72 protein-coding genes, 1 tRNA gene and 3 pseudogenes (1 of these 76 cut by a window edge) are annotated in these 83,579 nt (G+C 55.0%); 50 read left to right on the top strand and 26 right to left on the bottom strand.

The genetic code is table 11. The features are described from left to right. The first annotated feature begins 304 nt into the window (after positions 1-304). From AAC060_RS11565 to AAC060_RS11530, 8 genes and pseudogenes are all read left to right on the top strand, one after another. Complete coding sequence (locus tag AAC060_RS11565; protein ID WP_339826314.1) at positions 305-760, top strand: MgtC/SapB family protein; 456 nt, start codon at positions 305-307, stop codon at positions 758-760. Between the two features lie 175 nt (positions 761-935). Continuing rightward, positions 936-2,129, top strand: a complete 1,194-nt coding sequence (locus AAC060_RS11560) for a cation:proton antiporter (protein ID WP_339826312.1) — start codon at positions 936-938, stop codon at positions 2,127-2,129. A 216-nt stretch (positions 2,130-2,345) separates the two neighbouring features. Beyond that, positions 2,346-3,512 (top strand): PepSY domain-containing protein, encoded by a 1,167-nt coding sequence (locus tag AAC060_RS11555; protein WP_339826310.1) that lies wholly within the window; start codon positions 2,346-2,348, stop codon positions 3,510-3,512. Then, on the top strand, positions 3,509-3,700 hold the full coding sequence (locus tag AAC060_RS11550; RefSeq protein WP_339826308.1) for a hypothetical protein: 192 nt from the start codon (positions 3,509-3,511) through the stop codon (positions 3,698-3,700). Before AAC060_RS11555 ends, AAC060_RS11550 begins: the two co-directional genes overlap by 4 nt. Before the next feature lie 33 nt (positions 3,701-3,733). Beyond that, positions 3,734-5,929, top strand: a complete 2,196-nt coding sequence (locus AAC060_RS11545; RefSeq protein WP_339826306.1) for a TonB-dependent receptor — start codon at positions 3,734-3,736, stop codon at positions 5,927-5,929. Positions 5,930-6,154: 225 nt separating this feature from the next. Next, positions 6,155-6,727: pseudogene (locus AAC060_RS11540) on the top strand (tyrosine-type recombinase/integrase). Positions 6,728-7,261: 534 nt separating this feature from the next. Next, positions 7,262-9,070: an EAL domain-containing protein gene (locus AAC060_RS11535; protein WP_339826304.1), complete on the top strand. Its 1,809-nt coding sequence runs from the start codon at positions 7,262-7,264 to the stop codon at positions 9,068-9,070. A 461-nt stretch (positions 9,071-9,531) separates the two neighbouring features. Further along, a complete protein-coding gene (locus AAC060_RS11530) occupies positions 9,532-10,467 on the top strand; it encodes a diguanylate cyclase (RefSeq protein WP_339826303.1) in 936 nt (311 codons plus the stop codon). 575 nt (positions 10,468-11,042) lie between these two features. On the opposite strand, the gene AAC060_RS11525 is transcribed toward AAC060_RS11530, so the two are convergent. Both AAC060_RS11525 and AAC060_RS11520 read right to left on the bottom strand, forming a co-directional pair. Continuing rightward, entirely contained in the window at positions 11,043-12,626 is a 1,584-nt protein-coding gene (locus AAC060_RS11525; protein WP_339826302.1) for an FAD/NAD(P)-binding protein, read from the bottom strand. A 188-nt stretch (positions 12,627-12,814) separates the two neighbouring features. After that, positions 12,815-15,007, bottom strand: a complete 2,193-nt coding sequence (locus tag AAC060_RS11520) for a catalase (protein ID WP_339826300.1) — start codon at positions 15,005-15,007, stop codon at positions 12,815-12,817. Positions 15,008-15,386: 379 nt separating this feature from the next. Between AAC060_RS11520 and AAC060_RS11515 the strand changes: the two genes are divergently transcribed. The 3 genes from AAC060_RS11515 to AAC060_RS11505 are packed head-to-tail and all read left to right on the top strand — an operon-like array spanning position 15,387 to position 19,086. Further along, positions 15,387-15,896 (top strand): 2Fe-2S iron-sulfur cluster-binding protein, encoded by a 510-nt coding sequence (locus tag AAC060_RS11515; RefSeq protein WP_339826298.1) that lies wholly within the window; start codon positions 15,387-15,389, stop codon positions 15,894-15,896. Next, on the top strand, positions 15,893-16,882 hold the full coding sequence (locus AAC060_RS11510) for a xanthine dehydrogenase family protein subunit M (RefSeq protein ID WP_339826296.1): 990 nt from the start codon (positions 15,893-15,895) through the stop codon (positions 16,880-16,882). Before AAC060_RS11515 ends, AAC060_RS11510 begins: the two co-directional genes overlap by 4 nt. Then, the gene (locus tag AAC060_RS11505; protein ID WP_339826294.1) at positions 16,879-19,086 is read left to right on the top strand and encodes a xanthine dehydrogenase family protein molybdopterin-binding subunit; all 2,208 of its coding nucleotides are present in this window, start codon (positions 16,879-16,881) and stop codon (positions 19,084-19,086) included. Before AAC060_RS11510 ends, AAC060_RS11505 begins: the two co-directional genes overlap by 4 nt. Before the next feature lie 194 nt (positions 19,087-19,280). Here AAC060_RS11505 and AAC060_RS11500 read toward each other — a convergent pair whose 3' ends face one another. Next, positions 19,281-20,189 (bottom strand): glutathione S-transferase family protein, encoded by a 909-nt coding sequence (locus tag AAC060_RS11500; RefSeq protein ID WP_339826292.1) that lies wholly within the window; start codon positions 20,187-20,189, stop codon positions 19,281-19,283. 384 nt (positions 20,190-20,573) lie between these two features. Between AAC060_RS11500 and AAC060_RS11495 the strand changes: the two genes are divergently transcribed. From AAC060_RS11495 to AAC060_RS11485, 3 genes are all read left to right on the top strand, one after another. Then, positions 20,574-20,999, top strand: coding sequence for a hypothetical protein (locus AAC060_RS11495; protein ID WP_339826290.1), 426 nt, complete (start codon positions 20,574-20,576; stop codon positions 20,997-20,999). Then, positions 20,996-21,328, top strand: a complete 333-nt coding sequence (locus AAC060_RS11490; RefSeq protein ID WP_339826288.1) for a hypothetical protein — start codon at positions 20,996-20,998, stop codon at positions 21,326-21,328. Before AAC060_RS11495 ends, AAC060_RS11490 begins: the two co-directional genes overlap by 4 nt. Positions 21,329-21,502: 174 nt before the next feature. Continuing rightward, entirely contained in the window at positions 21,503-21,808 is a 306-nt protein-coding gene (locus AAC060_RS11485) for a nuclear transport factor 2 family protein (RefSeq protein WP_339826286.1), read from the top strand. A 222-nt stretch (positions 21,809-22,030) separates the two neighbouring features. On the opposite strand, the gene AAC060_RS11480 is transcribed toward AAC060_RS11485, so the two are convergent. Genes AAC060_RS11480 through AAC060_RS11470 form a run of 3 tightly spaced genes read right to left on the bottom strand, consistent with a single transcriptional unit; the run spans position 22,031 to position 25,001 of the window. Beyond that, a complete protein-coding gene (locus tag AAC060_RS11480) occupies positions 22,031-22,702 on the bottom strand; it encodes an ABC transporter ATP-binding protein (RefSeq protein WP_339826284.1) in 672 nt (223 codons plus the stop codon). Beyond that, on the bottom strand, positions 22,699-23,904 hold the full coding sequence (locus AAC060_RS11475) for an ABC transporter permease (protein WP_339826283.1): 1,206 nt from the start codon (positions 23,902-23,904) through the stop codon (positions 22,699-22,701). Before AAC060_RS11475 ends, AAC060_RS11480 begins: the two co-directional genes overlap by 4 nt. Next, positions 23,904-25,001, bottom strand: a complete 1,098-nt coding sequence (locus tag AAC060_RS11470; RefSeq protein WP_339826282.1) for an efflux RND transporter periplasmic adaptor subunit — start codon at positions 24,999-25,001, stop codon at positions 23,904-23,906. Before AAC060_RS11470 ends, AAC060_RS11475 begins: the two co-directional genes overlap by 1 nt. Before the next feature lie 484 nt (positions 25,002-25,485). Here AAC060_RS11470 and AAC060_RS11465 point away from each other — a divergent pair, with 484 nt between their 5' ends. From AAC060_RS11465 to AAC060_RS11375, 19 genes and pseudogenes are all read left to right on the top strand, one after another. Then, the gene (locus tag AAC060_RS11465; protein ID WP_339826280.1) at positions 25,486-28,356 is read left to right on the top strand and encodes a TonB-dependent receptor; all 2,871 of its coding nucleotides are present in this window, start codon (positions 25,486-25,488) and stop codon (positions 28,354-28,356) included. A gap of 88 nt (positions 28,357-28,444) precedes the next feature. Further along, positions 28,445-29,812 (top strand): serine hydrolase domain-containing protein, encoded by a 1,368-nt coding sequence (locus AAC060_RS11460; RefSeq protein WP_339826278.1) that lies wholly within the window; start codon positions 28,445-28,447, stop codon positions 29,810-29,812. Positions 29,813-29,823: 11 nt separating this feature from the next. Continuing rightward, the gene (locus tag AAC060_RS11455) at positions 29,824-31,425 is read left to right on the top strand and encodes an amidohydrolase family protein (protein WP_339826276.1); all 1,602 of its coding nucleotides are present in this window, start codon (positions 29,824-29,826) and stop codon (positions 31,423-31,425) included. Between the two features lie 280 nt (positions 31,426-31,705). Next, positions 31,706-32,944 (top strand): FAD-dependent oxidoreductase, encoded by a 1,239-nt coding sequence (locus AAC060_RS11450; protein WP_339826274.1) that lies wholly within the window; start codon positions 31,706-31,708, stop codon positions 32,942-32,944. Then, positions 32,934-33,284 (top strand): RidA family protein, encoded by a 351-nt coding sequence (locus tag AAC060_RS11445; RefSeq protein WP_339826271.1) that lies wholly within the window; start codon positions 32,934-32,936, stop codon positions 33,282-33,284. The genes AAC060_RS11450 and AAC060_RS11445 overlap by 11 nt, the downstream gene beginning before the upstream one ends. Before the next feature lie 53 nt (positions 33,285-33,337). Beyond that, a complete protein-coding gene (locus AAC060_RS11440) occupies positions 33,338-34,237 on the top strand; it encodes a LysR family transcriptional regulator (protein WP_339826269.1) in 900 nt (299 codons plus the stop codon). A 105-nt stretch (positions 34,238-34,342) separates the two neighbouring features. After that, a pseudogene (locus tag AAC060_RS11435) lies at positions 34,343-34,711 on the top strand (cation:dicarboxylase symporter family transporter); the annotation flags it as partial. Between the two features lie 650 nt (positions 34,712-35,361). Continuing rightward, complete coding sequence (locus AAC060_RS11430; RefSeq protein ID WP_339826267.1) at positions 35,362-36,315, top strand: LysR family transcriptional regulator; 954 nt, start codon at positions 35,362-35,364, stop codon at positions 36,313-36,315. Between the two features lie 248 nt (positions 36,316-36,563). After that, entirely contained in the window at positions 36,564-39,104 is a 2,541-nt protein-coding gene (locus AAC060_RS11425) for a TonB-dependent receptor (protein WP_339826264.1), read from the top strand. A gap of 12 nt (positions 39,105-39,116) precedes the next feature. After that, complete coding sequence (locus AAC060_RS11420; RefSeq protein ID WP_339826261.1) at positions 39,117-40,115, top strand: MBL fold metallo-hydrolase; 999 nt, start codon at positions 39,117-39,119, stop codon at positions 40,113-40,115. Positions 40,116-40,118: 3 nt separating this feature from the next. After that, complete coding sequence (locus tag AAC060_RS11415; RefSeq protein ID WP_339826260.1) at positions 40,119-41,234, top strand: FAD-dependent oxidoreductase; 1,116 nt, start codon at positions 40,119-40,121, stop codon at positions 41,232-41,234. Positions 41,235-41,256: 22 nt separating this feature from the next. Continuing rightward, positions 41,257-42,159, top strand: coding sequence for a VOC family protein (locus AAC060_RS11410; RefSeq protein ID WP_339826259.1), 903 nt, complete (start codon positions 41,257-41,259; stop codon positions 42,157-42,159). Between the two features lie 3 nt (positions 42,160-42,162). Next, on the top strand, positions 42,163-43,320 hold the full coding sequence (locus AAC060_RS11405; RefSeq protein WP_339826258.1) for an alpha/beta fold hydrolase: 1,158 nt from the start codon (positions 42,163-42,165) through the stop codon (positions 43,318-43,320). Between the two features lie 49 nt (positions 43,321-43,369). Next, on the top strand, positions 43,370-44,569 hold the full coding sequence (locus AAC060_RS11400) for an MFS transporter (RefSeq protein WP_339826257.1): 1,200 nt from the start codon (positions 43,370-43,372) through the stop codon (positions 44,567-44,569). Beyond that, positions 44,566-45,759: a cytochrome P450 gene (locus tag AAC060_RS11395; RefSeq protein WP_339826254.1), complete on the top strand. Its 1,194-nt coding sequence runs from the start codon at positions 44,566-44,568 to the stop codon at positions 45,757-45,759. Before AAC060_RS11400 ends, AAC060_RS11395 begins: the two co-directional genes overlap by 4 nt. Further along, complete coding sequence (locus tag AAC060_RS11390; RefSeq protein ID WP_339826252.1) at positions 45,756-46,448, top strand: glutathione S-transferase family protein; 693 nt, start codon at positions 45,756-45,758, stop codon at positions 46,446-46,448. Before AAC060_RS11395 ends, AAC060_RS11390 begins: the two co-directional genes overlap by 4 nt. Positions 46,449-46,507: 59 nt before the next feature. Continuing rightward, the gene (locus AAC060_RS11385) at positions 46,508-47,077 is read left to right on the top strand and encodes a cupin domain-containing protein (protein WP_339826249.1); all 570 of its coding nucleotides are present in this window, start codon (positions 46,508-46,510) and stop codon (positions 47,075-47,077) included. A 1-nt stretch (position 47,078) separates the two neighbouring features. Beyond that, positions 47,079-47,969 (top strand): NAD-dependent epimerase/dehydratase family protein, encoded by an 891-nt coding sequence (locus AAC060_RS11380; RefSeq protein ID WP_339826247.1) that lies wholly within the window; start codon positions 47,079-47,081, stop codon positions 47,967-47,969. A gap of 38 nt (positions 47,970-48,007) precedes the next feature. Beyond that, entirely contained in the window at positions 48,008-48,976 is a 969-nt protein-coding gene (locus AAC060_RS11375) for a fumarylacetoacetate hydrolase family protein (protein ID WP_339826245.1), read from the top strand. 7 nt (positions 48,977-48,983) lie between these two features. Here AAC060_RS11375 and pobA read toward each other — a convergent pair whose 3' ends face one another. From pobA to AAC060_RS11330, 9 genes are all read right to left on the bottom strand, one after another. Continuing rightward, a complete protein-coding gene (pobA, locus tag AAC060_RS11370; RefSeq protein WP_339826355.1) occupies positions 48,984-50,153 on the bottom strand; it encodes a 4-hydroxybenzoate 3-monooxygenase in 1,170 nt (389 codons plus the stop codon). 2 nt (positions 50,154-50,155) lie between these two features. Then, on the bottom strand, positions 50,156-51,163 hold the full coding sequence (locus AAC060_RS11365) for an aldo/keto reductase (RefSeq protein WP_339826243.1): 1,008 nt from the start codon (positions 51,161-51,163) through the stop codon (positions 50,156-50,158). Positions 51,164-51,168: 5 nt separating this feature from the next. Further along, the gene (locus tag AAC060_RS11360) at positions 51,169-52,107 is read right to left on the bottom strand and encodes a Gfo/Idh/MocA family oxidoreductase (RefSeq protein WP_339826241.1); all 939 of its coding nucleotides are present in this window, start codon (positions 52,105-52,107) and stop codon (positions 51,169-51,171) included. Positions 52,108-52,124: 17 nt separating this feature from the next. After that, the gene (locus AAC060_RS11355) at positions 52,125-52,967 is read right to left on the bottom strand and encodes a class III extradiol dioxygenase subunit beta (RefSeq protein ID WP_339826239.1); all 843 of its coding nucleotides are present in this window, start codon (positions 52,965-52,967) and stop codon (positions 52,125-52,127) included. A gap of 1 nt (position 52,968) precedes the next feature. Continuing rightward, entirely contained in the window at positions 52,969-53,376 is a 408-nt protein-coding gene (ligA, locus tag AAC060_RS11350) for a protocatechuate 4,5-dioxygenase subunit alpha (protein ID WP_339826236.1), read from the bottom strand. Beyond that, positions 53,373-54,398 carry an aromatic ring-hydroxylating dioxygenase subunit alpha gene (locus AAC060_RS11345; protein ID WP_339826234.1) on the bottom strand — a complete coding sequence of 342 codons (1,026 nt, stop codon included), beginning with the start codon at positions 54,396-54,398 and terminating at the stop codon, positions 53,373-53,375. Before AAC060_RS11345 ends, ligA begins: the two co-directional genes overlap by 4 nt. Positions 54,399-54,567: 169 nt before the next feature. After that, positions 54,568-55,584: an amidohydrolase family protein gene (locus AAC060_RS11340; RefSeq protein WP_339826231.1), complete on the bottom strand. Its 1,017-nt coding sequence runs from the start codon at positions 55,582-55,584 to the stop codon at positions 54,568-54,570. After that, complete coding sequence (locus AAC060_RS11335) at positions 55,581-56,411, bottom strand: DUF1932 domain-containing protein (RefSeq protein ID WP_339826229.1); 831 nt, start codon at positions 56,409-56,411, stop codon at positions 55,581-55,583. Before AAC060_RS11335 ends, AAC060_RS11340 begins: the two co-directional genes overlap by 4 nt. Before the next feature lie 71 nt (positions 56,412-56,482). Next, positions 56,483-57,631 (bottom strand): LysR family transcriptional regulator, encoded by a 1,149-nt coding sequence (locus AAC060_RS11330; protein ID WP_339826226.1) that lies wholly within the window; start codon positions 57,629-57,631, stop codon positions 56,483-56,485. Positions 57,632-57,730: 99 nt separating this feature from the next. Here AAC060_RS11330 and ligK point away from each other — a divergent pair, with 99 nt between their 5' ends. Genes ligK through AAC060_RS11310 form a run of 4 tightly spaced genes read left to right on the top strand, consistent with a single transcriptional unit; the run spans position 57,731 to position 62,544 of the window. Further along, positions 57,731-58,405, top strand: a complete 675-nt coding sequence (ligK, locus tag AAC060_RS11325) for a 4-carboxy-4-hydroxy-2-oxoadipate aldolase/oxaloacetate decarboxylase (protein ID WP_339826224.1) — start codon at positions 57,731-57,733, stop codon at positions 58,403-58,405. After that, positions 58,398-59,459, top strand: coding sequence for a 4-oxalomesaconate tautomerase (locus AAC060_RS11320; RefSeq protein WP_339826221.1), 1,062 nt, complete (start codon positions 58,398-58,400; stop codon positions 59,457-59,459). Before ligK ends, AAC060_RS11320 begins: the two co-directional genes overlap by 8 nt. Before the next feature lies 1 nt (position 59,460). Beyond that, positions 59,461-60,354 (top strand): amidohydrolase family protein, encoded by an 894-nt coding sequence (locus AAC060_RS11315; RefSeq protein ID WP_339826218.1) that lies wholly within the window; start codon positions 59,461-59,463, stop codon positions 60,352-60,354. 6 nt (positions 60,355-60,360) lie between these two features. Continuing rightward, positions 60,361-62,544 carry an FdhF/YdeP family oxidoreductase gene (locus AAC060_RS11310; protein ID WP_339826215.1) on the top strand — a complete coding sequence of 728 codons (2,184 nt, stop codon included), beginning with the start codon at positions 60,361-60,363 and terminating at the stop codon, positions 62,542-62,544. 9 nt (positions 62,545-62,553) lie between these two features. On the opposite strand, the gene AAC060_RS11305 is transcribed toward AAC060_RS11310, so the two are convergent. The 3 genes from AAC060_RS11305 to AAC060_RS11295 are packed head-to-tail and all read right to left on the bottom strand — an operon-like array spanning position 62,554 to position 65,170. Then, positions 62,554-63,306, bottom strand: a complete 753-nt coding sequence (locus AAC060_RS11305) for a siderophore-interacting protein (protein ID WP_339826213.1) — start codon at positions 63,304-63,306, stop codon at positions 62,554-62,556. A gap of 44 nt (positions 63,307-63,350) precedes the next feature. Then, entirely contained in the window at positions 63,351-64,460 is a 1,110-nt protein-coding gene (locus AAC060_RS11300) for an S-(hydroxymethyl)glutathione dehydrogenase/class III alcohol dehydrogenase (RefSeq protein ID WP_339826211.1), read from the bottom strand. A 50-nt stretch (positions 64,461-64,510) separates the two neighbouring features. Continuing rightward, positions 64,511-65,170 carry a glutathione S-transferase family protein gene (locus AAC060_RS11295; protein WP_339826209.1) on the bottom strand — a complete coding sequence of 220 codons (660 nt, stop codon included), beginning with the start codon at positions 65,168-65,170 and terminating at the stop codon, positions 64,511-64,513. 310 nt (positions 65,171-65,480) lie between these two features. On the opposite strand from AAC060_RS11295, the gene AAC060_RS11290 reads away from it, so the two are divergent. Then, positions 65,481-66,548 carry an aromatic ring-hydroxylating dioxygenase subunit alpha gene (locus tag AAC060_RS11290; protein WP_339826206.1) on the top strand — a complete coding sequence of 356 codons (1,068 nt, stop codon included), beginning with the start codon at positions 65,481-65,483 and terminating at the stop codon, positions 66,546-66,548. Then, positions 66,545-67,597, top strand: a complete 1,053-nt coding sequence (locus tag AAC060_RS11285) for an amidohydrolase family protein (RefSeq protein ID WP_339826204.1) — start codon at positions 66,545-66,547, stop codon at positions 67,595-67,597. The genes AAC060_RS11290 and AAC060_RS11285 overlap by 4 nt, the downstream gene beginning before the upstream one ends. Positions 67,598-67,671: 74 nt before the next feature. Here AAC060_RS11285 and AAC060_RS11280 read toward each other — a convergent pair whose 3' ends face one another. The 4 genes from AAC060_RS11280 to AAC060_RS11265 all read right to left on the bottom strand — a co-directional run bounded on the left by AAC060_RS11280 (position 67,672) and on the right by AAC060_RS11265 (position 71,234). Then, on the bottom strand, positions 67,672-68,580 hold the full coding sequence (locus tag AAC060_RS11280) for a LysR family transcriptional regulator (RefSeq protein ID WP_339826200.1): 909 nt from the start codon (positions 68,578-68,580) through the stop codon (positions 67,672-67,674). 88 nt (positions 68,581-68,668) lie between these two features. Further along, positions 68,669-69,700 (bottom strand): fumarylacetoacetate hydrolase family protein, encoded by a 1,032-nt coding sequence (locus AAC060_RS11275; RefSeq protein WP_339826198.1) that lies wholly within the window; start codon positions 69,698-69,700, stop codon positions 68,669-68,671. A gap of 42 nt (positions 69,701-69,742) precedes the next feature. Continuing rightward, positions 69,743-70,267: a cytochrome b gene (locus tag AAC060_RS11270; protein WP_339826195.1), complete on the bottom strand. Its 525-nt coding sequence runs from the start codon at positions 70,265-70,267 to the stop codon at positions 69,743-69,745. A gap of 34 nt (positions 70,268-70,301) precedes the next feature. Continuing rightward, a complete protein-coding gene (locus tag AAC060_RS11265) occupies positions 70,302-71,234 on the bottom strand; it encodes a VOC family protein (RefSeq protein ID WP_339826192.1) in 933 nt (310 codons plus the stop codon). A gap of 220 nt (positions 71,235-71,454) precedes the next feature. Between AAC060_RS11265 and AAC060_RS11260 the strand changes: the two are divergent. After that, positions 71,455-72,054: pseudogene (locus AAC060_RS11260) on the top strand (FAD-dependent oxidoreductase). A 224-nt stretch (positions 72,055-72,278) separates the two neighbouring features. Here AAC060_RS11260 and AAC060_RS11255 read toward each other — a convergent pair. Beyond that, positions 72,279-72,355 (bottom strand) — tRNA-Pro (locus tag AAC060_RS11255). A gap of 201 nt (positions 72,356-72,556) precedes the next feature. Here AAC060_RS11255 and yajC point away from each other — a divergent pair. The 4 genes from yajC to AAC060_RS11235 are packed head-to-tail and all read left to right on the top strand — an operon-like array spanning position 72,557 to position 75,885. Continuing rightward, positions 72,557-72,889, top strand: a complete 333-nt coding sequence (gene yajC, locus AAC060_RS11250) for a preprotein translocase subunit YajC (protein ID WP_339826189.1) — start codon at positions 72,557-72,559, stop codon at positions 72,887-72,889. 27 nt (positions 72,890-72,916) lie between these two features. Then, the gene (gene secD / locus AAC060_RS11245; protein WP_339826187.1) at positions 72,917-74,521 is read left to right on the top strand and encodes a protein translocase subunit SecD; all 1,605 of its coding nucleotides are present in this window, start codon (positions 72,917-72,919) and stop codon (positions 74,519-74,521) included. After that, positions 74,518-75,501: a protein translocase subunit SecF gene (gene secF, locus AAC060_RS11240; protein WP_339826184.1), complete on the top strand. Its 984-nt coding sequence runs from the start codon at positions 74,518-74,520 to the stop codon at positions 75,499-75,501. Before secD ends, secF begins: the two co-directional genes overlap by 4 nt. Before the next feature lie 3 nt (positions 75,502-75,504). Then, complete coding sequence (locus AAC060_RS11235; RefSeq protein ID WP_339826182.1) at positions 75,505-75,885, top strand: Mth938-like domain-containing protein; 381 nt, start codon at positions 75,505-75,507, stop codon at positions 75,883-75,885. Here AAC060_RS11235 and AAC060_RS11230 read toward each other — a convergent pair. Then, complete coding sequence (locus tag AAC060_RS11230) at positions 75,882-77,060, bottom strand: glycosyltransferase (protein ID WP_339826180.1); 1,179 nt, start codon at positions 77,058-77,060, stop codon at positions 75,882-75,884. The genes AAC060_RS11235 and AAC060_RS11230 overlap by 4 nt on opposite strands. 24 nt (positions 77,061-77,084) lie before the next feature. Beyond that, positions 77,085-77,648 (bottom strand): helix-turn-helix transcriptional regulator, encoded by a 564-nt coding sequence (locus AAC060_RS11225; RefSeq protein WP_339826177.1) that lies wholly within the window; start codon positions 77,646-77,648, stop codon positions 77,085-77,087. 86 nt (positions 77,649-77,734) lie between these two features. Here AAC060_RS11225 and AAC060_RS11220 point away from each other — a divergent pair, with 86 nt between their 5' ends. Then, complete coding sequence (locus AAC060_RS11220) at positions 77,735-78,256, top strand: DUF6456 domain-containing protein (RefSeq protein WP_339826174.1); 522 nt, start codon at positions 77,735-77,737, stop codon at positions 78,254-78,256. Here the strand turns inward: AAC060_RS11220 and AAC060_RS11215 are convergent, their stop codons facing one another. Further along, a complete protein-coding gene (locus AAC060_RS11215; RefSeq protein ID WP_339826171.1) occupies positions 78,257-80,071 on the bottom strand; it encodes an ABC-F family ATP-binding cassette domain-containing protein in 1,815 nt (604 codons plus the stop codon). Positions 80,072-80,199: 128 nt separating this feature from the next. Between AAC060_RS11215 and AAC060_RS11210 the strand changes: the two genes are divergently transcribed. The 5 genes from AAC060_RS11210 to AAC060_RS11190 all read left to right on the top strand — a co-directional run. Continuing rightward, positions 80,200-81,057 carry an aminotransferase class IV gene (locus tag AAC060_RS11210; protein WP_339826169.1) on the top strand — a complete coding sequence of 286 codons (858 nt, stop codon included), beginning with the start codon at positions 80,200-80,202 and terminating at the stop codon, positions 81,055-81,057. A 16-nt stretch (positions 81,058-81,073) separates the two neighbouring features. Further along, positions 81,074-81,787, top strand: coding sequence for an SIMPL domain-containing protein (locus AAC060_RS11205; protein WP_339826165.1), 714 nt, complete (start codon positions 81,074-81,076; stop codon positions 81,785-81,787). A gap of 68 nt (positions 81,788-81,855) precedes the next feature. Then, entirely contained in the window at positions 81,856-82,164 is a 309-nt protein-coding gene (locus AAC060_RS11200) for a PepSY domain-containing protein (protein WP_339826163.1), read from the top strand. A gap of 116 nt (positions 82,165-82,280) precedes the next feature. Continuing rightward, positions 82,281-82,946, top strand: a complete 666-nt coding sequence (locus tag AAC060_RS11195; RefSeq protein WP_339826161.1) for a response regulator transcription factor — start codon at positions 82,281-82,283, stop codon at positions 82,944-82,946. Positions 82,947-83,041: 95 nt separating this feature from the next. Further along, a protein-coding gene (locus AAC060_RS11190; RefSeq protein WP_339826158.1) for a HAMP domain-containing sensor histidine kinase crosses the window boundary here: on the top strand, positions 83,042-83,579 show its start. The gene runs 782 nt beyond the window's last position; 538 of the gene's 1,320 nt are visible here — the first part of the coding sequence; the start codon lies at positions 83,042-83,044; its stop codon lies beyond the right edge, outside the window.

Genomic DNA, 83,579 nt, shown 5'->3' with positions numbered 1-83,579 from the left:
GTTCGTTTGGCGAAAAGCTGCTTTAGCGTTCACGTTCGACGATCCTGAACCCGCTGCTTTCTTGAAAACCCAGCACGCAGAACCAACAATGTCAGTAGCTCAATCAATGCTTTGCCATCGATCGTCCACATATATTGGCACAAAATCCATAAGCTGAGTGTGAGACACAAATATTGGAACAAACATCTCTCGTGGGAACCTTTGCTATTTCAAAGCATTTTTGTTTTTAAGGGCATTTTTCGCCGGTCATTTTTTTGGGCAATTCCAAATATTGTCGGCGAGATTGAGTGTGAGACGAAAAGATATGGATACTGAAATGGGTCTCACAACGATTGCAATGCGTTTGATCCTAGCCTGCGTGCTCGGTGGGTTAATAGGTATAGAACGGGAGTTTAAGGACCGGCCTGCGGGTTTGAGAACTCATATTCTGACATCGCTTGCCGCTGCCCTATTTACGATTATGGCAATCGAGCTCAGCTTGACACTTGCAAACGACGAGCAGAATATTCAGGCAGATCCCATCAGAATAATCGAGGCGGTAACAGCAGGCGTCGCGTTTCTTGCCGCAGGAACGATCATTACCAAGCATGATGGGGTGTCTGGCCTGACCACCGGCGCCGGGATGTGGCTCGCAGGTGCGATCGGAATCGCAGTCGGCGCTGGTTATTATGCGATTGCCGCCATGACCACAGGGTTAGCACTCGTCATTTTCATTCTTTTGAATACGATCCTCTCGCTAATGCGAAGCCGAAATCGATAAGCCTCTTTTTGTGTTCTGATGTCAGAGCAAAGAAAAATGCCAACAAGGGACTGATCCAATTGACCATTTATTTGCGATGACAGGCGGCACCTCTGCTTCGGACCCGATGATGCAAATTGCTGCGGGTCAGGATGTGGTGGAATCATATCTGCCTCTATTGCTCGGTATCGGTATATTGATCATGATGGTCGCCTGGCTGCCATTGATCTTGAAAAGGATGCCATTGTCTCTCCCGATCATATGCGTGATATCGGGTATTGTTCTCTTTTCATTTCCACCATTCGAACAATATTCACCGCATCCAGTTGAGGCACCGATCATTATCGAAATGGCGACGGAACTCATTGTCATTATTTCCTTGATGGGAGCAGGATTGAAAATTTCGCGGCCGTTTAGTCTGGACGGCTGGAAAATACCTATCCGTCTTCTCGGCGTTGCGATGCCGCTCACAATTATTGCCGTAGCATTTCTGGGCGGTTATTATTTGGGTTTGCCCTTGCCAGCCGCCCTCCTGTTAGGTGCTTGCCTTGCTCCAACCGATCCTGTTCTTGCAAGCGATGTTCAAATCTTGTCCACTGAATCGGCCGATGAAGATGACGCGAGGTTTTCGCTGACTACCGAGGCAGGGCTCAATGATGCTCTCGCCTTTCCCTTTATACATCTGGCCATTGCCGCGAGCTTTGCTGGATTCGGATTAGACGTCTGGACTAGCTGGATATCGGACGATCTTTTACTTCGATTGTTCATCGGTTCGATCATCGGGATTTTGGCTGGAAAACTGATTGGCAAAATCATTTACGCTTTGCCCAAAACTACGCGGCTATCGCGGACCGGTGACGGATTTGTTGCTCTGGGCGTAACATTGATTGTCTATTCCGTGACTGAATTCGCCCATGGCTACGGTTTCCTTGCCGTGTTTCTAGCGGGGCTAATGCTTCGCAAGGCGTCAGATGGTCATGGTTTCAACAAGCGACTTCACGATTTTGCCGACGAGACCGAGCGGTTGCTGATGATGTTCATGCTGGTTTTCTTTGGCGGGATGATTTCCAAGGGCGGCTTATTCAGTGCACTGGGAACCGAGCTAATCGTCTTCGCGGTTCTTACGATACTAGTCATCAGACCGGTAATTGGTTGGTGCAGTTTGATGGGCTTGAGCAAGCCCTCTCTCGACAAGTTTACGATATCGTTCTTTGGCATCAGGGGGCTAGGATCGGCCTATTATCTTTCGTTCGCGTTAAACCACGGAAACTTCGGATCGGGAGATTTGCTCTGGGAAATCGTCGCACTCGTCATTTGTATTTCCATATTCGTGCACGGTATATTGGTTACTCCAGCAATGGCCCTGATGGAGCGCTCGCACCTCCGGTGACCAGAGAGAAGCTATGTCGGTGTGACACTTCGAATTGATCCACCTATTTTCCGGTTCAAATAGAGCTCTGCCGCGATAGCAGTGCCATATCACACCGTTAGCTGACCAATGAGCGTCAAAAAACAAAGTTGAATCATAGCCGGAATTTCATGCTTGCAACGGACGAGGTTGAGCGATAAAAGCTAATGATAATCGATTGCAACAAGGATTTTATATTTGACACAAAGAGCGATCCGGCTCTGGTTTCTGGTGCACAAATGGAGCAGCTTGGTCTGCACCATTTTCCTGCTGATGCTTTGCATTACCGGTCTGCCGCTGATATTTCATGACGAAATAGACCTGATGACAGAAGAGCAGCCAGAATTCGGCATGCCTGGGATCGGCTCGTCCAGCAATGCGGACGGCCTGCTTTCACTCGACCAAATGATGCGAAGCGCGCTGGCCAATCGTCCGGGCGAGGTGCCCGTATTCATGGCGTTCGATAACGACCAGCCGTCGATGACCGTCACGACAGCACCACGACCGGACTCGCCCGGAGCGGAAATGACCATCCAGTCCTTTGATCGTTCCACCGGCGAACAAATCGGTGTGACGGCGGACAGTGACGGGGGAATGATGCACTTTCTACTGCAGCTGCACACCGACATGTTCCTAGGCTTGCCGGGTATGTTGTTTCTTGCTGCGATCGGAATATTGTTCACCGCGGCCCTGATATCCGGTGTAGTGCTTTACGCGCCTTTCATGCGCAAACTCGAGTTCGGGACATTGCGCGTATCGCGCAGCCCCCGCCTCAAATGGCTCGACTATCACAATCTGCTGGGCATTGTCGCACTAGCCTGGATGCTGGTTGTCGGCCTGACTGGCGTGATCAATGCGCTGTCGACGCCGATCGAGGATATCTGGCAGGCAAACGAACTGGCCGACATGACCAGTGAATATACGGGGCGAGAGGCGCTGTCCCCGGCGCGCTACGGATCGCTGGACCGGGCCATGGCACAGGCCCGGACGGTGTTGCCGGGCAATAACCCGCAGTTCATTGCCTTTCCCGGCGGAGCTTTCAGTTCGAAACACCACTATGCCGTATTTTTTCAAGGTGACACGCCGTTGACGGAGCGACTGCTGACCCCCGCCTTGATCGATGCCGAAACCGGCCAGTTCACCGATGCAAGACCAATGCCATGGTATTATCAGGCGCTGTCGCTATCGCGTCCCCTGCACTTCGGCGATTATGGCGGATTTCCCCTCAAACTCCTGTGGGCGACGCTGACCCTGTTCACCATAGTGCTGCTGGGCAGCGGGCTCTATCTCTGGTTGGTGAAGAAAGAGCCTTCGTCGAGGGCGCACTTACGCCAGATTGAACAGCTGGCGGTCCCTGCAGAATGAACAAACGCCACAAGCGTGGCTTGCCGCTGCGCGTAATCTTTGCATGGCCGGCCGCGATCTTCGTGCTTGGATTTGTCGGGCTAGTGAGTGCCCTTACCGGGGACGGATGGCGTGACGGCCTGTCCTGGTTGGCGCTAGCGGCGCCGGTGGCGGCGCTCGCTTGGGCCATGCGTTCCCATGGGCGCTAAACATTAGAATTTGTATTTAAAGGGAAATCAAGAATGAACCACAAGCCTGCGCGCTCTGCGCTCCTGATCGCCACAAGCTTCACTCTACCCGCACTGGCGTTCCCTGCCTTTGCGCAAGAATCTCACGCTGACAAAGATATGATCATCGTCACCGCTCAACGTGAGAACCAGACTGGTGTGAGCCAGGGTGGCAGCGCCGGCGTGCTGGGCGACAAGTCTGCCGAAGACCTGCCGTTCAGCGTCCGCAGCTACAATTCGGCGTTGATCCTCAACCAGCAGCCGCAGACGCTTGGCCAGGTGCTCGAGAATGATCCGACAATCCGGACGACCACCGGCTTCGGCATCGCCGGTGAACTTTTTAACATTCGCGGTTTCACGCTTGGCGGCGACGATATCGGCTATGACGGGCTCTACGGCATCATGCCGCGCCAACTGGCGGCTCCCGAACTCTATGAATCGGTCGAGGTACTTAATGGCTCCAGCGCTTTCCTGAACGGTGCTGCACCGGGCGGCTCGGGGATTGGCGGTAGCGTCAATCTGATCCCCAAGCGCGCCAATGATCGTGACACGACCCGGGCGACCCTCGGCTATACGGCGTCCGAGCATGTTGGCGGCAGTTTCGATATCGGTCACCGACTGGGCGATGATGGAGAATGGGGAATCCGCGTCAACGGCGCCGTGCGGAGTGGCGATGTCTCGATTGATGACGAGTTCCGCAGCACCAATGTGCTGGGTGGGGCGGTCGACTATAATTCCGGACCGCTGCGCCTGTCACTGGATATCGCCTATCAGCGGATAAAGGTGGCGCATTTTCGCCCGAAATTGCGAGTGTCCGGCCTCGGGGTGATCCCTGACGAACCTGATGCCAGCACGAATTTCGGCCAACCGTGGCAATATACAACGTTGCGCGATGTCTTCGGCCAGTTCCGCGCCGAATATGATATTGCCGATAATGTAATGGTCTATGCCGCCTTCGGCGCGCGCGATGGATCGGAAGCGGGCGTCTACAGCACACCAACCCTGATTGATGCGACCACAGGCGATATCTCGGTCAGTAGCTCTTATATTCCGCGCACCGACAATAACGAGGCGGCCACGGCGGGATTGCGCGCCCGGTTCGAAACCGAGGGGATTTCAAACGAGATTAATTTCGGCGGTTCAATAAACTGGCTGGTAAACCGCAATGCCTATGAATTCTACACTGCTTCACCCGAACTCAACAATCTCTATGATCCGATCACAGTGACGCGCTCGTCCACAATATCCTTCGCCGGCGGCGATCTCGACGATCCGTTCCCGATTTCGCGCACGCGCCTGCGGAGCGCTTTTATTTCCGACACGGTCGGTTTCTGGGACGACAGAGTGATGTTTACCGCAGGCGTGCGCCTGCAGGAAATCCGTTCGAAATCCTACTCTGCCTTTACCGAGGCGTTGACCGGCGAATATAAGGAAGATGCCTGGACGCCGGTCTTTGGCCTTGTGGTAAAGCCTGTCGATGGCCTGTCGCTCTATGCCAATCGCATCGAATCGCTGGTGCAGGGCGGGAGCGCGCCGGTCAGCGGTGCCGACCCGAGCGGTGGCGCCGCGCTGCCGGTCAGCAATGCCGGTGAAGTCCTCTCCCCCTATGTGTCCGAACAATACGAGATCGGGGGCAAGCTTTCGCTTGATCCGGTGGATATGACGCTGGCCCTGTTCCAGATTGACCGCGAGACCGCCATTCTCCGTGTTGACCCTGCAGATTCGACAATGCTCGAATTCGGACCGTTTGGGATCCAGCGCAACCGCGGGATCGAGTTCACCCTCGCTGGGGAAATTAGAAAGGGTCTGCGCCTGATCGCGGGCGGCTCGGTGATCGACGCCAAATTGCGACAAACCCAAAACGGTATCAACGAAGGCAATGACGCGGTGGGGGTGCCCGAATTCCTGCTCAACGCAAATATCGAATGGGACGTGCCCTTTGCACCAGCGCTGACGCTGACCGGTCGCGTCGTGCACACTGGCAAACAGCCTGCCGATATCGCCAACACTTTGTTTCTCGATTCCTGGACCCGGTTTGATATCGGAGCGCGCTACGTAGCGCTGGTGGGCGATAATCCGCTTACCCTGCGTCTGAGCGTCGATAATGTGGCCAATGAGGCTTATTGGGCATCGGCCTTCGATTCCTTCCGGCCGGACCTGGCGCTGGGCACACCGCGCACCCTCAAGGCATCCGCGACGATTGATTTCTAATATGACTTTGACTCCCGCATCCTGTCCTGCGGGAGTCGCTGAACGATCTGCAGTTCAATTACCCGACCGTCCGTTTACGGCTCAGAGGCGGCCCTTGAAGCAGGTGCCTAGAGCGCTCGAGCCTACCCAAGATTGGACCTAAGAGCGCGGTATCTATGTGCTTATTAGAAGACTGGTGGCTTGCGCCGCCGATCTGCCAGAAACGGACAGTCCGCTACCGAGCCAATTGCCGTCGGTCCGAAGAAGCTTTTTACACAGAAGCAAATCTGGGCGATCAGCTTCTTTCTCGATCGCGAACAGAGATTATGAGACAGGGCGCTGTTCGATCTGGCGTTCGACAGTAACCTGAAAGGTTGTGACTTGGTCCAGCTTCAAATCGGCGATTTGGGCTCAGGGCCGAATATTGGAAATCGGGCGGCGATAACTCAACAAAAAGCCGGGTGACCGGTCCAGTTCGAAATTGCTCCGAATGCAACGGGAAGCTCGTTTGCTTGGCTGGAAAGGCGTGGCGGCTCGGTCGACAACTATGTCTTTCCAGGTCGGTTAGATCACACGCGACACCTCAGCATTCGGCAATATGCAAGGCCCGTTGATAAATGGGTTGCTGTAATCGGGCTTTGAAAGACGGAGTATAGGGCACTCACTCGCTGAGGCAAATCAAAGCGTCGATCATTTACAAAGGCGAGGGGCAACCGGCGAGTAATCCAAATCTTGCTCGGTCATATAAAGATCGAAAACACGGTGCGTTATTTGGGTGTCGACATTGATGACACTCTCACTCTGGTTGAAAAAGCATAGAGATGGTTATGCTCGGACACCAGCCACTTACGGACTGGTGTCCGTATTCGGGGAGTTCCCAGTCCGGCTGCTTTTATTTTCCATCTAATCACCGCGAACGATAGAACCGGGGTGGGAAACTGCCATTCACGATAAGCGATCTTGATGACCGGTTTTTTGTCGCGAGCGCCCATCCTTTTCGAGGCGATGGATCGGCCAGACCGGACCTTCGGCAGCCGATCCGATAATGCAAGTTTGTTCTCCCCAGATAGTTGCCGAAATCCAGTTCAGCCTATTTCGGTGAAAAGACAACCAAACCGTCCTCTGATTGGAAAACCGTCCTTACTGTCGGATCTATATTTATTCCACTTTAACTCTTGAGCTCCATTGCTGTATTTTCACAAAGAAATTGTGCAAAGCGAGGTGAGTTGAATGTGGTTCGAGTTGGCGAGGAAATATCAACGGAAAGCCAGCTCGCTAATACAAGGCGTTAGCGCCAATTCTTTCAACTGGATCGCCCTGAGGTTGTTCGCGACTTCAAGGGGCGCTTGAACGATGTTGAGCTCGATTGAACTCAAACAAATGTTGGACGCACTGCCGCTGCCGGTCTTCGTGAAGGCTGCCGACCATAGCTGGGTGTACGGCAACCAGGCATTCGCGGAGCTGATCAATCTGGACGATTTCATCGGGCGCGACGACACCAGTCTTTTCGACGAAGAGCAGATCGAAGTCTTCTGGCGAGAAGATGATCTGGTATTCAGCGGGCAGGCAAGCACGAGTTTCGAAGAAATCGGGGAAGGCACGTTCGCGCTGACGCGGAAATTTCCGATAGTGCTGGCAAACGGAAAGCCCGGCCTTATCGGGATGATTATCGAAGCCGTCGCAAGCCCGGAGGATATCAGGAAAGCGCGTACGGACCATAAGGCCGCCCAGGAAACGAACAATCTCTTGTTGTCGCAACTGCAGAGCAAGGCGGACGACCATGCGAAGCAATATGAAAAACGTCTGCGCGATCTCGAGCGGGAACGCGAGACGGCTCAAAGCCTTGCCCAGACCGATCCGCTGACAAAAGTCGGCAATCGCCTCAGCTTCCAGGCCGACCTGCAATTGCTGTCGAAACGCTATGACGAAAAGTCCAGCTCGTTCACGCTCGCCTATATCGACCTCGACGATTTCAAGCATATCAACGATACGTTCGGACACCGGATGGGCGACCGGGTGCTTTGCCAAGTCGCGGACCGGTTGAATTCGATCGGCAATATCTTCTCCGTCTCGCGGCTGGGTGGAGACGAGTTTGCGGTGCTGCTGGAGTGCGCCGGACAGACCAAACTGCAGGTCGAGGAAGAGATTCAGCAGATGGCGGACTTTGTCTTCCGGCCGATCACCGAATTCAAGCGGGAGGTCAATGCGTCCTGCTCGCTCGGCTTCACCCGCTACCCGTTTGACACAAAGAATCTCAGCGAGCTGAAACATTATGCCGACCTTGCCCTGATGAAGGCCAAGAAAGCCGGCAAGGGGAATGTCCGCCCCTTCGAGTCTTCGGACTATTCCGACGACGTGCGGCTGCGACAGCTGGAAAGCGGCCTGAGAACGATGATCGAGCAACGCCGGATGTCGGTTGCATATCAGCCGATTTTCGAAGCCCGCAAAGGCCTGATTCAGGGTGTAGAGGTGCTCGCCCGCTGGACCCATCCGGACCTCGGCCCGATCGCGCCGGACGAGTTCATCCTGATTGCCGGACGACTGGGCCTGCTGGTCCAGCTGGACCAGATCGTGCTCCGCCGCGCCTGCGCCGAGCTCTCCGGGTTCATTGCGGACGGGACCATCGAATATTTCTCGGTAAACGCCAGCCCCAGCGACGTCGCATCGCATGGATATGCAAAAAATGTTCTCGACATACTCGCGGAATATAACATCAATCCCGGTTCGGTCCTGATCGAGATTATCGAGACCGAGGTTATGGAAAAGTCGCAGGCCGCGCGCAACAATCTCGAAATATTGAGTGCCGCCGGGACCAAAATTGCCCTCGACGATTTCGGCAGCGGTTATGCGAATTACCGGACGTTGCTCGATCTTCCCGTCAATGTCCTTAAAGTAGATCGCTCACTGATCGGCACCATCAACGAAAAGCCGCACCTGATCGATTTCCTCGTTTCCATCATCCATATGGCCAGAGCGCTCGGCGCCAGAACCGTATGCGAGGGCATTGAAACCAAAGAGGAAAAGATACTCGCCGGGTCCCTCGGATTCGATGCATTGCAGGGATTTCTGCTCAGTAGGCCGATCAGCCTTGTCGCCCTGAAAAGAGTAATCCAGCTCCAAGAAGAGAATTGGGAGTTAATTGAGCGACAGTGTGCAGGATAGGCTGAGAGACTTGTCCGAAACAGCGGCTTGGGCGAGAACTCGCCGTTGCAGGCCGAACTCTACTTTCCAGCCAATTGTAGCCATTGTACATCGAGGAAATTGCATTCAAAGAACGGCCGCTTTTGAGCACTTCCCCAGATCCCCAAACCGCCCCAATTGGGAGGATTGCTGACTATCCGTTCATAGTTGATGATCGAGCACCTGCCGACATAGTAGGGCCAGTATGACGTGAGGGGCGCTTTGGGTAGTGGCATACGAGGACTGACTGCTTCAGCTCCGTTGATACCCAGTCTAGATAGTACAGGAGACGGGAAAGTCCTAACAGCATTTCTCGTGTCGATATAGTCCCACCTATCTGACGTTCATGGACCGAACTAAACGAAATCTTCACATTGGAGCGTTAAGCAACAACGCTTGTCCTGCTGAATTTTCGCTTCAGGCCACAACTAATGATGGAGCCAATGAACCAAATAAATTCGAGGAATTTCTATAAAGCAGAATTGGCAACTTTTGATAAACGGCTCGGGTCGTTGGACTTATTTGACCAAGCCGCGCCACTGGTGCCCATAGGCGCATGGTCATGCGACCTTATAAGTGAACGGCTTAACTGGACCGATGGCGTTTTTGACATTTTCGGATTGTCTAGTGACGACGCCTTAGATCGAGAAGCCGCAATCGGACTTTATTGCGAAGAATCTCGCGAATTGCTTGAGCACAAGCGGTCGCAGGCCATAGAGAATTGCGGTGGCTTCACATTAGACGCGAGAATCGTGCGGCCTGACGGAAACGAGCGTTGGATACGAATTACGGCAGCCACACGAGGATCGAACGGGCGAACCGAGATGCTTTTTGGCATGAAGCAAGATATAACAGATGATCGGCTGCAATGGGAACTTCTCCGAGCGCAAGCTGAATGCGACCCGCTCACTGGCGTTGCCAACAGGGCTCGCTTCCAACGCTTTTTAGACCAACCGAGTAATGGATCTGCATCGAATGACATCGACACGTTAATCCTATTTGACATCGATGATTTCAAGCAAATCAACGATCGTTGGGGTCACGCTGCTGGTGACGCATGTCTTGTCAACCTTGCGAATAATCTTCGCAAGGCGTTCGTCAACGCTCATCTGGTCTCGCGAATTGGCGGTGACGAATTTGCAGTTTTGCTGCCATCTTCGGTATCGCGCGCGCAGACGAAGGTTCAATTACAATCTCTCATTGCTAGTCTTCTCAGGCCAATACAGTGGAACGGTTGTTTGTTAACACTGAAAGTATCGGTTGGCTTCGCCTTCGTTTGCAAGGATGGCAAATATAACCCTCAAACATTGTTCGCCGCCGCCGATGAAGCTCTTTACTGCGCCAAGAATCGAAAAATATTTCCTACAGCCTGTCTATAACCGCCCGCTCCGCAGGGCGGGGGGCGAGTGGTTTTTCCATCGTCGTTTCTTACAGCCACTGCAATAGAACCAAAATCCTCACCTATTCTATGATGTTAATCTGTCTATCGATCGCTGACGGCGGGGCGGGGCGAGAATGAGCCAACTGCAAAACTCATACCGGATAACATTGTCTCGGAACGGTGGACATTGGGGTGAATGCTGCCAAAGCTTCGGCCACTGGTTCGGTGACCGCTTTCAAGCTGAATTCCTTAAAACCGGCCGGCCCGCTGTCGACCCAATTGCTGTCATTTCCATCGTTGGAGATTATGCTTGATAGGCACCATTTCTTGTGCCCATTAACTCAGGTTCGAACAGTAATAACACTTTGATATGCTGAACGGGCAGGTTTGGGGCCGTAAGTTGGCGGAAGATAAATCTTGGCAACTGCTTGTGATGACTTGAGTGCAAAGCTGCACAATAAGAATTGCCATCTGATCTATGGCGCGACGAAGAGTAACCCGTTTAGATTCTGTATGCACGTGCTCGAGCGTATGGCTGATGTAATTCCGACAAAATAACACTTCATTGATACGTCAGTGGTTGCGCGACCGATACAGTATATCGTCAGATACATGGCGTGCGATGCGCGAGCATTCCGCCAATCCCTGCGAGAATGGGTAGCGCTCCAAAAGTTGGGGCATTGCCATGCAGTAAATCCGGCTTGCACTTTCTCGCGCCAAGTCTAGCGTAAATGGCTGCAACACTGGTTCTGCGGGGTTGCGTAAAGCTTTGACCAGTGACGCAAATGGCAGATCCACCAAACTTGCGGGCGCTTGCCCGCGCGCATCCACGATGACATCAAAGCTCGCGGCACCGTCTTCAGTATCCACCGCGACGCCACCATCGTTCATTTGTGAAAACTCCGCTCCCTCTTCAGTTGCCACGAGATCAAGCACCCCGGCATCATAAAGCGCGGTGATGCGAGCAAGAGAGAGATGCGGCACGGCAGCGTAGCAATCGGCGAAGACCGGCATAAGGTGATCGAGAAAGCGCTGATAATCTGTTTCTGTCAGCTCCCGCAATATTTGATCAAACCGCTCGTGACCCCGCAGCAAGGCATAGCGATGGGGAACAGTCTCCTTGCGACGGATGGTCTCGTGCGATTCAGTCAGATCACGCTTCACCGCTCGTAATCCGCCTATTTCGCGTCGATGGGAGAAATAGGCAGGTGCGAACCCGTCCACGGTCCTCGCTGTCTCCGGCAAGCGGTCCAGATAGTCGGGGTCCGCCTCATCGAGTTCGTCACATAAAAGCGTGAAGACGCGGTCCAGCAGACCGTCAGGACCTTGGGCAATTTCAGTATCCATCGCTTCCTGTGTCAGGCAGACAAGCGGCTCATAGGGAAAGGGGTAATAGAAATCGCCCTGGGGCATGATCCCGATTCTCGACACCATGGTGATCCGCATCTTGCTTTCCATATCATCTGGCACCCAGCTGATCGTGCGACCGCTTTCGACGAATTGGCCGCGCGCATGACCAAGGGCGATTACTATGTCGATCGCCGACAGCGACGAGCCAAGCACGCCTATGTCATTCTGCTCCAGTCCGGTGATATTTGTATAGGGCCAGGGCGAGACCAGCTTCGCCCCGTCGATTTCGGGGACGTCGGGCCAGCTGTGACCCGAAGCAATTACGACTGCGTCAAATTGCAAGCTTTTGATAGACTGGCCGGATTCATATCGAACGGTCGCCATCGCGCCATCTGCCGCTTCAACATCGACGACGCGGCATTCCGTAAGGACCTCGATCTTGTGCCCGGCGTCGCGTGCGTTTTCGCACAATTCTGCAAATTGGGAATGGAGATATTCGCCGATCAGGACGCGCGGATAGAATGCGCGAGCGGTCAGGTCATGCGGCGACAATTCCCACTCGCCAAGCTCGCGCGCGGGACGGTCCTTGAGCCAGTCAATCAGCGGCCGCACAGGAGCGGGTATCTCGCGGCTAAAAGCGTTGCAGAGCATATAATCGGCATTCAGGGCAGGATCATATGGCATACCCATTCCCGCGCATGACGACGCTTCGAAAATAGTGATGGCAAGCGGTTCATCGCTAGAGGAGAGATATTTAAGCAGGTAAATTGCCATCGGGCCGCTACCCACGATACCGATTTTTCGCACGGCTTTCATCCTTTCAGTAACATGAAGTGCGACCAGCGCAGCGCTGCCCCACGGACAGTGCTGCGCCGAACAATAAAAAAGGCATTATACCAAATGCTGGACGGTATCACGCTCGCGACCAGTAACCCGAAGTCGACGAGGGCCGCGAGCCGATCATCCGGCCAGCATGAACAGTCGGCTATTCTTTATCACGCCAGGTCGCGAACATCGGGTTCACGATCAAAGAAGCGCACTGCTGCGTTGTTGGCGAACGCGGCGCCAGCATCTGAGACGCCGTCAGCGTCGGCCGGAACATGGCAATGATCGAGCAACAGCCGGGCACCGTCATCATGACCGATGGCCTTCAAATGCGCCCAGGCGTCGCAAACAAAATCGACGGCAGCACTGTCTGTCGTCAGCTTTTCCGCCGATTCCTTCGAGAGCACAAGAGCGACGGCATCCATCAGCACTGACGGCGTTCCGGCCAACTGGCCGTCCGCTTCAAGCGTGCCACCATTCACCTTGATCCCTCCGATCTTCGGTGCGATCAACATTGCGGTGCCTCCCTTGGCCTCGATAGACTTCTTGAGCGCGTCGATGGTCTTTTTGTCGGAACCTTCCGCAAACAGGATGCCGACCTGACGGCCTTGCAGGATATTCTTGGCGTTCTTCTGAATGGAGAGAGCATCCGATAGGCCGAGGTCTACCGGCTTGCGTGCGGGCTTGGTCGCTTTCGGCAAATCGATTGCCAGTCCTTCAGCGATCCGTTTAGCGAGATCCACATCTATGTTCCTTATCTGGGCGACCACACGCTCACGAACGTGGGACAGTGTGACTTTTGACAATTCAAAGACGATCGCGGAGGCGATATGCGCCCGTTCGTTATCAGTTTGGGAAAGATAGAACATGCGTGCCTGACTGAAATGGTCGGCGAAAAGTTCACCGCGTGCGCGCACTTTCTCGGTCGGGTCATTCCGCTCGGCATTCTCTCTGAACGAGCTGAAGCCGGTTTCCGGGCATTCACGAGGACCGCCGTCCTCACCCGCCTCGACCAAACTGTTTGGTTCATAATTGGCGCGTCCAGTGGGCACCATCGTCTGCATCAGGCCATCGCGCTGAAAATTATGCATCGGGCATTTTGGGGCATTGACCGGAATCTGGTGGAAGTTGGTTGTGCCAAGACGCGACTTTTGCGTGTCGAGATAGCTGAACAAGCGCCCCTGCAGCAGCGGATCATTCGAAAAGTCGATACCGGGAATGACATTTGTAGGCAGAAAGGCCGCCTGCTCGGTCTCGGCGAAGAAATTGTCCGGGTTTCGATTGAGTGTCATCTTGCCGATGATACGAACCGGTATTTCTTCTTCCGGTATCAACTTGGTAGCGTCGAGCACGTCATATGGCTGCTTGGCTGCCCATTGCTCGTCAAATGTCTGGATACCCAGTTCCCATTCGGGGAAGTCGCCCGCGTCAATTGCGTCGTGCAGATCACGGCGGTGATAATCGGGATCGGCGCCGGAAATCTTGACGGCCTCGTCCCACGTCGTGGATTGCATACCAAGCTTGGGCTTCCAGTGAAATTTGACGAAGGTTCCCTTGCCCTCTTCATTGACAAAACGGAAGGTGTGAACTCCGAAGCCCTCCATCATCCGAAAGCTTCTTGGCAGAGCGCGGTCGGACATGGCCCACATTATCATGTGCATGCTTTCCGGCATCAGGCTGATGAAATCCCAGAATGTATCATGGGCCGAAGCGGCTTGCGGATATCCCCGGTCGGCTTCGGGTTTCACTGCGTGCACAAGGTCCGGAAACTTGATTGCATCCTGAATGAAAAATGGTGCCATATTGTTGCCGACGAGATCCCAGTTTCCGGCTTCCGTATAGAATTTAACCGCAAATCCGCGAACGTCGCGCGGCGTGTCCTTAGAGCCCTTGGATCCGGCGACGGTCGAAAAACGGACGAACAGCGGGCAGCTATTCCCTTTCTTCTGGAAAAGCTCAGCCTTCGTCAGCTCGGGGATCGCTTCTGTTACCTCAAATACGCCATGCGCTCCGGAGCCGCGCGCGTGGACGATACGTTCGGGAATGCGTTCATGGTCAAAATGGAATATTTTTTCGCGAAGCACGAAATCTTCGAGCAGGCTGGGACCGCGCGCGCCGGCTTTGAGACTATTCTGGTTGTCGGAAATGCGATGCCCGAAATTGTCGGTCAGATGGGCAACGCCATCACTATGATCTGCATCCGGCTTTATCTGCTGATGAGTTTCACCGCCGGTGTCCCGCTGCTCTTCTGCATGGTCGACGCGACCGCTGCCGGGCTGGATTGCATGGAGTGTATTTTCGAGAGCAGGGCTGCTTGAACCTGTTGACTGGCTCGACTTGGACGGGGATTTGCTTTTGGTCATTTAATCACTCCTCAGAATGGTCGCGGATCATCGCGTTGCAAGGAAGCAACCACGCTTGTCGATTTCCGTTCCCAAAAAAATTACGGTGCCGGATAGAATTTTCTCCAAGCGATATGAGCCAGCGCGATTTTGAGTGGCGCCCTTCGAAAATTTCTTTTCTGCGATATGACCTTTTCTTTCACGCTCCCGATCAGGAGCGGAACGGAGACCATAAAACATTTGTTGCGGTGCACTTTCAATGTTGCGGAACCATCGCGGCGACAGTGCGTAAAATGATGACGCACACTGCGACTCTGGATTGCTCGCCAAGCATCCACGATGGGCTCCGCCACCTGATCGGGCGCTCTGATATCGCATATATCCGAAGGAGACCGTCAAAATGGAAACCACAGAACTGATCGTGAACGGAAAAAGCCGCAAGCTCGAGGCCGACAGTAGAGTGACTTTGCTTGATGCACTGCGCAACCACTTGGGGCTGACCGGAACCAAGAAGGGCTGTGATCATGGGCAATGCGGAGCCTGTACGGTGATCGTGGAAGGGCGCCGGATAAACAGCTGTCTCACGCTTGCCTGCATGCACGACGGCGACGAAATCACGACCATTGAAGGGCTTGGCGAACCGGGTAATTTGTCGGCGCTCCAATCGGCCTTTGTCGCTCATGATGGTTTCCAGTGCGGATATTGCACGCCTGGCCAGATTTGTTCGGCCACGGCGATGCTAGAGGAAGCAAAGGCGGGATGGCCGAGTTTTGTCTCCGACGATCTCGAAGGTCCAGAAGCGCTAAGCAATGAAGAAATTTCGGAGCGGATGAGCGGCAACCTGTGTCGCTGCGCTGCCTATCCCAATATCGTCAACGCGATCCGTGAGGTTGCCGGAGAAAAGTCATGAATCCTTTTGTATATTCCCGAGCTCGCGACCGTGCCAGTGCTACAGCGGAAGCAGCGAATAATGCAACCTTCATAGCGGGCGGCACCAATCTGCTCGATCTGATGAAACTCGAGGTAATGTCCCCGGAGAAGCTGGTCGATATCAACCGGCTCGACCTTTCCGAAATCACCGAGACCGACGAAGGAGGTTTGCGGATCGGCGCGCTGGTAACAAACAGCGATTGCGCCGCCGATCAGCGTGTCCGGCGCGATTATCCAGTTCTGACGCGTGCGATACTGGCGGGGGCGAGCGGGCAGCTGCGCAATAAGGCGACCACCGGCGGCAATCTGTGCCAGCGGACCCGCTGCTATTATTTTTACGATACCGCCATGCCGTGCAACAAGCGTGAGCCGGGTTCTGGCTGTCAGGCGCTGGCGGGTTTTAACCGCATTCACGCGATACTGGGGGCGAGCGAAGCCTGTATCGCCACCTATCCCGGAGATATGGCGGTGGCGATGACCGCACTGGATGCGCAAGTGGAGATCGAAAATGTTGACGGCGAGATCAGGCAGGTCTCGGTCCAGGATTTTCACCGCTTGCCCGGCGACAATCCTGAGAGAGATAATATCCTTGAGGCGGGGGATTTGATCACCGCCGTGGTCCTGCCGGGCCCACCTGAGGGAAAGCAGATTTACCGGAAAATCCGCGACCGGGCATCCTATGCCTTTGCGCTTTGCTCTGTCGCTGCAGTGGTGAAGTTGCAAGGCGAGGCCATTGATTCTGTCGCGCTGGCATTCGGCGGACTGGCGCACAAGCCATGGCGTGATGAAGCCGTGGAAGCGCTTTTGATCGGTAAGAAGCCGTCAGTAGAATTGTTCGGCAGGGCTGCCGATCAATTGCTCGCCGAGGCCGAGGGGTATGGCAGCAACGATTTCAAAATTCCATTGACCCGTCGCTTACTAATCTCCGTCTTGCAAGAAGCCACCGTAACAGGAGCAGCCGCATGACCGCACATCACAAAATGGACAAGGCCGACACGCGGAACCGGCTCGACGATATGGTTCAGGGACTGGTCGGGTCGCCGATGGATCGGCCGGACGGGCCGCTCAAGGTTTCCGGGCAAGCGACCTATGCGCACGAATGGGACTTGCCGGACATGATCCACGGTGTGCTGGTCCGCGCGACGATTGCCAAGGGGCGAGTGACCGAGGTCGCGAGCGCCGAAATAATCGGCAAAAATGGTGTGCGCGCAGTCATTACGGATGACCGTTTGCTGAGACGACCAGCGCAAGGTGGTGCCAACGAAGCGCCGCCGCAAGGATCTAGACAGGTCGATTATTTCGGTCAACCGATCGCGCTGGTTGTGGCCGATACATTCGAGCAGGCTCGCCATGCCGCCCATATTTTGAAGATCAGCTATGAGGCGTTGGGCAACGCGGCATTCGACCCGGAGGCCGACGATACCCCCACCGACAAACCGGAGGATGACCAGCTTGATCAGGGCAATCTCGACAAGGCCATGGCGGATGCCGCCTTCACCGTGGATCAGGTCTATCGCACGCCGGGCCATAACAGTGCTGCGATGGAGCCGCATTGCGCCATCGCGAGCTGGGAAGGTGACAAGCTGACCCTCCGCGGCAGCTATCAGATGCTCAATTTCAATATCAACGAACTGGCCGACGCGCTGCACATCGTGCCGGAAAACATCCGTATGTTGTCGCCCTTCGTTGGCGGCGGCTTCGGTTCCAAACTGGGTATTTCGCCAGAAGCCGTTGCCGCCGCGCTCGCTGCCAAGGAAATCGGGCAACCGGTCTGCGTCACCTTGTCGCGGCCGCAGGTTTTCGAAACCACGATGCGCAGGTCGGAAACCCGTCAGCATGTCCGGCTGGCCTGTGATGAAGACGGGGTTTTGACGGGCCTTGGTCACGAATGTCTGGTGTCAAACCTGCCGGAGGAGGAATTTTACGAGCCGGTGACGCAGGCCACCCACTTCATATATGGCGGCAAGAACCGGAAGCTCGGCATCGAAGTGGCCCGGGTCAACCGCACCTGTGGCGGCTCGGTGCGGGCGCCCGGCGAAGCGGTTGGCATGCAGGTTTTGGAAAATGCCATGGATGAGCTTGCGGAAGCAGCGGGCATAGATCCGGTTGAGCTAAGGCGGCGCAATGTCCCTGGCCGCCATCCGGAGCAGGACATTCCTTATTCGTCCCGTCGGTTCATCGACGCACTCGACGAAGGCGCGAAATTGTTTGAATGGGACAAGCGCAACAGGAAGCCGGGCGCTTTGCGCGAGGGCGACTGGCTGATAGGTCACGGGATGGCCGGCGCCGCCCGGGTCAACATCCTCTCGGAAGCGAAAGCCAGAGTAACATTGCGCGCCGACGGCACCGCCGTGGTCGAAACCGACATGACCGACATCGGCACCGGAACCTATGCGATATTGACGCAAATCGCCGGGGACATGCTGGGTTTGCCGGCAAACAAGGTCGACACAAAACTGGGTGATACCGATTTTCCCGCCGGGCCGGGCTCGGGTGGATCGTGGGGAGCATCTTCTGCGGGGTCGGCTGTGTTTCTGGCTTGCGAGGAAATTCGCAAAAAACTGGCTGAAAAGCTGGGCAGCGACGAGGCCGATCTGGCGCTGGCAGATGGTAAAGCCGGAACCGGTGACAGCCTGAGACCCTATTCCGACATATTGGACGACCAGGAAATTTCTGCACTTGGCCATATTGAACCAGGCCAGACACTGGAGGACCTACAACAGGCTACCTATGGATCCTATTTCGCCGAAGTTGCAGTCAATGCGGTGAACGGTGAAACAAGGGTGAGACGGATGCTGGGGGTATTTGGTGCTGGCCGAATCCTGAACGAGAAGACTGCGACCTCTCAATGCTATGGCGGCATGATCTGGGGTATCGGCAGCGCCCTGACCGAAGAGCTGATTTTCGATAAGCGAGACGGGCACATCGTTAATCACGATCTGGCAGAATATCATATTCCGGTTAATCTGGACGTCCCGCAAATCGAGGTCGTGCTGCTAGAGGAACGAGACGAATGGGCCAGCCCCATCCAGGCCAAAGGCATTGGCGAACTGGGCATATGCGGCGCTGCTGCAGCGGTCACCAACGCGATTTATAATGCGACCGGTATCCGGGTTCGCGATTATCCTGCGACACTGGATAAGTTGCTTACCGACTTGCCCAGCCAATAAATGGGCGCTGTTTTCTTCCGACACCGGAATCTCCGCTGTTGGGCCGTAAGCGGCTATTTCGGTTGCCCCGATTATAGAGCCCGCTTTCTCTGACTTTCAGATTTTGGCGTTGTAAGTGACATCCTGCCGCTCGACCTGCAGCACTAGCCTTCTCCATTCGCTCAAATTCTTTGGGGAGTTCGCTGCAGGCTGCGTTAATTCGTCACCGAAAAACCTATGCGCGGGAAATGAACAATGACTTGTCCGGTCTGGGAATCTTCGCGAGAGATCGAGACATGATGTTCGGACGAGCCGACAAGCACTCCCTTGACCGCGTCGCGCCCGTAGTCATCGGCGGCAACGGTCACCCGCTTGCCTTCCAGTTCGGCGTCCCGAGGGGCAACTGTGCAGGCCATCGGCTCGGATGTTCGTGCAATATCGAGCGCGTCCTCGCGACTAGCCGCTGATCGCTCACCATGACCGATCGCCTTTACCCGCTCCAGCCACTCCGCAACGTGAGCCATATTCTCGAACAGGCTTGCTGCTGGGGGATAGGCAGACCGGATGAACCACAAATTGTAATAAGCGTTCGCATCAACGAGTCCGGCGCGGTCACCGGTCAGGAACCTGCGCCCGTCCGCAAGCTGGTCGGACAGCAGGGCGACATGTGCCCGCAACTGCGCTTCCATATGGGGGACAGCCGCCTGCATCGTCGCCGGATCAAACGGCCGGCCGGAAAGGGCTGCGCGGTCGTTTATAAAAGCCGCTGGGACTTTGTCGCCGAGCCCCCCGAAGATGATCGCAACTGCTGCCTGGAATAGCGCGCGGTCCGACCACATCGCATTGGCGTGCGCTAAGCCTTGGTCGCCCTGCGGAAACAACGTCGGTTCAGGAAAGCGTCGTTCAAGCTCCCTGACGATTAGCTGGCTGTCGCAGTAGATGTCTGCACCGATCTGCATGACCGGAATACGGCGATAGCCGCCGGTCAGTGCCACAAGTTCGGGTTTGGGCATAATGACCGGTTGATCGACAGCAGTCCAGGCCAGCTTCTTGACGCCTAGGCAAACGCGCACCTTCTCTGAAAATGGCGAACTATCATATTGATGAAACAGAATGTCAGGCATTGTGAACCTTTCCGGTATTATCGCCAAGCGATGCAGGATTTAACCGAAGCGGTCAACTTGGTCCCCACAGCGAGTGTGAGGTTTGTCGCTGCCGGGTTCCAAATCTCCGCCTCCGTTCGTGGCGGTAGTCCGCTTCCAATCCCTGCTGGCGCTAGCAAGTATGGCTTTCGGCCGCTTGTAGGCCCGAAGCGGACATAATGCTTGACTAGTGCGATCCATTTCGGGCGTGCGTGTCGGCCCGCAAGTCCTAAATCTTTGGGAAAAGTGGTTAGTACTCATAGAGAGGGGACAATCAAACCGTTCGGCGATTTTGCAGCATCGGGTTTCAAGAGCAAACCTGATCCGCTGTGGAACAGTCCCAATGGCATTTCGTGGTAGCCGGACATGCGCCACGTCCTCGTCGCCGACATCGCTGGCGGACACATCTATCGTGCTGATACCTGGATCGAGAAGGTCACTCGTTTCTACGACCATAGGTTCGGTGTGAACGCGGCCCTGCGGGATTCGTCCGTGGCAGTCTGGTTTACCCAGTCGACCGAAAATACAGCAGGGGAAGGGGCAGAGGCTCGTTTGTTCGCCGCAGCCGACAGGCCGATGGGAGATGGCTCGGTCTGGCGGATCGCTCCGGATGAGTTTGGGCGGCCTAATCCCGTTGCCGTCAAGCTCGTCAAAAACTTGAACTTCGCAAACGGTATCGCTCACGACGAAACGCGCGGACGGGTCTACGTGGCCGAAACTATCGGTAACCGCGTCCTTAATTTTGCGCTCACATTGATCGCGACACGCCGTGTGACCGTCGGGTGTTGGTGACGTTGCCCACCCCGGACAATCTCGAACTGGATGGCGATGGCAATCGGTGGGTCGCCAGCCCGTTTGCCAATGCGATCTACGTAGTCGATCCGGACACGGGCGACCGCAAGACCCTTTTTTCTCCTACGCCGGAGGCGAGCACTTGGATTGTATCAGAAATATACAGGCGGCTGAGTGAAGGCGAGCCGGTCCTTAAACTCCTCGCTCCCGAGATGTGGGGGCCGATGCCGGGGCTGCTGACCGAAAGGATACTGACAGCAGACGGAAATATCTATGTATCAGCGCTCGGTGATGCCTCGGTGCTATTGGATCAATCGACGCCTCGTTGAGACGCAACATCAACAGAACCACCAAGGTAAAGCCTGAAGGTGGCTTCCTCCTGATAACATAAAGGAAATTACGTGATGACTAAAGCACTTGAAATCGTTCAACAATTCTATGCTGCGATTGGGAGGGGCGACGTGGCTGCAGCGGCCGCGCTGATGGCCTAGGATGTAAACTGGATGGAAGCAGAGAGCTTCCCGCTTGCCGACCGCAATCCCTATATCGGGCCGCAGGCGGTTATCGAAGGCGTTTTCGCGCAGCTTGGCGATGAAGTCGACGCTTTTGGCGTGGCGCCTGAACGCTTCATCGCCAATGAAGAAAACGTAGTGATGGAAGGACGCTACATCGGCACGGGCAAGGCGACCGCCAAACCCTGCAACTCGCAGGTCGCCCATGTTTGGATAGTCAAGGGTGGCAAGATTGATAGCTACCAGCAGCATGTCGATACTCGCGCGGTCGCCAAGGCAACGGGAAAGGTCGAATAAGCAGGTTGGATGGCCCATTGGCCTCCGGTCGGAGGAGCGTCCATTAAACGGCCAAAATTGGGTGATTTTGCGGCAGTCCGCTCTTGGATATCCAAAGAACGATAGGGAGCCCTAGTCAGGAAATATTGATCGACAACTTCGCGCCTAGTTGATTTCCGTTTGGCACGTTAACGCTCCGATTATTAACCAAATCCCATGGCCTCCAATCCAAGCTTGGTTGAGCTAGGCAATACGGCCATCGACCACGTTGATCTGGCGGTCGCATATGGCTGCAATATCCGGATCATGGGTCGATATCAGAAATGTTGTTTTGTCCTCTCGGTTAATTTCGCGCAGCAATTGCATCACCCTTGCCCCGTTTTCCTGATCCAGGCTGCCCGTAGGTTCATCGGCGAATACAAGTTGCGGTCGGTTCATCAGGGCGCGGGCAACGGCTACGCGCTGTTTCTGTCCTCCAGAAAGCCGGTTCGCCGCATAATCCAGCCGATCCGACAGGTCTACGCGCTCAAGCAGGCTTTTTGCCCGTTTTCGCATGGCTTTAGAAAGACCGCCGGCCGGCGCAGCTGCAGGGAATGCCACATTTTCAACTGCGGTAAAGTCCGGAAGCAGATTGTGAAATTGAAATACGAAACCGAAGTGCCGGTTGCGGATCGCCGACAGCTGTTTTTCCGATAGTCCCGATACGCGATCGTCCATGAAGGATAATGTTCCGCCCGTCGGCTGCATCAGCAATCCCAATATGTTGAGCAATGTTGATTTCCCGGACCCTGACGGACCCTGCAGGGCAACCATTTCGCCCGGTTCCAGGGCCAGGTCGATCCCTTTCAAAACGACTGTCTCCAGATCACCATTGTAAAAGCTCTTGGTGAGGCCGTCGGCTTTCAGCAACGTCATTGTTGAATCGCCTCGACCGGATCCAGGCGGGCCGCTGCCCGGGCAGGCAGAATGGTCGCCAGAGCAGAGCCTGCTATCGTAAGCGTGATGACCAGCACATAGCCGCCTTCAGTCGGCGCTATCGGCAGCAGCGGACTGCCGTCTGGCGCGACAAATCGTTCCACAAGAAACAGACACAGACGGTAACCGATCGCAGCCCCCAGTAGCGAAGCGAGAAAACCGATAATCACGCCCTGGAATATAAATACACTTGCAACAAAGCTGCGCGAAATTCCGAAAGAACGCATGATACCGATTTCGCTCCGGCGACGGACACTGGTTAGTAGCAATGCGCTGGCAATCGAAATCATGATGGCTACCATCGCAAAGGCCTGGATGAAAATTCCTGTGCGATTCTGCGCTTCCAGCGCCTCTTCCAGATTGCGGTTCTTTTCCTGCCAGGCAGTGACCTTGAGCGGCAACTGAGCCTGCAGCTGTTCGGCGACCTGAAAAGATTTTTCCGGATCATCGAGTCTGATCGCTATCGATGTGACACCGTTCGGCAGATCGGCCAGCGGCCGGGCGGTCGCCAGCGAGAGATAAGCGACGCGGCGGTCGAGATTGGCAAGCCCGGCCCGGAATATTCCGGTTATCGGGATCAGCCTCTCCACGCCGCGGTCAGAACGCAACAAAACCGGGACACCGGCTTTCAGACCAAGATCGTCGGCGAGGTCCGCGCCAATCACCAGACCGCCACTCGAAAGGTCCGACGAGCCATCGATGATATAGCTGGAAATGGGGATGATCGCGTCAATCTGCGACGGATCGACGCCTTGCAACGCAATCGGTGCAACCGCAGCGCCGCGCACCAGAAATCCGTTGCCGGTTATTTCAGGGACGACCGCAACGACATGCTGCAGTCTTTCGCTCTGCTGCACGACTTGCTGCCAGCCCAGAATTTGCTGGCGCTGAAAAGTGGACACAGGCTGGGCGGCAAAGCGGTCGTCGTCATTCTGTACTGCCGCCACCCGCCGCGGCGGTTCAAGATCGACATGCGAAATCTGACCGGTCGTCTGCACGGTCAGAAATATCGCCAGCCCCTTTATCAGTGCGGTTATGAAAACAAACACGATAACGCTTAGCGCAACGCCGCCGATCAACAATCCTGTCTGCACGCGATTGGCAAGGAGATAGCGAAAGGCGACACGAAGCGCGAACAGCATCAGCTTGCCTTGTCTGACTTGCTCACAACTACATCGACCTCTTCGTCAGCCTGCACTGAAAGCGGATCCAGTATGACACGCTCTCCGGCCTTTACGCCATCGGTGATAATGACATTGCTCCCCGGCCAGTCCACCAAGGTGACATTGCGGGGGACAGCTTTGCCGGATCCCACAATATATAGTTGATTCTGCCCGCGGTTCTTGAACAGGCTCGTTCGCGGAACGGACAATATATTGTCGTATTTCTTTACCACTATGGTGACGTTCACCGACCGTCCCGGGCGCAGGCTCGCATCATCCGTTTCACTTGCAAAACGCATCAGCCTTCCGCCGGTGGACGAATCGATACGCGGCGAAATTTCGGTGATACGGCCTTTGAACCGCTGATCACTGCCGGAGGGAGAAATGATTACATCTGCGGCTAGTGGTACCGCGTCGGCATAATATTCGTCGATTTCCGCTCGGATCTCGATCGGCCCGTCAGAACCGATTTCGAACAGGATCGTGGCAGTCGAAACAACCTGACCCGCGTCGATAGGTCGACTCAATATTGTTCCTGTCATCGGCGCGAGAATATCATATTCGCGCGCTGCAGCGACTGCTTGCCGCGCGGAAGCCTGTCCCGCTTCCAGGCTGGCGCGGCCTGCTGCAACAGCGGCATCCGCTTCATCCATTGCCGCGCGCGTCACCCAGCCCTGAGCGAATAATGTTTCCAGACGTTGCTGCTTCTTGACTGCCAATGACAGCTGCGCTTCCAGGCTTTTGATCTGGGCGGCGGTTACGGCAATGGCAGCGCGCTCCTGCTCGGCGCGCACTCGGGCCAACAAGGCTCCCTTTGATACCTGATCGCCCTCATCATATAGCAGTTCAACCACAGCGCCCGCGCGCTCGGATTGAATTTGGACCAAATTAAGGGGACGAACGCGTCCGACAACAGACAGGCTCTGTTCTGCAGGACCTTCGGTCAAGATGGCGACCTTGACAGTTTGGGGAGCCGTGGCGCGTATATATATGGACGCTGCGCCGATGATCAGCACTATCACAATGGCGGCCCGGATAATTTTACTGCGATCGAAATCCATAATGTCCCGTTCCATTAGACGCTTTGGCGACTTTGTTACAGTTCAGCATATTCATATTATCAGTCACCATAACCGTGCTGTCTCATCCAAATTGTCGTCCCTCTACCATTTAGCGGTCAGGGAGGCACTCAAATCATTGGACAGTTTTTTGTCGACCTACGATAGGAATTTCCGCTTCGCGCCCAAACGTCTTTATCCCCCAGATCGGCGCTCGGTCTTGGATACTGCCATTGCCTGAAATCGATACATTCCAGAATTCATGGCTGCAACGGGATGGTTTTCAGAAGACGTGGCTTTACAGACGATTCTGGAAATACACATGATTGCGCATGCTGTTCACAACCACGAGCAAGTATAAGCAGACGCTTGTTGCCGAATCTTTCCTTTTGGATGCAGGGCCGGGAACTTCAACCATCCCACGACATAGCCTTGGGCTATAGACGGTCGAACCATATTCGATTGCCACTTTCCATGTTTCCGTCTGTGGTTTGCATGCGATTTGTTCAAGATCGTTATCACACCCCACGGATCAGAAAATTTTGACTTTGTTGGTGTGATGCAGGGAAATTCTCGGGGAGTATATAAATTGTCAAATCCATCCGCATCACCATTTCAATTTAAAGCCGTTTTACTCGCTAGTGTAAATCTAGCGGCATTCTCCGCTGTTCCGGGCTATGCGCAAACCGAAGAGCGGACCACCTCGGTAACTGCTGAGGAAGAGCAGAATGATATTAACGCAATAGTTGTCACAGGCTCCCGTGTTGCCCGCGATGGATTCGAAGCAGCTACACCGACCACTGTTCTTAGTGCTGCAGAAATCGAACGCGTTGCCGCTCCAAATATTGCCGATATGGTCAATCAGATGCCGTCCGTTCGTCCGTCGCTAACACCTTCCAGCTCGACAAACAATTCCCAGTTTGCAGGAGGAAACTACCTTGATCTGCGCGGCTTGGGCTATAATCGTACGCTCATTCTGGTCGATGGAAAGCGCTTTGTTTCCTCGCAAATTCAGGGGCCGGTTGATGTCAATGTGATCCCGCAGGCGTTGATCGGAAGCATTGATATTGTTACCGGCGGTGCGTCAGCGGCATGGGGATCCGATGCTGTTGCAGGCGTCGTAAACTTTAAATTCGATCACCAACTCGAGGGTTTCAAGGGCAGCGCTCAGGCCGGAATATCCGGTCATAATGATCATCGCAATTACTTGGGTTCGCTAGCATTTGGTAAAAGCTTTGCCGGTGGCCGGGGAAAATTGCTTCTCGCAGGCGAAATTGCTGAAAATGGGGGAATTGATCGACTAGCTGATCGTTATTGGGGTGCACAAGGCTGGGGCCTTATTGCGAACCCAGCATATACGATTACCAATGCCGAACCGCGGCGTCTGCTCGTTGCCAATGCTACCTCATCCAACATGAGCTTTGGCGGATTGATAAATTCAGGCCCACTTAAAGGAATTCAATTCGGTCCTGACGGACAGCCCTTGCCTTTTAATTACGGGACATTGGTCAGCGCATCGAACATGGTTGGTGGCGATGGAGCCAGCGGGGCTGATGAACTGATGCTGGAAGTGCCGCTAAAACGGTATAGCACCTACGGCCGTTTGTCGTATGAGTTGAGCGATACAGTGTCGGCATATGTCGAAGCGTCATGGGCTAAAACCAGCACTGACAATCCCGGACTGACGCGTACCGATACAGCTATTCGTATTCGCCGGGACAACGCATTTTTACCGGCGTCGATTGCGTCGGCCATGGACACAAATTCCATCACCAGCTTTACCATGGGACGTTATAGCCGCGACTATGCCCGGGGCTTCAACGAAATTCGTGCAGAAATAGTCCGCGGTGTCGCTGGTCTTCAAGGCAATATCGGCAGCGGATGGACGTGGGACGCCTATTACACCCATGGCGAAACCAAGAATACGCATCGCAACACTAACTCGCGGATCGCTTCAAATTATAATTATGCTATCGACGCTGTAATCGACCCGCTGACGGGGGCGGCTGTATGTCGTGATGTAACAGCGCGCGCGCAGGGCTGTATTCCACTCAACCTTTTTGGTATTGGCGCGCCATCTCCGCAATCGCTTGGCTATGTTATGGGCCAATCTTGGCGCAAGTGGGATATTCGCCAGGATGCCGCCGCTGCGACACTACGTGGTGAACCATTTTCCACTTGGGCGGGGCCGGTTTCATTGGCGACGGGTGTCGAATGGCGGAGTGAAACGGCGGCGGTAACGGCCGACGAGCTTTCTGCGGCCGGAGCTTTTGCAACCGGAAACACGGTACCATGGGATGGCAAAGTTACAGTGAAGGAGGCTTTTGGTGAACTTGTTGTGCCACTGGCACGTGATCAGAACTGGGCAGAATCTCTGGAATTGAACGTGGCCGGACGCCTCACAGATTACAGCACGTCGGGAACCGTCACAACCTGGAAGGTAGGGGGAACTTGGGACGTCAACTCAGGCATTCGCTTCCGTGCGACGCGTTCCCGCGATATTCGCGCACCTGCGCTAGCGGAACTATTTGGCGGTTCAACGACGGCGCAATTTACCGTCGCCGATCCGCTGCTTAGCCGCAGCTATAGTGTGCAATCGCTAACCAGCGGTAATGCCGGACTTAAGCCTGAGAAGGCCGATACCTTCACGGCAGGTATTGTAGTCAGTCCGTCATTTATACCCAATCTGCGCCTGTCAGTCGATTATTACGACATAAAGTTGAATGGTGCAATCCTGACCATTACGGCGGCATCGATCGTTGAGCGCTGTTATCTGAACCAACCGCAGCTTTGCGACCTAATCTCTCGAGGCACAAATGGTGACATTTCGCAGGTCGCAGCAACCCCGCAGAACCTGCAAGAAGTTCAGACACGCGGCATCGATATGGAACTTGCCTACCGCATGGACATCGGTGCTGACAGCTTGTCGTTGCGCGGGCTTGTGACTTATATTGACCGGATACGGCTTAACGACGGTATCACTGTTACGGAATTAGCAGGCAGTACCGATCAGCCAACCATTGCCAGTATCGGGGGGCAGCCGCACTGGAGTGCCAACGTCAGCAGCACTTATGAAACCGGATCGGCGCGGGTCAGCCTGACTGGACGCTATGTCGGTGGAGGAAACATCAACAATGACTATACATTCAAAGATCTCAATAAGCTGACCCACAAAGGCCGACTCTATTTAGATCTGTCGGCCGCTTATAATCTGATAAACGATGGCGACCACAAGGTTTCGCTATTTGCCACAATTAACAATCTGCTCGACAAGGCCCCGCCGATTACGGGAACAGGCGGATTTGCGACAGTCCGCTCGCTATATGACGTTATCGGACGGACTTTTAATGCTGGTGTACGCTTTCGTTTCTAACGGGTCGCAAGAGGCGCTGACGGCTTTATGTCGTCAGCGCCTTCCCAAAAGGATAGGTTGGCGGGAAAGAGATAATCGGGATAGTCATATGAAAAAACAACTTGTTATTGCGGTGTTAATGGTCACTGCCACAATATCTCACCCTGCACTTGCATCACATGAAGACGCGGTACGCAAGATTGTCTCGGATCCTGCCGGAATGGCCGCTCCCGGCTGCGCTGTGGGTGTATTTCGCGCTGGCAAACCGGTGTTGATAACGGCTGGTGGCGCAGCGGATATTGCAGGGAAACAGGCGCTGGACGCGGACACGCTATTTTACGCCGCTTCGGTGTCCAAACAGTTTACCGCCTTGGCTGCAGCCCAACTGGTCGAGGCCGGAAAAATTGGGCTGGATGACGATATCCGGAAATATTTTCCGGAAATGCTGACATCCGACGTGCCGATAACAGTAGCGATGCTGATGCATCATAGTGCAGGCATTCGCGATTCGCTTGAGCTTCTACGGATTGCCGGTTTCCCGCGGGCAAGTGCAACCGACAAAGAGACCGCGCTCCAGTTGCTGTTGCGCCAGCAGGACACCAATTTCACGCCGGGAACAGAATATAGCTATTCAAACGGCGGCTATTTAATGCTTGCAGAAATTGTCGAGCGCGTTTCGGGAATGCCTTTTGCTGAATATGCCCAGCGCCACATTCTAAAACCGCTAGGGATGAAGCGCAGTTTTTTTATGAATGATGCCGCGCCAACGGCGGCGAATGTCGCGCACGGCTATGTTTCAGGCAATGATGGCTTCGCAGTTCGCGACACCTATCCTCTGTTTAGCGGATCGGGGGGATTGATGGTGTCGATCAACGATCTTGCGCGCTACGACCGCGATATCGAAATCGGCCACACAGTGTGGACCCCTGCGATTGCCAAGATATTATTGACGCCCGGCAGTTTTGCCAACGGCGACCCGGTTGTCGATAGGCGAAGCGGGATGGCCTACGCTGGCGGCCTCCATGTCGGAAATCGCAAGGGGCAATATTTCGTCCAGCATGGCGGTTCGGCAGAAGCGTTTAAAAGCATGTATGCGCGTCTTCCCGAACGGCGACTGGGCGTTGCGATGCTTTGCAATCGTAGCGACTGGAACGCCGGGGACAAGGCTGATGCTGTGTTCGAAGCAATCGAAGGGCCAGGTCTGCTTAAGCTGACGGAGCTAGGGGACACTCTTGCCGGACGTTTTTACTCCGGTGATCTCGATACCTATTATGACTTTGCTATGCAGGAAGGAAAGTTGATCGCGGAGGTTTCATCGACATTTGCCGGGCCGGAAGCAGCCACGGTTACATTCGAAGAACAGTCCGATGGCTCATATAATGCAAAGGGCACCCGTCTATTATTTGATGGGGACAGCAATGGTTTCACGCTCAGCACAGGCCGGATCACGGCAATAAGGTTCGTTAGAATCCAATAGGGAATGGCAAGATGGAAATGTTGAAATTTGCCCGGATAGCAGCATTGTGCAGCGTCGCCATCGCACTACCCGCGCTGGCCCAAAGCACGCCAGCGATCGATATTATATTCAAGGGCGGCACAATATATGATGGGTCCTCGAACACCCCGATTATCGGCGACGTCGCGATTGCCGGTGACAAAATCGTCTATATCGGGTCCAAAGCGCCGGAATTAAAATCAGCCAAAGTCCGGACGATCGACGCACGCGGCATGATCGTCGCGCCGGGTTTCATTGATCCGCACACCCATGCGGACCGCTTTCTCGATAGCGAAGATCCGAATGAGCGTTTGAACCTGCCCTGGATGAAGCAGGGGGTTACGACAATTTTTGCGGGTGTCGATGGCGGGGGGCAAACCGACGTGGATAGTTTCTTCCACGACATCGAAATGCGTGCATTTGGTAGCAATGTTGCCGCTTATATTGGTTTTGGACCTGTGCGCGGGGCGGTGCTGAGTGATGATGGACGGGCGCCAAATTCCGCAGAACTGGAGCGTATGAAGGCGCTTGTCGCCCGCGGCATGTGCGATGGTGCGCTCGGGTTGTCGACAGGGCTTTTCTATGCTCCGCAAAGCTTTAGCAAGACGGACGAAGTGGTCGCAGTTGCCCGAGAGGCAGCGGTCCGTGGCGGGGTTTACGATACCCACCAGCGCGATGAATCGACCTATTCCATCGGCGTAGTCGACTCTGTCCGCGAGGCTATAGCGATTGGCAAATGGGCAGGGATGCCCGTTCATTTCGCCCATATCAAGGCGCTGGGCGTCGATGTACATGGCAAGGCCGACGAATTAATTGATATTATCGAAACCGCGCGCGCCCAAGGACAGACGGTTACCGCCGATCAATATCCATGGGAAGCATCGGGTACCGCACTTGAAGCCGCCTTGCTGCCGCGCTGGTCCGTCGATGGCGGACGTGCTGCAATGCTCGGCCGTTTCGCTAGTACCGCTGATCTGGAGCGGATCAAGGACGCTATGGTCGAAAATATTCGGCGGCGGGGAGGGGCGCAATCCTTATTGCTGACTGCCCGTGATCGCGCTTGGACGGGAAAGCGACTGAGTGAAATAGCTGCCGAATGGAATATCACACCGGTGGATGCGGCGCTGCAGATTATCACCAGAGACGGAGAGGGAACGTCGCTGGTGTCGTTCAACATGGCTGATGCGGACATTCGCGCCTTCATGACGCGCCCGTGGGTCGTCACCAGTTCGGACGGTTCACATGGCCATCCACGCATGTATGCGACCTTCCCGCAGAAATATGACCAATATGTAAGGAAAAATAAGGTGATCGACCTCGCAACCTTTATCAACAGCAGCACGGGGCGAACCGCCGACATCTTCAAGTTCGACCGGCGCGGTCATATCCGGACGGGCTATTTTGCGGATATTGTTGTATTCGATCCCGCCGCCTATGCGCCCGTCGCTGATTATATCGAACCCGAACGTCTAGCCACGGGCGTGAGCACTCTTTTGGTGAACGGCGCACTCGTTATAGATGACGGCAAGCCAACCGGTATGGCCGCAGGTTTGCCACTACGCCATGTCCCACCTGCGGCAAGCTGCATAAAATGACCGTTAACACCGCTCTTCCGCGCCGCACCAGCGGGGACCGCTAGCATTCGCTTCTCGAAATATAGGAGCAGCACCCCAGGAATTATCAATCGGCATCGGCATTATTTGCGGTGGCCGTGAAATAAAATCGTTTTTGATCTTCTAAAAGCAGAGCCATTTGTATGTTTAATTTATCGCGACGAAGTAATTTCTTCGTCCCCGCTATCAGTTGGAAAACGCATTTCGCGTTTATCGACACCGACCAGGTTTTGTGCGCGATCGTGCTCATTGAAACCCCGCAATGATACGACCTCTTGACGTTGTCGTTCTGGGCGCTGGCGTAATCGGCGTGACGACGGCTTATGCGCTCGCAAAGCGCGGTCTTTCGGTGGCGATCGTCGACCGCCGGACCGGCCCGGGATACGAGACATCCTATGCCAACGGGGCGCAGTTAAGCTATGCTTATACCGATGCGCTCGCCAGCCCCGCCTTGCTTCGCAAGCTGCCTTTCCTGGTGACAATGGGGGATCCCGCCATTGACCTAAAGCTAACGGCTGACCCTGCGTTTATCAAATGGGGGCTGCATTTCCTGCGCAATTGTACCGGCGGTCGATTTAAGGCGAACACCCTTGCCGCACTTGAGCTTGCGATGGAATCACGCCTCGCGCTACACACACTTCTTGCGCGGCACCCCCTCGACTTTGCTTATGAGGCGGCGGGAAAGCTCCATCTCTATTATGACGATAAGGGATTGCCAGCAGCCGATGAAGTTCGGAAACTCAAGGGCAGATCGGGTGTAATCCAGTATATGATGACGCCAGCCGAAGCCCGGGCGATTGAACCGGCTCTGGAATCGGTGAGTGGAATCGCTGGTGCCATATATACTCCGGATGATGAAGTGGGTGATCCCCACGCGTTTTGCATGAATTTGTTGCAGGTGTTGGTCGACGAATATGGTGTGCAAACCCATTTTGGCTTTGAAGCGGCGGCGTTGGAATCCCGCCACGGACTTGTTCGCATTCAGAACGGGCAAAACGACGAAATATCTGCTCGCCGTGTCGCCATTTGCTTGGGTATTGGTGCCCCGCGGTTTTTGGGACAGATCGGTATTCGGGTACCGATTTGGCCGATGAAGGGCTATTCGTTCACGGCGCCCCACGGCGTAGCCGCTCCGCGCATCAGTATTACCGACACCGCCCGCAAGATTGTACTCTGTAATCTTGGCGGACAAATGCGCGTTGCGGGGATCGCGCAGCTTGGCAATTGGAACAATGACGTCGATCCGGTACAGTTGCATCGGCTTATCCACAAAGCGCAAAGCGCGTTTCCGGACGCAGCGCGTTATGATAAGGCCTATATGACTTGGGCCGGGCTTCGGCCCATGTCGCCCCGGTCCCTTCCGATTATCAGCGAGCCTCGTCCCGATATATTTCTCAATGTCGGGCACGGGATGTTGGGTTGGACCTTTGCAATGGGAGCCGCGGAGCGTACCGCGAATCTGATCATGAATGAAAATCTGGAAAGCTTGAATGAAGAATAAAATTTCCTCTCCCCCGCTCAGCAAGTTTCGCCGTGCAGGCAATATGATTTTCACTGCTGGTCAGTTGCCGCGCGGTGCTGACGGAAAAATCGTCGATGGGGACATTGGCGTCCAGACCAGACAGGTGATCGAAAATCTGGAAGCTGTGCTGCGCGATGCGGGTGCAGATTTAACACATGTCGTAAAAATCACCGCCTGGTTGACCGATGCCCAATTCATGCCCCAATTTGACGCGGTTTATCGTGAATTTTTTCGACAATCCTTTCCCGCCCGGTCAACTGTTATTTCGGGATTGGTCGCAGGTGACGTAGAGATTGAAGCAGTGGCGTGGGTCGAATAGTCGCCAGGAAATTTTATTGAGCGCACTGTCACGAATTTTCAGGAGGCCGGTGCATGCGCGTTCGACAAATTGAAGTTTTTCACGCAATCTATGTTAGCGGCTCGATCAGTGCTGCAGCACGTCGGTTACAAGTGTCGCAACCCTCCGTTAGCAAGGTCCTTCATCGCACCGAAGACCAGCTCGGGTTCCGTCTGTTCGAACTTACCCGGGGGCGCCTAATTGCGACAGATGAGGCGCATATGCTATTCCGTGAGGTGGAAGAAACCTTTGAACAATTGATGTCCCTAGAGCAGGTTGTGAAGAATTTACGCGTTCATGGGGGAGGGCATCTGCGGCTAGGCGTGGTTCCGGCGCTCGGGCTTAGCATCGCACCTCAGGCTATAACCCTATTTCGCAAAATGTACCCCGATGTGACTTTTGATGTCCGCACACTGCATCATGATGATCTTTTCCGGTCTCTCTACGAGCGTGAATGCGATCTGGCGATTGCCTATAATCCGCCGGAACAATCGCGGATAAAGCGGCTTCATATCGCGCGGGCAGAGCTTGTATTGCTATATCGCGGTCAGGATCTGGACGTTACCGACGAGCGCTTCCCCTTAGAGCGACTGGAGGGGCGTGATGTCATCGGGCTCGCTAGCGCGGGCCCGCTGGGAGACCTTCTCGAGGCGGAACGCAAGCGCCAGGATATAACTATCCGAGAAGTTATTTCGGCACAGACTTTCTATATTGCGGCAGCTTTGATCCGTCACGGAGACGGTATAACGATCGTGGATGAATTTACAGCGCGGGCTGGTCTAGTACCAGGAATGCATTACAGGTCTCTGGATCCTGCAATCGAATTTGATGTCTCTTGCGTTTTTTTGGAAGACCGTCCGTTGTCCAAAATTGCCAAAGAGTTTGTCACAATCTTCAAACAAGCGATTGAAAAGGATCGGTCCCCAATTTCTTGAACTACCAAATGAAGAATATTGAAGGCAGCCTTCACTGGAAACGTCTGACTAAGAACATCTCGTCGAATGGCAATGATGCTTTAACAGAAGGGCGCGCGCTTTACAGTCGCGTTGGGCGCGACGATCAACATGAATGGCACAGCCATGTATTTAGGGCTTGTCACGATGTTCGGTGCTCAAATGTACCAGATAGACTTAAGCTTTACGACGTATCTGCTCATTGGCGTTACCGCCACATTAGGGTCGGTCGGGGCAGCGGGAATACCGGGTTCTGGTCTGGTAATGATGAGCTTGGTGCTAGGCACAGCAGGCGTTCCGCTAGAAACCATCGCCTTTGTCGCGGGTATCAATCATATCATGGACATGATGCGAACGATGACGAATGTCACTGGCGACGCAACCATTGCGGTGGCGGTGGGCCGCATGGCGGGCGAAATCGATGTTGAAGAATATATTTCTGCAGATGATGTCTAGCGGTTGAGGTAGAGATTTTGGGATTTGCTATATGCTGTCATCAGATAAGCGATGTGCGCGACGCAACCTTTAAAAATAGGACGGACGCTATTAATCTCACCGATTGTCAAGGTATGCATCTGCGAAATTAGAAAGGTTGGCGGTGAACCAACAGGTTCAATGTCTGCAAATTTGCGTAAGCGGACAGTCTGCTTAAGGCATAATTCTGTCGAATGTCGCCGCTCTCACTATTGATTCGAATACGATAGTAGGGGGTGTCAAATTCTGATCGACGAAAAAAAGCCAGCTCGGCAGAGACGTTCAGCGCTGCCCCGAATGCTCTGGAATTACGTTTGACCGGGATCGTCACGGGCGGGCGCTGTTCGAGCTGCTTCGCGTCCGAGCGATAGCCGAAGCTTTCGTCACCTCATAGAGCGGGTCAAATCCGAGTAATTGGGAATGATCTATAGCCGATTTCAATCTGCTCTTAAATCGACCGAGTGCATTATTGTTTGCTGGCTGCGTTCAAGCTTTTTACGCTATTCAGAGGCAAAAGCGGCCATTCTGCCAGTCTGATCATGAATCGCGATGCGGCGTCATGACGAATTATTTGAACAGTATCATTTCAACTTTTCATTTATCAAGATTAGAATAAATGATATCTATGCTTAATGCGTCTAGATAATTTTGATCTTAATCTGCTTGTGGCCTTTGATGTGCTGTTGCGGGAACGGAACGTCACCCGCGCTGCCACCCGGCTCAATGTAACGCAGGCCGCTATGAGCGCTGCATTGAAGCGATTGAGGGAATCGTTTCAGGATGACATTCTGACACAGCACGGCAAAAAAATGATCCCAACCGCCCGGGCTATTTATCTTGCCCCCAAGGTAGCCGATACGATCCTGCAGCTACGAAGCCTGATTTCGAGCGGGAAGGGCTTTGACCCAGCCACTTCGGATCGCTGCTTCAAGATAGCGGCTTCCGATTATATCACGACGGTTCTCATCGTGCCGCTTCTGGACGTGTTGCAACGGGAGGCTTCCCACGTCACACTGGATATCTCCCTTCCCGACCAAGATGTGGCAGAACAACTTACCAACGGGGAACTGGACCTCCTGCTGACCCCCGAAGAATTTGTTCATCCCGATCATCCGAGGGATTTGTTGTTCGAGGAACGATTTGTAGTTGTCGGCTGGTCCGGCAATCCTGTCATGCAGCAGCCTTTGACGATAGACGACTTTTTCGACAGCGGCCATGTCGCGGTCCAGATCGGACACCGGAATACGTTTATCGAACATGCCCTGGAAGCGCATGAAAAAAAGCGTCGTATCGAAATCACCGCTCCCTCCTTCATTCAGGCACCCTGGTTGATCCCCGGCACGATGCGGCTGGCACTGATGCATGAACGCCTGGCCAAAATTGTAGCCCCTTCCGCCTCCCTGATCATAGCCGAACCGCCAATCAAGCTGCCGGTGATGCAGGAAATGATGCAATTCCATGCGAGTCGAACCACAGACGAAGCTCTGATATGGTTGCGCGACAAGCTGCAGCAAGTCGGTGCCAATTCAGATATTTCCATACGGCACAACCAAATAATGGCAAATCCAAGCGGAATACAGGAATAGACTAGCATCGTAAGTCGTTGCGATTTTCCGATTATTCTTCACAATATTCAGCAAATTTTTATCATAAATAAAATTTATGATAAACTGTAAAAACAAATGATTTTTCCTATTTCTGAAAATGATTATCACTATTGGTGAAAGTGATTTTTGCAATTTGCGACTGTGGCTTATTCACGACCCATCAAAAGCTGCGGCAGACACGCGGCAAGGGTTTAAATCATTAGGGGAGGAAGTTTATGAAATTCCACATGCGAAATACGACTGCGTCCAAGGCAGCGCTCTCACTGGCACTGGTTTCAGCGATGGTTGCATCGCCGGTTTCCGCACAGGACACCGCAGATGCCGATTCAGATAATGCGCAGAGGTCCGGTGGACTGGGCGTCATTGTGGTTACCGCGCAGCGCAAGGCGGAGTCGCTTCAGGACGCTGCTATTCCGATCAATGCAGCAACCGGCGACGAGCTGGCCTTGGCCGGTGTCACCGATGCAACCGCGTTGAATAAGATTGCACCGGCGCTTTACACGACCGCTGGCGGTGGCGCCAATGCGGGCTATTTTATTCGTGGTGTCGGCAACTTCACAAACAACGGTTATACAAACCCTGCCGTGGCCTTCAACATCGATGGCGTTTATATCGGTCGTCCGTCTTCGACTATCGCTTCGTTCCTTGATGTTGCGGTTGTGGAAGTTCTCAAAGGACCACAGGGTACATTATACGGCCGCAATGCAACGGGCGGTGCCGTCAACGTCATCCCCACGAAGCCGCAGCTCGGTGAGTTTAGCGGAAATGTGTCTGCGGGTTATGGCAATTACGATGCCTTCAACATTGAAGGTGCTATAAATGTTCCGATCGCGGATTCAGGCGCGCTTCGCGTGGCTGCAACCGTCAACCAGCATGATGGATATAATAGTGATGGCACTTTTGATGCCAAGGATTTTGCAATTCGCGGGCAATTTTATGCAGAGCCGAGCGACTATTTCAACTTCCGCATGTCGATGGATTATTCGACTCAAAAGGGTGTCGGGGCAGGTACCAATATTCAGGGCGTGTATAATATCATTCCACCTGTTCCGGCGCTGAGGGCCAACCAGCCTGTCAACGGTTGGCGCTTTGATGCTGCTCCAGCTGCCGTGTCAGACCCGTATTCGGGTCTACATACGCCGGCGGCGGATGCGTACACTGCCACGATTGCCGGCGCACCGCTACATTCGCCTTATAATGGCGACTATGTCTATCCGTTCCGCAACGACAAATATTTCGGTGTGAACGTAGAGATGAACTTTGACCTCGGCGGTGTCGATCTGGCGATTATACCAGCCTATCGGCACTCAAAACTGGATAATCAGTTTAACGGTCCTCCGTTCAAAGCTGCAATCAACCAGGATACGGCTGAACAATTTAGCGTCGAGGCGCGACTGTCAGGTTCAACCGGTCCTCTCGACTGGATTTTGGGTGGCTACTATTTCGATGAGACGGTCGAGGGTATGAACTCCTTCAACCAGTTCGCCACCTTGGGTGCCAATAGTTATATTTCCAAATCAGAATCTGCCGCAGTCTTTGCAAGAGCTACATATAATGTGACAGACAGTCTGCGCATCGTTGGCGGTATACGCTATACCGACGAAAGCCGGGATTTTGAAGCCGATGCGGTTGCAGTTGCTGGCGTTTGCCTTGAAGAACCTGTCGGTCGCGCGCCTTTCTGTCCGCAAGTGCCGACAATTCCAGTCGGCTTGACGCTGCAGGATTCACTTAGCCAATTTGATCCTGCTCTCTTTCCTGCTCGGCCGATAAGCACATATAATCCAAACGGGCCCAACGGCGTGGGTCAGGTCTTTCCTTATGGTCCCTTCAACGTCGGCGGTGATTTTCCGCCAGGTCCCGGAGCGCTTCTCATAATCACTCCGAACAGAATCGAGAAGTCGGGTGGCGATGGTGAGTTTACTTTCCGGGCGGCGGTCGAATATGATATCACTCCCGATAATCTGCTTTATGCCAGCTTTGAAAACGGGTTCCGTGCCGGTGGATTTAACGCTTCTCGCGGTAATGAAGAATATGCGCCGGAATTCATTGACGCCTTCACGATCGGTTCGAAAAATCGCTTCTTCGACAATCGTCTGGAGCTGAACGTCGAGCTGTTCTACTGGAAATATGAAGGACAACAGCTGGCTGCTTTGGGCGTAGACATCGACGGGAATAATTCTTTTTATACCCGTAATGTAGGCGAATCTTCGATCAAGGGCGCTGATATTGACTTCCAGTTTCTTGCGACCGAAACGACGAAAATCCGCGGTGGGGTGCAATATCTGGATGCGACATATGATAGTTATATGTTCAATCAGACAGATTTGGCTGATCCGGGTGATCCACCCGAACTTTTGCGGCCGGTCACAACATGTGACGCGACTCAGGATCTGGCAACAGATTCCTATGATATAGATTGTTCCGGTAAGGCGGCTTTGAATTCGCCGAAATGGTCTGCCAATATCGGTATCGAGCAGACGGTCGAATTTGGTAATCTGAGACTGATCGGTTCGGTTGACGGGCGTTATCGCGGTGCCAGAGAAGTCGGCTTCAACTATATTCCCGAGAGCCGGATCGGCAGCGATTTTACCATGGATGCGGCTCTGACATTGGGTGACATTGACGACCGCTGGACATTGACCGGTTACGTTCGCAATTTGACCAACGAAGCAGTCTTGTCGGTTGTCCAGCTTGGTGCCGGTAACGTCGTCGGTGCCAATTACCAGCCACCACGGACCTATGGTGTACGGGCCAAATTCAACTTCTAAGGGGATATGGCTATGCGTTTGATGCAAATATTGTTGGCCAGTGCAGTTGCACTGGCCGCCATCCCGGCCCAAGCGCAGGGCCAGTCAGATGCGCCGGCGGAAGCGGCCAAGCAGGCCGATGCCGGGCTATGGGTCACACTGGGAACGCGGGGAGGGCCGGTTGCCAGCCCGACGCGATCCCAGCCATCCAATCTTCTGATCGCTGGCGGGAAAAATTATCTCGTCGACGTGGGGGACGGATCCGCCGGTCAGTTGGCAAAAAAAGGCCTGCAGACAGTTGCACTGGAAGGCGTGTTCATAAGCCATTTGCATTTCGATCATACAGGCGGCTTGCCAGCGATCTTGGGACTGCGTTTTCAAACCAATCCGAAGAACAAGCTAAAGGTCTTTGGCCCGCCGGGTACAAAGGAACTGGTCGATGGTCTTGTCATGTCGATGATTCCCGGCGCTACTGCCAATTACGGTGTTGAAGGCGCACCAGCCGCAAATCCGCGCGATCAGGTCGAAGTGGTCGAATTGCGTGATGGCGGAACAGTGACGCTTGATGGCATGGAAGTGTCCGTGCGGAAGAATAGCCACTATAGTTTCAAGCCAGGCGGAGACATGGCACGCCGTTTTGAATCGCTTTCCTATCGCTTCGATATGCCAGGACGTTCGATTGTATATACCGGTGACACCGGACCGAGCAAAGCGGTCGAAGAACTGGCCAAAGATGCCGATCTTCTCGTCGCTGAAATGATGGATGTCGAGATGATGGTGGGGCTGGTTCGTCTCGCCAATCCAGGCATGCCGGACAAAGCGGTGATGGGCGTGGAAACTCATTTGCGCAAACATCATCTGTTGCCGAAAGATGTCGGTGAAATGGCCGCACGGGCAGGGGTCAAAGGGGTGGTGGTCACGCATTTTGCGGGCACCGAGCCAAATGATCCTCATCACATGTCATATTTGAAATCCGTTTCGGAATATTATCAGGGGCCAGTGATCGTCGCGAATGACATGGATGAGTATTGAACGATGAATGATATCAATATTCTTGTCATCGGCGGCGGTATCGGCGGACTGACTGCAGCGATAGCGCTGCGCGGCAAGGGACACCGGGTGACGGTGATCGAGAAAGACCCGGAATGGTCTGTCTACGGTGTCGGGATCATCCAGCAGTCCAATGTCATCCGCGCAATGGCGGAACTGGATCTGCTCGATGATTATCTCGCTGCCGGTGTTCCTTTCGACACGGTCGCCATTCATGCGCCGGACGGGACCAAGGTCGCGGAAGTTCCTGCGCCGCGTCTGGTGGAAGGCTATCCTGCCAATGTCGGTATCGGCCGTCCGGCCTTGCACAAGGTTCTGGGCGACCGGACCAAGAGCGCAGGGGCGGAGATCCGTCTGGGCGTTACCGTTTCCGAAATTGTCCAGCACGATGATGGCGTCGACGTGACTTTCTCCGATGGACGTGACGAGAGCTTCGATGTCGTGATTGGAGCAGACGGAGTTTATTCCGATACAAGGCAGCGTATCTTGCCTGACGCCGAGAAGCCCGAATATACGGGGCAAGCGGTCTGGCGCTATAATTTCCCGCGCCCCGCCGACCTCAATTCCTTGCACGCCTATAATGGCCAGACCGGTGTTGGCCTTGTGCCGATCAGCGACGAGCTGATGTATATGTATGTGACGACGCCCGAGCCGGGGAAACCCAATTATCCGATCGACGGCATCGCCGCTTCGATGCGCGGAAAACTTGCTGGCACTGCTCCGCAGATCCAGGCGATGGCTGATCAGATTACCGATGACGAAGGGGTCGTCTATCGTCCGATGGAGCAGATGATGCTTTATGGCGACTGGCACAATGGCCGCGTCGTTTTGCTCGGTGATGCCGTGCATGCGACCACCCCGCATCTGGGGCAGGGCGCCGGGATGGCGATCGAGGACAGCCTGGTGTTGGCCGAAGAACTGACCAATCACGATACACCCGCAGCCGCTTTCAAGGCCTATCGCGATCGCCGCTTCGAGCGCTGCCGCTATATTGTCGAGAAGTCGCTCGCCATTTGTTACGGCCAGATCGGCAAGGGCCCGCTCGTCGATAACGGCAAAGCGACCGCCGAAATGTTCGGCATCGTTTCGCAACCAATTTAAGAATCTCACCCAAGGAATATCCATGAGCCAAGTAAACGAAATCCGCTATGTCGGATATGGCGTCCAAGACTTCGAAACCGAACGCAAATTTTATGCCGACGACTGGGGGCTGGTCGAGGTCGAAGCCAATCAGGATACCGCCTGGTTCAAGACCCACGGTCATGACGAACATCACGTCGTCCGCCTGCACAAGCGCGACAGCAATTGCGTTGAAGTGATCGCGCTCGCGGCAGACAGCCGCGCCGATGTCGATGCGCTGCGTTCCAAGATTGGCGATGCCGGGTGCACGATCATCCACGAGCCACGCGATCTCGATGCACCTGGCGGTGGCTATGGCTTCCGCTTCTTCTCCCCCGACGGGCTTCCGTTCGAAATCTCTTCCGATGTCGAGCGCGGCGAGCAGCGGGCGATGGAGCGCTGGGAAGGCATGCCGCTGAAGATCAGCCATATCGTCCTGCATTCGCCGGACCACAAGGCGGCAGTAAAATTCTTCACAGATGTGCTGGGCTTCAAGGTCAGCGACTGGCTGGGCGATTTCATGTGTTTTTTGCGCTGCAACAGCGCCCACCACCGGATTGCAATATTGCCCGGGCCGCCATGCCTGAACCATGTCGCATACGACATGTTGACGCTGGATGACATGATGCGCGGCGCCAGCCGGCTGCGCAAACGCGGAACCGATATTCGCTGGGGTCCTGGCCGTCATACTGCCGGAAACAATACATTCAGCTATTTTTGCACACCCGCCGGTTTTGCGGTGGAATATACGTCAGAGCTCGAAGAAGTCGATTTCGAGAACCATCAGGACAAAGTGCACGAACCGGGTCCACAGATCATGGACCAGTGGGAAACGGGGATAGGCGGTCCGCAGACTATGCCAAAACCGGAAGCCGATCCCTGCCTCTTCCAGCCTTCGGAGGTCTGACCCATGGCCCTATTTGAATATTTTCCCAATTATATCTGGAACCTGTCCGTAGCGATCGCGATGGAAAGCGGCGGGCAGATCGGTGAAATCATCGATATGTGCCAGCCGATCAAGGAAGCCGCCGCAGCGGGCGATGATGCCGGCGTGCCTCAGTTCATGAAACAATGGGCGGCGATGGGCGACAAGCTGCAGGAGCTGGCCGCCGAAGACGAAGCCAAGGGGCGCAATTTTTCCGCTTCCAACAAGCTGGAGCGCGCGTCGCTCTATCTGTTCACCGCAGAGCGGATGCAGGGCCACGGTCATCCAGGCCGCACCGAGACTTTCGCCAAAGCGCGCAATGCTTTTGACCGGTCGACCAAGCTCGGATCGCTCAACCGTGAGCGGGTAGAAATACAACTCGACACCGGCACCATGCCGGCGATCTGGACCAAGGCTCCCGGTGACGGCAAAAAGCCTGCCGTCGTGTTCTGCAACGGTCTCGATAGCAATAAAGAGCTACTCTACTGGACGCGCTTGCCCGAAGAGCTGGCTAGGCGCGGTATCTCTACACTCTGCGTCGATCAGCCGGGAACGGGCGAGGCGCTTCGCCTTCAGAACCTTCCGGTCGATCCGCATAGCGAAAGCTGGGCTTCCAAGGCAGTCGACTGGCTAGAAACGCAGGACAATGTCGATGCATCGAAACTGGGCATGACCGGCATTTCGCTGGGCGGACATTTTGCCCCGCGCGCGGTCGCCTACGAACCGCGCTTTGCCAGCGGAGCGGTCTGGGGTGCCAACCATAATTGGCGCGAAGTGCAGGACAAGCGGATGAAGCGCGAAGGCGAAAACCCGGTGCCGCATTACTGGGCGCATGTCATGTGGGCCTTTGGCGCGGACAATATGGAAGATTTTCTCGAGAAATCGACCGACATGAACCTCAATGGCCATATGGATCGGATCAAGGTGCCGTTTCTCGTCACCCACGGTTCCAATGATCGCCAGATCAGCGTGGATTATGCGTCCGACCTATATGATCAGCTGGTTAACTCACCCCGCCGCGAGAAGGTTATCTTCACGCCGCGCGAAGGCGGTGTCGAACATGTCGGCGCGGACAATATGAGCTACGGTCGTGACTTGCTGTCCGACTGGTTCGGCGAAACATTGGGCGGAAATACCGCATAATCTGGATCGACTGAAGAATTGACGGCGTTGCAGGGAAGAGGTTTCGAACATGAATCAAGCTACAACAGGCCAAGCCGGCAGCCATAGCGCAGGCACTCGGCACGGCGTCATTCTTCTCCTCGCTGCAATGATGCCGATCATGGCGATTACCTCGCTTATTCCGGTTCTGCCTCTGCTGTTCAAGGAATTCTCCAGTGTCAACGGCAGCGAATTTCTCGTCCCGATGGCGCTGACAATTCCGGCCCTATGCGTTGCATTATTCTCGCCTTTGGCTGGCTGGCTTTCGGACAAGCTGGGACGCAAACATCTGCTGGTCGGCGCCCTGGTGCTCTATGCCGGCTTCGGGATCATTCCCTGGTTCCTCGATGATCTGATGCAGATTATCGGCGCGCGCATCGCGCTTGGGATTACGGAAGCCGTTATCATGACGGTGGCCACCGTGATGATCGGGGATTATTTTGAAGGCGCACGCCGCGAAAAATGGATCGCGCTTCAGGTTGGTTTCGGCAGTATCGCTGCCATCATCCTCATCGCGGTTGGCGGTGGCCTCGGTGAACTATTAGGCTCCCGCGGGCCCTTCCTGCTCTATCTTCTGGCGATACCAATCGCTCTGGCGGCAGCGATCATATTGTTCGAGCCGACGGTCAAATCAGCCGTTTCGGATGGGGTGAAAGCGAACTTCCCGTTCAAGGCTGTGATGCCGTTGATCCTGACGACGATCGGTGTCGGTATCATATTCTACTCTATCGTTGTCCAGCTGGGGCCGGTCCTCGGGCTGTCGGGGGAAGTCTCCCCGGCGACCATCGGCATGATCGGCGCCTTGACCAATATCGCTGTGGCTGTCGGTTCGGTTCTCTTCAACAAGTTCAAACAGAATGTCGGCTCGCGGCTTCTCATAGTCGGCTTGGTTCTGGCGGCCATTGGCTATGCAGGGATCAGCATGTCGACGACCCTGGTTCTGCTCGCTACATTCGCCATCCTTGCCTGCATCGGCAGCGGGATGTTGCTGCCCAATATGCTCACCTGGACCATGAACAGCTTGCCGCCTGAAATGCGCGGACGGGGTATGGGCATGTGGACCGGTGCCTTCTTTCTCGGACAGTTTGCCGCACCGATCGTGACCGCCAGCATCGTACCGATTACCGGCGGTTTTGCTGAAACCTTCCTCGCTTATGCTGTCGTAATCGCGGGCGCCGCGATAGTCGTGGTGGTCATGAACCGGGGAAGCCTCGCGAAAGCCGCAGGATGATCGTAGGGAATATAGCTTCTCTGGATATAGATCCGTTTGACGAAGCCTTTCTCGCCGATCCCTACGCGCATCATGCTGCTCTTCGCGACGCAGGTCCGGTCGTGTGGCTAGAGCCGCTCGGCGTCTATGCCATGGCCCGTTTTGACGAAGTGCAAAGCGCGCTCAGGGATCACGAGACCTTCTGTTCCTCGCGCGGTGTCGGACTGGCCGACTTTTCCAAGGAAGAACCATTCCGTCCGCCATCCTTGCTGCTGGAGGCAGACCCGCCGCTGCATGATCGCACCCGGTCGATCATGAACAGGATCGTTTCCCTGCAAGCCCTGAAGCAACTTCGTCCCGCATGGCAGGCAAAGGCGGACGCATTGATTGCTAAGCTCGTCAGCAAAGGGCAATTTGACGCGGTTCCAGAACTCTCGGAAGCCTTCCCGATGATGATCTTCCCCGACATGATCGGTCTGGCCGATGAAGGCCGCGAGCATCTGATCGATTACGCGACGATCGTGTTCAACGCCTTCGGTCCGCGCAACCGCGTTTTTGAAGACGGCAATGCTGGCAAGCAGGCCGCGATCGAGTGGGTCGCCTGGGCCTGCGAGCGTCAGAACCTCAAGCCGGGCGGCTGGGGCATGGCTTTGTACGAAGCGGCTGATCGCGGTGAATGTACGCCAGAGGAAGCAGGCAAGATGGTGCGCTCGTTTCTATCCGCAGGAGTCGATACTACCGTCAACGGCATTGGCCATATGGTTTTGGCTTTGGCTAGCCATCCGGAGGAATTTCAAAAGCTTCGTGAGAATCAAAAACTCGCGTCTCGCGCGTTCGAGGAGAGCTTGCGCTGGGATTCCACCGTGCAGACGTTTTTCAGGACAACCACAAAAGATACGGAAGTTGCCGGGTCAAACATCCCTGAAGGATCAAAGGTCCTGCTGTTCCTGGCTTCGGCCAATCGCGATCCGCGCAAATGGGAGGACGCCGATCAATTCCGGATCGACCGCAATGTCAGCGGCCATGTCGGTTTTGGTTTCGGCATTCACCAATGTCTGGGACAGATGGTCGCAAGGCTGGAAGGCGAACTGATCGGTGAAGCAATGGCCAAGCAGGTGTCCGCCATTCGCATGACCGGAGAAGCGCGGCGACGGTTGAACAACACGCTCCATGCGCTAGGATCGTTGCCGGTTGCAATGGAGGCCGCATGACGAGAACCATAGCCAAATTATATTTTGCACCCTCCACCTGCGCGCGAGTTGCGCTGACGGCGCTGGAGGAGATCGGGCAACCTTTCGAGACCAGGTTGGTCGCATTCATGGCTGGCGAACACCGGTCGGAAGAATATCTGGCAATCAATCCTTCGGGCAAGGTCCCTGCGCTCAAAACAGAGACGGGCGTCCTGACGCAAAATGGCGCAATCTTGCACTATCTGGCACAGACATATCCCGACGCAGGCCTGTTGCCTCTATCCGGAGACCCTCATGCAGATGCGTCTGTTGTGTCGGCACTATTCCGTTTATCGAGCGATCTGCATCCGCTGGTTACCCGCTTCGTTATCCCCGGGGTGATATTGTCCGATCCGGCGGCATCTCCGCACGTGCGGATGAAAGCCGAGGAAGTGCTGAAGTTGCAACTGGCTCCGATTGCGGCCCAACTGGCCACGCAAGACTGGCTGATGGGCGATCGCTGGTCGATCCTCGATGCTTATCTCGCGTGGATATGGTTCCGTATCACCGGTGCGGGTTTCGACCTTGCAAATTTTCCGGCGATCGCCAGCCATTATGACCGGGCCAGCGAGCGACCTTCAGCAAAAGCAGCCCTCCAGCGGGAAGCGAGCGCGCAGGACCAACTTGCTGCCCGTGGTCTCGCATTCGTGCCGCCCGACATTAACAAGTGATCCATCGATATGCCAATGGTATGAAATGCCCCTAGGCCGAACACAGAAGGAAGTAAAACATGACCCAGAAACCAATCCGCCGCGTCGTCACCGGCCATAACGCCAAGGGGCAGGCCATTATTCAGGAAGACGGTATTGTCCCGCGGATCCAGAAGATCGGTGGAGACACAGGCCCGATGTTTTACGAAGTCTGGAATACCCGCGCCACACCGGCTCCCATCGACCCAAGTTCGGGAGAGCCACCGGAAGAAGGCATCATTCTGGCGCCGCCCGCAAATGGTACGAGAATCCGCGTTCTTGATATCCCACCCGACGATGACAGTTTTTCAGATATGACACCGGAACAGGCGAAGGCACATTTTGCCGAAATCGGTGCAGCGGACGCATCGTCCTTCGAAGGGGAGGGCTCGCGTCATGCCCATATGCACCGCACCGAAACAGTCGATTACGGGATCGTTCTGGAAGGCGAGCTTGTGCTGATCATGGATGAGGGCGAAACCACCGTCGGCGCAGGAGATATCATCGTGCAGCGCGGTACAAACCATGGCTGGTCCAACCGTACCGACAAAAATTGCCGGATAGCGTTCATCCTGATCGACGGAAAATTTTCCGAAGAACTGCAGGGCTGACATGAGGCTGGCGATCACCGGGGCAGGGGGCTTCGTCGGCCGCGCGGTCGCCAGGCATTTGAGCGATATGCAATTTGATGGAACGGTTCGATTGATTGACCGGGAAATTTCCGGGCACTCCGACTTCGAATCTGTCAAACTTGATCTGGCTGATCCCGGGGCACTGGACGGTGCCTTGGAAGGCGTTGACCGAGTGCTGCATCTTGCAGCCCTTCCGGGCGGAGCAGCACAAGCCGATCCGGCGCTGTCACAGAAGATCAACCTAGATCTGTCGCTAAATCTACTAGAGCGCATGGACGGGCGCCGGCTGGTATACGCCAGTTCCATCGCTGTGTTCGGTGACAGTTTTCCTACAGCGGTTGATGACGAAACAGTGGTGCATCCGGCATCGGTCTACGGCACCCATAAACGGATGGTTGAACTGGCCTTTGCGGATGCTGTCCGACGTCAGGCGGTAACCGGAGCCGCTCTGCGTCTTTCGGGGATTGTTGCCAGGCCAAGTTTGGCAGAAGGTTTCGGATCCGCCTTTTTGAGCGATGTTTTTCACGCGGTTCGTGGCGGCGAAGCTTGTACGCTGCCGGTTTCCCCGGACGCAACGAGTTGGCTGATGTCTGTCAAAACCTGCGCCAAGGCTCTGGTGCATGCGCTGCTTTCCGATTTTACCGAACCAGACCCGATAATGCTGCCTGCGGTTCGGGCTCCCATGCAGGTTCTGGTCAAGTCGGCGGCGCGATATGGCGATAGCAGCAAGATCAGCTTCCAACGGGATGACACGATCCAGCGGCTGTTCGCATCCCATCCGTCCCTGACCACGCATAAGGCCGCCAGTCTAGGTTTCACTGGCGATTTAACTCTCGACGGGTTGGTGGACAATGTGTTCGCCTACGCCTGATTTCGACAACTATTCAAATCCAACCGAAAGACGATGACATGATATTGGCAACCTTGAAAACAGCAAATCCCGACGGACAATTAATCGCTGTGTCCGGTGACCACAAACGGTATGTGAATATTGAGGGTCCCGTTTCCAGCCTGCTCGGCGCGACGGAAAACTGGGACAGCTCTAACGCAAAATTGCAGGATGCATCCGGCCAGCTTGAGCAAGGTGGCGGTGATCCTCTGGACGTTTCCCAACTGGCAGCTCCCATGCCGCGCAGCTGGCAGTGGCTCGACGGTTCGGCTTTCTCGACTCATGGCGAGCTTATGCAGATTGCCTTCGGTCTCGATCCCATCGATACCGACCGGCCACTGATGTATCAGGGCGTGTCGGACCGCTTCTTCGGCCCGACCGAAGATGTGCCGTTGCCCAGCATGGAACATGGCATCGATTTCGAGGGCGAGTTTGGCGTGATCGTCGATCATGTGCCGATGGGCACGTCTGCCGAAGATGCGATGCAGCACATCAAGCTGATCGTCCAGATCAATGACTGGTCATTGCGAGCGATTGCTCCGGTTGAAATGAAAACCGGATTTGGCTGGGTTCAGGCGAAACCGGCCTGTTCGATGGCGCCTTTTGCCGTCACTCCGGATGAGCTGGGCGAAGGATGGAAAGACGGGCGGGTCTGCCTTGACCTGGAAATCGATTTGAATGGCAAGAAATTCGGGTCGGCGAACGGCGCGGTTATGGACTTCGGCTTCCACGAGCTAGTTGCCCATGCTGCCTTGACCCGTGATCTGGTTCCCGGAACGATCATCGGGTCGGGCACGGTCTCCAACCCCAATTATGCCGAGGTCGGATCTAGCTGCATTTCGGAAGTACGGGCGATCGAGATGATCCGGGACAAGGCGCCGGCAACCACATCGTTCATGGCATTTGGCGATAGCGTGCGCATGGAAGGCCGCGGCGTTGACGGCTCGTCACCATTTGGCGTGATCGATCAGAAAGTCGTTCAGGCCTGAGCCCGCTTCAGACAGGCAGGCCGACATAATTTTCGGCGATCGATTTCTGCGCCGCTTCGCTTTCCGCGATATATTCCAGTTCAGCGACCTGCATCGCCCGTTCGAAGGGGCCATCATCAGGAAAACGGTGCATCAGCTTGGTCAGCGACCAGCTGAACCGTTCTGATTTCCAGACCCGGGACAGCGCCTTTTTCGCATAGCCGCCGATGCCGTCATTATCGTTCCGATTGAAATAGCCGGTGAAGGCCTCGGATAGATAATGTACATCCGATGCAGCTAGGTTCAGCCCCTTGGCGCCCGTGGGTGGAACGATATGGGCCGCGTCACCCGCCAGAAATAGCGAGCCGTGCCGCATGGGCTCGAACACGTAGGAGCGCAAGGGCGCGATGCTTTTTTCCAGCGCAGGCCCGCGGGTGATGTTGGCGGCGGCATCGGCACCGAGCCGAATGGCGAGCTCGTCCCACAGCCGGTCATCGGGCCAGTCCTCCAGCTTTTCGGTCAGCGGTACATCTATATAATATCGGCTGCGGGTCTTCGACCGCATCGAGGCAAGGGCAAATCCATTCGCATGATTGGCGTATATCAGCTCGTCGTGACAAGGCGGTACGTCGGCCAATATGCCCAGCCATCCGAAAGGATAGACCCGCTCGAACTCGCGCGACACGCTGGCCGGAATGGCTTGCCGCGAAGGCCCGTAATAACCGTCACAACCAGCAATGAACCGCGCATCGATCCGTTGTTCCACACCATCCTTGCTAAAAGTCAGATAAGGCGCATCGCTCTCGATGTCATGCAGCCCGACATCCGAGGCTTCATAGATGATCTGCAGCCCGCGATCCTCGGCCGCCTCCATCAGGTCGCGGGTGACCTCGGTCTGGCCGTAAACCGTGACATGCTTGCCGGTCAGTTCAAATGTGTTGATCCGGATCAGTCGTTCACCGTCCGCAAGGCAAAAGCCTTCCTCGAGCAGGCCTTCCTTGTTGAGCCGTTCATCGAGCCCGAGCCGGTGTAACAAGTCGGTAGTGATCTGCTCCAATACCCCGGCGCGGATCCGGCCGAGGATATATTCGGGCGACTGGCGCTCGACGATGACGCAATCTATCCCTTCCGCGCGCAGCAGATGCCCGAGCAGCAGGCCCGCCGGGCCTGCGCCAATGATCGCGACCTGGGCATTGATGGTCATGCCAGTTCTTCACCGGAAAATGTTTCCGTGTCGATTTGCGCCTGCATCGCAGCCGAATAGCGCGGTCCGGTGATCGCATCGCCGGAGAAAATCTCTTCGACCGCCGCGATCGTTTCTGCGCTCAGCGTGACCGAGGCAGCGCCGATATTCTCTTCCAGATGCGCAATCGAGCGCGTGCCCGGCAAGGCGCCAATGAATGGCCGCCGCGCCAATACCCAAGCAATCGCTAGCTGGGCCGGTGGCAGGCCCAGATCGGCAGCCAGCCTGTTAAACTGCGCAGCTGCTTTCAGATTGTGGCTGAGATCGGGCTCGATAAAGCGCGGCATGAACGAACGGATGTCGCCCTTCTCATAGCTGTCATCATGAACCGCATCGGCCAAAAAACCGCGAACCGTCGGCGAGAAAGCGAGAAAGCCGATATCAAGCTCTGCACATAGTTCCAGAACCGCGATCTCCGGATTGCGCACGCACAGGCTATATTCGCTCTGCACCATGGCAATCGGATGGACGGAATACGCCCGCCGGATGGTCGCAGCCGACATTTCGGAAAGCCCGATATGGCTGATCTTGCCCTCTTCTTTCGCCCGGACCAGCGCGCCGACCGACTCTTCAACCGGAACATTCTTGTCCAGCCGGTGCAGATAATAGAGATCGATATGATTGGTATCCAGCCGCTTCAAGGCGCGGTCCAGCGTTCCCGCGATTGCGTCGGGATGCCCGTTCAGACCGCGCTCGCCGTCATAAACATCGAGTACGCATTTGCTCGCCAAGGTAAATTCGTCGCGCCGGTGGCCGACATATTTTGCCAGCAAGGGTTCGTTCTTTCCGAAGCCGTAGAGCGCAGCAGTATCGAGCATATTGACGCCCAGATCGAGAGCGTGGTTGAGCAACCTTCCAGCCTCTTCTTCTGGCGGCGCAACGCCATAGGCGTGGTTGAGGTTCATGCATCCCAGCACGACCGCCGAGAGGTTGAATGGTCCGATCTGGCGCTGGCTAATGCTCACGCTATCTAACCCAGTTGGCCTTCAAGGTCGTGCAGGACCTTGTAGCAGGGAAGCACCTGCGCGACGCTGCTATTCGGTTCGCGGCCTTCGCGAATGGCGGCAATGAATTCGCGGTCCTGAAGCTCGATGCCATTCATCGAAACATCGACCTTGCTCACGTCGATCACTTCTTCCTTGCCGTTCACGAGATCATCATAGCGGGCGATATAGGTCTCGTTGTCGCCGATGTAGCGGAAGAATGTGCCCAGCGGGCCGTCGTTGTTGAACGAGAGCGAGAGGGTGCAAATCGCGCCGCTCTGCGCTTTCAACTGTATCGACATATCCATCGCGATGCCTAGTTCCGGGTGGATCGGCCCCTGAATCGCATTGGCCTGAATGATCGGTCCAGCCTGATAGGCAAAGAGATCGACGGTATGCGCGGCATGATGCCAGAGCAGATGGTCGGTCCAGCTTCGTGCCTGCCCCTTGGCGTTGATATTCTTGCGGCGGAAGAAATAGGTCTGCACGTCCATTTGCTGGATAGTATAGTCGCCAGCCTTGATCCGGTTGTGCACATATTGGTGCGACGGATTGAACCGGCGGGTGTGCCCGACCATGCAGACAAGCCCGGTTTCCTTTTGCTTGGCCATCACCGCTTCGCAATCGGCCCAGCTGTCAGCCAAAGGAATTTCCACTTCGACATGCTTGCCGGCGTCCATCGCGGCGATCGACTGGGCCGCGTGCATCTGCGTTGGCGTTGCCAAAATGACCGCATCGACATCGTCGCGCGCGAGCATCTCGTCATAGTCGGTGGTGGCAAAACCGACACCATATTTGTCAGCCATAGCCCGGGTTGGTTCCAGCGTCCGGCCAACCAGCGCGGTCACTTCGACGCCGTCGATATTCTTCAGGCCATCAAGATGTTTTTCACCAAAGGCGCCGCCGCCTGCGAGTGCGATTTTCATGGATATTCTCCTAATTTCTAATTGTCTGGTTCCAGCACAAGGTGCCCGATTGCGGTGTTGCTGCACGGGATATGATAATGGCGGTGCAGGCATTTTGTCTTTTTGCCGAGCGCGCCGCGCATGATCAGCCACATGATCATTTCAATGCCCTCGCTACCCGTTTCGCGCAGATATTCGATATGTGGAATATGACGGGCAGCATCGGTTTCCCCGATCATCATATCGAGAAATTTATTATCCCACTCGCGGTTCAGCAAACCGGCACGCGGCCCCTGTAACTGATGGCTCATCCCGCCGGTGCCCCAGATTTGCACATTCAGATCTTCGGGGAAGCTTTCCACCGCGCGTGCAATTGCCTCGCCCAATGCCCAGCAGCGATTGCCCGATGCGACCGGATAGGTCACGACGTTGACCGCCACTGGCACAACCTTGACCGGCCATTTGTCGGGCTGACCGAACATCATCGAAAGCGGTACCGTCAACCCGTGGTCGACGTCCATTTCGTTGATGATGGTCATGTCGAAATCGTCGAGGATAAGGCTCTGCGCGATATGCCAGCCAAGGTCCGCATGGCCCTCGACATCAGGCACCGGGCGGGGTCCCCAGCCTTCGTCGGCGGGTTTGTATGTTTCGCCGCAACCAATTGCAAAAGTGGGGATAATGTTCGCGTCAAAGGCAGAAGCATGGTCATTATAGACCAGCACGATTACATCGGGCTTTTGCTCTTCTTCCCATTTTTTCGTCCACTCATAACCTTTGAAAATCGGTCCGAAATAATCATCCTGTGTTTTGCCCTGATCGACAGCAACGCCAAGCAGCGGGACATGGCTTGATCCGACACCAGCGGTAATACGAGCCATTTCAATAGTCTCCCTTGATTGACCGGTTGCCTTCGGCAGACCGTCCGCCCCGCATCATCATGTCGCGATATTCCGGGAAGCTCATGTTGGTCATGGTCGAAACCGCCTCGGCAAAGCTTATTCCGTCGGTCGAGAATATCTTGCTGAGAAAATATATGTTGCCGCCGAGATCGAGCATCCGATTATAATCACGGTCAAGTACCGCCTGGCGCTGCTCTCCGGTAATCGGCCATTCCGACAGATAGGCCTCTTCGCCCGCCTTCCAGCGATCCCGGTTCTCCGCGTCCATCAGGCTCATCGCGAATTGGTTGAGATGATAACCGCGGCGGGCTCGCGAAGCCGTAAAGATGCGCGTGCCTGGAATGTCCTCGAGTTCGGCCAGATATTCGTGGATATCCTGTTCGATCATAGACTGCCTTCCGCTTTCTTGATCCTGTCGATCATCTGGCGGGAACGCACACCGCCCTGATCGATATTGTACGCCTGCAATTTTTGCTGCGGATTGGCTTGTATAGAGCGCTGTTGCGCCTCCAGTATCTCGACATCTTCGGCGAAAACGCCGCTCTGCTGCTGGCGGAAGCGCGCACCAAAGCCGGGATCGTTGGTCTGGAAGTCACGCGCCATGCCCCAGAAATAATGGCTGTGGGTTTCGTCTTGCGGCGTCATGACGTCAACCACGAAACCCCGGACACCCTGATCATGCTTGTCGATGCTGGCACCCGCTTCCACCGGTGCGACACCAACATCGATAATGACCGCGGACGGCGCTATAAATTCGCATATCTGCCAGCGGTCAACCCGGCCTTCCTTGCCCAGTGCGCCTTTCCAGAATGGCGGCGGATCGATGTCGGGAATCCACCGTTCGACAAATACGCGGTCATCGGTGGTGCGCGTGTCCAATGGTGCTTCCATGAGCTCCTGCTGGCCGATGGACCCTTGATGGACATATGTTTCGTGGGTCAGGTCCATCAGATTGTCGATCAGCAGGCGATAGTCGCAGGCGATGGAATAATATCCACCCTCGAAGGCCCATCCATCCGCGGAGCATGGCCACAGATCGGCGATTTTCTCCAGGTCGGCAGGCGTGTCACCCATCCATATCCAGACAAACCGGTGACATTCATGGACAACAAATGTTTCCGTACAAATCCTCTTGTTTACCGGATCGGACTTCAGCGGCATTTCTTCGGCGACACCGTCAGGGCCGATTTTCAGGCCATGATATTTGCAGCGGAGAGAATCGCCTTCCTTGATCCCCATCGAGAGGGGCAACATGCGGTGTGGGCAGGCATCGCGCATGGCGACGACTTCGCCATCCAGTTTGCGCCACAGAACAACAGGTACGCCCAATAACGTCCGGGCCAGAGGCTGGGGACCGACTTCATAGTCCCATCCCGCTACATACCAGGCATTTTTGATCCAGCTGCTCATTCTTCTCTCTCCGATAATTCCAGAGCCGACGGCTGGCGTTCAAAACATTTTTTTTGGGGAAGATTTTTGCATTTCGGCCCATTTGCCTGTGGATCATCGATGGCCTGCAATATCACTTCGTAACCGAACATCAGGCCCGAAAACCGGCTGAACTTTTCCCCGCCAGTTCTCATCGTCCTCGCTCCTTCAACTGTGCATCCAGCCGGGGGAAGACCCGACGGGCATTGCCTTCAAATATGGCATGGCGTTCCGCATCTGATATATCGAGCGCATCGACATAGCGTTTGGTGTCGTCGAAATAATGGCCGGTTTGCGGATCGATACCGCGCACAGCACCGACCATTTCGCTGCCGAACAGGATATTCTTGTTGTCGATCACATCGGCCAGAAGGTTGATGCCGGGCTGATGATAAACGCAGGTGTCGAAGAAGACATTGTTCATGAGATGCGTGGAAAGATCCGGCTGTTTCAGCATATCGGCCAGTCCGCGATACCGGCCCCAATGATAAGGAACCGCGCCGCCGCCATGCGGAATGATCAGGCGCAATGTCGGGAATTCCCTGAACAGATCGCCCTGGATCAGCTGCATGAAGGCAATGGTATCGGCCGCAATATAATAGGCGCCGGTTGCGTGCATCGCCGGATTGCAGCTGCCCGACACATGGATCATCGCCGGCATATCCAGCTCGACCATTTTTTCGTAAAACGGGTGCCAGAACTCGTCGGTTAGCGGCGGATGCTCAAACTTGCCGCCGCCCGGGTCAGGGTTCAGGTTACAACCGATAAAGCCCATATCCGCGCAGCGCTGTAATTCGGCGATGGAGGATGTCATATCCGCTTCCGGCGACTGCGGTAGCATGCAGACCGGTGCGAATGTCTCGGGATAAAGTCCGGCCACTCGTGCGATCAGATTGTTGCAAACTTCGGCCCATTTTACCGCAACACTCTGGTCACCGACATGCGGGGCCATGGCCGATGCGCGCGGGCTGAAAATTGTCATATCCGCACCGCGCTCTTTTAGCAGGCGCAACTGGTTGGCTTCGATTGTCTCACGGATTTCATCGTCGGAAATGTCGGGGTAGGGCGGTGCCTCCTGTCCATTGGCAAATGCCGCCTTCTGTAATTCCCGCCACTCGTCATGGGCTTTTGGCAAGACGGTGTAATGGCCGTGGCAATCGATGATCATGGCATTTTTCCCATAATTGCAGCTAATTTGGCTTTCAGACCTTTCGGCACGGGAGAGATCTCCAACTCTCCGATCGACTGTTGCCAGCCCACCGTCCCCTCGGTCAGCATTGGCGAAACTCCAAGCGCGAGTAATGTCTGCGAGGATTCGTACATCTCGGCAGAGCGCCGCAGGCCATGGGCCAGCATCCGGTCGAGACGATAGTCCGCCTGTTCCGACCAGTCATTGCCAAAGCTCGCCAGCACCTCGTCGGTAACACCGGCCGTTTCGCAAGCAATCAGGCATTCTGCGGTCAAAGCCTCGACGCCTTTGTACATCACCGAGCGCAGCATCTTGATGGTCGACGCCCGCCCGATATCATCACCGACGATACGGACATTGATGAAACCCAGAGCGACCAGCGCTGCTTTACCGTCTTCCGAATAAGGGCCGGACACGAGTAAAGGAACCGCTAGCCGCGCTGGGTGAACCGGTGACATGATTGCAACGTCGACATAACGGCCGCCCGCGCTCTCAATCACATCAGCCGCGTCGCGTTTTGTCTGGGGTGCGACAGAATTCATGTCGAAATATAAGCATCCGGCGGCCAGATAGGGGGCGGCATTTTGTGCCGCAATCAGAGCCTGATCCGCTGTGACGACACAGATGGCTTGCGCGCTCTCGTCCAAGGCAGCTTCGATCGAAGTGCAGGCTGTCACGCCATCTTTGGCGAGAAGCGTCTCGAGCGGCTTTACATCATATACCCGCGCCAGCGACTGCCAGCCTGCTGCCCGCGCAAAAGTCCGGCCAGCTTCACCATATCCAATCAAGGCCACAGGGTTGGTCATGGCCGCAAGTCTAGGCATTTCCAGAGGACAAGCTAATCGGAAGGTTGTTTTGGCTATAAGTTTTTGTTAACTCAGGTGGCTTTTGATATCGCTTTCAAGATCGTCAGAAACTTTTCCTGCATCGCGGTTGGTCGCCATTCTGTGCGCGTTGTAACGCCGATATTGCGGGTATATCCTTCCGGAATACTGGCAATCTTGACCAGCCACCCGGCTTCCAGTTCGACGGCGACCTGATCGGGCGATAATAATGTCAGAAAATCGCTTTCGATCAGGATCTGACGGATGGTGATCACCGATCCGCAGTCTATCGGAACGTGCGGCAGCGGTATCGATAATTTTTCGAACATGCGGGCCCACCCATCGCGCAGTGGCGTTCCGGCAGCGGGAATGATCCAGGAATATTGCGCCAGTTTTTCGAGCGACGGTTCATCGGACAGCGCCGGATGGCCTTTGCGGCCAATGACCGCCGGATGATCGTCGAACAATGGTTGTTGGGCAACGTCCGGCCCGGGCGAGGGGGCTCGCATCGCGCCGATCATCAAGTCGATGTCACCATCGCGCAACGGCTCGATCAATTCGTGAAATGCACCCTCGATGATGTTGATCGCGACATCGGGATGTTCGCGATGAAAGGCAGCGACCGCTGCCGGTAATATGCGCGCGCGCGACAGTGGCATCGCTCCGATGTTGATCCGGCCGGTCTCGCGACCCAGCAAGGCGGCGAGTTCGCTCAGGCCGGCTTCGAGTTCGGCGCGGGCGAGGCGAAAACGCCGCGCTGTCCGTCTGCCTTGATCGGTCAGCGCGACACCTTTGCCGCGCCGCTCGACCAGTTTTCGCTTCAGAACGACGGAAAGATCGCCGACCGCGCGGTGCAGCGATGGTTGAGCGAGGCCGGTCTCGTTCGAAGCCGCCGCATAGCCGCCTGCATCTGCGAGGGCGATCAACGCGCGGAGCTGGGTCATGGTCACCTGCGGGGAAATGATATGCGCGAGCGCGGTTTCGATCCTGGGGAAAAGCAGGTGACCGGCTTCGGTTGCAACCATGCCTTCGGTTCTCCGCTCGAACAACAACTGGCCGAGCATTGTTTCCAGTTTCGATAATCCCTGGGTGATGGCAGGCTGACTGATATGGATGGCTTGCATCGCCGCAGAGATGCTGCCCAAACGGCCAATGGCTATGGCGGCTCGCAGGTGGCGAAGGTTGAAATCTGAAAAATTCATTTCAATAAGGATTAGCATATTCTTATAGGTGTTGCATAGTTCCGACTTGCTTGTTTGCGCGCAACCTTTGTAACCTTCAGACAAATCAAGGAGTCCGGCATGGCCAATATCGTAGTTCAAAATATCGAGCGTGCTGACCCCGCTCTCGTCGACGGTCTGGCAAAATGTGGTGTCGCAACAGTCCATGAAGCACAGGGCCGGACCGGGTTGATGGCCAGCAATATGAGGCCCATCTACACCGGCGCCAGAGTAGCCGGAACAGCGGTGACCATATCGGCCGCACCAGGTGATAACTGGATGATACATGTCGCCATCGAACAGTTGCGGGAAGGCGATATATTGGTTCTCGAGCCAACCAGCCCGTGCGAGGATGGATATTTCGGGGATCTGCTGGCTACGTCGGCGCAGGCACGAGGCTGTCGCGGCTTGATCATCAATGCGGGCGTCCGCGACGTCCGCGACCTGACTAAAATGAATTTCCCGGTATGGTCCAAGGCGGTGTTCGCGCAAGGGACCGTGAAAAACACGCTTGGTTCGGTGAATGTCCCGATTGTTTGCGCGGGAGCAGTCGTAAATCCGGGTGATGTCATCGTCGCGGATGACGACGGGGTCTGTGTTGTGCCGCGCCAAAATGCTGCCGATGTGCTGAAAAAGGCGCAGGAACGGGAAGCCAATGAGGAAGCTAAACGTCAGCGGTTAGCCAGCGGAGAGCTGGGTCTCGACATGTACAAGATGCGCGAAAGGCTGGAGAAGGAAGGCCTCAGATATGTTTGATGCGGCTTCTGGCGTCCGGTGCATGTGGATGCGCGGAGGAACGTCCAAAGGCGGCTATTTTCTTGCAGATGACCTGTCCGCAGACATAGCAGAGCGGGCCGCGTTTCTGCTTCATATCATGGGTTCACCCGATCTTCGTCAAATAGACGGGATGGGCGGTGCTGATCCGTTGACGAGCAAGGTCGCTGTGGTGCGCAGATCGCAGCGCGAAGGAGTGGACGTCGACTATCTGTTTCTTCAGGTTTCTGTCGATCAGGCCCTGGTTTCGGACCAGCAAAATTGCGGCAACATCCTCGCGGGTATCGGGCCCTTTGCGCTCGAGCGCGGCTTGGTGATCCCGACCGGTGAGGAAACACGGGTGGTCATCTATATGGAAAATACCGGGCAAACCGCTGTGGCCACAGTACAGACTCCGGGCGGTCGCGTGCAATATACAGGTGACGCCAGCATTGACGGCGTGCCCGGCACACATGCCCCGATCCCACTCGAATTTCGCGACACTGCGGGTTCCACTTGTGGAGCGCTGCTCCCGACGGGCAATGCATCGGACGAGATTGAAGGCGTCTCATGCACGTTGATTGACAATGGTATGCCTTGCGTCGTGATGAAGGCCGTCGACGCGGGTATCACCGGTTATGAAGACCGGGCGAGCCTTGACGGCAACAGCGATTTGAAAACTAGAATTGAAGCGATCCGGCTGGCGGCGGGCCAGCGTATGAACCTGGGCGATGTTAGCGAGAAGACAGTGCCCAAAATGATGCTGGTTGCACCACCGAGAAACGGAGGAGCGGTGACCGTCCGCAGCTTCATTCCGCATCGCGCCCATGCTTCGGTTGGCGTTCTGGGCGCGGTGAGTGTAGCGACCGCCTGTCTGATCGAGGGATCTCCTGCTGCGAAGGTAGCTAATATAACGGATGGTCAGGTCAAAACCTTGTCTGTCGAGCATCCAACCGGAGAATTGACCTGTATGTTGGAAACCGATGCGGAAGGTAATGTTGTTTCCTCGGCGCTGCTCCGCACCGCGCGCAAATTAATGGACGGGAAAGTATTTTGATATGAGCGCCGAAAATGGAAATGATCGTATCACCAGTTGGCATCCAAGTCCGTCGAAGCCAAGGTTTCGACCGCCGGAGGGAGCGGTCGATGCCCATTGCCATGTATTTGGCCCGATGGCGCAATTCCCGTTCAGCCCCAAAGCCAAATATCTGCCGGAAGACGCGGGATCAGATCAGCTTTTCGCACTGCGCGATCATCTGGGTTTCTCGCGCAACGTGATCGTGCAGGCAAGTTGTCACGGCACGGACAACAGCGCGACTTTGGAGGCAATCCGGCGATCAAATGGCAAGGCACGTGGTGTTGCAGTTGTTGATCCGGCGATCGGGGGGCAGGATCTCGCAGAACTACACGAAGGCGGTATTCGCGCCGTTCGTTTCAATTTCCTCAAACGGCTTGTGGACAATGCGCCCAAGGACAAGTTTCTCGAGGTGGCTGCACGTCTTCCCAAGGGGTGGCATGTCGTAATCTATTTCGAAGCCGATATTCTGGAGGAATTGCGCAGCTTTATCGAGGCGATCCCCGTTCCGGTTGTGATCGATCACATGGGCCGCCCTGATGTAAGCCAAGGCCCTGACGGCAAGGACATGCGCGCTTTCCGAGGCCTGCTGGAATCCCGGCCGGATATCTGGTTCAAGGCCACATGCCCCGACCGGCTTGATGCTGGCGGATATCCTTGGGCGGATTTTGTCGCCTCGGTTGCGCCATTGTTGGCGGATTATCCGGATCGCTGCCTGTGGGGCACCGACTGGCCGCATCCAAATATGCAGGATGATATTCCTGACGATGGTCATCTGGTCGATATCATCCCCCAAATCGCGCCGTCACCTGCTTTGCAGAAAAAGCTGCTCGTCGAGAACCCGTTGCGACTTTACTGGAATGATGGTTTTGGATAATTTGAGATGACAAAAACGATTGTCGGCGGTGGTCCAAAAAAGGTTCTCTATACGCTCAATACTGTTCGGCGCATCGGACTGACAAAAACCGCGAAAGCATTGAACGCAAAAAACGCCTGCAAGGCCTGCGGTCTCGGTATGGGCGGACAGATGGGAGGCATGACCAACGAAATTGGCGAATTTCCCTCGGTATGCAACAAAAGCGTCCAGGCGCAGTCGACCGATATTCAACCGTCCATTCCCGAAGAGATATTTGCGCATGATATTGCCGAACTTGATGAACTGTCCGCCCGTGAATTGGAGCATCTCGGCAGGCTGGCAAATCCAATATTCAAGGCCGAAGATTCCGACAAATTTGAGACGGTAAGCTGGGATTTTGCAATGTCCCGTATGGCAAGGCGCTTCAAAGATACGGATCCGGATCGCAGCTTCTTTTACAGTTCGGGCCGGTCATCGAACGAAGCCGGGTTTCTGTTTCAGCTGCTCGCCCGCGCTTATGGGACCAACAATGTCACCAACTGTTCCTATTATTGTCATCAAGCCACCTCGGTTGCGATGGAAACGACGATCGGGACCGGAACGTCCACAGTGGAACTGGCCGATCTTAAGAAAAGTGACCTGGTCTTCGTCATCGGCGCCAACCCGTCGTCTAACCATCCTCGGTTCATCCACCTGCTAAAATCGGTTCGTGATCGCGGGGGGCAGGTAATCATCATCAACCCGGCCAAAGAACCCGGTCTCGTCAAATTTGCTGTGCCCAAAAGTCCGAAATCCATGCTGAAAGGCGGCGATGAGATAGCGTCGCTATATCTGCAGCCGCGGATCGGAACGGATGTGGCTCTGTTCAAGGGGATTGCCAAAGCCATTGTCGAGGACAATGCACATGACGCGGACTTCATTGAACAATATGCCGAGGATGCAGACGAATTCTTCGCTGATTTAGCAAGTCTGACGTGGCCAGAAATCGAAACCTGCTGCGGTATATCCAGAGAGAAGATTTCGCAGGCGGGGCGGCTCTACTCCGAAGCCCGGTCAGCGGTATTTGCCTGGGGCATGGGGATGACCCACCATGTAAACGGCGTCGAGAATATCGAATATATTTCGAACCTCGCGCTGCTGCGCGGGATGATCGGACGGCCCGGGGCAGGGCTGCTCCCGCTGCGCGGGCACAGTAACGTGCAAGGCATTGGAACGATCGGCGTAAAACCGGTTTTGGCTAAAGAAATCATTGCCGAAATTGAAAAACACTCCGGGATCACTTTTCCGACCAAAACAGGTCTCGATACGCTCGCAACGATGGAGCAGGCCGCAGCAAGGAATGTCGATGCGGCATTGATCATGGGCGGCAATCTTTTTGCGGCAACGCCGGACAGCAAGGTCGCCGCACGATCTTTGACGAATATCGGGTTCAAAGCGTTCCTGACGACGACGTTGAACAAAGGGCATCTTGCTGGAGCAGCAAACGGAGAGACACTCATTCTGCCGGTCACGGCCAGAGATGAAGAATGGGAGCCGACCACTCAAGAATCGATGTTCAATTTTGTACGGTTGAGCGATGGCGGCATAAGGCGTCACGATAACGTCCGGCCTGAGGTTACGATATTGGCGGAACTTGGCGAACGGCTGCTTCCTGACAGCCCCATAGATTTTGCTGCCTATAATGATCACAACACAATTCGGGAGGCCATTGCGGCCACCATCCCGGGCATGGAAGAGCTCAAGGATATCCACATCGCCAAGCGGGAATTTCATGTTCAGAACCGGATCATGCATCAACCAGTCTTCCACACTCCCACCGGTAAGGCTAAGTTTGTCGTCCGCCCGACGCCGAGAACAAGCACAGCAATGCAGCCCATTCCCTTCACCCTCGCTACAATTCGGAGCGAAGGCCAGTTCAACAGCATCATTTACGAAGAGAATGACAGCTACCGGCAAACAGAAACGCGCTGGTGCGTTCTTATGAACCAGTCGGATATCGATAGACTGCAATTGGATAAAGTCACCAAAGTGACGATGCGGTCGGAATCTGGCGAAATGCGTGGGCTGACGGTATATCCGTTCGACGTGCCCTCTGGCAACGTCTTAGCCTATTATCCGGAAGCCAATATATTGACCACGCGCGTAACAGATCCCCGCAGCAAGACGCCTTCGTTCAAATCGGTACCGGTTGAACTGTTCAAGGAACTCTGAACGTTCGCTTCACGCATCAGTCTCGGCGTCAGCGCGTTTTGCCTGCTTATGTTCATCCTCGACCAATCCGCGTTTCCAGTAGCTGGAAATGTAAAGACGGTCTGGTCCAAGATTCTGCTCGACGCGCAGAAATTGGCGCAACAGCTTCATAGCCTCGAATTCGCAGGCGACCCATGCATAAGTCAGTTTATCCACAGCGCGAATTTTGCGTGCCGCATCGAGCAAGAGAAGTGGATTGGCGCCAAGATCAGCATCCACGATCCAATCGATATTCATTCCGGCGGGTTTTGCAATCTCCTGCTTGTCGTTGACATCTCGAATGAGGAGGATAGCGTCTCCTGTTGCACTGTCCGGCAAAGATTCGAGATTGACCGAAATCGCGGGCAGTGCAGTCATATCCCCGACTAGCAAAAATGGACCAGAACCATCGGGCAACGGCTTTGCCGCGCCAGGTCCGCCGACTTTAATTTGGTCGCCCACCTTCGCACTGATCGCCCAGTTTGTGGCAGGACCCGACTCGTCGTCGGAGCCATGCAAGGCGAAGTCGACATCGATGCCAGTTTCTGTCTGGTTGCGTATTGTATAGGTCCGTACGATGCGCTTTTCGTCGTCCGGGCCTTCCGGCATGATTTTGACATAGCCGCCAGCCTGGTGCTTCGGAAAGCCCGTGAAACCTGCACCGCCCAACGTGACGCGGTGCATGTTAGGCGTGACGCGAAAGGTATCTATCACTGTTAAAATGCGTGGTTCTGGTCGTGCCATAAACTTCCTGTTCGTTAGATTTTCTTGCTTCTCTGCGATGGTTGTCAAAAAACAACCACGCTTCTGATGCTTTCACCGGCATGCATCAAGTCGAAACCCTTGTTGATCTCTTCCAACGTCAGCGTGTGGGTGATCATCGGGTCAATTTCAATTTTCTTGTTCATATACCAGTCGACAATTTTTGGCACGTCCGTTCGGCCTCGCGCGCCGCCAAAGGCTGTTCCTTTCCAGACACGCCCGGTAACCAGTTGAAATGGGCGGGTTGCGATTTCCTTGCCCGCTTCTGCTACACCGATGATGATGCTCTCACCCCAGCCGCGATGACAGGATTCCAGCGCCTGCCGCATAACATCGGTATTGCCGGTACAGTCGAAGGTATAATCGGCGCCACCATCCGTAAGTGCCACAAGATGTTCAACAATATCGCCGTCGATTTTTTTCGGATTGACGAAATGGGTCATGCCGAATTTCCTGCCCCATTCTTCGCGGCTATCATTGATATCCACGCCGATAATCTTGTCCGCGCCGACCATCCGCGCACCTTGAAGGACATTAAGGCCGATACCGCCAAGACCGAATACGATGACGTTGGAACCGGGCTCTACTTTGGCAGTGTTGGTAACGGCGCCGACACCGGTGGTCACGCCGCAACCGATATAGCAACTCGCGTCAAAGGGAGCATCGTCCCGGATTTTTGCTACCGCGATTTCAGGCAGCACGATGAAGTTGGAAAAAGTCGAGCATCCCATATAGTGGAATATCGTCTGCCCCTTGTATGACATGCGACTGGTACCATTGGGCATCAATCCCTGTCCTTGGGTCGCCCGAATAGCGGTGCACAGGTTGGTTTTGCCCGACAGACAACTTTTGCATTGGCGGCATTCCGGAGTGTAGAGCGGGATCACATGATCGTCGGGAGAAACCGAGGTTACCCCCGCGCCGACTGCCCGCACAATGCCTGCGCCTTCATGGCCAAGCACCGATGGGAACTTTCCTTCGCTGTCCAGACCGTCGAGCGTATATGCGTCTGTATGACATATCCCGGTCGCCATTATTTCGACCAGCACTTCACCGGCCTGAGGCCCTTCCAGGTCAAGTTCGACAATCTCCAGAGGTTTCTTTGCTTCGAAAGCGACAGCAGCACGTGTTTTCATTTCTTTTGATCCTGATTTCTTGAATAATTGATCTGAATTTTCTGCAATTCTTAAAGCGTTGCGCCGGGGGGTAGGCGTATTCCACCCGCTTCCACTGCGGCCTGCTCACGTGCAAGCGCGCACTGGAAACCGGTTCGGGCACGGACCCGTTTTGCATGATCTAAAATGACGGGATAGGGTGAGAGATCGAAACCGCCCGAGGCAGCAGTGTCATAATTCCAATATAGATAGGTATCGACAATCGACCATTTTTCGCCAAACCACCAATCACCCTGCGCTAAGCGGTTGTCGATGGCTTGAACTATCGGCAGCATCAATTCCATGCCCTTGGTAAATACGCCGGCCGGATCGCCATCGGTCATACGTATCGGCATTCTAACCGAGCGTACTACGGGGTGTACCGTGGCCGAGCACCAGATCAGATCGGAGATGCATTGCGCGCGGAATATCGGGTCATTGCTTTTCGGCAATAATCCGGCATCTGGATATTGATCGATCAAATAGAGCAATATTGCGCTATTCTCGGTGATCAACTGTCCGTCGACCAGAAGTGCGGGGATCTTGCCTCGCGGATTCACTGCCAGAAACGCGGGCGATCTCTGATCCCCCTTTGACAGATCCAGAGCCTGATCCTCATACTCCAGACCTATTTCTTCCAGCGCATTCAAGGTAACCCGCGAACAGGCGCCGGGCATATGGTATAATTTCATGTTGAGTTCCCGTTGGTTCAAGAGCTTCACGGGCTACGCAGAATAGGCAGTATTGCTGCACGCGCGATCCTCGGATTGATCGTCGGAGTATCATGGCTGACCGCATTGGCAGAATCGATAATCGCAATAATATGTATCGCCTTTGTAAATGCTTCGGTCTGGCAGCTGAGTGCTACATGCTATGAGCGCACCTTATATGAGTTATGACGTAAAACGCTTTTCACAGTCTGCCGCTCGTGAGTAGTGTTCGGAAAAAGCAATTGTGCATCCTGTGACCGCAAGGTGCATACCGACAGCATTGGAGAGTGACTTGGCTTACCCTTTTTCTTCCGACCAAACGATGGTCCGTAACCGCTGGTATATAGCGGCCTTCAGCGATGAGATTACCCGCGAGCCTATGGAGCGGACCATATTGGGCAAGCCAGTTGTCTTTTACCGCACCGAAGCCGGGAAGCCTGTAGCGATGTACGGGATTTGTCCCCATCGGTATTTTCCGCTCGCGCAAGGCCGACTGGAAGGGGATGCCATCGTATGCGGCTATCATGGGTTCAAATTCGACTTTGACGGCAAATGTATCGAAATCCCGTCGCAAGGAACCGGCGCCGGATTCTGCCAGCCATCCTACCGGATCGAAGAGCGTGGGTCTTTATGCTGGATTTGGATGGGGGACCCCGATATTTGCGACCCCGCTTCGATCCCGCCCTATGAGGATTTCGGCCTAGATCAGCCGGGATGGTATGATAGCTCGTATAATTATTGCCATATCAAAGGCCGGTCACAGTTGCTCGTCGACAATCTGCTCGATCTGACCCATTTGCCCTATGTTCATCATCATATCCCCGGTGCGGAAGGTATGAAAGATCCGAAGCTGCGCGAGGAAGAACGCAGCGGGTTTTTCAATCTCATTCGGGAGATGCCGCTTCGATGGAATCCGTTCCATGAACTGATTTACGGAAAAGAGGCCAAGTTCGAGGGCGAGGCCTGGGTTGAAAATGCATCGGCAGTATACGGGCCAGAGTTAATCAGAACCGGTCTCGGCACGATCCAGTCCATTGATGGCGATACCAATGTTCCGCCGGAACTCGGCACCATCCACATATTGCATGGCATAACGCCGGAAACCGAAAATTCGGTGCACTATTTTGGATTTTCCACTCGTGATTTCCGGGCGGGCGACAAAGGCTTGGACGAGTTCCAGCTAAATTCAGACGTTAAGATTCGCGGGCAAGACAAGGTTGCGATCGAGGCCGTTGAGTCGCGGTTAGACAAGTCCGCAGAATTGCAGCAGGAACTGCTGGTCAAGTCTGACATAGGCGCGGTCAAGGTCAGAAAAATGATTCAGGCCATGCTTGATGCTGAAGTCAGTCAGCCGGCATGAGGGAGGAAATCTCGACTTGCGGGCATGAACTGAAACCGGTTCCCGTGGAACAGCGGGGAAAACATTTGGTGGTGGATATCCATGCCCATCTGAATGTGCCGTCAGCCGATGCCATGATCCGCTCCGAATTCCCCAATCCGCCAAATCCCATGGCTTTCATGTCGCCGGCGTCGATGAAGGTGAACGGGGCGATGTTCGGAGAAATCGGCAAGAAACTGAACGGCGTTGATGACCGTATTGCCGACATGGACCGGCTGGGCGTGGACATGCAGGCGATCAGCCCCTCGCCGGGGCAATATTATTATTATGCGCCACCAGATCTTGGCCGGGATGCTGCGCGCGCGATCAATGATGGTATCGCAGACGCCGTTGGACGGCATCCGGACAGGTTGACGGGTCTAGGCACGGTCCCGCTTCAAAATACCGAAATGGCAGTCACCGAGTTGCGGCGTTGTGTGAATGATCTCGGTCTGCGCGGGGTAGAAATCGGGACCATTGTGAATGGTGACGAGTTGGCGAATGATCGCCTGCGACCGTTTTTCGCCGCTGCAGAGGAGCTCGGAGTGCTGTTATTCATGCATCCGCTGGGCTTCTCCCACGGAGAACGACTGGCGGAACATTATCTCGACAATATCATCGGCAATCCTTTAGAAACCTCAATCGCGCTCAGCCATCTGATCTTTGGTGGCGTGCTCGATTCCTATCCCGGGCTGAAACTGTGTGTGGCGCATGGCGGAGGTTATCTGCCAGGCTATTGGGGGCGGATGGATCACGCCTATCGGGCACGAGAAGATTGTCGCCAACATATCAGCCGCGAACCTTCCAGCTATCTGAGGCAAGTTTGGCTGGATACACTGGTGTTTGATCAAGACCAGTTGGATTTTCTTGTGAAAACCCATGGTGCAGACAAGTTGTGCTTGGGCTCAGACTATCCCTTTGACATGGCGGAGCCGGATCCCGTGGGGTTTCACCAGAATTTGGAAGATGCTGACAAGGCGTGTATATTGGGCCTGAATGCCGCGGACCTGTTGGGCCTCAAGCTCGGCTAGGCTCGAATTTTCAATCCATTCTTTCGGTAGAACATGAGTTAAATGTCATATGCAAGCTCGAGAGATTTGATTTGTTAGCTTTCCAGGTTTTTTGCTAGTTCCTTCAATCGCCGGACAACCCAGCGGACAGCTTCGTCATTTGTGTTTTTAGCAGACCACTGGGCCACTTCACGAACTGTTGGGAATTTAAATGGCAGCTCATATATTTTGATAGGAAGTGTACCGCTGATTTGATTAGCAAGATGTCGATGGATCGTAGCAATCCGATCGGTTTTGATTACAAATCGGGGCACTGATGCGAAACTAGGTGCGAAGGTTTCTACGTTTCTATTTATTCCAATTCGGCGCAAAGCGGTTTCGTCGAAGCCTCGGGCGTTGTGATTCAGCCGTACTGAGACGTGTCCCAATTGTTCGTACAACTCGCTTGTCAATTCCCCCTTGATGTGCGGATTCTCTTTCCAGCTAATGACGACGAAGTCTTCATCGTACAGAAACTCGCTGGGCAGATTGGCATCAATCAGATAATCAAGCGCGATGATTATGTCGGTTTGGCCGCGCTGAAGCATAGCCACAGGATCCTCCGTCAACGGAAGCACGGTAAAGCGCATATTGGGAGCTTGTTTGGAGAAGAGACCAACCGCTTCAGTCAATAGAACATGTGCGACAACATCGATCGATGCAATGGATATGGCCCGGTTGGACACAGCAGGGTCGAACTCTTCCGGCGTCAATATGGTTTCGCGGATAAGCGATAGCGCGTCCTTTACCGGTTTTATCAAAGTCTCGCCGCGAGGTGTGCACTCCATTGTGCGACCCGACGACACCAGCAGATCATCTTCAAAAAATTCGCGCAATCTGCTCAAAGCGGCACTGGCTCCAGACTGGCTCAGGTGGAGCCGTTCCGCAGCCTGCGACACGCTTTGCTCCTCGAGCAAAGCGTCAAGCACGACCAGTAGATTGAGGTCAAGTTTTTCAAATCGCATAGCCATGAAAGGTTAGCACCCAAGTTGGAATGCAGCAATCATGAAACGTCTGACAATAAGATCACAGATAAGATAGCTTTTTGCTGCTTTACCAATCAGTTATGAAAGGGCCAAAGGTCGGCTCTCTTCCGCCGGTTTCTTCGGCAACGACATTATTCACCTGCCTGCCAAGATAAGTGATTTCACTTTCGACAACGTCCCCTGGGCGCATCCATCTGTTACCATGCGAAGCACCGTTGCCGGGAGGCGAACCAGTGATCAACAGATCGCCGGGCGTGAGCCTGATGCGTTCGGAAGCATAAGATAAAATTTTCTCGGGCGGAAAAATCATGTCGCTGATCGGCCAGTCCTGCATGGTTTTTCCGCTCAGTGTTAGCTTGATCTGGACTTTGCTACGATCGACAAATTCCTTGGGCACGGCAAAGGGTCCCAATGTCTTGAAATTCGGTTGATGCTTGCTGACCCAGTCATAGCCAAATTTTATGTCGGCGCGCCGGAATTCATCTACAGTACCGATGTCGTTGCACATCACATATGCCGCGATAACATCGTCAGCCTCTTCCGGCTTCAGATATCGTCCTGTGTTTTTTGTGATAACTCCGAACTCGAGTTCCCAATCGGGATGTTCTCCGATTAGCGGCAGGATGATGTCGTCATTTGCTCCGCAAAGTGAAGAGTGCAGGCCGGTCCAGAAAAACGGCATGCCCTCGGTTGCGCGCCGGTCTACTTCGGCCAGGTTTCGTGCATAGAAAGATTCATCACTTTCTCCCGGTTCCCGCTTGTCCTGATTGAACTTGTTGTGCGTCATCATCTCTGCCACGTGGGCACGATAGTTTGATCCGGCACACAACATATTCGGATGCGCGACAACCGGCAGCGCCTTCAATTCCTCGAACCGCAGCACCGGCTTGCCCTTCTTGGTGGCCAGATCGTTCAGGCCGTCACCCGCCCGATCCCAGTCGGAAAATATGGCGTGGGTATCATAATATGTTTCGGAAAGGTCGAATACGGTTCCGTCCGGAAGGACCAGGCCGGGAAATTGCTTTCCGTTTGCGGTTTCATATGTTCCTATTCCGAAGCTTCCTTCGGCGAGGCCTGTAGTAGCATTGAAATTTGTCATCGAGTTATCCTTTTGGGTTGAGAGGTGCGACAGATAGTCGCGTTACCGGCGGGCCATCCTCGGAAGGATGTCGTCCCGATTGATAAATTGGTGTTTGAAAGCGGCTGCAATGTGCAGAATGACCAATGCAATCATGAGCCAAGCGCCGATTTCGTGAACTTCATGTGCCCCGCCCGCGGATGCGATGTTGACTGGAACCGGCAGAAACGGGATATCGAAAAGGCCTGCCTCTATCGGATGGCGTTTGGGAAAAGCCGAAGTCATCCACCACCCCGACAGCGGCATGGCCAACAGCAGTATGTAAAATAAAATGTGGACGGCCTTGGCAGCAGTGCGGAGGGTTCGCGTCATAGTTTCAGGTAAAGCAGGGGGCCGATGGGTGAGCCGCCACAAAATACGCGCCACTGTCAGTAGCAATATCGTGATGCCGACCAATTTATGGGCGTTGGTCGCTGTGTCGTGGAGTGCTGTTTTTCCGGAGCCCCCGAACAGAATGAGCGGAATGGTGATCAAAATCAAAGCCGCGATGAGCCAATGCAACCAGGCAGCAACGCGCGTATACCGCACGGGCGCTGATCCTGTTCCTGGCGCCTCGTCGGTCCTAGTCTGCAAAATAGGCCTCCGCTGGTTCCGAACTCCAAGCGTCCATCTCATGCGTCGAAATGTCGTGATGCCCGGTCTCATGCTTGTCGTTCAGCAGGTCGGTGTCAGTGAAAGTTTCGAAACGGTAGCGGTCAGGGTCGAACCAGACATCGAACACATGACAACCCAGTGGATGCCGGCCTATGCCCCAATTGGGCTCCCAGCCTCTCGACAAAAGCCACCGGTGAGCCCGCGCCTGAGCCTCAAAATCTTGCGCTTCAAAGGAAATATGATGGAGATCGGTCTTATCTGATTGCGCAAGAAAGACGGAATGGTGGTCGACCCATTCCTCCCCGCGATCGATCCTGAGGAATGCCACGACCGTATGGTCGGGTTTCCCGGGTATGTGCATGGAATCGCTGATCTTCAGACCGAGGGTTTTTTCAAACCATTCCGCGCTTGCCTTATAGTCCTTCACGTACAATCCGAGATGCCCCAAACGGTACAGCGCAGCCGGACCGAGCGGACGGGTGCTCTGTGGATCCGCGAAGCGTGTACGTAATGCAGGCGTATTTAAACGGAGCTCAGGTTGAACTTCCTGCGGAGTATCGCCTTCAATGCCATATACCAAGTCAACCTTTAGGCCCTCCGGGTTCGTAAGCGTCACTCCCAAACCTCCGCCCGGCGTTTCGAGCTTGCAGATTTCGCTGGCCCCGTGTTGGCTTACAGCATTCTCTAAATCGCTTTCATCATCAACCAGAAAGCCCAGAGCGCTAAATCCCCGCTCACCTCGTTCAGCTTTGTAGCACCATGCATCGCCACCGCCGGTTTGCATTATGAAATGATCGTCACTCTTCTCAACGGTCCGAAGTCCGAAATCTTCGGCGAATTGCCGCGTCTTCTTAATATCAGGGACTGTGAAGGAAACATGATGGAGTGATCGGATTGCCATATTTATCTCTCTTGCTGCTTTGCGGCGCACCCAAGCGCTACCTTTAACGTGATCGCAAATTCAACGTTCAGGCTTTGGATTGCAAACCGTTGTCAAAAATAGCAGCTATTTTGCGAAACGATTTCCTGGAGTGGTCGATTTTACTCATTATTATGGGGGCTCGTGAGAGATTAATTTGGATTATATTGTAGCCTTGATGCCGTGAAACGTTAGATCAACAATGGATTTTGTCATGAATTACAACGTTGTTATCGTGGGTGCGGGCCACGGCGGAGCACAGGCCGCGATTTCGCTTCGTCAGCGCAATTTTTTGGGCTCCATCGCCATTATCTGCGATGAGCCAGAATTGCCTTATGAGCGACCTCCTCTTTCCAAGGATTATTTCGCTAGCGAGAAACCATTTGAGAGGATCATGATTCGACCAGCGCAATTCTGGGACTAACGCAATATCAAGTTGATTCTTTCAACACGCGTGGTTGGGGGAGACCCAGCAAAGAATATTGTGGTCACGGATGATGGTGTTGCAGTAAGCTAGGAAAAACTCATTCGAGCTACCAGAGCAAGCCTGCGTAAGCTGGCGCTGTCCCGCCTTAATATGGGCGGCACCCATTATGTCCGGACCCGGGCGCATGTTGATGCGATGATAGATGATATCAACAATGTTAAACTGGCTGTCGTCATCGGCGGCGGGCATACAGGACTGGAAGGAGCTGCGGTTCTTCGGAAACTGGGTAAAGAGGGCATGCTGAATCTAGGGTCAGTGCCATGCACCTTGTTACGGATTCATCCCGAATTTTTCTTGTTATACAGAGCAATATAGATAATTTTGCTTGATATCCCGAACTGACACGTCGGCGCCACCAGTAGGTTTGGCCTCGCCGATAAATGCTCACGTGCGATCGACCGTTACTCGGGAGCAAGGCGTGTGCCTAGACAATTTGCACATCAAGGCAAACGACTTGGAAATCTGTTTTCTCAACCGCATGTTGGGACGTTCGCAAAGTCGAGGAAAACTGCGGTTTTTGGTTAGGAAAGATAATCAATTGGTCGGGACGAGAGGATTCGAACCTCCGACCCCCACACCCCCAGTGTGATGCGCTACCAGGCTGCGCTACGTCCCGACCGAGGCTGCGCATATATGGAGGTCGATGGGGCTTGGCAAGTCGTTTACGTCCGGATTCCAACCTTTCGTGAATACGGATTTCATTGCACGCTCGGCAAGCGCGTGATAGGCGCGCGCATCATTTGAATTGGCTGTTCGGGGGCTTGAAATATGAGCCGGGCCAGCACACATAAAAATTTGCAATTATCGGGACGGATTCATGACAAGTATTTCTATATTATCTGCAGCAGCTGGCGCTGGTGGTGCCGGAAGTTTTCTGATGTCGATCATGCCGCTGGTGCTGATCTTTGCGGTTTTCTATTTTCTGCTGATCCGTCCGCAGCAAAAGAAGATGAAAGAACATCAGGGCAAGATCGGTGCAGTTAAGAAGAATGACGAAGTCGTGACCGGTGGCGGACTTGTTGGCAAGGCTGTCAAGGTTGACGATGAATTTGTAGAAGTCGAGATCGCCAACGGTGTCCGCGTCAAAGCGGTCAAGGCTACCCTGACGGATGTCATGCCACGCGGTGGTGCCAAACCTGCGAACGATTGAACGCGGTGATATAGAAAGTTAGTTTCAATGCTCGATTTCCCGCGCTGGAAAGTCATTTCCATTTCCCTGCTGCTGGCCTTTGGCGTGATGATGTCGCTGCCCAGTCTGATTGGCGAGAGTGGTCAAAAATACTGGCCTAGCTTTTTACCGAATGAAACCATCAATCTGGGGCTCGATCTCCAGGGCGGCAGCCATATCCTGCTCGAGGCAGATCCGGCCGATGTCGCGACGACCCGTCTCGAGACGATGGAAGAATCTGTGCGGGCGGAAATGCGCCGCGCAAACCCGCGGATCGGCATTGGTGATATTTCCCGCAAAAACGGCGTTTTGAGCTTCATGGTCCGCGACAGCACCCAGGTCGATGCCGCCCGCGAAGCAATCCTTCCGCTTACCAGCGGCGCCGGCCTGACCGGTCAGCGCGACTGGGATATCGAAGTGCGCGATGATACGCGCTTTGTCCTGACCCCGACCGCAGCGGGTCTGGAAAATGCCGTGGAAAATGCGATGGAAACGGCAACCGACGTCATCCGCCGCCGGATCGATGAAATGGGTACACGCGAACCGACGATCCTCCGGCAGGGAGGCAACCGGATTGTCGTACAGGTACCGGGACTCGAAGATCCCGAGGCGCTGAAGGCATTGCTCGGACAGACTGCCAAGCTTGAATTCAAACTGGTTGATTTTGAAGCAGATCCCAATGCAGTGGCGGAAGGTCGCCCACCGGTAGGCAGCCAGATTTTTCCCTATCCCGACAATCCTACCGGCTTGCCGAATATCGCGGTCAAGCGTCTTGGCGGGATTAGCGGCGACAAGCTGACCGACGCCGGTCAGGGCTTTGACCAGCAAACCAACGCAGCGGTCGTCAATATTACCTTTGATAGCGAAGGCGGTTCGAAATTTGCCCGTCTGACCCAGAATAATGTCGGTCGGCCCTTCGCGATCATTCTTGATGGCAAGGTGCTTTCTGCGCCCAATATCAATGAACCGATCCTTGGCGGTTCGGCTCAGATTTCCGGTAATTTTACGGTCGAAGGCGCTAACCAACTGGCGATTGCACTGCGATCCGGTGCGCTGCCGGTCGAGCTGAAGATCGTCGAGGAGCGCACCGTCGGCCCCGATCTGGGCAAGGATTCGATCGACAAGGGCGTGATTGCCGCGACAATCGCCACCATCGCCGTACTGAGCTTCATGGTTGTGACCTATGGCCGCTTTGGCATGTATGCCAATATTGCGCTGGCGCTGAACCTTTTTATCATTGTCGGAGTCATGGCGATGTTCAACGCCACGCTGACATTGCCGGGTATCGCGGGGTTCGTTTTGACCGTCGGGTCTGCGGTTGATGCCAATGTGCTGATCAACGAGCGAATACGCGAAGAGCGCAGGCGAGGGCGACGAGTGATCCAGGCAATTGAGGTCGGTTACAAGGAAGCCTCCCGGGCCATTCTCGATGCCAATGTGACCAATGTCATTGCCGGTATATTGCTCTTCATGTTCGGCTCCGGTCCCGTCAAAGGTTTCGCGGTGGTTCTGATGATTGGTATCGTTTCTTCCGTATTTACCGCCGTCGTTGTCACCCGGATGTTTGTGGTGCTCTGGGTAAGACGAGCCCGTCCGCAGGAGTTGGTAATATGAGATTGCTCAAACTTGTCCCGGACGACACGAATATCGGTTTCCTGAAATGGCGCAATATCGCCATGGCCTTCAGCATCCTGACGATCATAGCATCGATCGGTCTGGTCGCTGCCAAAGGACTGAATTTCGGCGTCGATTTCATCGGCGGCCAGATGATCCAGGCAACATTTACCGAGACCGAGACAGCGCCGATTCCCGAATTGCGCGACCGTATCGGCGGGCTTGGCTATGGAGATGCAACGATCCAGCGCTTTGGCGATGACAATGAGGTGTCGATCCGGATGCGGCTGCCGGCTGATGCAGAATCGCGTCCGGAAGCAGCCAATGAAATGACAGAAAAGATCGTATCGACGATCAAGGCCGATTATCCCGATGTCCGGATTGATGGCGTGGAATCGGTCTCCGGTAAAGTGTCGTCGGAGCTTTTCGAAACCGGCGCCTATTCGTTGCTGTTCGCGATGATTGCGATTTCCATCTATATCTGGATACGTTTTGAGTGGCAGTTCGGTATCGCTTCGCTGTTCGCATTGGTCCATGATGTCGCCCTGACATTCGGCCTGTTCGCGCTCACGCAGATGGAGTTCAATCTCAACACCGTCGCGGCTTTGCTGACAATTATCGGCTATTCGCTCAACGATACCATCGTCGTGTTTGACCGGGTTCGTGAGAATCTGAAGAAATATCGCAAGATGGATATCATCGCCTTGCTCGACCTCTCGGTAAACGAGACGCTGGCGCGGACGGTGATGACCAGCCTGACCATGCTGATCGCGCTTGGCGGCTTGATCATATGGGGCCCCGATGTGATTTTCGGTTTCTCCGTGGCGATGTTCTTCGGCGTATTTGTCGGTACCTATAGTTCGGTCTACATGGCTGCTCCTATCCTGATCTGGTTTAAGGTTGGCACGGACACATTTGTGCCAGCGGAGTCAGGCAATGACAAAGCCGAGAAAATGGACGGACCGGAGCAGATTGGCTGACCGTTGGTAGAGCTGCGTAAAGACGTCGAGTTCACCGGGCCGGTCATCACCGGTTTTACGGCTGAGGGTTTCAAGATCGGTGACCAGCGGTTCGAGCAAGGTCTGCTGATTTCGCCGGAACAGGCCGTTGGCTGGGCTGGCTCGACTCTGGACAGGCTGAATCTCGAGGAGATATTGTCGACTTTGAACCTGTCTCCCAGACCGGAATTCCTGCTGCTTGGTAGCGGCCCGTCAATGCTGCAACCGCCCGCCGCCTTCCGGCGGGAAGTGGAAGCGGCAGGCATGGGGCTGGAAGTCATGGACAGCCGCGCTGCAGCGCGGACATGGGGCGTGTTGCGGGCCGAAGAGCGCTGGATAGTCGGCGCATTTCTGCCGCTCGCCTAGTTCTTACCGGTGACGCGGTGCAATATCGCCTGCAACTGGTCACCGTTATTTTTCCAGCTGAACTTGCTAACCGAGGACCGCACCAGCTCCTGCGCAGGCGGTTCGGCCAGGATCGCCTCGGCAGCATCCACAATCGCTTCTGCAGTCTGATCGACGACCCGTCCGGCAAACGCACTAGTGATGAGTTCCCGCGCTCCGCCTGCTTCGCTGATGATCACCGGCGTACCGCAGGCGAGGGCCTCGACCCACGCATTGGCTAGCCCTTCGGATTTGGAAACCAGAATAGCGATATCCGCCGTTGCGGTCAGATGCGGCAGTTGATCATGCGGCACGTTGCCCAAAAAGCGGACGCGGTCGGCAACACCCAATTGCTTGGCGAGGGTGCGGTAAGTATGCTCTTCCTCGCCCAGGCCGGCGAGCATCAGCGTGGCGTCTGCAAAGCGTGCCAGAGCCCGGATTACCAATTCCTGGTTCTTGCGCGCGATCAGCGCCCCGGTGGTGATGAACAAAGGTCCGCTGATGCCCAGTGCTCGCTTTGCAGCCACTCGATCGATGGGCTGGAACTTGTCCTGATCGAGTCCGGTATAATGGACCGATATTTTGTCCACATCCATACCGAGCGCGACCATATCCTGCTTCAGCGCTTCGGATACCGCTAGCAGCGCGCTGGCCTTCTGCGCCGCGTGCAATATCTGAAAGCGGCATTTCGGATCGACGCTCCAATGATGGATGTCAGCGCCGCGCGCCTTTATCGTGAAGGGAATCCCAAGCGCATCGGCCAGCCGCATCGCAGCGGGGCCATCGGGGTAGAAAAACTCTGCGTCGATCACATCAAATGGCGATTGCTCGTGCAGCTTTCTTACCAACGGCAGCAGTGTCTCGGCTATCCTTCGCGGATTACTGCTGCCACCAATCTTCGGGATCAACCTGAAACGGGGGCGGTAAACATTGAGTCCGCGCCATTGTTCATGCTCGGGCAAATCGGCCAGCGCTTGATATTTCCCAAGCCTGCTCAGCGGCCAGGGCGGTATCCCGACCGGATTGATGACGGTTACGTCGATTGCCGGGCGTCCCGCCAGTTCTGCGGTTTGCCGCTCGACAAATATCCCGAAATTGGGGGCCTCCGCATTCGGGAACAAGGTCGACAAGGTGAGGATGCGAAGCGCTTTGGTCATGGCATTCTTCCTAGCACAGAGGCCCTAAAGGTCCCTTACCAGCCGTACCGCGACCCCGATCCATTCCGGATCGCTGACAATCTGTTGCCGCGCACCGCTGCCGAGAGGCAGTATCTGCAGCCGATTGCCTTCGCGCCCGATCAGACGACCAAAAAGATAGCGTCCGGCGGGGCGAGGGACCAGCACATCTCGATTGAGCGCGCCGCTATATTGATCTGCGGTACGCCGTGATAGCCAGACATCGTCGCCGGCACGATAATCACCGACGCTGCTCTTGACCCGCAACGCGATCATTGCTGGCTCGATCGTGGGCTGATAGATATTCTCGGTCTTGCCTAGGGCGTGAGCCCCCTTGTGGTCGAGCATAGCTGCGACCGGTAGCTCTTCCTGATCCGGTAAGGACAGGAGCGTCGCACTGTCTACGCTCAGGGCATCGGCAATCCGGTTGAGCCAGCCGAGCGACAAGGTCCGCGTGCCGGTCTCCAGTCGCCCGATGGTTTGCGCGGTCGTCGGGGGAGTGCATCGTCCCGCTACGTCGTCCAGCGTCAATCCCTTGGCCTTGCGAACATCTCTGATACGGCTGATCATATCTATCTCCAAACCTATATGGTTTTATTCTTTCCTACAATATAGCGAGGATGGCAAGAGCATAAAATCACCAATTAGGAGATATCATGCCAATGAAAGCCGCCAAAATTCAGTCGGGCCCTCGTTTTCTTGCGGAGCGTGCGCTGCCGCAGGACGGGGAAGATCGGCATAGCCGCGAACCAAATCGGAAGCGTGCGCGGAGCGTTACGGTGAATCTGGCGGAATCGCCATTGGGCTGGCTTCATGCCAGAGGTCATTTGTCCGACCGGCAATTTGATGCCGGCGAAAAGCTGCGGGCCGACTGGGAAAGAGCCAATCTGGCACCGCGCGTCACGATGCGCTGGGATGCAGCGCCAGTCACAGGTGGAAAACGTGGTGCGTCCGCGATGTTGAACGAGTCCGAGGCGCAGCTGGCGGCAAAGCTCCGCTTTGAAAATGCCATCGAGTATTTGGGCAGTGACCTGTCAGATATCGCCTGGCGGATTATTTGCGGCGGGGAGGGGGCACCGGTTGCGGAAAAGAATCTCGGCTGGCCTGCGCGGTCCGGAAAACTGGTGCTGAAGATCGCACTGGACCGGCTGGCGAATTTCTACCGGTTGCCGGGCTGATCAGCTGTTGGCCAGCTGCTCTACTTCTTCCGCCAGCTCCAGCCAGCGCATCTCGGCAGTATCTTTCTCGTCAATCAGCGCGCTATTCTCTTTGGTCAATTGCTCGAACTTCGCGAAGTCGCGTACATAAAGTTTGGGATCGGCGAGCGCCTGTTCAATCTCGGTCATACGCTGGTCGATTGCCTCGATCCGGTCCGGCAACTGGTCATAATCGCGCTGGTCCTTGTAGCTCAGTTTCTTGCTCGGGCTGCTCGAACGAGAGGCTGGTTTGCTGGAAGACTGGGCCGGTTTCGATGCTGTTTTCTGGTCCGAATCGTCCTGTTTGCGCTTGGCTTCCCATTCGGCATAGCCGCCTGCGATAACATCCACCTTGCCGCTGCCATCCAGTCCCAAAGTGACGGTCACCGTACGATCTAGGAAATCACGATCATGGCTGACCAGTAGCACGGTGCCCTCGTAATCGGCGATCACTTCCTGCAAAAGATCGAGTGTTTCGAGATCGAGGTCGTTGGTCGGTTCGTCAAGCACCAGCAGATTTGACATGCGGGCAAATTCACGCGCTAATAGCAGCCGTGACTGTTCGCCGCCCGATAATGTTCCGACTCTCGCGTCGATCAGTGTGGGTGCGAAAAGAAAGTCCTTCAGATAGCCCTGAACATGCTTCTTGGTACCGCGCACATCGATCCAGTCGCTGCCATCGGCCAGGATATCGCGGACCCGTTTGTCCGGCGTCAGCAAGCTGCGCTGCTGATCGATGAAAACACCGTTCAATGTCTTGGCGAGCGCAACGCTGCCGGTGTCCGATTCCAGTTCCCCGGTCAGCATCTTCAGCAAGGTAGTCTTTCCCGCGCCATTCGCCCCGACAATGCCGATCCGGTCGCCGCGCTGGATACGCAAGGAGAAGTCGCGAATGATAACGCGTTTGGCATCCCCTTCACCGAAAGATTTGGATATATTGGTCGCAGTGATAACCGATTTGGTTCGGCTGTCGTCGCTTTCGGCCTGCAGCTTGGCCGCGCCCGCCGGACCGATCATCGCGGCACGCTGGGCGCGCATTTCCCAAAGCTTCTCGAGCCTTCCCTGATTGCGCTTGCGCCGTGCCGTAACACCGCGCTCGAGCCAATGGGCTTCGAGTTTCAGCTTCGCGTCGAGCTTCTCCGCCGAGCGGGTCTCGTCCGCATAGATTTTTTCCATCCAGGCATCATAGCCGCCAAAACCGACGTCCAGCCGCCGGATAGCACCGCGATCGAGCCATAATGTCTGCTTCGTCAACCGGGTTAGAAACGTCCGGTCATGCGAGATGGTTATAAACGCGCCCTTGTAACGACCGAGCCATTCTTCCAGCCAGTCGATTGCGCCGAGATCGAGATGGTTGGTCGGCTCATCGAGCAGCAGCAGATCCGGCTCCGACGCCAAAGCCCGGCAAATCGCCGCACGGCGTTTCTCGCCGCCGCTCGCCTTGTCGGCGCGTATCGAAAGGTCGGTCCCGAGCTGGTCAGCAATGGCTTCGACTTCATGCAGAGCCGGTCCCATATTCCCTGACAGGGCAAAGTCGCGCAATGTCTCAAACGAGGTAAGATCAGGTTCCTGCTCAAGCATCACTATATTGACGCCTGGCTGGATTACCCGTTTTCCCTTGTCCGATTCAATCTCGTCGGTGATCAATCGCAGCAAGGTTGTCTTGCCGGCGCCGTTACGCCCGATCAGTGCCAGCCGGTCACGCGGCCCGACGTGCAGGTCGAGGTCACGGAACAGCCATCCTTCGCCCTGATGGAGGGAGAGATTTTCGTACGAGAAAATGGGTGGTTGTGACATGGTTCCCGCGCGTTAGGGGCAAGCGGGCTTTTGCTCAAGCCTTCTCTTTTAGACAAAGGCCATTGACCTGCTGTGGGATATCGGATTGTTAGGGGCAAAATCGGCAATTTTGGTGATAGGTACGGGGTTTGCAAACAGTCTATCTGAACGGCGATTATGTTCCGAAGCTATCAGCCAAAATCTCTATATTTGATCGCGGGCTGCTGTTTTCCGACGCGGTTTATGAAGTGATCTCGGTCATTGGTGGCCACCTGATTGATATGGAGCGTCATATCGCCCGGCTGGAACGATCGCTCGGCGAACTGTCGATCAATGCCTTTGCCAATTGGGCCGCGATATCCCGGAATCTGGTAGCGGAAAATGGCTTGAAGGAAGGCTTGGTCTATCTGCAGGTCTCGCGCGGGGTGATGGACGAGCGGGAATATCGCTGGCCGACTCCGGATACCGCTCCGACGATATTCGCCTTTGCCCAGGAACGGGCGCTGGTGAAAAATCCTATGGCTGATCGCGGGATGCGGATCATTACCCGGCCCGATTTGCGCTGGCAGAGATGCGATATCAAGACGACGCAGCTGCTCTATGCATCGCTGATGAAAATGGAGGCCGTGGCCGCAGGGGTCGACGATGTCTGGATGACACAGGATGAGATGGTCAGTGAAGGGACTTCCCAGAATGCGCATATTATCAGCCGGGAAGGGGTGCTGATTTCGCATCAGCTTGACCGCCGTATTCTGCCTGGCGTCACCCGCATAGAAATGCTCGCACAGGCAAAATCCATGGAACTAACGGTCGAAGAACGCGCTTTCTCGGTTGACGAAGCAAAAAATGCAGCGGAAGCCTTTGTTACGTCATCTACGTTGCTTATTATGCCAGTCGTCGAGATTGACGGGCACAAGATCGGAGACGGCGAGCCGGGTGAACAAACAGGAAAAATCCGGCAAAACTATTTAGCTGCCGTTCAGAGAGCTTCGTCTAGACCGAACTGAATTAATGGAGATAAATATGAAACTATCGATCTTGCTGGCTGGAGCGGCCATGGTAATCGCCCCGATGAATGTCGCGCAGGCTGCAAATGTAGAGATTGTCGCTCAAAGCCCGGTGATCGAACTTAGCGTGTCGGAACAGGTCGACAGCGCACCCGACACTGCAACGTTCAGCACCGGTGTAGAAACGAAAGCGCCGACCGCGACGCAGGCCCTGCGCGACAATTCAGTGCAGGCGCGTGCAGTAATCGACCGGCTAAAATCGCTTGGCATTGCCGAAAAGGATATTCAGACTACGGGCATCAATCTGCGGGCGGATTATGATTATGACCAGGAAAGCCGGGAAAACCGCTTTGTCGGTTATGTTGTTTCCAATCAGGTTTCTGCGACCGTGAAAGATATTTCCAAACTCGGCAAGATCCTCGATGCGATTGTCAGCAGCGGCGCCACCAATTTAAACGGGCCGTCTTTCTCGATCAGTGATGACAGCAAATTAAAAGATGTCGCGCGGGAGCGTGCGCTTGCCAGCGCTAAGTCGCGGGCGATGAGCTATGCTCGCTCCGAAGGCTATTCCGGCGTGCGAGTGCTGTCTATCAGCGAGGGCATGTCAAACCAGTCGGAGGCACCAATGATGCGGATGGAGGCTTCCGCTTCGAAATCTGCTCCGCCTATTGCTCCCGGGCAGGTCGGAACGGTCGTTTCGCTCAACATAACATATGAAATGACTCGTTAATCGAGCCATCCATAGCCCGAACCTGCCATTCACCTGATGTTAAAACCGCCGAGCCTAGAAAGGGATTGATGTTGAAGAAAACCACTCTTTTATCCCTTCTTGTGCTCGGCGTAGCGGCGGTTGCACCGCAAATGGCGTCGTCCAAGGATCGCCGTGGCGAGCAGAACGAAGCGCGCGCGCAAATGATGGCGGGCAAGGTGAAGTCGATTCGCTCGATCGAGAACCAGATTTTGCCGAGAATGGCGGGTAGCGAATATATCGGGCCGGAGTTTGATCCGGGTGCGCAAGTCTATCGGCTGAAGTTCATTCGGGACGGGCGGGTTGTGTTTGTTGATGTCGATGGCCGGACCGGCTCAATCTTGCGCCAGACGCGCTGAGCAAGATTGGCTATTTCCAGATTTTCTGAGTCCCGTATTTTCTAATAACATTGTGCGTTTTCGGGATGGTGATATAGGCTATCCCACAGAAACAGGCATTATTTCGGAGGACAAGCATGCGCGTCTTGATCGTTGAAGACGAACCCACGCTGGGGCAACAGCTGAAATCGACACTGGAAGCCAATGGCTATGCCATTGATCTGTCGACAGACGGCGAAGACGGCCATTTCATGGGTTCGACCGAGGACTATGACGCAGTGATCCTCGATCTCGGCCTCCCCGAAATTGATGGCCTGACCGTGCTCGATCGCTGGCGCAAAGAAGAACGCAATTTTCCTGTGCTGGTGCTGACCGCTCGGGATAGCTGGTCGGACAAGGTCGCGGGACTGGATGCCGGTGCCGATGATTATCTGGCAAAACCGTTCCAGACCGAAGAATTGATCGCCCGGCTGCGCGCGCTCATTCGCCGTGCCTCGGGCAATGCCTCCTCGGAACTTACCGCAGGAGCCGTGCGGCTCGACACGCGATCGGGAAAAGTGACGCTCGACGGCAGTCCGGTCAAGCTGACTGCTCAGGAATATAAGCTCCTGTCCTATCTTATGCATCACAAGGGCAAGGTAGTGTCGCGTACCGAACTGATCGAGCATATTTATGATCAGGATTTCGACCGCGATTCAAACACGATCGAAGTCTTCGTCACCCGCATTCGCAAGAAACTGGGTGCGGACGTCATTTCGACAATTCGGGGGCTTGGCTATAGTCTAGAGGATCCCGAAGCCTGAATGAGCCAGCCCAGATAGATCTTCCGGTCGATGAAAAGGCACCGACAACCGATATTCGGCTGAGCACCCGGACCACCGGTTCTCTCGGTCGCCGGATGATCGGGATCGCTGCGGCATGGATTGTCATCCTGCTGTTCGGCGGCGGTTTCGCTCTGGACCGTGTGCTGAACGATGCGGTGACCCGCAATTTCGACAATCAACTGGAATATGTGCTGACGGCGATGATCGCTTCGGCCGAAATCGGTCCCGATGGCGAGGTTTTTCTGAACCGGCCGCTGGGGGACCAGCGTTTCCTCGAGCCCAATAGCGGCCTTTACTGGCAGATCAGCGGCGAGGGCCATGATGACTTTCCCTCCCGCTCCCTGTGGGATCGTACTCTCGAATTTAACAGCAGCCATGACGACCGCGAAACCCATATCTACGATAGCAAGCAATTCCCGGACGAACCGCTGCGGTTGCTTGAGCGTACAATCATCCTGCCGGACTCCGATACAAAATGGCTGTTTCAGGTGGCGCAAAGCCGCGATGGTCTTGATAGCCAGATTGCCAATATCCGTTCGATTCTGGTCAACAGTTTCCTGATTCTCGCGCTCGGATTGATCGGCATGGCGGCGCTGCAGACGCTCTACGGCC

It is taken from the genome of uncultured Parasphingorhabdus sp., from assembly GCF_963975555.1.
GTDB lineage: Bacteria > Pseudomonadota > Alphaproteobacteria > Sphingomonadales > Sphingomonadaceae > Parasphingorhabdus.
This window is presented reverse-complemented; position numbering and strand designations above follow the sequence as displayed.

What these genes read in the sequence shown, in the direction of transcription:
- AAC060_RS11565 (WP_339826314.1), top strand. Translation starts at nt 305, where the DNA reads ATGGATACTGAAATGGGTCTCACAACGATTGCAATGCGTTTGATCCTA.
- AAC060_RS11550 (WP_339826308.1), top strand. Translation starts at nt 3,509, where the DNA reads ATGAACAAACGCCACAAGCGTGGCTTGCCGCTGCGCGTAATCTTTGCA.
- AAC060_RS11545 (WP_339826306.1), top strand. Translation starts at nt 3,734, where the DNA reads ATGAACCACAAGCCTGCGCGCTCTGCGCTCCTGATCGCCACAAGCTTC.
- AAC060_RS11535 (WP_339826304.1), top strand. Translation starts at nt 7,262, where the DNA reads ATGTTGAGCTCGATTGAACTCAAACAAATGTTGGACGCACTGCCGCTG.
- AAC060_RS11530 (WP_339826303.1), top strand. Translation starts at nt 9,532, where the DNA reads ATGAACCAAATAAATTCGAGGAATTTCTATAAAGCAGAATTGGCAACT.
- AAC060_RS11520 (WP_339826300.1), bottom strand. Translation starts at nt 15,007, where the DNA reads ATGACCAAAAGCAAATCCCCGTCCAAGTCGAGCCAGTCAACAGGTTCA.
- AAC060_RS11515 (WP_339826298.1), top strand. Translation starts at nt 15,387, where the DNA reads ATGGAAACCACAGAACTGATCGTGAACGGAAAAAGCCGCAAGCTCGAG.
- AAC060_RS11510 (WP_339826296.1), top strand. Translation starts at nt 15,893, where the DNA reads ATGAATCCTTTTGTATATTCCCGAGCTCGCGACCGTGCCAGTGCTACA.
- AAC060_RS11505 (WP_339826294.1), top strand. Translation starts at nt 16,879, where the DNA reads ATGACCGCACATCACAAAATGGACAAGGCCGACACGCGGAACCGGCTC.
- AAC060_RS11500 (WP_339826292.1), bottom strand. Translation starts at nt 20,189, where the DNA reads ATGCCTGACATTCTGTTTCATCAATATGATAGTTCGCCATTTTCAGAG.
- AAC060_RS11495 (WP_339826290.1), top strand. Translation starts at nt 20,574, where the DNA reads ATGCGCCACGTCCTCGTCGCCGACATCGCTGGCGGACACATCTATCGT.
- AAC060_RS11485 (WP_339826286.1), top strand. Translation starts at nt 21,503, where the DNA reads ATGGAAGCAGAGAGCTTCCCGCTTGCCGACCGCAATCCCTATATCGGG.
- AAC060_RS11480 (WP_339826284.1), bottom strand. Translation starts at nt 22,702, where the DNA reads ATGACGTTGCTGAAAGCCGACGGCCTCACCAAGAGCTTTTACAATGGT.
- AAC060_RS11475 (WP_339826283.1), bottom strand. Translation starts at nt 23,904, where the DNA reads ATGCTGTTCGCGCTTCGTGTCGCCTTTCGCTATCTCCTTGCCAATCGC.
- AAC060_RS11470 (WP_339826282.1), bottom strand. Translation starts at nt 25,001, where the DNA reads ATGGAACGGGACATTATGGATTTCGATCGCAGTAAAATTATCCGGGCC.
- AAC060_RS11460 (WP_339826278.1), top strand. Translation starts at nt 28,445, where the DNA reads ATGAAAAAACAACTTGTTATTGCGGTGTTAATGGTCACTGCCACAATA.
- AAC060_RS11455 (WP_339826276.1), top strand. Translation starts at nt 29,824, where the DNA reads ATGGAAATGTTGAAATTTGCCCGGATAGCAGCATTGTGCAGCGTCGCC.
- AAC060_RS11450 (WP_339826274.1), top strand. Translation starts at nt 31,706, where the DNA reads ATGATACGACCTCTTGACGTTGTCGTTCTGGGCGCTGGCGTAATCGGC.
- AAC060_RS11445 (WP_339826271.1), top strand. Translation starts at nt 32,934, where the DNA reads ATGAAGAATAAAATTTCCTCTCCCCCGCTCAGCAAGTTTCGCCGTGCA.
- AAC060_RS11440 (WP_339826269.1), top strand. Translation starts at nt 33,338, where the DNA reads ATGCGCGTTCGACAAATTGAAGTTTTTCACGCAATCTATGTTAGCGGC.
- AAC060_RS11430 (WP_339826267.1), top strand. Translation starts at nt 35,362, where the DNA reads ATGCGTCTAGATAATTTTGATCTTAATCTGCTTGTGGCCTTTGATGTG.
- AAC060_RS11425 (WP_339826264.1), top strand. Translation starts at nt 36,564, where the DNA reads ATGCGAAATACGACTGCGTCCAAGGCAGCGCTCTCACTGGCACTGGTT.
- AAC060_RS11420 (WP_339826261.1), top strand. Translation starts at nt 39,117, where the DNA reads ATGCGTTTGATGCAAATATTGTTGGCCAGTGCAGTTGCACTGGCCGCC.
- AAC060_RS11415 (WP_339826260.1), top strand. Translation starts at nt 40,119, where the DNA reads ATGAATGATATCAATATTCTTGTCATCGGCGGCGGTATCGGCGGACTG.
- AAC060_RS11410 (WP_339826259.1), top strand. Translation starts at nt 41,257, where the DNA reads ATGAGCCAAGTAAACGAAATCCGCTATGTCGGATATGGCGTCCAAGAC.
- AAC060_RS11405 (WP_339826258.1), top strand. Translation starts at nt 42,163, where the DNA reads ATGGCCCTATTTGAATATTTTCCCAATTATATCTGGAACCTGTCCGTA.
- AAC060_RS11400 (WP_339826257.1), top strand. Translation starts at nt 43,370, where the DNA reads ATGAATCAAGCTACAACAGGCCAAGCCGGCAGCCATAGCGCAGGCACT.
- AAC060_RS11395 (WP_339826254.1), top strand. Translation starts at nt 44,566, where the DNA reads ATGATCGTAGGGAATATAGCTTCTCTGGATATAGATCCGTTTGACGAA.
- AAC060_RS11390 (WP_339826252.1), top strand. Translation starts at nt 45,756, where the DNA reads ATGACGAGAACCATAGCCAAATTATATTTTGCACCCTCCACCTGCGCG.
- AAC060_RS11385 (WP_339826249.1), top strand. Translation starts at nt 46,508, where the DNA reads ATGACCCAGAAACCAATCCGCCGCGTCGTCACCGGCCATAACGCCAAG.
- AAC060_RS11380 (WP_339826247.1), top strand. Translation starts at nt 47,079, where the DNA reads ATGAGGCTGGCGATCACCGGGGCAGGGGGCTTCGTCGGCCGCGCGGTC.
- AAC060_RS11375 (WP_339826245.1), top strand. Translation starts at nt 48,008, where the DNA reads ATGATATTGGCAACCTTGAAAACAGCAAATCCCGACGGACAATTAATC.
- AAC060_RS11360 (WP_339826241.1), bottom strand. Translation starts at nt 52,107, where the DNA reads ATGAAAATCGCACTCGCAGGCGGCGGCGCCTTTGGTGAAAAACATCTT.
- AAC060_RS11355 (WP_339826239.1), bottom strand. Translation starts at nt 52,967, where the DNA reads ATGGCTCGTATTACCGCTGGTGTCGGATCAAGCCATGTCCCGCTGCTT.
- ligA (WP_339826236.1), bottom strand. Translation starts at nt 53,376, where the DNA reads ATGATCGAACAGGATATCCACGAATATCTGGCCGAACTCGAGGACATT.
- AAC060_RS11345 (WP_339826234.1), bottom strand. Translation starts at nt 54,398, where the DNA reads ATGAGCAGCTGGATCAAAAATGCCTGGTATGTAGCGGGATGGGACTAT.
- AAC060_RS11340 (WP_339826231.1), bottom strand. Translation starts at nt 55,584, where the DNA reads ATGATCATCGATTGCCACGGCCATTACACCGTCTTGCCAAAAGCCCAT.
- AAC060_RS11335 (WP_339826229.1), bottom strand. Translation starts at nt 56,411, where the DNA reads ATGACCAACCCTGTGGCCTTGATTGGATATGGTGAAGCTGGCCGGACT.
- AAC060_RS11330 (WP_339826226.1), bottom strand. Translation starts at nt 57,631, where the DNA reads ATGAATTTTTCAGATTTCAACCTTCGCCACCTGCGAGCCGCCATAGCC.
- ligK (WP_339826224.1), top strand. Translation starts at nt 57,731, where the DNA reads ATGGCCAATATCGTAGTTCAAAATATCGAGCGTGCTGACCCCGCTCTC.
- AAC060_RS11320 (WP_339826221.1), top strand. Translation starts at nt 58,398, where the DNA reads ATGTTTGATGCGGCTTCTGGCGTCCGGTGCATGTGGATGCGCGGAGGA.
- AAC060_RS11315 (WP_339826218.1), top strand. Translation starts at nt 59,461, where the DNA reads ATGAGCGCCGAAAATGGAAATGATCGTATCACCAGTTGGCATCCAAGT.
- AAC060_RS11310 (WP_339826215.1), top strand. Translation starts at nt 60,361, where the DNA reads ATGACAAAAACGATTGTCGGCGGTGGTCCAAAAAAGGTTCTCTATACG.
- AAC060_RS11305 (WP_339826213.1), bottom strand. Translation starts at nt 63,306, where the DNA reads ATGGCACGACCAGAACCACGCATTTTAACAGTGATAGATACCTTTCGC.
- AAC060_RS11300 (WP_339826211.1), bottom strand. Translation starts at nt 64,460, where the DNA reads ATGAAAACACGTGCTGCTGTCGCTTTCGAAGCAAAGAAACCTCTGGAG.
- AAC060_RS11295 (WP_339826209.1), bottom strand. Translation starts at nt 65,170, where the DNA reads ATGAAATTATACCATATGCCCGGCGCCTGTTCGCGGGTTACCTTGAAT.
- AAC060_RS11285 (WP_339826204.1), top strand. Translation starts at nt 66,545, where the DNA reads ATGAGGGAGGAAATCTCGACTTGCGGGCATGAACTGAAACCGGTTCCC.
- AAC060_RS11280 (WP_339826200.1), bottom strand. Translation starts at nt 68,580, where the DNA reads ATGCGATTTGAAAAACTTGACCTCAATCTACTGGTCGTGCTTGACGCT.
- AAC060_RS11275 (WP_339826198.1), bottom strand. Translation starts at nt 69,700, where the DNA reads ATGACAAATTTCAATGCTACTACAGGCCTCGCCGAAGGAAGCTTCGGA.
- AAC060_RS11265 (WP_339826192.1), bottom strand. Translation starts at nt 71,234, where the DNA reads ATGGCAATCCGATCACTCCATCATGTTTCCTTCACAGTCCCTGATATT.
- yajC (WP_339826189.1), top strand. Translation starts at nt 72,557, where the DNA reads ATGACAAGTATTTCTATATTATCTGCAGCAGCTGGCGCTGGTGGTGCC.
- secD (WP_339826187.1), top strand. Translation starts at nt 72,917, where the DNA reads ATGCTCGATTTCCCGCGCTGGAAAGTCATTTCCATTTCCCTGCTGCTG.
- secF (WP_339826184.1), top strand. Translation starts at nt 74,518, where the DNA reads ATGAGATTGCTCAAACTTGTCCCGGACGACACGAATATCGGTTTCCTG.
- AAC060_RS11230 (WP_339826180.1), bottom strand. Translation starts at nt 77,060, where the DNA reads ATGACCAAAGCGCTTCGCATCCTCACCTTGTCGACCTTGTTCCCGAAT.
- AAC060_RS11225 (WP_339826177.1), bottom strand. Translation starts at nt 77,648, where the DNA reads ATGATCAGCCGTATCAGAGATGTTCGCAAGGCCAAGGGATTGACGCTG.
- AAC060_RS11220 (WP_339826174.1), top strand. Translation starts at nt 77,735, where the DNA reads ATGCCAATGAAAGCCGCCAAAATTCAGTCGGGCCCTCGTTTTCTTGCG.
- AAC060_RS11215 (WP_339826171.1), bottom strand. Translation starts at nt 80,071, where the DNA reads ATGTCACAACCACCCATTTTCTCGTACGAAAATCTCTCCCTCCATCAG.
- AAC060_RS11205 (WP_339826165.1), top strand. Translation starts at nt 81,074, where the DNA reads ATGAAACTATCGATCTTGCTGGCTGGAGCGGCCATGGTAATCGCCCCG.
- AAC060_RS11200 (WP_339826163.1), top strand. Translation starts at nt 81,856, where the DNA reads ATGTTGAAGAAAACCACTCTTTTATCCCTTCTTGTGCTCGGCGTAGCG.
- AAC060_RS11195 (WP_339826161.1), top strand. Translation starts at nt 82,281, where the DNA reads ATGCGCGTCTTGATCGTTGAAGACGAACCCACGCTGGGGCAACAGCTG.